Origin of the sequence: Streptomyces sp. NPDC002838 (assembly GCF_040295365.1) — a bacterium.
In the GTDB taxonomy this organism is placed as follows: domain Bacteria; phylum Actinomycetota; class Actinomycetes; order Streptomycetales; family Streptomycetaceae; genus Streptomyces.
Map to the genome: position 1 here is coordinate 56,717 of NZ_JBEOVF010000012.1, position 114,001 is coordinate 170,717.

The following is a 114,001-nucleotide window of genomic DNA, read 5'->3' on the forward strand; positions in this document are numbered from 1 at the left end:
GCCCGGGAGATCGCCGTCCTGCTCTCCTTGAGCGTGGGTACCGTACGCAACCGTCTGTCGGACGTGATGGGCAAGCTGAGGGCCCGGACGATGGTGGACGCCGTACGGATCGCCGAGCGGAGCGGCTGGATCTGACGGACGCGACTCAGGAGACCGCCGGGAACACCGTGGATGTGGGAGGGACACCCGGAGCCGGAGCCGGAGCCGGAGCCGGAGCCGGAGCCACGACCGGCCGTACGGACGGTTTGGGCTGTGCGGATCGTACGGGCAGTACGGCGAGCAGCCGGAAGCTGTCGGAGCCCTGGCCCGAGGCACGCAGCGACCCGCCCATCGCCGCGACGCGGATGGTCAGGTTGGCCAGGCCACCACCGCCGCACAGCACGTCATGGGGGCCCGCGCCGTCGTTCTCGACGGAGAGCTCGGCCGTGCCGTCCGCGCACCGGACCGCGATGGAGCACGTGCGCGCCTGGCTGTGCCGCAACACGTTGGCCACGCCTTCGCGCAGGACGGCGCCCAGGCAGTTCTCCACGTCGGGCGGCAGGTTCGGCCCCTCCCGGCTGATCAGTATCCGGACCGTGGCCGCGTCCAGGGCCGTGCGGGCGGCTTCGAGTTCGTGGGACAGGGTGAGAGAGACCTCGTCCCGCACCATGCCGCGCACCTCGTCCAGGGTGCGCCGGGCCAGCTCGGCGATCTGGAGGAACTCGCCGCGGCTCGCGACCGGGTCGCTCGTGCCGCGGGCCGCCGCCTCGCTCCTGACGGTGATGGCCGACAGCGCGGATCCGAGCAGGTCGTGCAGGTCACGGGCGATCCGCGTCCGCTCCCGGTGCACGGCGAGCCGGGCCGACTGCCCCCGCAGGGCGTGCGCCTGCGCGGCGACCGAGGACAGCCGCACGATCCCGTAGACCACCAGACCGACCACGACGGTCCGGGCGCCGACTTCGAGCGCCGTATGGTTGTCCGCCGGTAGCGCGAAGACGACCAGGGGTCCGGTCGCGGTGACGAGGGCCGCGCCCACCAGGCCGTTCGGCCGCGGCAGCGCCACGAGCACGACACCGGCGAGCAGCCCGAGCATGCTGAGCCAGATCTCGTCGAAGACCAGCAGGGGTGCGTAGGTCAGCAGGATCTGGCCGCCCAGCAGGGTCGAGCGACGGGCGAAGGAGCGGCGTTTCGCGTGCTGGCCGAGCAGGGTGACCAGCAGCAGCCCGGCCAGCAGCCAGCTCGCGGCCAGCATCCCGAACTCCGCCTGCCTGCCGTGCAGTTCGCGCGCCACGCGGATGAACACGACACCGACGGCGGCGGTGAGGGCCACCAGGCACAGCTGCCGCGCCAGCCGTTCCCGATCCACTTCTGGGGCCACGGCTGCCCGGCCCTCCGTGCGTGAGCGGCTGAGGCCACCTCGAAAAGTCCTCTGGACCATGACGCTTCCCCCCGCCGCACTCTTTGCGCAAGAGGCTGATATTGCCACGGCACCGCTCCGTGGTCAGTGGCGGACGGGGAAGCTGACGAGCGCGGACATGCCACGAAGGGAGTGTGGGGGACCGGGAGGGGATGGTTACAGAAGCCCCACAGCAGACTCGTGAAAATCTCACTTCCCCGGTCCCTGGAGGCCCGCGAGTCTATCGGCGTAGTTTTCTGCCCCTTGCCTGTGAGGAGCCGCTCCCTTGCGCTGGAGACCCAACCCCGCTCGCAGACCCCGGATAGCCCTCGCCCTGGCCGCCGCGCTCATCGCCGAAACGGCCCTCGTGGCCGCCGGTACGGGCCACGCCATCGCGCTCGGCCTGGGAGAACGGACCACCGAGGCCGCGACGGCCAAGGAAACGAAGGGAACCAAGGGAACCAAGGGACCGAAGCAGGCGGCCGACGTCCCCTCGGCCCGGGTCGCTGCCCGCCTGTACGGCCATCGGGTCGAAGCGCTCAGTGAGCGCACCGAGACGTCGACGACGTGGGTCAACAAGGACGGCTCGCTGACGACGGAGCTCGCGGCGGGACCCATACGCTTCCAGCGCGACGGCGATTGGACCGACGTCGACGTGGCACTGGTCGAGCGCTCGGACGGCTCGGTCGCCGCGAAGGCGCACCCCAGCGGGCTCGAACTCGCCGGCAAGGGCGGCACGGTCGCGAAGTCCCTGGCGGCGGCGGAGGACGCCAAGGCCCGCGACCTGGTCACCCTCGGCTCGGGCGACCAGCAGATCACCCTCCAGTGGAAGGGCGGCCTGCCGAAGCCGGCGATCGACGGCACCACCGCCCGCTACGAGAACGCGATCCCCGACGCCGACGTCGTCGTCGAGTCGACCCGTACCGGCTTCGAGCAGTACGTGGAGATCGGCGAGCGGCCGGCCGGCGGGGCCTACTCGTACACCCTGCCCCTGGACGTCAAGGGCCTCAGGGTCAAGCAGCTCAAGGACGGCAGTCTGCTCTTCACCGACAAGAAGTCGGGCAAGAAGAAGCGCGCCGTGATGCCCGCCCCGGTGATGTGGGACGCGACCGTCGACAAGGTGTCCGGTGAGCACACCCGCAAGGCCCCCGTCGATCTGAAGGTCGTCAAGAACGGTGACGGCGTCGACCTCGTCGTCACCCCGGACCCCGGCTTCCTGGCCGACGAGGACACCAAGTACCCGGTGACCGTCGACCCGTCGACCTCGTCCCTGGGCAACGTCTTCGACACCTACGTCCAGCAGGGCGAGACCGTCGACTGGTCGGCCGACACCGAGCTGGACTTCGGCAACCCGGGAACGACCAACTCCGACGGCACGCCGCGCACGGCCCGGTCGTTCATCACCTGGAACACCAAGCCGATCGCCGACGCCCTGGTCTCCAGCGCGCAGCTGAGCCTGTACAACTTCCACTCGGGCAACACCGACTGCGCCGCCTACGCCTGGCAGGTCTGGTCGACGTCCGCACCATCGACGTCGTCCCGCTGGGCGGGCAGCGCGCAGCCCACCTGGAACACGCAGTACGCGACCTCGACCCAGACCAAGGGCAACTCGGCCTGTACGGCGGACGGCTGGATCAACGCCGATGTCACCGACCTGGCGCAGGTCTGGGCCTCGGCGAAGAACGCCAGCTCCCACATGGGCATCAGGGCCGCCGAGGAGAGCACCTTCCGCTCCTGGAAGCGGGTCAACTCGGCGAACGCCGCCGCCAATCCGCCGAAGCTGACAGTGACGTACAACTACCGCCCGAGGACCGGCACTTCGCAGCAGGCGGGCCCGCCGTACTTCGTGGAGGACGGCGTCTGGACGGTCGACAGCACCACCCCGACCCTCCAGGACACCTTCACCGACACCGACGGCGACAAGGTCAACGGCACCTTCGAGATCCGCGACGCGGCCACCGACGTCCAGGTCGGGAACTACCTGGTCTCCGCATATGTGCCGTCCGGGCAGCCCGCCTCGGTGACCGTGCCCGCGGGCGTGCTGACCGACGGCAAGACGTACAAGTTCCGCACCTCGCCCTACGACGGCACGCACTTCAACACCGGCTGGTCGGCGTGGGCCACCTTCACCGTGGACGCCACCGCACCCTCCGCGCCCGCTCAGGTCACCTCCACCGACTACCCGAACGGAGAGTGGGTCAAGGGCGCGGGGCAGGCGGGCACGTTCACCGTCACGCCGCCGTCCGGCTCCGACCACCGCTGGTTCGAGTGGTCGCTGGACGGCGTCGAGTGGACGAAGCGGAATGCCGACGGCGCCAACCCGGTCGGCATCGGCGTCACTCCGCCGGAGGACGGCACCCAGACGCTCCAGGTCCGCACCGTGGACGCGGCCGACCACCGTTCCGAGGCCGTGGAGTACACCTTCCACGTGGGACCCGGCGGCTTCTCCTCCCCGGATGACGGCACCCGCACGGCCCGCCGGCTCTCCCTGGTCGCCGAGGCCGACGCGGCGACGTACGACTCGGTGACGTTCCTGTGGCGCCGCTCGGAGGAGGACACCTGGGCCGAGGTCCCCGCCTCCGCCGTGACGGTGGGCGGCCAGACGCTGTCCGCCTGGCCGCTGCCGCTGACCGACGGCACGAACGAGGCCGCCGTCTGGGCTGCCACGGACACCGTCGACCCGGACGGCTCCATCCAGCTCAAGGCCGACTTCACCGGACCGTCGAACGCCGCCGCGAGCACCCAGCCGATCGGCGCCGTGGTGGACCGCGACGCCGACACCGCCGCGAGCACCCAGATCGGGCCCGGCCATCTCAACCTGCTCACCGGCGACTTCACACTCGCCGGCACCGAGGAGAGCCACTTCGGGCTGACCGTCTCCCGTACCGCGAAGTCCCGGAAGCCCACGGCCGGCGCCCAGGAGGGGCAGGTCGCGATCTTCGGTGAGGAGTGGACGTCCGGTGTGGTCGCCGAGGTCGCGGCGGCCGGGTACACCCACATCCGCAAGACCTCCGACACCTCCCTCGACGTCGTCCTCGACGACGGCACCAGCATCTACTTCACCGCCAAGGCGGGCGACGCCGACGGCTGGATACCCGAACCGGGGGCCGAGTCCACCACGCTGACCGGCACGTTCGCCGGCGGGTTCACGCTCACCGACAGCGACGGCGGTGTGTCGACGTTCGCCAAGGTCGCGGCCGCCGCCGAGACCTGGCAGATCACCTCCTCGGCGCTCAGCGGGGTGCAGAACTCCACCACCGGCATCGTCTCCGAGGCGGTCACCGCCGGCGGAACGACGCTCGCCCGGCCGAAGCTGCTGGTCGCCTCCGGCGGTGCCGTGGACAACGGCACCTGCGCCACGACGCCGTCCACACGCGGCTGCCGGGTCCTGGAGTTCACATACGCGGACACCACGACCGCCACGGGCAGTGCCTTCGGCGACTACGCGGGCCAGGTCAAGGGCCTGACCCTGTGGTCCACCGAGACCGGCGGCACCGCGGCCACCGCCCGCACGGTCCAGTCGTACGCGTACGACGCCTCGGGCCGGCTGCGCGAGGCGTGGAACCCGCTGATCACCCCCGCCCTGAAGACGTCGTACGCCTACGACTCCGCGGGCCGGGTCAGCGAAATCACCCCGCCCGGCCAGCTCCCCTGGACCTTCGGCTACGGCAACGCCGGGGGAACCGCGGGCGGCGCCGGCATGCTCCTCACAGCCGGCCGGGCCACGCTGGCGCAGGGCAGCGCGACGGAGACGAACGGCACGGCGGTCACCTCGATCGTGTACGACGTGCCGCTGTCCGGGGCCACCGCGCCCTACGCGATGAACGCCGCGGCCGTGAAGCAATGGGGCCAGCTCGACCACCCGACCGACGCGACCGCCGTCTTCCCGGCCGACTCGACTCCCGCGTCCCACCAGGGCGGCGCACTGACGGCTGGCGGCTACGACCGTGCCCAGCTCCACTATCTCGACGCCTCCGGGGACGAGGTCAACACCATCGACGAGGCGGGCGGGATCTCCACCACCGAGTCGGACAAGTACGGCAACACCGTGCGGGAACTCTCGGCGGGCAACCACGCCCTCGCCCTCGGCACCACCGCCGAGGACAAAGCGCGCCTGGACGACCTGGGCATCGGCGCGCTGAGCGTCGCCGAGCGCGCCCGGCTGCTCTCGATCACCTCGCACTACAACGGTGACGGCACCCGGCTCCTCGAGCAGTTCGAGCCGCTGCGCCGGATCGACCTCACCGAGGACTTCAAGGACGGCGCCACCGTCCTGATCCCGGCGGGAACCTCCGTCGCCGCCCAGCCGTGGACCGTCAACGAGTACGACGAGGGCCGTCCCACCGACGGCACCGCCTCGGTCCGCAACCAGCCCACCCTGGCCATCTCCGGGGCCCGCGTCCGCGGCTACTACTCGATCATGAGCGAGAAGCGGCTCACCGAGACGCAGTACGACTGGGTCAAGGGCCTGCCCACACTCGTCATCGAGGACCCGGGCGGCCTGAACCTGACCACCACCACGGAGTACGACGCCCAGGGCCGGGTCACGGCCGTCGTCCCGCCGGGCGGCACCGGCAACGACGCCACCTCCCGTATCACCGTGTACTGGTCCGCCGCCGGCGACGGCTGGTGCGAGGGACGCCCCGAATGGGCCGGCCTGGAGTGCTGGACCGGTCCGGCCGGTGACATCACCGGCGGCGGCACCAACCCCGCCCAACTCGTCGACACCTCCACGGAGTACGGCTTCTACGGGCAGATCACGGAGAAGGCCGAGACGTCGGGCGCCGAGGCTCGTATCACCACCGTGACCTACGACGACGCGGGCCGGGTGAAGAGCACCGAGGCCACCGGCGGCCAGGGCACGGCGGTGTCGGGCACGTCGCTGGCGTACGACGAGGCCACCGGCAAGCCGTCGGTCACGATGTCCGCGGACGGCGGCGCCATCCACACCGAGTACGACCGTCTCGGCCGCCTCATCTCCTACACGGACGCGGACGACGGCGTCACGACCACCACGTACGACGCCTTCGACCGCCCGGTGAAAGTCACCGACTCGGTGCCGTCGACGACGACGTACGCCTACGACCACACGGCGGAGCCCCGCGGGCTGCCCACCTCGCTGACCGACTCCGTCGCGGGGACCTTCACCGCCAAGTACGACGTGGAGGGCACGGTCGTCAAGGAGACCCTGCCCGGCGGCTACACCATGACCCAGACCGGAGGAAAGGCCGGCCTGCCCTACCAGCGGGTCTACACCCGGGACTCCGACGGCGAGATCCTGCTGACCGACGCCGTCACCGAGTCCGTCCACGACGAGTGGGCCACCCACTCCGGCGGGGCGGGCGCGGGCGAGTCGCAGACGTACGCGTTCGACGCGGTCGGCCGGCTCACCACGGTCGAGGACACCTACGACAACGTCTGCACCACCCGTACGTACAGCTTCGACAAGCGCACCAACCGCACCGGTCTGAGCACCGCGGCGGCGGAGAACGGCGCCGACTGCACCACCTCGGGTGCCACGTCGGTCACGCACACGTACGACAGTGCGGACCGCATCGTGGACTCCGGCTACGTGTACGACGCGTTCGGCCGGACCACAAGGATGCCCGACGGGACGTCGATCGCGTACCACGCCAACGACCTCGTCCGCCAGCAGACCACGGGTGACACCCGCCAGACCTGGACGCTGGACGCGGCGGGTCGCTTCCGCGGCTGGACGACGGAGTCCAACGCGTCGGGGGCGTGGACCCAGACCGGCTCGAAGACCAACCACTACAGCGGTGCGTCGGACAGCCCGCGCTGGATCACCGACAACACCGCGGGCACCGTCTCCCGCATGGTCGCGGGCCTGTCCGGCAGCATGTCGGCGACCACCGCGGCGACGGGCACGGTCGTCCTCCAACTGGCCAATCTGCACGGCGACATCAGCCTGGTCCTTCCGCTGGACAGCACGGTCGCGCCGAGGGCGCTGAGCGCCGACGAGTACGGCCGTCAGCGGGCGAGCGGCGCGGTGTCGGGCTACGGCTGGCTGGGCGGGATGCAGCGGTCCGCCGCCACGCCCACGGGCCAGATCCTCATGGGTGTGCGCCTGTACAACCCCGCCACCGGACGCTTCCTCCAGGTCGATCCCGTGGTCGGCGGCAGCAGGAACGCCTACGAGTACGCGGCCGCCAACCCGGTGAGCAACTACGACCTGGACGGTCGCAGGGTCTATCGCTACCAGGAGCGGACGCTGTACCGGTCGTGGGGCAAGGTGATCCTCAAGCGGTGGAGCAACAAGAGCAACTTGAAACGCTCCTACAGCACGAGGTGGACCTTCAACCGGCGCTGGACCAGCCGGATCGCCTACTACGGGCCGTACGCGTCGGGATTCCTCGCCCTTGCGGCCGGGGCCGTCGCGTTCATTCCGGGTGCTCAGCCAGTCGCCCTGATTCTGTTGGCATTGTCGGCGATCGCGCTCACCATCGCGATGGTCGCGGGGTCCGCCGAGCGCTCCGGTAAATGCCTCAGCATCTACAGTCGCACGACTGTGGTCTACCGGAAGACGTTCGGCTGGACCCACTTCTACTACTACACCGGGTATGCGTATCCCTGGAAGGCGAGATGTTGAGCAACAAAGGCGTAGTCGCGCTGTCGTACGGCATCGCGGCGGTGGTGACCGTGGCAGTGGTCGTCGCGTCGGTCGCGTGGGGGGTCGGGGATTCGGCCCGGTTTTACGCCCCGGCCGTTCTGATCGTCCTTTCCGCCGGTGCCATTCACTACAACTCGCGGAATCGGAACAGGTAAGGAAGTCTCCGCTTCCGGCCGGAGTTGACCGGGGTCACCGGTCAACTCCGGCCGTCTGTTTCGTGGGTCAGAACAGAAAGTGCGGGGACCCGAAGCTCTGCTCCAGCTCCTGGTCCCCGGCGTCGGCTCGGTCGTGGCGGCCGGGCTGGTCAGTTACGGCTTCCGGAAGTGACGTTCTGAGAAGCCTTGATTACGCGCACGCTCGGCAGCAGCGGACCGGAGGTGTCCGCGATCGGACTGGGCTGCATGCGGCTCAGCGACGGCTACGGCCCGGCAGTCGACCAACAGGACGGTGCCGCCCTCGTCCGGGCCGCCGTCGATCGTGGCGTCACCTGCCCCCTGACGACCTGGCGGACATCCTCCGCTTCTACCGGCGCGTGCACGGCCTGAACCAGACCGCGCTCGGTGAACTCCTCGGCTACGACAAGACCTACATCTCCGCCCTGGAGCTGGGTAAGCGCGTCCTCGACGACGTCGGCTCCCGCCGCCGGGTCTGCGAGGCCCTGCGACTGCCGCCACACGTCCTCGGCATCACCGATCCCACCGATACCGACCACCGGGCCATGCTGCAATTCGGCGAGTCCACCGTTCGCCTTGCCGAAATCGCCCGCCAGTCCGGGCACGCCTCCGAAGCCGTCTCCGAGCTGTGGCCGCTCGTCGCCCGCCTCGAAGCCCGTGTCGAGCACGGTCACACTGAGTGAGACGTCCTGCACCTGCTCGCCCGGGCGCGCGTCGGCCTCGGCGTCGCCCTGGGCAACGTGCTGCCAGAAGAACGCCTGGCCACCGCAGCGCACTGGACGGCCAAGAGCCTCGAGGTCGCCGAATACTTCGACGACCCACGCATGACCTCCTACGTGCTGCGGATGCACGGCAACGAGCTGCGCAAGGCCAACCTCCGGGGCGCGGCCGTCCAGCGGCTGTGCCACGCTGTGGCCACCGCACCGGACGACACCGCCCGCGCCGCCGCCCTGCCGCTCCTCGCCCGCGCTGCCGGCACGCTGGGCAACGGCGAGCTGTTCGACCGGGTGATGCGTGAGACCGACGTCCTCCTCGACCGCGTCGACCACACCAGCCTGTTCAACCCCTTCTCGCTGCACGAGATCCGTCTGCGCGGCCTCGTTTCCACGGGGCGTACCGAGATGGCCATGCGGCTGGTGGAGCAGAGCCCTGCGCCTACAACCGTCGTGGCACCGCAATGGCGTGTAATTGAGCTGATCACCGTGGCTCACGTCCAGCTGCTGGCCGACGACCGCTCCGGCGCCGCCCAGTCGCTGGACACCGCGACCCGGGAAGCGGTCACGCAGCGCCTGCCCCACCAGCTCCAGCGCATCGTCCGCGCGGCAGGGAAACGGCTGCCTGCGCAGCACGCCACGGCGGTCCAGCTCCTCGATCGGATACGCAGTGAGATGGCCGCCTGACCAGCCGTTATTTACGGGCACGGGCGATGAGCCGGTCTGTGGCGTCCTGGACGCGCTGGACCGCCCGTCGGGTGGCGGAGATGACGATGCCGAGTTTCGGGCGGCTGCCCACCGGAATTGAGGACACGGGCGACCTGGTTGAGGTTGCTCCCGACGTGGCCGAGGTGCCTTCGGGCGGCGAAGAGTTCCGTGATCAGGTCACGATCGTCGGCGATCGCGCATCCTCGGCATGGCCGTGGAGGACGGGCTGCTGCCGAAGAACCCCTGCAAGGCGAAGTCGGTCAAGCTGCCGACCGCGACCAAGAAGAAGATCATCCCTTGGTCGTTGGAGCGCGCGCGTGCGGTCATCGCCGGTCTTCCGAAGCGCTTCCAGGCCGGCGGCAAGCTCCCCTTCGGCTGTGGCCTGCGTCAGGGCGAGGTGTTCGGCTTCGCTGTCGAGGACATCGACTTCAAGGGCGGCTGGATCCACGTCAATCGCCAGGTGCGGCTGGTCGGTACGAAGCCGGTGTTCGCCCTGCCCAAGGGCAACAAGGTCCGATCGGTGTCCTCCCGGCCCAACCCGCCGCTGCCCTCAAGGCCCACATGAAGGAGTTCCCGCCGGTCGCCGTCACTCTGTCCTGGGCCAAGCCCGACGGCGAGCCGAAGACCGTACGACTTCTCTTCGTCGACGAGAAGAACCGGGCGTACAACCGCAGCGTCTTCAACATGGGCGTCTGGAAGCTCGCCCTGGCCGCCGCCGGCGTGATCCCTCCCAGCGAGCGCGGTGCACGCTACCTCCAAGCGGCTCCCGAAGACGGCATGCACGCCCTCCGGCACGCCTACGCCTCCGTCCTCCCGGACGCGGGAGAGAGCATCAAGGCGCTCTCCGAGTACCTCGGCCACTCGGACCCCGGCTTCACGCTGCGGATGTACACGCACCTGCTGCCGTCCAGCGAGACCCGCACCCGTAAGGCGATCGACGACGCCTTCACGGAAGCGGAGCCCCAAGGCCCCTCCGGGGACATGAAAAAGGCGGGGTCCGAAAACCCCGCCCACACACCACGAATCCCCAGCTCAGGGCCACACCAGGCAATACGGCTGATGCCCCGCCTCATGCAACCGATGCGAGAAGTCCTGCCACTCATGCAGCGAATGGGAGGGGCGGGGCGCGGACCTGGGGTGTCTCGGCGAAGTGTGCGTTGACCTGCAGAAACTCCTCTCGGTAGTTCTCACGGGTCAACGCCGTTTCCCAGGCTCATGTGCCCCGGATGTGCCCTCACGAGGCGTAACTACTGCGGCGACTAGACCGGGAGCGTGACCCGGGGATTCACGGCAGAGGCACACGCGCGCATCGGGGTTCGTGATCAGACAGGTTGCCGAGGCCAGCGACCGCTCGACCCGGGTCACGTATGGCTTGGACCGAGTGATCCTTGGCGACGTAGGTGTAGATCAGGTCCACGCGACGAACGCCAGGAGTGATCACTTCGTCCGATGTGTAGAAAGTGTGACTCGGCATGCTTTGCTCGGTCTAAGCTGACCGCCATCTGAGTACGGCGTACCGGACCCGACTGCGGGAGTGCCTATGAGGCTGCTGTCCCACGTTGAAGCGAGCCCGGAGCAGATGCGCATCCTGGCTGACACGCGACCCGGATTTCACTTGGTCCGTGGGGCTGCTGGCAGCGGAAAGACGACGACTGCGCTGCTACGTCTGCGTCAGTTATGCGCCACTCGCCTGAGCCGCCGTGAGCGCCTCCAGCAGGAAGAACCGGTAAGAGTCCTGGTATTGACCTACAACAAGACGCTTCAAGGGTATGTCGCGGAGCTAGCGCGTCAGCAGGTATCTGGTTCTGCTGGTCTCGTCCTGCGTGTTGCAACGTTCGGCAAGTGGGCCGTCGACATGGTAGGCAACGAAGGGCTTGTGGACCGCGAACAAACGCGACCCGTCATCCGCAGCTTGGCTGCCTCAATTACCCTGCCTTCCGATTTCATCGTCGATGAAGTCGAATATCTCCTGGGCCGGTTTGGCTCCGAGGAACTCGACGCATACCTGACCGCCCGTCGAGAGGGTAGGGGGCAGGCACCGCGCGTCGAGCGCTCTTTGAGGAAGCGTCTTCTGGAAGAGGTCGTCACCCCCTATATCGCCCATAAGGAGAAGCGCGGCTGGAGGGATTGGAACGATATCGCTGTTGAGGCGCGACAGGTGGAGTCCCAGCCGGCATGGGATGTAGTGATCGTCGATGAGGCTCAGGACTTCAGCGCTAATCAAGTGAGAGCGATAAGTTCCCATGTGAGTGGCGACCACACCACTACCTTTGTCATGGATGCCACGCAGCGCATCTACCCGCGATTCTTCACCTGGTCCGAGGCCGGTATCCAGCTTACGAACGCATATGTCCTCCGAAGTAACCACCGCAACACCCGACAGGTGGCTGCCTTTGCCCGCGGTATCGTTGAAGGTTTGCCGTACGAGGACGACGGGACACTTCCCGATTTTCTAGCCTGCGATCGGGAGGGCCCACTTCCTGTCGTGGTGGACGGGCGTTTCAATAAACAAGTAGAATATGCCATTCAATACCTTCGCACTGAAATTGATCTGACCAGCCAGTCGGTCGCGTTTCTTCACCCCAAGGGTGGCGCATGGTTCGACTACTTGAGGCGAGCCTTGGCGACAGAAGGAATCGCATGGTGTGAATTGACCCGAGCGTCTGGGTGGCCCTCAGGCCCAGAGTCTGTGGCGCTGTGTACTGTTCACTCGGCCAAAGGGTTGGAGTTCGACCATGTATTCATGCTCGGATTGAATCAGCAAGTTACTCCTCACGGCGACGAGGAGGGTGACGCAACGCTGGACATGTTGCGCAGGCTGCTGGCGATGGGAATTGGCCGATCCCGCCAGACCGTGACTTTGGGATACAAGGCGGATGATCCGTCGACTCTAATCGGACTCCTGGTTGAAGGCACGTACAAGGAAGTGCGATTGTGACTATGACAAGCCATGCCGCCGAAGCGAAGGACTCGATCGAATCGATTGTCGCCAATCGAAGAATATCTGAAGTCCTACACTTCACTACTAACCTTGGGCTCTTGGGCATACTCGGAACGTCGGCGATTCTGAGTCGGAAGCGCCTTCCCGAAGAAAAATATGTGGAGCATATTTACACGCCAAATTGCAGCACAAGAAAGGATCGCGCCTGGTTGGACTATGTGAATCTCAGCATTTCGCGAATTAACGATTCGATGTTTGATGCCAGTGAGAGGTGGCATGAGGTAGACAATGTCTGGTGGGCGGCCCTGAGCTTCGAGGCTGGCATCCTCAGCGATCCGGGTGTTTACTTCACCACTACGAACAACATCTACCCGTCCGTGTGCCGCGCCACCGGAGCGGACGGACTAAACGCGATGTTCGCTGACGTCGTCAGTGGTCGCTACTCCCAACCGATGGCACGATTCGCTGGTCAGTCTGCCTCTTGGGCTACGGATCGTCAGGCGGAGGTGCTGTACCCGGGGCGCTTGTCCTTGGCTAAGTTGCAGCGCGTGTACGTGCGGGAGGAGCATCATGCGGATGACATCAGCGGGTGGTTCGCCAGTTTCCCGTCCACTCCTGCTGTACCGGTCGTCTGCGCACCCGAGGTTTTCACATGAGCCCCACTGACGTTACAGAGGTTCTTCAGCGACGCACAAATTCAGCACTATGGGCAGCTTGGGCTGATTCGCTGGGATTTGTCACCGAGCTAACGGATGAAGCGGGTATGCGCCGGCGTCTTGCCGGGCGTGCTTTGCTGGAGCCCTTGGAGTGGAAGCGTCGCGTTGGGGGTAAGTTTGGAGCCGCCGTAAATCTTCCTGCAGGAACCTACAGCGATGACACGCAGCTTCGCCTCGCTGTGGGGCGAGCGATTCGACCCAGTGGGTTCGATGCCGAGGCGTTCGCGAAGGTTGAGCTTCCTATCTGGACTAGCTATGCGCTGGGTGGAGGCAGGGCGTCCAAGGCCGCCGCATCGCACATTACGGGGCCGAGCATTCCCTGGTTTGGGAATTGCTTTAAAGGGTGGACGGATGCCGGAGGTAATGGCGCTGCTATGCGTGTGCAGCCGCATGTCTGGGCTGCGCAGGACCCTGGTAGGGTCGGGCCCCACCTCTTGGATGTGATTAGCGACTCTGTAATTACTCACGGGCATCCCCGAGCGCTAATTGGTGCGCTATTTCATGCGATTGCAGTTGGGTATGCGCTGGATCGAGGAAACGTCCCTAGCGTTGATGAGTGGATCAATCTAGTGGACGAGTTGCATCAATTTCCAGAAGTCATGCGCGGCCACATGGAACTGTCCATGTGGCGTGCGGCCTGGGAGCGGGACTCTCAGGCATCTCTAGATGAAGCCTGGAAATCCACAGTTATCGAGCTAGCGGAAATGATTCCCGCAGCAGATGAATTTGTTGCTGCTGCGGGTCCCGCTGTCCAGTGCGAGGACCATGTGAGGCTCGGCCAGTCATACGAGGTTCTGATTGAGAATCTCGGCTTGCGTGCGCCGGCTACGAGGGGAAGCGGTACGGCTACGGTGATTGCGGCCCACGCTATTGCTGCGGCTGGAGTGAGTGATCCCCTCCTAATCCTTCGGATGGTCATTGCCTCGCTCGGAACAGACACAGATACGATTGCTACTATGGCAGCCGCTCTTCTCGGCTGCGTGACGGTCAGCGGGCCACCCGGTGCTATTGCGGACAGAGACTATATTGTTGCGGAGTCACATCGGCTCGCCCGAATTTCGGCGGGGGAGTATGGTGAGACTGACCACTTCACTTATCCAGACTTGCTGCACTGGGAGGCGCCTAAGACTCAAGCGGGTGCCGTAGGTTTGGTGGGTGGAAAGCCTGCTGTAGCAGGACTTGGGGTATGTGAAGACTTCTCACCGGCTGGCTCAGCTCGTTCCTTCTCATGGTCGTGGGCGAAACTGGAATTTGGCCAGACGATACTGGTCAAACACCGCTCGGAGCTTGAGGAACTTCCGCAGGTGCAGTACCCGGTAGCCCAACCGGAACTCCGCGAGCAGGTGCATGATCGTCTAGAGAAGTCGGCTCAAGAACCTAGCAGCGTCCAGCAAGAAATTGATTTTCCCATGACCTCCAGTGCACTTCGAGAGAATTATTCACAACGTTCTGATCGTCGTCGGCCGGTCGGAAATCAGAGCCTCAATGTTGACGCAATGCTGGACTGGATTCGCTCCCAAGGTCATACCGATCAGGCTATTGGGTATGCTGTTCGGAGGATTGCCGAAATCGGCACTACTGAGCAGATGATTGCCTTCACTGCGACTCTTCAAGCCGAAATTAGGAACAAGAAAATCTCAGCTCCGCGCTAAGTCTGTCCGCCAGCTCCTGGTCGGCCTGCGTGTCCGTTCTGCCTGACACTTTCGGGCGTCGAATGCGATTCCTATTGAAATGCCAGCTTGGATGAGCCAAGGAGCTTCATTGCCGCAGCACCAGCAGGGCCAGATCGGCGACGAACAGTTTTGCGACGCGACGCTGATCTGGAACTACCACCAGATGGGGCACGAGCAGCGGCCGTGCTCGGCGGCGATCGGCCTGGGCAGCCACGACCTCGGTGTGGCCACCGCGGCCGCTGATTTGTATGGCGTCGGCCTCTTCCCGGTCGTGGTGTTCAGCGGAGGCAACAGTCCCACCACCCGGGCACGCTTCCCGCGCGGCGAGGCTGTCCATTACCGCGAGCACGCGCTGAGCCTGGGCGTGCCGGACGAGGCGGTCCTGGTTGAGCCGAAGGCGGCCAACACCGGCCAGAACATCACCTTCTCCCGCGAGTTGTTGGCCGAGGCTGGCGTCGAGGTCGAGTCTCTGCTGCTGATCTCCAAGCCGTACATGGAGCGCCGTTCGTACGCGACCTGCCGCAAGTTGTGGCCCGACGTGGACGTCGTGTGTGCCTCCGAGTCGCTGGAGTTGGACGACTACATCAAGTCCATCGGCGACGAGAAGCTCGTCGTGGACATGCTGGTGGGCGATCTGCAACGGGTGATCGAGTATCCGAAGCTAGGCTTCGCCGTCGAGCAGGAAGTGCCAGCGGATGTGTATGACGCTTACGAGCGACTTGTGCGGGCCGGGTTCGACAGCCGTCTCGTCACTGGCTGACGGCGACTCAGTCCCGAAGGTCTTTGACCATGACCGCGTACACCGGTGAGTCGGCGAACGGTTGCTGCTCGCCGACTCTGGTGTATCCCCATGTCTCGTAGAGCGCTTGGACCTTGGGGTGTGTGATGTCGACCAGTAGCACGGCGAGGTCTTCCGTACGTTCCTTGAGTAGCGCCTCGTGCAGGCGGTCGGCAATTCCCTGCTTACGCCAGCTTGGGCGCACCATCACCTCGGAGACCGCGTAGGTGGAGGAATAGCCGTTGTTCGGCTCGTACGCGGTGGAGCGCCACCATTCGCGGCCGGGGGCGAGCGGGGCGCCGTAGGCGAAGCCGACCGGTTCGTCTTCGTCGTACGCCACCACGCAGGAGAAGCCGTCCATGCCGGTCCAGTGATCGACGAACCAGGGGAAGCGCTGGTGGAAGGGGTCATCCATCTGGTCGGCGTAGGCGTCGGCGTGGACGTCGATGAGCATCTGCCGGAAGCCTTCGGGAAAGTTTCCCTGCTGGAAGTGACGCAGGTCGGTCACGCTCGGCTCCATTCGGTTCGCATGCGGTCTGCCCAGTCTCGTGCGTAGGAGGCGGAGGGGGCCATGACGAACAGGCCCCGGTGGAAGTCGCCCATGAGGGTGCGCATACGGCCGGGCAGTGGGTCGCCATCCATGATCGTGAAGACGTCGGTGGCTGAGGCCGTGGCCTGTTCGGCTTCTCCCTGGTGGAGCTGCGCGAGGGCGAGCTGGGCGGTCGCGAGGGCTCTGTTGCGCCGGAAGGTGGTCGGGACCCTGGCCAGAGCGCGGTGTGCCATGGCTTCGGCGTGAGCGTGGCGTCCGCTGTTGAACTGGACGATTGCGGCGAGGTGGTCGAGTTCGGCCTGCCCGTAGAAGGCGGTCCAGCGCGGACGCTCTCGGTCGGCCACCCTGTTGAAGGTGTCCTGGGCTGATCCCAGTGAACGCAGGCCCGCACGGCCGTCACCGAGAGCCGCGTATGCGAGGGCGACGCGGACTCGGCCCAGCGAGTCGAAGAACGGGTCTCGGCGACCCGCTGAGGAGGCTTGCGCGGCCTGAGCTGCCGCGAGCGCTTCGGGCCAGTTCTGTCGCTGGTAGGCGAGCATCGAGAGGTTGACCCAGACCCGCATTTCGGTGGGGCCGTCCTGGGAGAGGCCGGCGTACGTCGCTGATTCGTTCAGGTAGCTCTGGGCCTGGTCGAGGTTGCGGGCGTCGATGCAGGACCAGGCGGCGATGGTGGTGTACTCGGCGGCCAGTGCGTACAGGGCTCGGCGGACGCGTTCGCCGGCGTTGCGCTGCTGTAGCTCCAGCACCCTGTTGCGGCCCTGGGAGGCGGCCTTCTCCAGTTCCGTGTGTCCGCCCTGGCGGTCGTCGGCTTCGACAAGGGCGTTCATCCCGGCAGCGACCCGGGCCACGTCCGACATGCCGACGGTCCGGCGTTGGGCCACCAAGGGAACGGCGGCGGCTGCGCTTCCGGTCGCTGAGGTGAGGAAAGTGCGACGCCGCACGGGGTCCTCCTGCGGGTGTTGCATGGTGCGTGGTGCGCTGAACCCTAAGTCCTCGACGGGACAACCGAACACCCGCTCCAGGGCTGCACACGTGCGTCCGATGGGGCGGCGGGAGGTCCCGTTGAGGAGGTTGCGGATTGTGCGGTCGGAGACGTCACCCGGCCTGCCGGTGATATCTGCCAGCGCAGCGTTCATCCGACCAGCCAATTCTTCCTGGGTGAGCCCGAGTTCCTCCATCCGGCTCTTGAGGATGGCGTTCGCTCCCATGGACCGACCGTAGCCCTGTGGTCACTGGCCGAACCAGACCCGAGGTCACCGGAGCGTAAAGTCTTCCGGTTCGCGGAGGTACGGCGGGGCACGACATTTCCTGTTCGCCGTCGGCCAAGGGCCGTTGACTCGGTACAAGCCGTTGAGCGGGCGAGATTCCCCTTCCTGCCTCTCGATGGCGTGGAGGAAAGCCCGCCCCTGCGCACCCGTCGGGAGCGGGCGTCCCAGCCTCGGAGGGATGACCCCTTGACCATGACCGCCGCCAAACCAACAGCGACCGGTGTTCCGGGCTACACCGAGACGGTGCCGTGCGAGCCGGAGTCCGCAAGCCGCGCACGTCTGCTTGTCTCCGCGGCTCTGGACATCTGGGGCATAGGTGAGTTGGCCGAGGTGGGCACTCTGATCGTTTCGGAGCTGATCAGCAATGCCGTCAGCCACACGCCCTGTCGCGTGGTCCGTGTGGTGATTCGGCGCGAGACGGCCGAAGTGATTCGGATCGGCGTTGCCGACAAGTGCCGAGACACCCCGGAACCGGGCTGTCCTGACGGTGACTCCGAGGGCGGCCGTGGTCTGCTCCTGGTGGAGTCGCTGAGCTGGCGGTGGGGCTACGACCTGCATCGTTGGGGCAAGCTCGTCTGGGCAGAGCTGCGGGTGCCGGCCGCATGCTGATCTCGCGTATCTCGTTACGACTCCTGACCTCGGAGGAGCTTGTCGGCGACCCGTTCCCGGACGCGTGCGTGGAGTTGGCCTTCGGCCCGGTGCGTCCGTCTGACGAGGCCGGCGCGGTGGTTGTTCCAGAGCCGGTCCGGATAACTCCCCCCCGACCTTGTGCGGCTTCGCGTCGAGTCGGGACTGGCTCTCGGCGAGATGCGCGCCGAGGTGCAGCGTGCCGAGATCGCGTGGCGGCAGCAGCTCAGCCGCTGGTACGGCGACGGCCGATTGGCAGTCGAGGCCCGCGCACCGGACATCAGCCTCCTTCAACGGGTCCTGGACGGACTCCGGAATCCCGGTCCGGTTTCGACGTAGGCCCCGGCGCCTCTTCTTCCCGGCGCCCTTGAGACTCCCGCACAAGCAGGACCGCGTTCCTCGATGCCGTGCGGGTGAGCAAGTCACACGAAGGACAAGAACATCCGACAGGAAGGAAGACCGTGTTCAACCACATGGACCGCTTTCCCACGGGCAGCCCGCTGCCGCAGGGGCGTCTGACCGCTGCCCCGTGGGGTCTGCGTCGCATCGCCCCGTATCCGCCCGCCGAGGGCCCCGCCTACGCGACGGTGACGCTGGACCCGGAGACGCAAACCGCCCGGTACTTCGACACTTCCGGGGCGCCCACCATGTCCCCGGGCCACGGCACGTCCTCCGGCACGAATCCCGCGACCGGCACCACGGGCCAGGGAGACCGCAACAGCGACTCCCCGGACAGCGATACGGGGAACGACACCGACCAGTGACTCTGGTGACGAACGACGATCGTCCGGTCCTGGTCGTCACCAACCTCGACGACCCGACCGCGGACTTCGTGATCACCGAGCTGCACGACCGGGGTGTCCCGGTCGTGCGGTTCGACTCCGGTGACTTCCCCGCCACTCTGTCGTGTTCGGCCACCATCGGTGGCACCGACCGGTGGCGGGGAAGCGTGCAGACCTCGAGCCGATGTGCCGACCTGGGCGCGGTGCGTTCCGTGTACTACCGGCGCCCCTCCGGGTTTGCCTTCCCCCACCTCGACAAGCAGGACGAGCGATTCGCCGTGGCCCAGGCGCGCTACGGGCTGGGCGGCATCCTGACCTCTCTGCCCGGCTGCCTTTACGTCAACCACCCCCATCGCATCGGCGACGCCGAGTACAAGCCAGCCGGGCTTGCGGCAGCAGCGGCGGCCGGCTTCACGCTTCCGCCGACGTTGATCACCAACGTTCCCGACGACGCACGGGCCTTCATCAGGGCGCACGGCCCGGTCATCTTCAAGCCGATCTCGGTTCCGCTCTACCTGGTCGACGGCAAGGCCCAGACCGTCCCCGTGACTGAGGTGACCGCCGACGAGATCGACGACTCCGTATCCGGCACCGTGCACCTCTTCCAGAAGCGGGTGGACAAGGTTGCCGATATCCGGGTGACTGTGATCGGCGAGCAGATCTTCGCCGTGCGGATCGACTCCGGTCTCCTCGACTGGCGCACGGACTACGGCACTCACACATACACGTCGGTCGCCGCTCCGCCTGCAGTGGATTGGTCTATGCGTGCCTATCTGAAGCACTTCGGGCTCGTCTTCGGTGCGTTTGACTTCGCTCTGACCGACTGCGGCGAGTGGATCTTCATCGAGTGCAATCCTTCCGGGCAGTGGGCATGGATGGAGCCGCCGACCGGTCTGCCGATGACTGCCGCACTCGCCGATCTCCTGGAAGGAGGACTCCGTGGCTAGTGAAACCGACATCGAGACAGCCGCAGCCGATCTCCGGCGCCGGCTCGCCCGACAACTGGAGAAGGACGGCTGGCTGCGCTCGCGGCCGTGGCGGGTCGCCGTGGAGGCCGTGCCCCGCCACAGATTCATCCCGCGCTTCTACCGGGAGAGCCATGCCCCGGGCGTTACCACCTGGGAGCCGGTCACACAGGAGACGGTCGGCAAGGAGGAGTGGCTCCGGCTCGTCTACACCGACGAGACATGGATGACTCAGTTCGACGGCCGGGACATCGACTGGGCCGACCCGAAGCCGATCAGCAACGCGGCCCCGACCTCGTCGTCGACGTTGCCGAGCCTCGTGGTCCGGATGCTCGAGGACCTGGATGTGCAGGACGGCATGAATGTGCTGGAGATCGGCACCGGAACCGGTTACTCGACAGCGCTGATGTGCCACCGGCTCGGTAGCGAGGGCGTGACCTCGATCGAGACGGACGAGGGCGTGGCCCGACGAGCCGGCCACGCCCTCACCGGATCTGGTCATACTCCCCACCTGCTGGTGGGGGACGGTCGCGCCGGCCACCCCGACGGAGCCCCGTACGACCGGCTGATCGCCACGTGCGGCTTCCGCAGCATCCCGCCCGCCTGGCTGGAACAGGTCCGGCCAGGCGGGGTCATCCTCACCACCCTTCGCGGCTGGATGCGCTCCCTCGGCCTGGCCAAACTCATCGTCACGGGTGACAGCGCGAGCGGCTGGTTCAGCGAGGACGACCCGAGCTTCATGATCGCCCGCCAGCAGGACGCACCGGAGAGCCTCGGCATGGTGCCGGGCCCCGACGACGGGACGGTACGGAAAGCCGTACGCGGGCCAGAGCTTCTCACCAGCTCCGGGTCGGCGTTCATGGCGCAGCTCGCGGCGCCGGACGCCCGTTTCTTCTCGATGGCGGTCGACGGCGGCCCGGTCAGCACGTTTCTACTGGACAGCGTTACCGATTCCTTCGCCGTCCTCGCTCCCACGGACGGCGGCTGGCAGGTCAGGCAGGGCGGCCCCCGCCGCCTGTGGGACGCGATCGAGTCGGCAGTGGCCACCTGGGAGGAGTACGGCTCACCGAACACCGCGGCGTTCGGCGTGACCGTCTCCCGCGACCAGCAGGCCGTCTGGCTTGGGAACCCGAACGGCCCACAGTGGGCGCTACCCTCCTGAGACAGCCGCCACCGACGCGAGGAACGCCAGGATGGACGACGAACCGCTGAAGGATTGGGCGGAACGCCGTGACGCGAGGATCGGCCGACTTCGCGCCGTGCCTGTCGTGCCCGGCCACGGGCCCAGGGCATCGCATCTGAATCCGGATGCGCCCCGCGCCATCGAGCGCTGGAACGGGCACGCATGGGAGCTGTACGGGTTCGCCGCCAGCCTGGCCGACGCCAAAGCCATCCTGTACCCGGAGGCCAACGAGCCTTCACCCCCAGGGCCGGTGCCGAAGCCGCTCGGCTCCGGCACCGGCAAGCACCGCAAACCCCAGGTGCCCAGGCCGGACGGTGGCGGCCGGGCACAGAGGTGATCAACGTCGCCGCGCCTGAGGCTGCTGCGTGCGCGGAGCGGCGGGGTGCCCCTCGACGTAGTGCGCGTTGGCTGCCTGGGCTCGTGGGCCGGGTGCGTGTCTTTCGCCGAGGCGGCGGATGCGCCAGGTCAGTGCTCGTGCGGGGCTGTGGGCGTCGTCGAGCGTGCGCTGGTCGAGGGCCTGGTCGAGGATCGCGGTCGGGTTGTGTCCGGCTGCTTCCGCCTCGGCGAGCACGGTGGCCAAGGCGTCCCAGGCGGTGTCGGTCAGGATGCGTTCGGTGTGTTCGGGGGCTGTCTGTTGGAGGTGGTGGGCGTAGCGGCGTTTGGTCTGCGGGCTGGGTGTCCGGCTGGCGAGGCCGGCCAGGACTGGTCCGGTGATCTGCGCGTACGCGGCCTGCAGGTGGATGAGGGTCTGTTCGGCTGCCGCCTGCTGTTGGGCGTTCTGGCGGGTGCGGTGCCAGTGCATCGCGTAGGCGACCGTGGTGAGGGCGACGTCCAGCAGCATCGCCAGCCCGGCATCGTCTCCATGTCGTGCGGGGTCCTTCCAGATCGCCTGGACACTGCGGCGCAGGACGCGGGCACTGGTGTGGTCGGCAGCGATGCGGGAGCGGGTGGCGCGCTCGAAGGCGACGGCGGCTCGTTCGAGTTCGGCCCGCACCACGGGCGGAGCGGTGAGCGGGAGCAGGTCGAGTGCTCCGCCGAGCGCGGCCAACTGGCCCTGGGCCGTCGGGGCGTCGCCGTGGGTGAGGTGATGGGGGATGCGTTCGGTGGTGGCGGTGGCCTGGTGCCAGGGGTTGCCCGGCCGGACGGTCGCGGGCTCGGGACTGGTGGTGGTGAGGCGTTCGCGGATCTTGGGCAGGGAGAGATCGCCGGCGAGGGTGGAGCCCGCGTAGAACACGGGCTCGCCTTTGTCGTTGGTGTCGCCGGGCAAGGCGAAGTTGCAGCCGAGTGCATCGCCGGAAGGGCCGAGCTTCAGGCGCACAGCCACACCCGTTGTCTCCAGCAGGGCGAGAACTCGGCCTTGGTGGAGGCGGCTGCCATGGCGCGGCGGACGCGCAGGCGCAGGATCTCGCGGGAGGTGGCGTCCTGGCCCAGGCGCTTGGCTTTGAAGTGTTCCTTGCTGGTGGGGCGCTTGGCGGCGGTGCCGTCGCCCGGCTTCAACCGCCTGAGCCCGTAGTCGGCTTCGATCTGGCGGGCTTCGCGCTGGTCGTAATCGCGCTGGGGACGGCGGCCGTCCTGACGTACGAGGGTGGCGGCGATGTGGATGTGGTCGTCTGCGTGGCGGACGGCCACCCAGCGGCAGGCTTCCTCGTCGCCCTCGGGGGCGATGCCGGCTGCGGCCCACGATCCGGCGGGCGATGTCCGCCCACTGGGCGTCGGTGAGGATCGGGTCCTCGGGTGCGGCACACGGGGCAGTGCCACACGGTGTGTCTTCGACATGGGCGACTGGAAGCGGGTGCTGGCCGCTGCCGGCGTCATCCCTCCCCGAGAGCACGGCGCCCGCTACCTCCAAGCGGCTCCCGAAGACGGCATGCACGCCCTCCGGCACGCCTACGCCTCCGTCCTCCCGGACGCGGGAGAGAGCATCAAGGCGCTCTCCGAGTACCTCGGCCACTCGGACCCCGGCTTTACGCTCCGGACGTACACGCACCTGCTGCCGTCCAGCGAGACCCGCACCCGTAAGGCGATCGACGACGCCTTCACGGAAGCGGAGCCCCAAGGCCCCTCCGGGGACATGAAAAAGGCGGGGTCCGAAAACCCCGCCCACACACCACGAATCCCCAGCTCAGGGCCACACCAGGCAATACGGCTGATGCCCCGCCTCATGCAACCGATGGCTGAAGTCCTGCCACTCATGCAGCAGTTGGTACACATTGAACGCATCCCGAGGCCCACCCCGGTCCGGCACCGTCGACCAGATGAACGCCGCCGCGCCCACCGCCTCCTCGCCGATGCCGCGCAGAGGGTCGACGACCGTCATGGGGAGCTTGACCACGGCGTAGTCGGGGTGCAGGACGACCAGTTCGAGCGGCGGGACCTTGTGCAGCGGGACGCCCTCTATGCCGGTGAGGACCATCGCCGCCATCGTCTCCGGCTTGATCTTCGTGAACATGCCGTTCATGCCGAGCTCGTCGCCGCCGAGTTCCTCGGGGCGCATCGAGATCGGGACGCGGGCCGCGGTCGCGCCGTCCGGCGCGCCGAAGTACTTGTACGTCACCCCCACCCGACCACCATTCCTGCTCCCCGCCCGCAACCGGTCGACCCGTCGGTCGAGCCGGTCGGACTCACCGGTTCCACCGGGTTCTCCCTGGCCTCCCTGGCCACCCTGGCCGCCCTGGCCACCCGGTCCACCCGGTATTACGTGTCCCTGACGTGCTTCGTTCGATTCCTCCGCGTCGCGCCGGTGCCTTCCCCGCCGGGCACGTCGAGGACCCAGGTCGTCAGTCCCCTCGCCCAGTCCGCCACCGCGATGCATATCTCCACCCGACTGCTTTTCTAGGACGCGTGGCCCCCGCCGCGCAACCCGATCATCGTGTCAGTGACCTCCCCCACGGCCGCCCGCCGAAACGTGCGTTGAAACACCTGTCCGCAGGATCTTCGCAGCCCCTGAACGAGCCGCACTACAGATTTGCCCCCGTGAGCTGTGTGTATCAGGTCTCAGTCTCGCAGATGTCTCAGAGGTTGCAGGCGGGGAGACTGGCTGCCGGGTCAGTAGCGGCCGACCCGTGCGCCACTCGGCCCCGCCCCCGTACCTCGCTGCCGTACCTGCCCCCTGGCCTACCCTGAGGAGGTCACTGGCAAGCGGAGTCCGAGAACGTCGGAGAAGGTCGGAGAAGTCGCAGGTCATGAGCGAAACGCCCTATTCATACGATGCGCCTGTCTCACAGGCTCTTTTCGACCGTGCGGCCGCCGTCACACCCGGCGGCGTGAACTCCCCGGTGCGTGCCTTCCGCGCCGTGGGCGGAACGCCCCGGTTCATGGTGTCCGGCAGTGGTCCGTATCTGACCGATGCGGATGGGCGCGAATACGTCGATCTCGTCTGTTCCTGGGGGCCCATGATCCTCGGGCACTCCCACCCCGAGGTCATCGCCGCCGTGCAGGACGCCGTCTCCCGCGGGACCTCCTTCGGTACGCCCGGTGAGGGCGAGGTCGCGCTCGCCGAGGAGATCGTGGCCAGGGTCGAGCCCGTCGATCAGGTGCGGCTCGTGTCCAGTGGGACCGAGGCCACCATGTCGGCCATCCGGCTCGCCCGCGGGTTCACCCGGCGCACCAAGGTGATCAAGTTCGCCGGGTGTTATCACGGGCACGTCGACTCGCTGCTCGCCGCGGCGGGGAGCGGCGTCGCGACCTTCGCTCTGCCCGACACCCCGGGCGTCACCGGTGCCCAGGCCGGCGACACCATCGTGCTGCCGTACAACGACCTCGAAGCCGTGCACGAGGCCTTCCACCGGCATCCCGGCGAGATCGCCTGCGTGATCACCGAGGCCTCGCCGGGCAACATGGGCGTCGTACCGCCGTTGCCCGGCTTCAACCAGGGGCTGAAGGACGCCTGCGCGAACAACGGGGCGCTCTACATCTCCGACGAGGTCATGACAGGCTTCCGGACCAGCCGCGCCGGATGGTACGGCGTCGACGGCGTCCGGCCCGACCTGATGACCTTCGGGAAGGTGATGGGGGGCGGCTTCCCCGCCGCCGCCTTCGGCGGTCGCGCCGATGTGATGGAGCACCTCGCGCCCGCCGGCCCGGTCTACCAGGCCGGCACCCTCTCCGGGAACCCCGTCGCCACCGCCGCCGGGCTCGCCCAGCTGCGGCTCCTCGACGACGCGGCCTACGCCAAGGTCAATGCCGTGTCCGCGCAGATCCAGGCGCTGGTCTCCGAGGCGCTCACCAAGGAAGGCGTCGCGCACACCCTGCAGAACGCCGCCAACATGTTCTCCGTCTTCTTCACGGACCGTCCGGTCCGTGACTACGAGGACGCCAAGGCGCAGGAGTCGTACCGCTTCACCGCCTTCTTCCAGTCTCTGCTGGCGAACGGCGTCTACCTGCCGCCGTCGTCCTTCGAGTCCTGGTTCGTGTCCACGGCCCACGACGAACGGGCCGTCCAGCGGATCGCCGACGCCCTTCCGGCGGCGGCCCGAGCGGCTGCGGAGGCGACGCAGGCATGAGTGACAAGAACGCAGCCACCAGCGCGGCCGAAGGTGACATCACCGTCGTTCACCTCATGCGCCACGGCGAGGTCGCCAACCCGGACGGCGTCCTCTACGGCCGTCTCGCCGGCTATCACCTCTCCGAGCTCGGCCGGCAGATGGCCGACCGGGTCGCGGAGCACCTCGCCTCCCGCGACATCACCTACGTCTGCTCCTCCCCGCTGGAGCGGGCCCAGGAGACGGCGACCCCGATCGCCAAGGCGCACGGCCTGGACATCGCCACCGACGAGCGGCTCATCGAGGCCGAGAACGTCTTCCAGGGCAAGACCTTCGGGGTCGGGGACGGGGCGCTGCGGCGGCCCGAGAACTGGAAGCACCTCTTCAATCCCTTCAAGCCATCCTGGGGCGAGCCGTACGTCGACCAGGTCATCCGCATGAGGGGTGCGCTCGACGCGGCCAAGGACCGGGCGCGGGGGCACGAGGCCGTGCTCGTCTCCCATCAGCTGCCGATCTGGATCGTGCGGTCGTATGTCGAGAAGCGGCGGCTGTGGCACGACCCGCGCAAGCGGCAGTGCACGCTCGCGTCCCTGACGACCTTCACGTACCAGGGCGACAAGATCGTCTCCGTCGGCTACACCGAGCCGGCCCGTGACCTCGTCCCCGCCCACCTCCTCGCCGGTGCCAAGCCGGTGAAGGGGAAGGACAAGGCCTTCGGCGCCTGAGACTTCTTCGGTGCCTGAGCATCGTGGGAGCGGTATCTGCGGTTCCTGTGGCGTGTTTGTGACGTTTGTTGCGGAATGCGCGTGATCAACAGGAACCTCCTCGTCCGTCACGTCCTCTGACTGGGTGACCACCACAGGACGTGACGAACGGGGATGCAATGCGCACTCTCACCCGAAGGGGAGCAATCGGACTCGGCGCGGGGGCCGCGGCCGCCGTAGGACTCGCGGGGTGTGGCACCCTCACGTCGTCAGACGACCCGACCCCTGCCGGAGGTTCCGGGACGGACGGGAACAAGCCCTCGGGCAGCCCGAAGCCCACCGCGCGCCCCCTCGGCGACGGCTCCACCTCCTTCACCGGCAAGCAGCCCCACCAGCCCGCGAAGCCCGAGCCGTTGGAACCGGGGCAGACCCCGCCGCAGTTCGTCGTCTTCTCCTGGGACGGGGCGGGGGAGGTCGGAAATGGCCTGTTTCCGCGGTTCCTGGACCTCGCCAAGGAACACGGCGCGTCCATGACCTTCTTCCTCTCCGGGCTGTATCTGCTGCCCGAGTCGAAGAAGCGGCTCTACCACCCGCCGAACAACCCGCGCGGCGCCTCCGACATCGGCTACCTCACCGACGCGCACATCAAGGACACGCTCAACAGCGTCCGCCGGGCCTGGCTGGAGGGCCACGAGATCGGCACCCACTTCAACGGGCACTTCTGCGGGGAGGCGCACGGCTCGGTCGCGCACTGGACGCCGCGGCAGTGGCGCAGCGAGATCGACCAGGCCAAGTCCTTCGTCAAGCAGTGGCGGACCAACACCGGGTGGACCGATCTGCCCGCCCTGCCCTTCGACTACGACAAGGAACTCGTCGGCGGCCGCACGCCCTGCCTCCTCGGCCAGGGCAACCTGCTGCCCACCGCCCGCGAACTCGGCTGGCGTTACGACGCCTCCTCGCCCGGCGGGCGTCAGGTGTGGCCTCAGAAGCAGCAGGGGATATGGGACCTGCCGTTGCAGCAGATACCTTTCCCCGGACGCTCGTTCGAAGTCCTGTCCATGGACTACAACATGCTGGCCAACCAGTCGATCAACTCCACCAACGCCCCCGCCCACAACCACCCGCGCTGGCGGCAGCAGTCCGCCCAGGCGTACATACAGGGATTCAAGCGGGCATACGAGACAAACCGCGCCCCTCTCTTCATCGGCAACCACTTCGAGCAGTGGAACGGCGGCATCTACATGGACGCCGTGGAAGAGGCGTTCAAGCACATCGCGCGGGAGAAGGAGAAGGGCGAGGACGTACGGCTGGTCTCCTTCCGGCAGTTCGTGGACTGGCTGGACGTGCAGAAGCCCGAGGTGCTGGCCAAGCTCCGTACGCTGGAGGTCGGGCAGCAGCCCGTCGGTGGCTGGAAGGAGTTCCTCGAGGACACCGGCGCCACGGCCTCGCGGGACCCCGGGCAGGCCGCCTGAAATGCGGATTTCCCCCCGCAAGGGGGGTGCGCAAGATCCCCGGAATGGGCATGCGAAACTTTTCACATGAGTGCCGCCAGCCGCGCCCCCCTGCGCTCGACCAACCCGATCCACTCGCGCAACCGGATCCCTTCGCGCCGTGCCGCCCTGATGACCGCCGGCGCCGCCGTCGCGGCGCTGCTCGTGTCCGCGTGCTCCTCCGGGGGCACCTCCGGCGGGGGTGGCGACACCAACTTCGTGATGGGCGAGGACGGCATCGCGACCGTCAAGCAGGGCGAGCGGGCCGCGGCCCCCGACCTGTCCGGCAAGACCATCGACGGCAAGCAGCTCGACGTCTCCTCCTACAAGGGCAAGATCGTCGTCCTGAACGTGTGGGGCTCCTGGTGTGCCCCCTGCCGCGCCGAGGCGCCGGGCTTCCAGAAGGTCTACCAGGACGTCAAGGCCAAGGGCGTGCAGTTCGTCGGCATCAACACCCGTGACACCAGCACGGCCAACGCCCTCGCCTTCGACAAGGAGTACGGCGTCACCTACCCCAGCCTGTACGACCCGACCGGCAAGCTGATGCTCCGCTTCAAGAAGGGCACGCTCAACCCGCAGGCGATCCCCTCCACGCTCGTCATCGACCGGGACGGGAAGATCGCGGCCCGCTCGCTGGCCGCGCTCAGCGAGGAGAAGCTGCGCGGCATGCTCGACCCGGTCCTCGCGGAGAAGTGACGTGAGCGCAGCGTTCACGCTCGCCGCGACGGGCTACAACGGCACGGTGCTCAACGGCGCCCTGCTCGTCGCGCTGCCCATCGCGCTGCTCGGCGGCCTCGTCTCCTTCTTCTCCCCGTGCGTCCTGCCGCTGGTCCCCGGCTACCTGTCGTATGTGACCGGCGTCACCGGCACCGATCTGGCCGAGGCCAGGCGTGGCCGGATGGTCGCGGGCGCCTCCCTGTTCGTGCTCGGATTCACCGCCGTGTTCGTCTCCAGCGGAGCCCTGTTCGGCTACTTCGGCGACACGCTCCAGGAGCAGAAGGGCATCCTGTCCAAGGTGCTCGGCGTGCTCATGATCTTCATGGGCCTCTTCTTCATGGGCCTCATCCCCGGGATGACCCAGCGGGAGTTCCGCTTCCACAAGAAGCCGGTGGCCGGACTGGTCGGCGCCCCCTTCCTCGGCGCGCTGTTCGGCATCGGCTGGGCGCCCTGCATCGGCCCGACCCTCGCCTCCGTACTGGCCCTGTCCTCCCAGCAGTCGAGCGCGGGCCGCGGGGCCCTGCTGACCGTCGCCTACTGCCTCGGCCTCGGCCTGCCCTTCGTGCTCGCCGCGGTCGCCTTCCGCAAGGCGCTCGGTGCCTTCGGCTGGGTCAAGCGCCACTATGTCTGGGTGATGCGGATCGGCGGCACCATGATGATCGTGACCGGTCTGCTGCTGCTGACCGGCGCGTGGGACCGCATCGTGTCGGAGATGCAGGTCTGGTCCAACGGCTTCACTGTGGGGATCTGATCGATGAGCAAGACCACCACCGACACCACCCCTGACCGGGCGGCCGAGGACCGGGACCTGAGCGCCGCCGGCTCCCAGCTGTCCACCGCGCCCGTGGAGGGCCCGCCCAACCTGCCCTCCCTCGGCGTGATCGGCTGGCTGCGCTGGTTCTGGCGGCAGTTGACCTCCATGCGGGTCGCCCTGCTGCTGCTCCTGCTGCTGGCGCTCGGCGCGATCCCCGGCTCGCTCATCCCGCAGTCCGGCGTCGACGCGACGAAGGTCGCCGACTTCCGCGAGAAGAACCCCGCCCTCGGGGACATCTACGACAAGCTCGGCCTCTTCCACGTCTACAGCTCGGTGTGGTTCTCCGCGATCTACATCCTGCTGTTCGTCTCCCTCATCGGCTGCATCGTGCCCCGCACCTGGCAGTTCGTGGGCCAGCTGCGCAGCCGCCCGCCGGGCGCGCCCAAGCGACTGACCCGGCTGCCCGCCTACACGACCTGGCGCACCGAGGCCGAGCCGGAGCAGGTGCGCGAGGCCGCGCTCGCCCTGCTGAAGAAGCGCCGCTTCCGCGCCCACCTCACCGGTGACGCCGTCGCCGCCGAGAAGGGCTACCTGCGCGAGATCGGCAACCTCGCCTTCCACATCGCCCTCATCGTGATGCTGGTCGCCTTCGCCTGGGGCCAGCTGTTCAAGTCCGAGGGCAACAAACTGGTCGTCGAGGGCGACGGCTTCTCCAACACCCTCATCTCCTACGACGACTTCAAGTCGGGCAACCTCTTCAGCAACGACGACCTGACGCCGTTCAGCTTCACCCTGGACAACTTCACCGGCACCTACGAGACCAGCGGCCCCAACAAGGGCACTCCGCGCACCTACCAGGCCACCCTCAACTACAGCGAGGGCGCCTACGGCAAGGAGAAGAAGACCCTTGTCAAGGTCAACCACCCGCTGGAGATCGGCGACTCGAAGGTCTACCTCACCGCCCACGGCTACGCCCCCGTCATGACCGTCCGCGACGGCAAGGGCAAGGTCGTCTACAGCGACGCCGTCCCGCTGCTGCCGCTCGACTCCAACGTCACCTCCTCCGGCGTGGTCAAGGTCCTCGACGGCTACAAGAACGCCAAGGGCGTCAGCGAACAGCTCGGCTTCCAGGCCTTCCTCCTGCCGACGTACACAAAGGGCAACGAGGTGGCCTCCACCTTCCCCGCGCTGCTCAACCCGGTGCTGAACCTGCAGGCCTACCACGGCGACCTCGGCGTCAACTCGGGCATCCCGCAGAGCGTGTACCAGCTCGACAAGTCGCACATGAAGCAGTTCAAGAACTCCACGGGCGGGGTGCTGAGGGAGAACCTGAGGCCCGGCGAGACCATGAAGCTCCCGAACGGCGCGGGCTCGATCACCTACGAGAGCACCAAGGAGTGGGCCAACTTCCAGGTCACCCAGCAGCCCGGCAGCGGCTGGGCGCTGGGCGGCTCGCTCGCCGCGATCTTCGGTCTGGCCGCCTCCCTGTTCATCCAGCGCCGACGCGTGTGGGTGCGGGCGGCGAAGGGCGCCGACGGTGTGACGGTCGTCGAGATGGCAGGCCTCGGCCGCAGCGAGTCCGCCAAGGTGCCCGAGGAACTCGGCGATCTCGCCGGGATCCTGTACGACCGGGCCCCGGGCGCGCCGGATCCCGACGACGACCCCGCAGAACCCGCAGAACCTTCAGTTTCCCCCGACCCCGTTGCCACCGCCGAAGGGGCTGAGAATCAGTGACTCTCGCCGCCGCAACCGATCTGGCCGCCGCCGCCAACGAGAACCTGGCCAACATCAGCAACACGCTGATCTACTCCTCGATGGCCGTCTACACCCTGGCCTTCTTCGCGTACATCGCCGAATGGCTCCTCGGCAGCCGCAGCAAGGTCGGCCGCACCGCCGCCGCGCTCACCTCCAAGTCGCAGGCCAAGGCTCCGGCCGTCACCGTGAAGCAGGCCGGCGGCACCGCCGTACTGGAGCGGCCGCAGGTCGTCGTCCGGGCCGCGGCCGGCGCACGCGACGTGCCCGACGGGCCGGGGGCGCACGGCGGGGACGAGCAGGGCGACCTCTACGGGCGTATCGCCATCTCTCTCACCGTGCTCGCCTTCCTGATCGAGCTGGGTGGTGTGGTCGCCCGGGCCCTGTCGGTGGAGCGGGCGCCGTGGGGCAACATGTACGAGTTCAACATCACCTTCTCCACGGTGGCCGTCGGCGTGTACCTCTCGCTGCTGGCGCTGAAGAAGAACGTGCGCTGGCTCGGGCTGTTCCTGATCACCACGGTCCTCCTCGACCTCGGTCTCGCCGTCACTGTCTTGTACACCGCCAGCGACCAGTTGGTTCCCGCCCTCCACTCGTACTGGCTGTATATCCACGTCTCCACCGCGATCTTCTGCGGCGCGGTGTTCTACGTCGGCGCGGTCTCCACGATCCTGTACCTGTTCAAGGACTCCTACGAGAACAAGCTGGCGACCGGCGGCACGCCCGGGAAGTTCGCCAACTCGGTCCTGGACCGGCTGCCCGCCGCGGCCTCCCTCGACAAGTTCTCCTACCGCGTCAACGCGGCCGTCTTCCCGCTGTGGACGTTCACGATCATCGCGGGCGCGATCTGGGCGGGCGACGCCTGGGGCCGCTACTGGGGCTGGGACCCCAAGGAGACCTGGTCCTTCATCACCTGGGTCGCCTACGCCTGCTACCTGCACGCCCGCGCCACGGCCGGCTGGAAGGGCCGCAAGGCCGCCTACCTGGCGTTGATCGCGTTCGGTTGCTGGCTGTTCAACTACTACGGCGTCAACATCTTTGTTTCGGGCAAGCACTCCTACGCGGGTGTGTAGTTCTTCGCGGCTTTCAACCACTACGGCGTCACCTCGTGCGGATGCCCGCGCCCGGGGCCACGCTGGTGTCATGACCGGTTCCATCGGACCCATCGAACAGGGCACCAGCCAGACCCGCGGAAACACGCACATCCTCCACTTCCTGGTACGGCTCCCGAGGCCCATGGAGACGGTCTGGCCGGCGTTCTCCACCCCTGAGGGGCTCGCGTCCTGGTTCACCACCGCCGACGTCCTGGAACCCCGCCTCGGCGGCGCGGTCACCCTGCGTGACCTGGGGTCCGGACATGTGACCGCGTGGGACGTGGACCGGGTCGCCGAGTACACGGTGGAGGGCGGCGGCCGGATCCGCTTCCATCTGGAGCGGGACGGGGAGGAGGGGTCCGCCCTCCGCTTCACGCACGAGTTCCGGGGGGACGGGGAGTCGGAGTCCCGCTGGCGGGGACGGTTCGAACGACTGATCGATCAACTGGAGCATCACGTCTAAGACGGCGGCAGGCACTCCTTCGACGGCGGCTTCCCCTCCGGCCAGGCGATCTTCACGAAGCGGGCCGTGCCCTCGGAGGTCAGTTCCACGATCGGTACGGCCTTGTTGTGCGGGTTGCCGTGGTTGTCCAGGCAGATCCAGCCGCTCGCGCCGTTCACCCGCTGCTGCGTGCCCTTCATCAGGCGCCACTCGTTGCCGACGTCCTCCAGCGCCGGGAGGGTCTTCCCGGCCGGCTTGGCTTCGCGGATGCCCTGGAAGGTGAGCCGCATGGCGTCGTACGCGATGATCAGCTGGCCGTCCTCCAGGTCGACCTCTCCGATGGGCCCCACCTTGTCGCCCTGGGCCTCGGCCACCAGATCCAGGAGGGCCTTCGCGTCCTGGGCGGAGCCGCCGGTCGCGGCCGGGCCCTTCACCCAGGCGTCCGGGTGGGCGAGGGCCGTGTAGCGGACGGAGAGGTTGCGCTTGAGGGCGTCCCGGTCGAGCTTCCGGTCACCGGTGAGGTAGGAGGCCTCGTCCCCGGTCAGCAGGGTGAACTTGCGGTCCTGGCAGCCTCGTTGGCCCAACGCGTTGATGAACTGCCGCAGCTGGGTGTGCCGCCCGGCGAAGAGGATGGTGTCCGTGCTGTCGCCGGTGTCGCAGACCAGGTGGGTGATCTGCCGGAAGTCGTTGGCGGTGTTGCCCTCCTGACTGCGGTCGTCGGGCGGGTTGAACGACCAGGGCGCGTACGGGGACCCCTTCAGCAGCCTCTCGAACGAGCTCTGCAGCGTCCGCGCGTACGGGTCGTCGCCCCTCTGGTCGTGCACCAGCACCGCCTTTTCGGCCGAGACCTTGGCGAAGGACGTGAGCGCGCGGGCCTCGTCGGAGTTGGTGGGGGAGACCCGGGCGAGCCCCGGGAAGGGATCCTTGCCGTTCTGCCCGTTGGCGAGGTCGTCGGCGGTGATGGAGGTGCCGACCACCGGGATACCGCGGCTCGTGAGCTCCGCGACGGCCTTCTTGTTGTTCGCGGTACTCAGCCCGACCCCGGTGACCGCCCGCAGCTGGTCCTCGCCCTCCGTCATCCGCTCCAGCTGGTCGACCGTGTGCTGCCAGTGCGCCCCGGTCGCCCCCGGGTTGGCGAGCACGAGCCGGATCGCGGGCAGGGCGCCGTTGGAGGAGTGGTTGGCCCGGTACTGCGCCAGATACGCGCCCTGCAACTCGTGCAGCACGTCACCCAGGTTGTCGGGGTCGGTCGCGGTGAAGGGCTCCAGCAGGGCGACGGTGACGTAACTGCCGTCCCTGAGGGACCGGTTCTCGCGGTCGATCGCCCGTATGGCGTCCCGGAGCTGGGGCCGGCCGAAGTAGTAGTCCGTCGTCGACACGCCCACGCACTCGTCGCTGCCCTCGGGCATGACGACACCGGGGGCGCAGGACCGGTCGTCGCGGAGCAGCGCCCGGCCGCCGATGACCAGACCGGTCACCACCGCGGCGGCGACCAGCAGGGCGAGGTAGCGGCGCAGGGGGATCTCCCAGACGCCCTCGCGCAACCACACTCCGAAACCGCGTGCCATCACGCCTCCCCGTCCCCGTTGTCGCCGTCCCCGTCGTCCGGAACCCGAAGCGACCTGCCCGCGAGCGCGTCCTCCGGCCAGTCCCGCGAGGCCCGCCACAGCAGCGCGTTGCCCGCCGGCCGCAGATTGGACAGCTGCTCCAGCTCGAACCGCAGCCGGTCGCACACCTTCGCATCGGGCAGCGCGAGCGGGTCGGTCAGCTGCCACACGGCGTGCAGCAGCCGTCGTATCCGCAAGTGCAGTACGGCGTCCACACCCTCCGGCACGACCTGTCCGGCGTCCGTACGGCCCAGTGCGATCGCCGCCCGCCGGTCCTCGCTCCCGGCGAAGTCGCGGCCCTCGGCGTCGTGCGCGTGGAAGTAGGGCGCCGAGGCGATGAAGCGCAGGGACCGCAGCCAGGTGCGGATGTCCAGGGTGGGGAAGGCGTCGCGCAGATACGCCACCGCCGACTCGGCCGCACCCAGGGCGAGTTCGTGATGCAGCCGGTATCGGGCGCGGGCGGGATCGTCGTCGTCACCCGAGGGCTCGTAGTGCCGGATCAGCGTCTCGTGCGCCTCCCGCCACTGCCTGTGGTCGGCATCCCGGTGATGGAGCCGCAGCAACAGCAGGGTCCGTATGAAGGAATCCCCGACGAACCGGCCCGGCACCTCGGGCAGCCCCTCCCGCACGAGCCGGGTCTGAAGGGCTCGTACGTCCGCCGGTCCGAAGTCGTCCGGGAGGAGCGCGTCGGCGAGCGCGCACGCCGAGTCGTGGTCGTGGGCGGCGGCCAGCACGGTCAGCTCGGCCAGGCGGTCGGCGGGCACCAGCCGGTCGAGGAGTTCGAGGTAGGTGGGCCGCCCGTCGCGGTCCTCGTGCTGCCGTACGTCGGCGGTGAGCAGTTCCCCGAGCGAGGCGGCGCCCGGCAGGTTCTGCGCGGCGGAGTCGGCGAGCAGGACGATGCCGAGCGGATTGCCGCCGGTCAACCGGTGAGTGGCGTACGGGAGTTGGGACGGAACCGGGGCATCGGTACAGACCGCGCCCACGAGGTGCAGGGTGTCGTCGGGGCCGAGCGGAGGCAGCGCTACCAGCAGCGCCCGGGAGGACGGGGCCGCAGGGTCCGGCGTCCAGTCGCTGCGCCGCACGACTTCGACCAGGGACCGCCGTACGGCGTTGCGCAGGGCGGGCTGGTCGTGGCCGCGCAGCCCGCCGATGAACACGACCTGGTCGGCGATCCCGTCGGCGCGGTCGCGCAGTACGGCGTCGGTGAGCCCCGGGCCGGGCGCGGACTGCGCGTTGTCGACGAGCACGACGGCTCGCCCCAGTCGCCGCATGCGCGGCAGCACGCCCGCGTAGGCGTCGGTCAGGTCGGCGAGCAGCGCCCGCACCAGATACCGCTCGGCGTGTTCACGGGAGGTGCCGCCGGCCCGGAAGTGGCCGGAGAGCAGGATGAGGCCGCGCCGGGCGTTGCCGCTCGCGTTCGGGTAGTCGCGCCACCAGGTGGCGGCCCGCTGGTGGCGCCGGCTGACGAAACTGTCGGAGAAGGACTCCAGGGTCGCCTCGATCGCCGACGCCACGAGGGGCCCGGTGCCGCTCACCGCCGCGACGACGTTGGCGGTGACCCGGCCGACCATCCGCCCCGCGAACCCGCCGATCCACGACCCGCCCTCGTTCAGCAGCAGGATCCGCTCCACCTCGCGCCGGATCCGCTCGGAGTCGGCGTCGCCCCAGCCGCCCGCCGCCACCGCGACCAGCCCCGACATCAGCCGCGGGAACGTGATCCGCCCGGCGCCGGTCACCGGCTCGGCGAGCTGCTCGGCGACCACCAGCAGCGCCTGCGACACCGGCGACCAGGCCTCGGCGGGCCGCCCGCCGGACGGCGCCGCGAACTGGGCCTCCTCGCAGTCGATCAACGCGACCGGGGTGTGCCCCTTGTAGGCGTCCCGCAACTCGTCGAGCACCGCGCTCTTGCCCAGCCCGCGCCCGCCGGTGAGCAGGACGAACGGCAGCTCCTTGGCATGCTCGACGGCGATGGCCCGGTGCTGATGGGGGCGCAGGCCCACGAGTCGCGGGGCCAGACCGGCCGGATCCGTGTCGAACAGTGCGCCGCGCCCGTGCAGCCGTCTGCCCACCAGCATCTCTCCCCCCAGAGCTCCAATACCAGGGTAAGTAGGGGGAGTTGGTACGGGCCAGACCGCGTGATGTCCGTTGCGTTACGAAATTCTCGGCCTGTTGCCCGGCCTGTCAGTCGACTGTGATCGAGTTCAGCTTCTCCCGCAGATACGCATGGGAGTCCACGGGTTCGTACGCCACCCGCCCCACCGGCGCCGGAACCGACTCCACGCGCGTGCCCGGAGTGCACTCGCCGAAGTAGACGAGCGACATCAGCTCCTCGGCGGGCGCGTCGGCCGGCGGGGGCAGGACACGGTGCCGCCCCGACCGCCACCGGTCACCCGTCCAACGGGCCATCAGATCCCCGATGTTGATGGTGAACGCGTCCGGGTCGTACGGCGCGTCCTCCCAGCCGCCGTCGTCCGTGTAGACCTGCAAGCCGCCCTTCCCGGCCTGCCGGTCGAGGATCGTCACCGTCCCGAAGTCGGTGTGCGGGCCGATCCGGAACTGCCCCGGCTGCGGTTCCCCGACGACGTCGGTCCCCGGATACCAGTTGATGTTGAAGCCGTAGGTCGGGTGGTCCATGTGCCGGGAGAAGAAGTCGGCTTCGAGGCCGAGGGCGTCACCGAGCAGGGAGAGGAGCCGCTTCTCCAGCGCGGCCATCCGGGCCAGGTACTCCTCGCACAGCGTCTGCAGTTCCGGCACCTCCGCGGGCCAGACGTTGGGCGCGTACCACTCCGCGTTGACGACCGGGTCCTCGAAGGGCTCGTGCGTCGCGAAGGTCAGCGACTCCTTCAGATCCGGCGGGGTCTCGGTCCCCTCCGAGTACCCGTTGGCCTCGGCTCCCGGCCCGAGCCAGCCGCGCCCGCCGACCTTCGCGGCGTACGGCTGCTTGACCTCGGCGGGGAGCGTGAAGAACCTACGCGCGGCCTCCCGGATGCGGGCGCGCAGGGACGGGTCCACGCCGTGCCCGGTGACCAGGAGGAAACCGGCGGCCTGGAGGGCGTCGTCGACGGTGCGGGCGATGTCCTCGCGCGTCTCGGCGTCACCCGGCAGCCACGGCTGAAGGTCGATGGTCGGGATGCGCGGGGTACCGGGGGCAGGGGGGCCAGGGGGCTTACTCACCGATGTCCTCATTCCACAGTGCGGGATGATCCTTGATGAACTCGCGCATCATCTCGACGCACTCGGGATCGTCCAGGAGCACGATCTCCACGCCGTGCTCCGCCAGCCAGTCGTGCCCGCCGTGGAAGGTGGCCGCCTCGCCGATCACGACCCGAGAGATGCCGAACTGGCGCACCAGACCGGAGCAGTACCAGCACGGCGAGAGGGTGGTCACCATCGTCGTACCGCGATACGACCGCTGCCGTCCCGCCGCCCGGAAGGCGGCCGTCTCCGCGTGCGTGGAGGGGGCGTCGTCCTGGACGCGCCGGTTGTGGCCGCGGCCGAGGAGGGTGCCGTCGGGGCCGTAGAGCGCGGCGCCGATCGGGATGCCGCCCTCGGCGAGGCCGGCGCGGGCCTCCGCCACGGCGGTGGCGAGCCAGGCCGTCGCCTGTTCCTTGGGGTCCATACCTTCACTCTCCTGTGCGCGAAACACGAGGGCAACGTGCGGAAAGTACTCTCCCGGCATCCCGCAGCCGGACGAACTGTCAGCGCCCTGGAGGCTCCCGTGAACGGCGACGGGGGCGGCGGGTTCCGGCCGGGCACGCTGTGGATGGCATGGCTCTACAGCGAGGACGACACGTCATGGGTCACCGCCCGGCGGCTGACGGGCGACGAGGCATGGCGGACCGGAGCCGTACGGGCGGCCGACTCCCTGATCCAGCGGTGCAACCCGCGCGGGCGCTCGGTCAGAGCCTGGGGCGCACTGACCGATCAGAAGAACGTGCCTCGGCGAGTTCGAGGGCCGCGTTCCAGGTGGCGCGCTGCGATATCAGCCGCCGGTACTTCATCACCTCGGCACGCATGTCCACGGCGAGGGCGCCGATGACCCGGTCGTTCGCACGATAGAGCGCGGTGAACGGACCTCCGTCCGTGTTGTCGCCCGCGACCACCTCGACGCCGACGTCGTGCCCGTCGGCGGCGGAGATTCCGGCGAACTGGATCCGACTCGCGTACCAGTCCGACCAGAAGTACGGGACCGTCTCGTAGGGCCGCGTCTGCGAAGGGGCGACGGCGTTACGCGCGGCCCGGGCACCCTGCTCGGCCGCGGTCGTCCAGTGCTGCAGGCGCATCGGGCCGTCGAGGACATCGTCGAACAGCGGGTTGGGCCAGCGGGCTATGTCACCCGCGACATGGACGCGGGGCGCCGCGGCGAGCGTGGCATCGGCGACCACGCCGTCATCGACCGTGAGCCCCGATCCCTCGAGCCACCCGGTGGCCGGCGCCGCGCCGACTCCGGCGATCAGGATGTCGGTCTCGATCTCCCTCCCGTCCGAGAGCCGCACCGCCCGCACGCGATGATCGCCGAGCACCTCGTCGACCTGTACTCCGGTGAGAACGCGGGTGCCGTAGCGCTCGTGCAGCCGGGTGAGCGCCTGCCCCATGCTCGTGCCGATCGCGGGCGCCAGCAGCGTCGGACCTCGCTCGATCACCGTGACATCGAGGTCCAGCGCCCGCCCGACCGAGGCGAGTTCGGAGCCTATGAACCCCCCACCCACGACCGTCAGCTTCGGAGTGCCCTCGCGCAGGGCGCCCCGAAGTGCCCGGGCGTCGTCCAGCGTACGGACGGTGAAGACGCCGGCGAGGCCATCGGTTCCGGGCAACGACCGGGCGTACGAGCCGGTCGCGAGGACGAGTGCGTCGTAGTCCACGGTGCGCTCGCCGACGGTCACCGTTCGCGCGTCGAGGTCGAGCGCGGACGCCGCAGTGCCGAGGACCAGGTCGACGCCGAGCTCACGAGTGATTCTGTCCTCGTCACGGTAGGTCGGATCGGGGCACTCCTCGGCCGACAGATAGCCCTTGGACAGGGGCGGGCGGTCGTACGGCAGGTGCTCTTCCGCACCGACCAGCACGACCGCGCCCTCCCACCCGTCGCCGCGCACGGCTTCGACCGCGCGCAGCCCGGCCAGAGAACCGCCGACCACCACCAATGTCTCCGTCATGGCCGCCTCAGTCCTCCAGTGAGAGTGCCTCGCTCGGGCAGGAGGAGACGGCGTCGCGCGCTTGTGCTTCCTGCCCGTGGGGGATGGTTTCGGTCCGCAGATGCATCTGACCGTCCTCATCCACTTCGAACACGTCGGGAACGACCGACTCGCACATCCCGATACCTACGCAACGGTTCCAGTCCACGACGATCCGCATGGAGCCTCCTGGCTCACATCGAGTCGGTCCTGCCGCAGGTCCCGTCGAAGGGAGGCGCGCAGGACAGACGAGTTCTTCCGACAGGTGCCCATCGCCACATCCGCTGGTGAGGGGCCAGGTCAGGTGATCAGTAGCCCATCAGGGGCCGACGGCCGGGCCGGGCCGCGACCGGTCTGCTCCGGTCCGGCCCGGCCGTACGGGTCAGATCCGGTCGCGGCGGGCGTCGGGGGACGACAGGGCCACCTCGCCGCGCGCCGCGGCGTTGAGCGTCTGCACCACCCAGGTGTTGAGGTCGGTGGCCCTCTGTTCCGCGGCCGAGTGCCACCGGGCGAGTTCCTCCTCGGTGACCGGCAAACGCGGCAGATAGCCGGACTGGGCGGCAGAGTCTGTGGTCGGCTTCTCAGCTGTGGCGTTTCTGCTCGCGGCGCGGACCCGGCGGCGGAGCTCGTTGCGCGACCAGGAGCCCTCTTCGGCGAGGCGCAACCATCGGTCCTGTTCGGGTACGGGAAGGGGGGCCACCTCGGCGTGGTGCTGGAGGCTCAGCGCCGGACGGCGGCGCTCATGGCTGAACTTGCGAGCGAGCCACGCGTAGTTGCGCAGCGTCTGCGTGTTGAGGCCCACTTCTTCTGCGGCGCGTTGATACCGCCCCCTGAAGCGTGTCTGTCCATGAGCGAGCCAATCGCCCAGGCACCATGACGTCGCGTCAGCGATCCGGGCGAGTTTGCGGCCCGCCGACGCCCAGTCGGCAAAGCTCAGATCGCTGGGCATCAATAATCCGGCGCGCGTGGTGATGATCCGGTCATCCCCGCTCGCCTGCGTCTTGCTGCGCCGCGGACGCCCTTTCGGCGGTAACGGGAGAACTGCGTCAGTCGTCCGAGCACCTTGCATGGATACTCCTCCAACCGGTCTCGACCCGGCCTGTGACAGACGTACCGCTTGCCCAGCCACCCCCATGCCAAACAGGTGGAGCCATGGGGAACAGGTGATGGGGCGCTCCCGCGGGCGGCCGGAGTGTCTCGCCGGCGGGATGCGCCGGCGGGATGCGCCGGCGACGCGCCCTCCGTCCGGACCTATGAAATGTGCGCCCGCCAATGGAAGTCATTGACGACCCATTCGACCGTGCCACACGGTGGGATACGGATCCCCTGCAGCGACGGTCGCCGGACGAGTACCGGCGGAGTCCGCTTTCACGTTTCCAGGTTTTCGAGATTTCCAGACTGGAGGTACCTGTGTCTGGCGTGTTTGAATCCTCGCCGCACGGAAAAGGGATATCCGCCGAGGCCGACGACGTCGCACGGTCCGTAGTCACCGCCGAAGCGGACCCGAGCGAGATGACCGAGTTCGCGGTCCTGCCCAAGGCGGCCTATACGAGCGAGGAGTATCTGGTCGCCGAGAACAGGCGTCTGTTCAGTGTCTCCTGGATGTTCGCCGCATTCGCCCGCCATCTCGCCGAGCCTGGTGACGCCGTGCCCGCGACGGTGCAGGGGGTCCCGATACTTCTGGTGCGCGACCACGACGGAACCCTCAGGGCGTTCCACAATGTCTGCAGCCACCGCGGCAGCCAGTTGGTCTGTGAGGCCCAGAAGGAACGGAAGACGCTCGTCTGCCCCTATCACGCCTGGACCTACAACCTTAAGGGTGAGCTGGTCTGGACCAAGCACTTCGCGGGCGTCAACGCCACTGACCTGCCGGATCGGCAACAGAACAAACTCGGCCTCAAAGAGGTGGCAGTCGCCGAGTGGCTCGACTTCGTGTTCGTGAACTTCTCCGCCCTGCCCGAGCCGTTCTCCGCACAGATCGCCGAACTCGAAGATCGGTGGTCCGAATACGACCTCAGCTCGATGACATACAGCACGTACCTGCGCTACGACTTCGAAGCGAACTGGAAGCTGATCGTCGAGAATTTCCTCGAGAGCTACCACGTTCCCTTCATCCACCAGACGCTCAACACCTATTCGCCGTTCTCGGAGCGGTACCAGATCAAGCTGAGTGACCGTCTGATGGGAATCGGCACGGGGCGCTACGAACCCGATCCCATCAATGGGAAGCGCCTCCCGAGCTGGCCCATGCGCCACGGCAAGGGTTCGGTGAAGGCGGAGTACTTCAGCGTGTACCCCACCTTCCTGATCGGTGTCATGCCCGATCATCTCTTCGCCTGGGCGTTGGAGCCCATCGGTGCCGGCAAGACCATCGAGCACCTGCACTTCTACTTCGTGGGCGAAGAAGGTGCGCACGCGGAGAAATTCGCTCCGCACCGGGAACAGACGCTGGAGAACTGGAAGCAGGTCAACGACGAGGACTGGGACATCATCCAGCGAATGCAGGCAGGAATGCGGTCTCCCGCTTACCCGGATCCCCTGCTCTCCCGGCACATGGAGCGCAACATCAACGCGTTCCAGACATTGATCAGGACGCATGTGGGTCTTCCCGGCCCTGCCCGTACCACGCTCGTCTCCTGATCTCCCTCGTCAGACCTGCCACCTCACAGTGCAAGCCCCCGTCGAAAGGGCATTCCCATGGCCATTCACGTCGACAGTCCACTCCTGACCCAGACCGATCAAGCCACCAGTTTCGATGCCATCAAGCGCTCCCATGCCCTGTCGGGCGATGTCGGCCAACTCGACGACTACTACCGCGAGTGGGCCGACTCCTACGACGCGGATGTCTCCGATCAGGGCTATGAGGGCCCGAGGTTCGTCGCGGGACTCGCCGCCGACGCCACGACCACCATGGAAGCGGCACGTTCGAAGCTCACGGTGCTCGACGCGGGCTGCGGCACCGGGCTCGTCGGCATCGAACTCGCCAAGGCGGGCTTCACCAAGGTCGACGGAATCGACCTCAGCCATCCCATGGTGGCCAAGGCCCGTGACACCGGAAGCTACCGTCACCTGGCCGGGGGCGTGGACCTGAACCAGCCCGTCGAGCGCCTGGACTCCGACGCCTACGACGTGCTGACCTGCTGCGGGGTATTCACCGTCGGACACGTCCGCGCCCATGCGCTCGACCACCTCGTCGCCACCGTCCGCCGCGGCGGCATACTCGCCCTCAGCACCCGGCTCAGCTATTTACGCGATTCGGGTTTTGCCCACCATCTTGAGGAACTCGTCACCAGGGGACAGCTCAGCCTGCTGAAGACCTACGACAACGGACCGTACATTGACGAGGAGGGCGCCAAGTACTGGGTTCTTCGCAAGGATCGTTAGGGCCCTGTCTCCAGGTCTTCTTTCCTGTCTCCTCACAGACGGAAAACACAGACGGAATGGGGCAATGAGTATGCCCACCTCGGGTCGGGCGGACATCGGCACGCGCTGGGGTCTGGTGTGCGCGGGAACCGCACTCATCGGCACCTGCTACGGGTTCGCCCGGTTCGCCTACGGTCTGTTCGCTCCCGAGTTCCAGGACTCCTTCACGATTTCCTCCACGGTGTCGGGGGTCATCGGCTCAGGCAGCTACATCGGGTACTGCATCGCCATCGTGGCCAGCCTGATTTTCACCGAACGGGTCGGTGCCCGCCGGATGGCAGTGGCAGCCGGCGTCGTGGCGACCGTGGGCACCGCGATGGTCGCGCTGGCGCCGTCCACGCCGGTTCTCGCGGCCGGTGTGCTCATCGCCGGTTCCAGCACCGGCCTGGCCTCTCCACCGATGGCAGCGGCCGTGAGCCGCTGGGTGCTGTCCGGGATCCAGGATCGCGCGCAGAGTGTGGTCAACGCCGGCACCGGCATCGGTGTCATGGTCTCCGGGCCGATCGCCCTGCTGCTCATCGACCAATGGCGCTGGGCCTGGGGGGTGTTCGCCGTACTCGCCGCCGCGGTCACCCTCTGGGTGCACCTGGTCATTCCGTTCACTTCCTCCGAGCACAGCACTGATTCCGGGAAACCCGGCCATGCCCGCGGCACCGCGGTCATGGTTCTCGCCGCGTTCCTCATGGGGCTGGGCAGTGTCGCCGTATGGACCTTCGGCCGCGATCTCATCACCACCGTCGGTGATGCCGGCAGTCTGGTCTCGACCTCCATGTGGACCGTGCTCGGTGCCGCCGGTTTCATCGGAGCGCTCAGCGGCGATCTTGTGGCGCGCGCCGGGCTCGCCCGGTCCTGGACCATGGTCATGATCACCATGGCTGCCGCCACGCTCCTTCTCGCGCTCGCTCCAGGATCGACCGTCGCCGCCTTCGCCGCCGCCGCGGTCTTCGGGGCCTCGTACGTCTGCCTGTGCGGTCTGCTACTGCTGTGGAGCACCCGGATCCACCCCGACCGCGCCTCCTTCGGCGTCGGGGTGTCCTTCCTGATGATCGCCGTCGGTCAGTCCGTCGGATCGCCGCTGGCCGGTGCTCTGACCGATGCCGCCGGGGGCACCAGTGCGTTCTTCACCTGTGCCGGGATCGCGCTTCTCGGCGCCTTTGTACGCCCCGGGCGTGCCATCGGCGCCTCGCACGGCGATGCCGCGCCGCACACCGTCGGAATTCCACGTGACCGGGACGACACCGGTCCCGTCGGCCGGGGCGACCCGGACGGCGACATCAGGGAGGGACAGGACCATGCGAGGCGTCATCCTGACCGGGTTCGGCGGCCTTGACGCATTGGAGTACCGCGAGGACCTCGCGGCTCCCCGCCCCGACGCCGGTGAAGTCGTCGTGCGTGTGGCGGCCGCAGGACTCAACAACACCGACGTCTGGACACGTGAGGGGGCTTACGGCACCGACGACGACCCCACCGCGTTGGCGGGATGGCGGGGAGAGGCCATCGGATTCCCCCGGATCCAGGGCGCCGACGTCGTCGGCCATATCGCGGAGGTCGGCTCCAGGACGCCGAGGTCACGCGTGGGTGAGCGGGTCCTGGTCGATCCCATGCTCTACACGGGCGGCGAGCGCGAACTGGTGCAGACGCGCTACCTCGGCAGCGAACAGGACGGCGGATACGCCGAGTTCGTCGCCGTGCCGGCCGCCAACGCCCATCGGATCGACAGTGCCTACAGCGATGCCGAGCTAGCCACGTTTCCCACCGCGTACCTCACCGCGATGAGAATGCTCAACCGCGCACGCGTCACCGACGGTGAGACGGTGCTCGTGACCGGCGCCTCCGGCGGTGTGGGTTCTGCCCTGGTCCAGTTGTGTGCCATTCGCGGTGCACGTGTCATCGCCCTCACCTCGTCGGAGAGAGCCGCCGACGTCGCGGGCCTCGGTGCCCACACCGTCCTCCACCGCGAGAGCTTCGCCCCGACCACCATCACGGACGAGGTGGACGTCGTCGCCGATGTTGTCGGTGGGCCCTTTTTCCACGACCTGCTCAGCGAGGTCGTTCGGCCGCTCGGGCGCTATGTCACCGCAGGTGCCATAGCGGGTCCGGTCGTCGAGACCGACCTGCGCAGGCTCTACCTGAAACAGGTCGAACTCATCGGCTCGTCCTTCGGCTCCCACGACGACTTCGCCGCGTTGGTCGCGCTCATCCAGAACGGCTCCCTCAAACCACTCCTCGCGCGGACGTACCCCCTCGCGGACTTCGTGTCGGCCCAGGAGGACTTCATGGGAAAGAACTTCCTGGGCAACATCGTCGTCATGCCCTGAGCGCAGCCTGACGGAGTGTCACGCGGCTCGGGCCGTTGAACGGGGCCAGGCACAGCACCGTCTCCGGCGTCCGCAGGCGGTCGTTCTCCGCGAACAGCCGCCGTACCGCCGCGAAGGAGACGTCGCCGCGGGTCTCCCGTGCGGCCCGGTCGTACAGCTCGAGGGTCGAGTCGGACATGGCAGGCCTGACGTCGCCCGTCTCCGTCCCCCACACGTCGTTGTCCGCCTCATCCCCCCACAGGTCCCACAACAGCGTCTCCACCTTGTTCAGGTCAGCCAGGTCCAGCCGGATGTTGCCCGCCACGAACCACTCCCCGAACAGCGGCCCCTCCTCCGGCGGATGCAGCCCGAAGGTCTCCGGGTCCGCGCCCCGTTCCCGGATCGCCCGCCACGCCTCGCCCGCGACCAGGAAGCGGTCGCGGGGCACGTCCATCGGGTCGAAGTCCACCTTCCAGTGGTCGGTGACGAGGGGGTCGGCCAGCTGGGCGTCGGCGAGCAGCCAGGTGCCCCGTTCGGCGTTCCAGTACTCGGTGACCACGTGGTCGCAGTGGAAGCCGTTGTTGCCGAAGTAGTCGGCGAAACCGGACCGTATGCGGGCGGGGATGCCGGCATGGCGCAGGAACGAGCAGTGCAGCAGCGAGAAGTCGCGGCACACCCCGACGAACCGGTCGGCGACCGCGCGCCGCCGGGCCAGCGGGGCGTCGTCGCGCCCGACGATGATCCGCAGGATGTCGTCGATGTAGCGGGCCTCGGCGTCGTTGTGGAGGCGGTCCTGCGGGTGGTTGTGGTGGAACTGCTCTCCTTCTCCGCGATGGATCAGCAAGTCGCGGACGACAACGGCCAGTTGAGCCGGATCGTCCGGCAGATCGGCGTAGCGGGGCGCGAGTTCGCCGGGATCGGAGAACGCGCTCTGCGTGGCGTAGAAGGCGGCGGTGTCCGGGGCGAGTTGTGCGACTGGGGTGATGGTCATGGTTGGACACCGTGGCAAAATTCCCCGCAAATTGTCCAGCGGTTCGGGCAAGTGAACCGGTCACGTATCCGGCCAAGTAACCTGTGCCGATCACGCCGCGCGCAGCGGCAGTTGGGCCCCGGCGGGAGGAAGAACGGTCATGGTTGCTGCTCCGGTTCTGGAGGAGCTGCGGGAGGTCTGCCAGCCGCAGGCCAAGCTCGCGAGCCGTAACGGCGAGCACTGGGCGGGCCGGCTGTACATGCGACGCGTCTCGCTGCGGTTCACCCGGCAGTTGGTGCGCACGCCGGTCACCCCCGACCAGCTGACCTGGGCCATGGTGGTGTGCGGGGTCGCCTCCGGCGCCGCACTGATGATCCCGGGCCTGACCGGTGCCGTACTCGCCGTCGTCCTGATGCAGCTGTTCCTCCTCTTCGACTGCGTGGACGGCGAGGTCGCCCGCTGGAAGGGGCAGAACAGCGCGGCCGGCATCTACGTCGACCGGCTCGGCGCCTATCTCGCCGACGCGGCGCTGATGGCGGGCGCCGGTTACCGGGCCGCCGAGTCCGGCTTCGGCGGCTGGCTGTCGGTCGGCATCGCCACCGCCCTGGGTGTCGTCCTGCTGAAGGCCTCGACCGACCTCGTCGACGTGGCGCGGGCCCGGCGGGGGCTGGGCGTCGTCGACGACGAGTCGACCCGGCCGCGCTCGCAGGGCGTGGCCACCGTGCGGCGGCTGGCGGCCGCCTTCAAGATCCACCGCGTGACAAACGGCATCGAGGCGTCGCTGGTCCTGCTGGTCGCGGCCGTGGCCGACCAGGTGACCGGCGGCATCGAACCGACCCGCTGGGCGCTGGGCGCGCTGGCGGTCATCACGTGGGTGATGGTTCCGGCCCACCTGTTGTCGATTCTGTCGTCGTCGCGGTTGCGGTGACGTAGCTGAGGTAGTCGTACAGGGCGCCCGCCCCTTCGAGCATGGCCCGGGTACGGGCGGTCAGCGCCTCTCCGCGCGCGCCGACCGCCGCCCGCAACGCCTCGGTGCTGCCCTCCCGTCGCAGCCCCTCCAGCACCGGCCGGATCTGGTCGAGGAAGTAGTGGCTGCGCCGCAGAGTGTGAATGAGCCGGGCGTCGCGCACATCGGCCGGGCTGTAGACGCGGTACTTGGTCCCTCGCTCCCGCTCCGGCGCGAGCAGCCCGGCCGCCTCCCACACCCGCAGCGCGGACGTCCGTACGCCGAGCAGCGCGGCGGCCTCCCCGATCCGCAGGCCGGAGTCGGGCAGGGCAGCGGGTTTCTCCCGGGCCAGCGCCTCCAGGGCCTCGCTCGCGGCCCGCAGCCGGGTCCGCTCGTCGTGCAGTGCGGCATGCGCGGCGTCCACGAGGGCGAGGGCGGCGGGAGTGTCCCCGTCGTGCACGGTCCGCATGATCCGTGTCGCCGCCACCGGCCCGTACCCCTTGGCGAGGGTCCGATACGCCAGCAGCGCACGGCGGTGCACCTCCGTGAAGGCGCGGTATCCGGAGTCGGTGCGCGCGGCCGGGGGCAGTACGCCCGCCTCCTCGTAGTTGCGGATCTGCTGTGTCGAGACACCGGCGAGGCGAGCCAGGTCGACGGGCCGGAAACGCTGGGCATTCTTCATCGGTTTGAAGGTTACGGCCCTGTGTCCATGGCCCGTACGGCAAAAGCCTCAACAGGAACTTCAATGGAAAACTTGAAGGCATGGACGACTGCATCCGAGTCACTGGCGCCCGTCTGCACAACCTCAAGAACGTCACCCTTTCCATTCCCAAGAACAAGCTGGTGGTCCTGACCGGCCTCTCCGGCTCCGGCAAGTCCACCCTCGCCTTCGACACCTTCCACCGGGAGGGCCAGCGGCAGTACCTGGAGTCGCTGGGCATGGTCACCGGCTTCGTCAGCCGCCCCGCGATGGACTCCGTCACCGGCCTGTCCCCCTCCATCAGCGTCGATCAGCACCACACCAACCGCAGCCCGCGCTCCACGGTCGGCACGGTCACCGAGGTCTTCACCTACCTGCGGCTGCTGTGGTCGAGGATCGGGATACAGCCGTGTCCGGGGTGCGGGAAGGAGGTCCCGCCGTCGCACGCGTACGAGTACGACGACGAGGGCGACGAACCCGGCGAGTCCACCCCCTGTCAGCACTGCGGCACCCTCGTGCCCGACCTGGTGATGGGCTCCTTCTCCTTCAACAAGCCCGCCGGCGCCTGCCCGGCCTGCACCGGCCTCGGCGAGGTGTTCCGGGCCGACGTACGGAGGCTGGTCGACGGCGCCCGCTCGGTCGCCGAGGGCGCGGTGCTCGGCTGGCCCTCGAAACTCACCGAGCGGAACGTGCCGATCCTGCGGGCGGCGGCGCGGCACTACGGGTTCACCTTCGACGCGGAGACGCCGGTGGATGAACTCGATTCCGTCCAGCGGGACTTGCTCTTCCACGGCGTCGAAAGCCCGGAGTTCCGAAGGAGATTCCCCGGGGTGGAGCCGCCCGGGACCGTCACCGGGGGACGTTTCGAGGGCGTGGTGCCGGCCTTGATGCGGCGGTACGCCGAGCGCATCGAGGACACCGAGTACCGGGAGCGCACCGAGAAGCAGGCCCTGGTGAAGGAGGCCTGCGGGGACTGCGAGGGCACGCGGCTGCGGCCGGAGAGCAGGGCGGTCACCGTGCACGGCCTGACGATCGTCGAGGCGGCCCGCCTCCCGCTCGACGAACTGGCGCACTGGCTGGGCGGATTGCGGGACAAGGTCACACCTGAGGAGTGGCCGCTCGTGGAGCCCGTCGTCGCCGACCTGGACGAGCGGGTACGGCGACTGGTCGACGTCGGCGTCGGATACCTGACCCTGGACCAGTCGACGCCGAGCCTGTCGGCGGGCGAGACGCAGCGGCTGCGCCTGGCGGCCCTGCTCGGCTCGGGCCTCACGGGTGTCCTCTACGTCCTCGACGAACCGACCATCGGACTGCACCCGGCGGACACCGCCCGCCTGATCGACGTCCTGCGCAGACTGCGCGACCTGGGCAACACGGTGCTGGTCATCGAACACGACCTGGATGTGCTGCGGGCGGCCGACCATGTAGTGGACGTCGGCCCGGGGGCGGGCCGGGACGGCGGCCGGATCGTGGCGGAGGGCACGCCGGGGGAGGTGGCCGGGGTGGAAGGCTCGGTGACGGGCGCGTATCTCTCGGGCAGGCTGCCGGCGCCGGTGTCGAAGGGACGGGGGAACGGCGACCGGGCACTGGTGATCCGCGGAGCCCGCGCCCACAACCTCAAGGACATCACCGTACGGATTCCGCTCGGCCGCCTGGTCACGGTCACCGGCCCGTCGGGATCGGGCAAGTCGACGCTGATGCTGGATGTATTGGACCGGGCCGCGCGGAGGCGCTTCTACGGTGCGGGGGAGCCGCCGGCGGAGCACGACGGCATCGACGGCTGGGAGCACCTGGGCAAGATCGTCACGATCGACCAGGAGCCGATCAGCCGACTGCCCCGTTCGAACGCGGCGACGTATTCGGACGTGTTCACGCCGATCAGGGAGGCCTTCGCGGCCCGGTCGGGCGGAAAGCTCACCCCCGGCCACTTCTCCTTCAACGTTCCGGGCGGCGGCCGGTGCGAACGCTGCGAGGGCGCTGGGGTGTTGACGGTCCACATGCACTTCCTGCCGGCGGTGGAGGTGCGATGCCCCGCGTGCCGGGGACGCCGCTTCAGGGGCGAGGTGCTGTCGGTGCGGTACGAGGGTCACGACATCGCCGAGGTGTTGGAGGCGACGGTGGACGAGGCCCTGACGGTGTTCGCGGACGCCCCGCCGGTCGCGTCCCGGCTGCGCCGCATGGCGGACGTGGGCCTCGGTTACCTCCCGCTGGGCCAGCCGGCCACGACGTTGTCCGGAGGGGAGGCCCAACGCCTCAAGCTGGCGAAGGAGTTGGGGCGGAGGGCGGCCGGGCGCACGCTGTACCTGCTGGACGAGCCGACAACGGGCCTGCACGCCGCCGACACCGCCCGCCTCCTCGCCGTACTCCAACGCCTGGTCGACGCGGGCCACTCCGTCGTCACCATCGAGCACAACCTGGACGTGATGCGTGCCTCCGACTGGCTGATCGACCTGGGGCCGGAGGGCGGGGCGGCCGGGGGGACGGTGATGGCGGAGGGGACGCCGGAGAAGGTGGCGGGGTTGGGGGCGGAGGCTTCGCGGACGGGGAGGTTTCTGCGGCCTGCGGCGGTGAGCGGCGTGCAGGCCAACCCGCCAGGGGCCACGACCAGTCAGCCCTGCCTCTCCAGCACCGCGTAGTCCGCGAAGCTTCTGCGGTAACGGGTGTGGCGGGTCTCCTGGGTGTGCTTGCGCTGCCACTCCTCGACCTCCGCCGGGTCGCCGCACGGCCCGGACGCGGCACCGCACTCGGCCTCGTCCCCCGACACGCAGTGCGCCTCGTACTCCGGCTGGGCCGAGGCGTCCTGCACGATCGAGTACGGCACGTAGCGGAAGATCCTGCGGCGGGCGGCCGGTGCCTCACCGTGGTCCCGGCGCTGGTGCTGGCGGAGCAGTACGTTCGCGTCGGTCACCGCGCTGCCGTCGAAGGCGGCCCGCGCATCCTCCCGCCGAGCCGCCAGCTCGTCGCACGTCGCGCAGGCGGGCACCGGTACGGGCGGTCGGGACACGTCATCCAGCTGACGTGACGTCGTCAGGCCTTCCCGGAAGCGGTCATTGAGCGCCTTCACCCCCGCGCTCAGCCGTTCCTCCTGTGTTGCCGCACGGACCAGGGCCGGGTCCGCCTGCCACTCCCGTCCGCCGCCGATCGGGCGCAGCATCGCGTACGGGCCCGCCTTGTCCCGGTACTCGCCGACCTTGCGCGTCTGTGGGTCGAAGACGATCGTTCCCGGTTCCAGCCGCTCAACCATGTCCAACTCCCGGCACCTTTCGTAACTCTGGGTGTATCGAGAGTCGCCCACGGGAATCGTCCGCATCAATGCCTCAGGCGTGCCACTGATCGACTGTCACAAGGGGGAAGCGGTGAGCCGACGCAATGCCGAGGGGGGATCGGGGGTCACTACGGCCGCCGTGTTCGGCGAGGTGCTCAAGCACTTCCGCGAGGCTGCGATGCTCACGCAGGGGGCGCTGGCCAAGGAGATTCCGTGCGACCGGTCGCATGTGGCGCGGGTGGAGGCGGGTACGCGGGTCCCGCAGGACACCTTCGCCAAAAAGTGCGACGAGATTCTGGGTACGGGTGGGGTGTTGATGCGGTTGTGGGGACGCATCGACTGGTACCCGGAGGTGGAGCATCCGGACTGGTTCCGGCGGAGGGCCGAGATGGATGAGAAGGCCGTCGCCCTGCGGGAGTATCAAGAGCGCGTCATCCCTGGTCTGTTGCAGACGCCGGACTACGCGCGGGCGCTGTTCAGTCGCCGTGGTGCGAAGGCCGACGAGGTCGATTCGCGTGTCCGGGCGCGTCTGAGCCGACAGCAGCGCTTCCTGGCCGACGGCGGCCCGTTGTACGTCGTCATCCTGGATGAGAGCTGCCTGCGCAACGCGGTGGGGAGCCCGGCGGTCATGCGCGACCAGTGCGCGCACCTGCTGTCCGTCGGACAGCACCCCAGCATCCGTATCCAGTTGGCTCCATCAGATCTTTTCGGGCTCATTCGCCCACGAGGATCCATGTCGCTGATCGAACTGGCTGACGAGCGCTGGGTGTACTCGGAGTCCCTGGACCGTGGCCACTTCAACAACGATCCTGCCCTCTACCAGCGCCATTTCCAGACTTATGATGTGCTCAGGGCGGACATCCCGTCAGCCCGCGAATCCGCCGCTCTGATCAGCGACGCGATGGAGGGGTACGAGCATCATGGACAGGCACGAGCTCGACGCGGCGACCTGGATCAAGAGCAGCTACAGCGACGACAACGGCGGCAACTGCATCGAAATCGCCCCCGGTTTCCCCACCGTCGTCCCCGTCCGCGACAGCAAAACCCCTGACGGCCCAGTCCTGTTCATCACCCGCTCCGCCTGGTCGGCGTTCACCTCCACTCTCCGCTGACCCGGAGCGGCTGCCCCCTATGCTGGGCGTGCCCGTAACAGGCAACCCACGCACGCCAGGAGGCACTTGTGTCAGCGCTGGAGCCGGACGACCCGCGCTCCATCGGGGACTACCGGTTACTGAGCCGACTCGGTGCGGGCGGCATGGGCCGGGTCTTCCTCGGCCGTTCCCCGGGCGGGCGGCTCGTCGCGGTCAAGGTGGTGCATGCCGAGCTGGTGCGCAAGCCGGAGTTCCGCTCCCGGTTCCGGCGTGAGGTGCAGGCCGCCCGGCTGGTGAGCGGGGCGTTCACCGCGCCCGTCATCGACGCCGACCCGGACGCGCCCCTGCCGTGGCTCGTCACCAGCTACATCGCCGGGCCGTCGCTGGAGCAGGCGGTCGCCGAACAGGGGCCGTTGGGGACAGGCAGGGTGCTGGCGCTGGCGGCCGGGCTGGCCGAGGCGCTGATGTCGATCCACGCGGTGAACCTCGTGCACCGCGACCTCAAGCCCTCCAACGTGCTGCTCGCCGAGGACGGACCGAGAGTCATCGACTTCGGCATCGTCCGCAGCGTGGAGGGCGACTCGATCACCAGGACCGGGCACGTGGCCGGCTCGCCGGGGTTCATGTCCCCCGAGCAGGTCAGCGGCGACGAGATCACCCCGGCCAGTGACGTCTTCTGCCTCGGCGCGGTCCTGGCCTTCGCGGCGACCGGCGACAACCCGTTCGGAGGGGGACCGACCCCCGCCCTCCTCTACCGGGTCGTGCACAACGAACCCGAGGTCGACGCCATCGCGGACCCGACCCTGCGCGCCCTGATCACCGCGTGTCTGACCAAGGACCCCGCCCGCCGTCCCACACCGCGCGAGATCCTCACCCAGGTCGGCCCGGCCGGCGGCGAGAGCACGATGGCGCTACGGCCCGTCGCCCCTCTCCCGCACCGGGCAGCCACCCACCGGCAAACGGCCCACCCGGCCACCGCCGTGCCCCCGACGCGCTCTGCCACGCACGTCGACACCACCCAGCCACCACCCCCCGGCATACCGAGCCCCCCGACCGCCCCCGACGAGGGCCGCCGTAGCACCCGTAACCGCCGCGCCTTCCTGCTCTCCGGAGCCGGCGCGGTCGCCGCGATCGGCGCCGGTGCCGGCTTCTGGCTCAACCGGTCCGCAGCCGACGACGAAGGCGGGGCAGGCGACAAGGGCGCCGATACCAGCACCTCCCCCTCCCCCTCCACCCCCCGCCTCCCCCAACCAATAGGCATCTGGCCGCTCGACGAGGCCTCCGGCGCCCTCGCCCGCGACACCGTCCGTGGCAACGACGGCACCGCGACCGATGTCCGTTGGCGGGCCGGCAACGGCGGGGCCGCCGAGTTCGACGGGACCCGCAGCCAGATCGTCACCGCGAGTCCGGTGCTGAGGACCGGCGCCGGCCGCAGCTTCACGGTCGCCGCCTGGGTCTGCCTCTCCACCGAGCCGGGCTTCTTCGCGACCGCCGTCAGCCAGGAAGCCACCGAGGACAGCGGCGCCAGCGGCTTCTACCTCCAGTACTCGAGCGACGAGAAGCGCTGGGCCTTCGCCCGCCCCGGCCTGCGCGCGGTCGGCTACTCCGTTCCCGCCGTGGACACCTGGACGCACCTGGTCGGCGTCTGCGACGGCCCCCGCCGCAAGCTGCGGCTGTACGTCAACGGCGTCCAGGAAGCGGAGACCGACGACACCAAGCCGATCCCCGCCCCCGGCGGCCTCATGATCGGCCGCGCGACCTACAACGGGCAGCCCAGCGACTTCTTCCCCGGCGCCATCAGGGACGTACGCGTCTTCGACCGGGCCCTCACCTCCGCCCGGATCAAGACCCTGAAGTGAGCAGCCCCTTCAGATCCTGGTTGGAGAAGAGGGGACCGACACCGCGATGCCGGTCAACAGGGCAGTCATCCCCGGCCAGTTGGTGAAGGCCCGTTCGCTCAGCCCCCGCCAGTTCCTCGTCAGCCGCCCTTCGGGTCCTCGCCGCCGTCCCGCTTGTCCCGGTCCTTCTTGTCCTTGTCGTCCCCGTCCTCGTCCTCGTCCTCGTTCTTCAGGGACTTGAGGAACTCGGGGTTGTCATCGGGCGCGACCCACTGCCGGCCGCCTCCGCCCCGCTTCCACGGTGAGCCGCCGGAGCCGCCGGAGCCGAGGGCGCCGCCCGCCGTGGCCGGGTGGCGCTTCTTGCCCGCGATGAGCCAGGAGATCGAGCCGACGAGCGGGAACAGCAGCACGAGGAACGCCCACAGCGGCTTGGGGATGTGCTGGATATCCTCGTCCTTCGTGCTGATGCAGTCGATGAACGCGTAGATGCTCAACGCCAGTGGAACGAGGAACATCAGCACCCGGAGCATGGGGCCTCTCCAGCGAAGTGGGCGTCGGGGCCACGGTCAGGGGCCCCAGGTACAGGGTCAGGGTAACGGCTCGGGGATACTTGACCCCATGGCTTACGACGATCTTCGCTCCCTGCTGAGAGCGCTGGAGCGCGAGGGCGACCTCAAGCGCATCAAGGCCGAGGTGGATCCGTACCTGGAGGTCGGAGAGATCGTCGACCGGGTGCAGAAATCCGGCGGACCGGCGCTCCTCTTCGAGAACGTGCGGGGCTCCTCGATGCCCCTCGCGATGAACGTCTTCGGGACCGACCGCCGGCTGCTGAAGGCCCTGGGCCTGAAGTCGTACGCGGAGATCAGCGAGAAGATCGGCGGCCTGCTGCGGCCGGAGCTGCCGCACGGCTTCGTCGGCGTGCGCGAGGCCTTCGGCAAGCTCGGCGCGATGGCGCACGTGCCGCCGAAGAAGGTGAAGGACGCTCCCGTGCAGGAGGTCGTGCTGCGGGGCGACGAGGTGGACCTCGACGCGCTGCCCGCCCTCTTCACCTGGCCCAAGGACGGCGGCTCCTTCTTCAACCTGGGGCTCACGCACACCAAGGACCCGGAGAGCGGGATCCGCAACCTCGGGCTGTACCGCCTCCAGCGCCACGACCGGCGCACGATCGGCATGCACTGGCAGATCCACAAGGACAGCCGGAACCACTACCAGGTGGCGGCCAGGCGCGGGGAGCGGCTGCCGGTCGCCATCGCCTTCGGATGTCCCCCCGCCGTCACGTACGCCTCCACCGCGCCCCTCCCCGGCGACATCGACGAGTACCTCTTCGCCGGGTTCGTCGCGGGCAAGCGGATCGAGATGGTCGACTGCAAGACGGTGCCGCTCCAGGTGCCGGCGCAGGCGGAGGTGGTCCTGGAGGGCTGGCTGGAGCCGGGCGAGATGCTGCCCGAGGGCCCCTTCGGCGACCACACCGGTTTCTACACGCCGCAGGAGCCCTTCCCCGCCCTGACGATCGACTGCGTGACGATGCGGAAGCGGCCGTTGCTCCAGTCGATCGTCGTAGGCCGGCCCCCGACGGAGGACGGACCGCTGGGCCGTGCGACGGAGCGGTTCTTCCTCCCGCTGCTGAAGATCATCGTGCCGGACATCGTGGACTACCACCTGCCGGAGGCAGGCGGCTTCCACAACTGCGCGATCGTCTCGATCGACAAGAAGTACCCGAAGCACGCCCAGAAGGTGATGCACGCGGTCTGGGGCGCCCACATGATGTCCCTGACGAAGCTGATCGTGGTCGTCGACTCCGACTGCGACGTCCACGATCTGCACGAGGTCGCCTGGCGCGCGCTCGGCAACACGGACTACGCGCGCGACCTCAGCGTCGTCGAGGGCCCCGTCGATCACCTCGACCATGCCTCCTACCAGCAGTTCTGGGGCGGCAAGGCGGGCATCGACGCGACGAAGAAGTGGCCCGAGGAGGGCTACACGCGGGACGGGGGGTGGCCGGACATGGTGGAGTCCGACCCGGAGACGGCTGCGAAGGTGGACCGCCGCTGGAAGGAGTACGGGTTGTGAGCAGCGCTTCCGCCGCGATCCCGCAGCCGGGACGCACCAAGGCGTTCCTGCGCCTGGTGATGATCGAGCACTCCGTCTTCGCCCTGCCCTTCGCGTACATCGCCGCCCTGACCGCGATGTTCCAGTGGGACAAGAACATCCACTGGGGCCGGCTGCTGCTGGTCACCGTCGCCATGGTGGGCCTGCGGACGTTCGCGATGGCGGTCAACCGGATCATCGACCGGGAGATCGACGCCCGTAACCCCCGCACGGCGCAGCGGGAGCTGGTGACGGGTGCGATGTCGGTCCGCCACGCCTGGACGGGCGCGCTGATCGCGCTGGTCGTCTTCCTCGGCGCGGCGGCTCTGCTCAACCCCCTCTGCCTGGCCCTGGCCCCCATCGCGGTGATCCCGATGGTGGTCTACCCCTACGGCAAACGCTTCACGAACTTCCCGCAGGCCATCCTGGGCCTGGCCCAGGCGATGGGCCCGATCGGCGGCTGGCTGGCGGTCACCGGCGAGTGGTCCTGGGACGCGGTGATCCTCGGTCTGGCGGTCGGCATCTGGATCGGCGGCTTCGACCTGATCTACGCCTGCCAGGACGTGGAGACGGACCGCGAGATCGGCGTCATGTCGGTCCCGGCCCGCTTCGGCATCCCGGCGGCGATCTGGGGGGCGCGGGCTTGCCACGCGGTGACGACGGGGCTGTTCGTCTGGTACGCCCTGACCACCGGCGCGGGCGCCTTCTTCTGGTTCGGCCTGCTGATCGTCGCGGGCGCGTTCGTCTACGAGCACAACATCGTCCGCCCGCACGACCTGTCCCGCGTGAACCGGGCGTTCTTCAGCGTCAACGGGTTCATTGGAATTGCCCTTTTTGTGTGCGCGCTGCTGGATCTTCTGGTGCGCGGACTGACAGTCTGAAAAGGTCGCGGTCCGAAACATGAGAGCTGACGGATAGGCTCGACACCATGAAGCCAGGACAGACGCAGCGCACGCCTTGGATCGTGGGGGTGTCGGGAGCGTCCGGTACGCCGTACGCGGCCGCTGTGCTGCGTGCGTTGCTGGAGGCGGGGGAGAGCGTCGACCTGGTGGTCAGCCGGGCCTCACGGCTCACGCTGCTCGACGAGACGGGCATCTCCTTCCGGGACGCGCACTGGCAGGACGACCTGCGGGAATGGCTGGCCAGGGGGGCCGACGGGAAGCCGGACGTCTTCCAGGTGGACATCGACCGCGTACGGCACTGGAGTGCCGGCGACCTCGCGGCGGGGCCGTCCTCCGGGTCGTACCCCTCGAAGGGCATGCTGATCGTCCCCGCCTCCACCGCCTGCGTCGCCGGAGTCGCCCTCGGCCTGTCCAAGGACCTGCTGCAACGGGCCGCGAGCGTCACCCTCAAGGAGCGCCGTAAGCTCGTCGTCGCCGTACGGGAGACCCCCCTCAACGGGCAGACACTGCGGCACCTGGTGACCCTGGACGACGCGGGCGCGAGCGTCGTGCCCGCCTCACCCGGCTTCTACGCGGGCGCCACGCACATCCAGGACCTGGTGGACTTCGTCGCCGGACGGGTCCTCGACGCGGCGGGCGTCGAGCACGGGCTGTACCGCCGCTGGAAGGGCGAGCTGGGCGGCTCCCGCTCCGAACGTCCCGAGTGAGCGCCACAGCGACACGCACCACGCACCTCAGGAACACCCCAGACCCTCTCAAGACTCTTCAGCGGAAGGCTTCGATCGCATGGACGCGGTGGACAGGCAGCTCATCCAGGCCCTGAGGGAGAACGGCCGGGCCTCCTACGCCGAGCTGGGGCGCCTCGTCGGACTGTCGGGACCCAGCGTCACCGACCGCATCAACCGGCTGGAGGCGGCCGGCGTCATCACCGGCTACCGCGCCACCGTCGACGCCGCCTCGCTCGGCCTCGGCGTCACCGCCCTGATCGGCATCTCGCTCTCCGACGCAGCCGACCACGAGGACGTGGCGGCCCGGATGAAGGACCTCAGCGAGATCGAGGACTGCTGGTTCATCGCCGGCGACGACTCGTACATGCTCAAGGTGCGGGCGAACGACGTGGACGGGCTGGAGAGGATCATCCGGCGGCTGTCCGGGACGAAGGGTGTGTCCCGGACCCGTACCACCATCGTGCTCTCCACCAAGTGGGAGAACCGGGTGGGTGAACTGCCGGAAGAGGTCTAGGCGTACCGTTGGTCGAGTTGTCGTAGAAAGGTGTGGGTATGGACGTCGGGCTCAAGCGCGATCTGGAGGAGAAGGTCCGCTCCGGTGAGCGGCTGACCCGCGAGGACGGCATCGCGCTGTACGAGTCGGACGACCTGGCCTGGCTCGGCGGCCTCGCGCACGAGGTGCGGACGCGGAAGAACGGCGACGTCGTCCACTTCAACGTCAACCGCCACCTCAACATGACCAACGTGTGCACCGCGTCCTGCGCCTACTGCTCCTTCCAGCGCAAGCCGGGCGAGAAAGACGCGTACACAATGCGCATCGAGGAGGCGGTCAAGCTCGCCAAGTCGATGGAGGGCGAGAACCTCACCGAGCTGCACATCGTGAACGGACTGCATCCCAATCTGCCTTGGCGGTACTACCCGCGGTCGCTGCGCGAGCTCAAGGCCGCTCTCCCCGACGTCTCGCTCAAGGCCTTCACCGCCACCGAGATCCACCACTTCGAGACCATCTCCGGGCTGAGCGCGAGCGAGATCCTGGACGAGCTGATCGACGCGGGCCTGGAGTCCCTCACCGGCGGCGGCGCCGAGATCTTCGACTGGGAGGTCCGGCAGCACATCGTCGACCACCGGACCCACTGGGAGGACTGGTCGCGCATCCACCGGCTGGCGCACGAGAAGGGGCTCAAGACCCCGTGCACCATGCTCTACGGCCACATCGAGGAGCCCCGCCACCGCGTCGACCACGTGCTCAGGCTGCGCGAACTCCAGGACGAGACCGGCGGCTTCCAGGTCTTCATCCCGCTGCGCTACCAGCACGACTTCGTGGACGTGAAGGACGGCAAGGTGCGTAACCGCCTTCAGGCGCGGACGCAGATGGCGACCGGCGCGGAGGCCCTGAAGACCTTCGCCGTCTCCCGCCTGCTCTTCGACAACGTGCCGCACGTCAAGGTCTTCTGGGTCATGCACGGCGTCCAGACCGCCCAGCTCGCCCTCCAGCACGGCGCCGACGACATGGACGGCTCGGTCGTCGAGTACAAGATCACCCACGACGCCGACAACTACGGCACGCCGAATAAATTGACCCGCGAGGACCTGCTGGACCTGATCAGGGACGCGGGCTTCCGCCCGGTGGAGCGGAACACGCGGTACGAGATCATCCGGGAGTACGACGGCCCGGACCCGTTGCGTAGGGAGTCCCCGCAGCCCATGCGCGTGTGAGTGGAGCTGCCTAGGGGCGCGGGGAACTGCGCGATCAACCCCCACGACCCGCAGCCGGGAACGAACCGGTGGTCCCCTCCCGTTGCCCGCCCCGAACAAGGGGTACTCGTTCACCATGGTGAGCACAAAGGCACCAGAGGACGCCTACACCGCCGCCCCCTTCGTCCCCGAAAAGGGCGGCCTCGCCGCCTTGCGCCGCGCCGCCGCCGACTGCCGGGGCTGCCCCCTGCACCGGAACGCCACGCAAACCGTCTTCGGCGCCGGGAACACGGACGCCCGCGTCATGCTCGTCGGCGAGCAGCCCGGCGACCAGGAGGACCGCCAGGGCAAACCGTTCGTCGGCCCGGCAGGGCGCCTGCTGGACCGCGCGCTGGGAGAGGCCGGCATGGACCCGGCGGACGCGTACGTCACCAACGCCGTCAAGCACTTCAAGTTCACGCAGGCCGAGCCCCGCAAGCGCCGGATCCACAAGGCGCCGACCCTGCGGGAGATGACCGCGTGCGGGCCGTGGCTCGCGGCCGAGCTGGCGATCGTGGAGCCCGAGCTGGTCGTGATCCTGGGGGCCACGGCCGGCAAGGCGCTGCTGGGGTCGTCGTTCCGGGTCGGGGAGGCGCGCGGGGCGGTGCTGGAGCGGGAGATCCACGGGCGGCCGGAGAAGCTGGTGGCGACCGTGCACCCGTCCTCCGTACTGCGGGCGCAGGACGACAAGGACAGGGAGGCGGCGTACCGGGGCCTGGTGTCGGACCTGAAGGTGGCGGCCCGGGCGCTGTCCTAGCTGTCGTAATGGCTACGATGGCTCGGTGTCCCTTACCTTCACTCTCGACCCCGCCGTCACTCGCGACCTCCGCGACGGCATCCTCGACCTGTGGGCCGACGTCTCCAACGCCGGAGGCGCCGTCGGCTTCGTACCCCCGGTGGCCCGTGACACCATCCGGCCGGAACTGGTGAAGCACTTCGTCGGGATGGCCGAAGGGCGCATCCGGCTGCTCGTCGCGCACGACGAGGCAGGTCGAGTCGCCGCCACCGCCTTCTTCAGCTTCAACACGCACCGCCTGATGACGCACTGGGTCTGGCTGTACACGGTGATGGTGCACCCGCGCCACCAGGGCAAGGGATACGGCCGGGTCCTGCTCGCCGCCGCCGCGGACGCGGCCCGCACCTTCGACGGCATCGAGGCGATCCGGCTCACCTGCCGCGGCGGCCTCGGCCTGGAGCGCTTCTACGGCTCCTGCGGCTACAAGGAGGTCGGCCGCATACCCGGCGCGATACGGGTCGCGCCCGGCGACGACCGGGACGACGTGATCATGCTGCTGCCGCTGGGCTAGGGACCCACGTCCAGAGCCCTCGCACCCCCGTGCAAGATCAGGTCGCGCCCGTGCTTCACTGGACGGGATTGTTCAAACCGTCCGAAACGGAAGAGTGGATTGAGATGCTCCGCTACACGCTGATGCGCCTCGGGATCTTCGTGGGCTGCCTCGTGGTCGTCTGGGGCCTGGTCTACTCCGGCGTCGTCCCGCGTGGCCTCGGCGACTCCAACGGCATGTGGATCATCCTGCTCTCCCTGGTCATCTCGGCCCCGATCAGCTTCGTGGTGCTGCGCAAGGAGCGGGACCGCGCCTCCGTGCGGATCGTGCAGAAGGTGGACAAGGTCAAGGCCAACCTGGAGGCGAACCGCAACCAGGAGGACGGCGCCGACGACGCCGCCCGGTCGCAGGGACAGGCTCCCCAGGCGTCGTAGGCGACAGGTCGCGGGCCGCGTAGGGGCGTTGCCCGCGCCCGCGTCCAATTACGCTTCCGGTATGGGTGCCGTGAAGAGCAAGCGCATGCCGCGTGCCGTCCGTGAGCAGCAGATGCTGGACGCCGCCGTACGGACCTTCGGACAGCGCGGGTACATGGCCGCGTCGATGGATGAGATCGCCGAACTCGCGGGCGTGTCCAAGCCGTTGGTGTACCTGTACCTGAATTCGAAGGAAGACCTCTTCACCGCCTGCATCCGCCGCGAGGCGCAGGCGCTCACCGAGGCCGTCCGCGCCGGTGTCGACCCTGCTCTGCCCGCCGACCGCCAACTCTGGGACGGGCTACGGGCGTTCTTCACGCACACCGCGCAGAACCCGCACGGCTGGTCCGTGCTGCACCTCCAGGCCCGCACCCACGGCGAGCCGTTCGCCGCCGAGGTCACCGCGATGCGCGAGGAGCTCGTCGCGTTCGTGACCCAGCTGATCGTCGTCGCCGCGCGGGAGGCCCACCGCGATCCCGACCTGCCCGAGCGCGAGGTCGCCGGCCTCGCCGAGGCCCTGGTGGGAGCGGCCGAGTCACTGGCCGCGTGGGCCAACGCCAGCCCGGGCATCACGGCGAGACAGGCGGCGGCGACCCTGATGAACTTCGCGTGGGCGGGGCTGGGCAACCTCATGGCGGGCAGCCCGTGGTCCCCGCCCGACCCTTCTCACGAGACGAGCGGGTAGACGCCTCCGGTCACGTGCACGCGGTCTCCGCCGCGCAGTTCGAAGAGCCCGCCCTCCGCCGCGTACGTCACCGTCCCCGGCAGCGGCACCGGCGCCCGGAAGCCGGCCCGCACCAGGACGGCCGCCGGTGTGCCGTGCGCGGCGACGCAGCGGGCCACGGTCCACATGCCGTGCGCGATGGCCCGGGGGAAGCCGAACAGGCGGGCGGTGAGCGGGTGGAGGTGGATGGGGTTGCGGTCACCGGAGGCGGCGCCGTACCGCCGTCCGACGTCGCCGGCGAGCCGCCACTCGGCGAGGGCGGGCAGCGGCTTGCGTTCCACCGGTTCCTTCCGTTCCGCGGCGTCGGAGGTCGTACGGCTGCCCGTCCGGTGCCGGGCCAGATACGTGCTCCTCGACTCCCACACGACCTCGTCCCCCACCCGCGCCTCGCTGACCACGGCCGCCTCGGTGCCCCGCCGGTGCGGGACCAACTCGTCGACGTACACCGTGAGGTCGTACTCGCCGGTCGCCGCCAGCGCCCGCCGCTGCGTGATCTCGATCGACGTGTGGACGAGCCCGAGCAGCGGCAGCGGGAAGTCCCGTCCGCTCATCAGCCGCATGGCCAGCGGGAAGCCGAGTACGTGCGGATACGTCACCGGCAGCGCGTCGTCCCCGGTCGCGAAGCCGCACACCCGCTCGTAGGCGGCCAGTCGCGCGAGGTCGACGCGCACGCCGGGCAGCACGAGTCGGGTGCGCGGGAACTCCGCGTCCGAGTGGGGGCGTTTGAAGGGTGAGAGCAGGGCGCCGCGGGCGAGGAGGGTCGGGAGGGAGGGGGTCTGGGCCAGGGTGATGATCACTGCGTGTCTCCCACCTCGGGGTCCTCTGCTTACTCCAAAGTAAGGTTACTGGAGGTAATGACACCCGTAACTGACAAAGGCTCATCATGCGGACGAGGTTGCACAGGCCCGACTCCGGACCGCCCCCGAACCCGCACGAACCCCCCACGTGAGCCCCCTAGGATCGCCGTCCTAACCGGCGGTAACTCACCGAGCCGAAACTGCCGGTGAACGCGCCGGTACGCACCGCGCGTACCACATGCAGCAGAGCTGCACCCAGCTGCACGCCCCAGGAGCTGCCCATGTCCCTCTCCTACGCATCCGGCCACGACTACGACGGCGCGCCCGTGCTCGTGGAACCGGAGATCCGGCGGCTGGACGGGGAGGTCCGGGAGGTGTCGGTGCCGCCACTCGTCCCGCCGGCGACGCACGGCTCGCTCGCCGACCTGCCCTTCGACAACGCGAGCGAGGCTCCGGAGGACCGGGTGCTGAGCCGCCGCGCGGAGAACGGCGAGTGGGTTCATGTCACGGCGGCGGAGTTCGCGGCGCAGGTGCTGGCCCTGGCCAAGGGGCTGATCGCGGAAGGGCTGGTGCAGGGGGACCGGATCGCCATCATGGCGCGGACGACGTACGAGTGGACGCTCCTCGACTTCGCCGCGTGGGCCGCCGGCCTGGTCACCGTGCCGATCTACCCCACCTCCTCCGTCTTCCAGACCCGGTGGATCCTCCAGGACTCGGGCGCGGTCGCCCTGGTGACGGAGGAGGCCGGCCAGGCGTCGGCGCTGGGCCCGGAGCTCAACCGCCTGCCCGACCTGCGCCACATGTGGATCGTGGAGAAGGGGCATCTGGACCGCCTGGCGGAGCTCGGCGCCCAGGTACCCGATCAGGAGATCGCCGTACGGCGCGGGGTGCTGGTCCCGGACACGCTCGCCACCGTCGTCTACACCTCCGGCACCACGGGCCGCCCCAAGGGCTGCGTGCTCACGCACGGCAACTTCCTCGCGGAGATCGACAACGCGATCGAACTCCTCTCCCCGGTCTTCAAGAGCAGGAACAAGAACAGGTCGACCGAGGACCTCGCCACCCTTCTCTTCCTCCCCATGTCGCACGTCTTCGGCCGCATGGTGGCGATCGCCTGCGTCCGCGCGCGGGTACGGCTGGGCCACGCGCCGAGCCTGCAGTCGGAGGACCTGGTGGCGGACCTCGGCAGCTTCAAGCCGACCTTCCTGGTGGTCATCCCGTACATGCTGGAGAAGGTCTTCAACAGGGCGCGCGCCAAGGCGGAGAGCGGCGGCCGGGCGACGGTCTTCGACCGAGCGGCGAGCGTGGCCCGCCGCTACGGCGAGGCGGTGGAGGAACGCCAGCACGGCACCGGCTCCGGCCCGAGCGCCGCGCTGAAGGCGGCCCGCTCCTTCTACGACCCCCTCGTCTACCGCCGTATCCGCAAGGCCATGGGCGGCAGGGTCCGCCACATCATCTGCGGCGGCTCCCCGCTCGGCCGCGACCTCGCGGCCTTCTACGCGGGCGCCGGCATGGAGATCTACGAGGGCTACGGCCTGACCGAGTCGACGGGCGCGGCCACGGTCACACCGCCGCTCAAACCCCGCCTCGGCACGGTGGGTTGGCCGATGCCCGGTACCAAGGTCCGGATCGCGGCGGACGGCGAGATCCTGCTGACCGGCGGCCAGGTGTTCCGCGGCTACTGGGACCCCTACGGGGGCGGGGTGATCCCGGCCTCCACCGACGGCTGGTTCCCGACCGGAGACATCGGCCGCCTGGACGACGAGGGCTACCTGACGATCACCGGCCGCAAGAAGGAGATCATCATCACGGCGGGCGGCAAGAACATGGCCCCCGCCCCCCTGGAGAACTGGCTCCGCTCCCACCCTCTGATCTCCCAGTGCCTCGTCCTGGGCGACCGCCGCCCCTACATCTCCGCCCTGATCACCCTGGACATGGACGGCGTCAACCACTGGCGCCAGATGAACGGCAAGCACCCGGTCCCAGCGGAACTCCTCGTCAACGACGAGGAGTTGAGGGCCGTACTGAAAAGGGCCGTGGACGAGGCCAACAAACTCGTCTCCCGCCCGGAGTCCATCCGCCGCTTCACCATCCTCCCCGTGGACTTCACGGAGCAGGCCGGCCACCTCACCCCGTCGATGAAACTGCGGCGCGAGGTGGTCATGCGGGACTTCGCGCAGGAGGTGGAGGGGCTGTACGCGAAGTAGCGGGGGTCAAGCGGCGGACGTCCCAGGCGGCCACGTACTCACACCGAGTCGATCACCTCGGTGTTCTGGCAGGCCGTCAGGCGCCACTCGCCGTCCTCCTTGGACATCACGTACATCGGGCTGCCCGGGTTGCCGAGCGGCTTGCCCTCGGGTGTCCGGTACTGGGCGCGCACCTTCACGGCGGCCACGTCGGGGCGGATGAACAGCACGTGCTCCACCTCGTAGGTGACCGTCGAGTCCCGCATGGCGCCGGGCAGCACCTGATGGGTGAACGCCGAGATCTCGTCGCGCCCGAAGAGCCGTCTGCCGTGCCCCGTCGTCCAGATCGCGTCCGCCCGGAACAACCCGACGAACTCGTCCGGGAGTTCCTGCTGCTGGGAGTGTTCGACCCTGGCCACCACCCGAGTGATGGCTTCGACATCGGCCGCGTGTGTCCGCTGTGTTGTGGTCATGGCGTCGATGCTCGTACCTCAAGTTTGGTTGAGGTCAAGCTCGTGCCGGCCGAGTAGTGGCCCTTGACTTCCCAAGACCCTCGCGCGACATTCCCGTCCCCTCGTTCGTTCCCGTCGTTCGTTCCGAGTGGACTGGAGTGGCCATGACCACGAGCGTGAACTCCGCAGGAATTGCCGGCTCCCCTTCCCGAAGACGCCTGTTGGCCGGTGCCGCCGGCGCCGGGCTCGCTGTTGCCACGGGGGTGCGACAGAGCGCCGGAGCCGCCGACTTACCCCTTCTCGGCACGTACGACGTCGTCGTCATCGGGTCCGGCGCGGCCGGGATGACCGCCGCGCTGACCGCCGCCCGGCAGGGGCTGAGCTGTGTCGTCGTGGAGAAGGCGGCCACCTTCGGCGGCTCGGCCGCGCGGTCCGGTGCCGGGATCTGGGTGCCGAACAACCCGGTGATCCTGGCGGCCGGCGTTCCCGACACCCCCGCCAAGGCCGCCGCCTACCTCGCCGCCGTCGTCGGCCCGGACGTGCCCGTCGACCGGCAGCGCGCCTTTCTCGCCCACGGCCCCGCCATGATCTCCTTCGTCATGGCCCACAGTCCCCTCCGTTTCCGCTGGATGGAGGGGTACAGCGACTACTATCCCGAGCTCCCCGGCGGCCTCCCGAACGGCCGCTCCATCGAACCCGACCAGCTCGACGGCAACCTCCTCGGCGCCGAACTCGCCCGCCTCAACCCGCCGTACCTGGACGTCCCCGCCGGCCTGGTCGTCTTCAGCGCCGACTACAAGTGGCTCGCCCTGACCGCCGTCAGCGCCAAGGGCGTCGCCGTCGCCGCCGAGTGCCTGGCCCGCGGCACGAAGGCCGCCGCGCTGGGGCAGAAGCCGCTCACCATGGGCCAGTCGCTGGCCGCGGGCCTGCGCCTCGGGCTCCGGGCCGCCCGGGTGCCGGTGTGGCTCGCCACCCCGCTCACCGAGCTGCACGTCGAGGGCGGGGCCGTGTCCGGTGCCGTCGTCACGCGTGACGGCACGCCGGGCCTCGTCCGCGCCCGCCGAGGCGTGATCGTCGGCTCCGGCGGCTTCGAGCACAACGCCGCCATGCGCGAGCGGTACCAGCGACAGCCCATCGGCACCGACTGGACCGTCGGCGCCAAGGAGAACACCGGCGACGGCATCCGCGCGGGGGAGCGCCTCGGCGCCGCCCTCGACCTGATGGACGACGCCTGGTGGGGCCCGGCCATCCCGCTCCCCGACCAGCCCTACTTCTGCCTCGCCGAACGCACCCTCCCCGGCGGCCTGCTGGTCAACGCCGCCGGCCGCCGCTTCGTCAACGAGGCCGCCCCCTACGGGGACGTCGTCCACACCATGTACGAGCGCCACCCGACCGACCCCGACATCCCGGCCTGGCTGATCACCGACCAGAACTACCGCAACCGCTACCTCTTCAAGGACGTGGCCCCGACCTTCCCGTTCCCGGACGCCTGGTACACCTCCGGCGCGGCACACAAGGCCTGGACCCTCGACGCCCTGGCCACCGCCATCGGCGTCCCCGCAGCCGCCCTCCGCGCCACCGTCGACCGCTTCAACTCCCTTGCCCTGCAAGGCAAGGACACCGACTTCCAGCGCGGCGACAGCGCCTACGACCACTACTACACGGACCCCGCCATCCTCCCCAACTCCTGCCTCGCCCCGCTGTGGCTGCCCCCGTACCACGCCTTCCGCATCGTCCCCGGCGACCTCGGCACCAAGGGCGGCCTGCGCACCGACGCCCGCGCACGGGTCCTGCGCCCGGACGGCTCGGTGATCCCCGGCCTCTACGCCGCCGGGAACGCCAGCGCCGCCGTGATGGGCCACAGCTACGCGGGCGCGGGCTCGACGATCGGCCCGGCGATGACGTTCGGGTACATCGCGGCGCGGGACATCGCCGGGGCGGCGGTCTAGGTGTGCTGTCCGGCGGATCAGGTCGCAGGAAATCGGCCGCCGGACAGGCCCCAGGACGGCGGCGGTCAGCGCGACCGGGCGATCAGGGACGCCTGCGGGGTCGACTCCCCGAGTGCGTCGTCCGGTTCGCGTACCGTCCGGGAAACGAGCGCGAAGCCGGCCGCCGTCAGCAGCTCGGCGATGGCGGCCGGCTGACGCCGCTCGAAGTCGAGCGCCACCGGGTGGCCGAAGGGCTGGTCGTGGTGCCGGGGCTCGTCGCCGACCTGGAAGGCGACGAGCAGCGGGCCACCCGGTGCCAGGACGCGGCGGAACTCGGCGAAGAGGGAGGGAAGACGGTCCACCGGGGTGTGGATGGACGAGTACCAGGACACGACACCGCCGAGCGAGCCGTCCGGAAGGTCGAGGTCCAGCATCGAGCCCTGTACGAAGCGCAGGCCGGGGTTCTCCCGCCGGGCGATCGTGAGCATCGACTCCGACACATCCAGCCCGAACACGGACAGGCCGAGGGAGGCGAGGTGAGCGGTGACCCGCCCCGGCCCGCACCCCAGATCGGCCACTTCACCGCCCGGACGGACGAGTTCGGCGAATCCGGCCAGCACCGCCCGGTCCAGCGGCGTGGCCGCGAGATAGTCCTGGAAAAGGGTGGCGTAGTCCTCGGCGATGGCGTCGTAGAAAGTGCGGGTGGTCGCTACGAAGGAGTCTGCGTCATTGGCGTAGTCGGCTTCCGTCATGCGCGGGAGCCTATTCCGGCCGCTGTGGAGGGGGGGCCTATTCCGGCCGCTCCTCGCCACCCTCCTGGCGTTCCCGGGCGGCGCCCAGACCGGCGCCGATGGCCGTGCCGAACCCCATGCCCAGGGCGAGTCCCAGCCCGAGATCGTCGAAGACGGTCAGCCCGAGCACGAGGCCGACGCCCGCACCGAGCGAGAGGCCGATCGAGATGCCGAGCGAAACGCCGGTCGCCGGCTGGTAGTTCGCGGGGGACGCCTTGCCCTCTTCGCTCGCTTCATCCCTGTCCACGAGGCCACTTTCTCACGCCACCCCCGCCGCCCGCAGGGCCGCGGTCGCCCCCGCCGCGCCCAGCACGACCACCGTGAACGGCGCCCGCCGCCACGCCAGTACGCCGCCCACCAGCACCCCGGCGGGCCGTGCCCACCCCGCGAAGCCCCCGCCCTCGGTCAACGCCCCCGTGGCCAGCAGCGCGACCAGCAGGACCACCGCACCGGCCGACAGCAACTCCTGCGTCCGCGCCGGGAGCTCGACCCGCCCGTGCAGTACCGGCCCGACCAGCCGGAAGGCGTACGTCCCGACCGCCAGCGCCAGAATCATGGCGACCGTCGCGCTCATGCCGTACCCCCCTTACGGCCGCCGTACAGGGCGAGCCCCGCCAGCGCCGCCAGCACCGGCACCCCCGCCGGAACGGCCGGCGTCACCGCCAGGGCCAGCGCGGCGCCGAGCAGCGCGGACCGTCGTACGGCCGAGTCCGTGCGCAGGGCGGGCAGCACCAGCGCGACGAGTACGGCGGGGAAGGCGGCGTCGAGGCCGTACGTGCCCGTGTCGCCCAGCGCGCTGCCGGCCAGCGCCCCGGCCAGGACGCCCGCGTTCCACACGGTGAACAGTCCCAGCCCGGAGATCCAGAAGGCCGCCCGCCGTCGTGCCGGATCCGGCTGGGCGAGGGCGAAGGCGACCGTCTCGTCGGTCACGAGGTGCGCGCCGAGGAGGCGGGCGAGCCGGCCGCGGCCGATCGTGTCCGCGACGGCCAGGCTGTACGCCGCCGTACGGGTGTTGAGCAGCAGCCCGGTGGCCGCCGCGGCGACCGGGCCGCCCCCGGCGAGCAGCACCCCGACCGCGCTGAACTGGGCCGCGCCCGCGTACACGACGAGCGACATCACCACCGGCACCCACGCCGGCAGGCCGCCGGTGACGGAGATCGCACCGAAGGAGACGCCGACGACGCCACTGGCGAGCCAGACGAGGGACGCGTCCCGGATCAGCTCCGGGTACCGCGCGGCAGGGGGTGTTCGCTCTGTCGTACGCATGTTCTCTACAATGGACAGGAGAGCTCATGTTCGTCAAGGCGAACGATCGTACTGATGGAGCGAACACCATGTCCGACAGCACGCCCCCGTCCCGGCTTCCCCTCGACTGGATCGCCGCCTCCCTGCGCCGCGAGCGCACGCGTGCGGGGCTGTCCCTGTCCGAACTGGCCAAGCGGGCCGGCATCGCGAAGTCGACGTTGTCGCAGCTGGAGGCGGGGAGCGGGAACCCGGGCGTGGAGACGCTCTGGGCGCTGGCGGTGGCGCTCGGGGTGCCGTTCAGCGCGCTGGTGGAGCCGCCGGCTCCGTCGGTGCACGTGATCCGTGCTGGGCAGGGGCCGACGGTCGGGTCCGAGCGGGCCGACTACGTGGCCACGCTGCTGTCCGCCAGTCCGCCCGGCGCACGGCGGGACATCTATCACCTGCGGGCCGAGCCGGGCGCGGCGCGTGAGTCGGAGCCGCACATTCCGGGCACGGTGGAGCATCTGATCGTGAGCACGGGGAAGGTGAAGGCGGGGCCGCGGGGGGAGGAGGCGGAGCTGGAGCCCGGGGACTACATGACGTACCGCGGGGACGTACCGCACTCGTACGCGGCGCTGGCGCCCGGGACGACGTTCGTGCTGGTCATGCAGCACGTGTGAGGGGTCGGCCGGGGGGCGGGAAAGGCAGGAGCCCCACTGCCTTGCGGCACGGGGCTCCTTGGGTACTGCTATTCGTTCCGGATCAGAGCTTTGGGCTCATGAACTCAGACAGGGGTGACGTTCTCCGCCTGCGGGCCCTTCGGGCCCTGGGTGACGTCGAAGGAAACCTGCTGGTTCTCCTCCAGCGAGCGGAAGCCGCTCGCGTTGATCGCGGAGTAGTGGACGAAGACGTCGGGGCCGCCGCCTTCTTGGGCGATGAAGCCAAAGCCCTTTTCGGCGTTGAACCACTTCACGGTTCCGGTAGCCATAAGCCCTCCTTGGGCCCAAAGGGTTGCCCTGCTCCAGAACCCTGCAAGTGTGAAAACAAGATGCCGCACAACTCTGCATACGTCTGAAAACGACTAGAGCCCGCGGTTACATGCTCCGCAGGCTCTGTACTGCAAGGGAAACCAAACTGCAACTTGCGGCGAGCCTAGCACGCAGGCAGCCGAATGCAATAGAGGTCAAGATCACGTCACCCGGATGTTTGAATGTCCGGTGAAGGGGTTGACAGTGGGGCCGAAGTCCGGAGCGTACCCCACGGGGTCTAGTCTCGCGATGTGGACAATTCACGCACCCGGCCGCGCGTCGGGCACATCCAGTTCCTGAACTGTCTGCCCCTGTACTGGGGGCTCGCGAGGACGGGCACGCTCCTCGACTTCGAGCTGACGAAGGACACCCCGGAGAAGCTCAGCGAGCAGCTGGTGCGGGGAGACCTCGACATCGGGCCCGTCACCCTCGTCGAGTTCCTCAAGAACGCCGACGACCTGGTCGCCTTCCCGGACATCGCGGTCGGCTGCGACGGCCCGGTGATGTCCTGCGTGATCGTCTCCCAGCTCCCGCTGGAGCGACTGGACGGCGCCCGGGTCGCCCTGGGCTCGACCTCGCGCACTTCCGTACGCCTGGCCCAGCTGCTGCTGTCCGACCGCTACGGCGTACGGCCCGACTACTACACCTGCCCGCCCGACCTCAGCCTGATGATGCAGGAGGCCGAGGCGGCGGTCCTGATCGGCGACGCGGCGCTGCGGGCCAACCTGCTCGACGGGCCGAGGTACGGGCTTCAGGTGCACGACCTCGGCTCGCTGTGGAAGGAGTGGACCGGGCTGCCGTTCGTCTTCGCGGTCTGGGCGGCCCGGCGGGACTATGCGGAGCGCGAGCCCGTCATCACCCGCAAGGTGCACGAGGCCTTCCTCGCCTCCCGCAACCTCTCCCTGGAGGAGGTCGGCAAGGTCGCCGAGCAGGCGGCCCGCTGGGAAGCCTTCGACGAGCAGGTCCTGGAGCGCTACTTCACCACCCTCGACTTCCGCCTCGGCGGCCCGCAGCTGGCGGCGGTCGCCGAGTTCGCCCGCCGGGTGGGGCCGACGACCGGCTTCCCGGCGGATGTGAAGGTGGATCTGCTCGAGCCGTGAGCCGGCGGGGCACGGCGCACTACCCTGCTGGGGACTTGAGGCGTACGGGGGAGGGGTGACGCCATGCAGCCGCTCGGTGTCGACGAGCCGACCGTCGTGGGGCCCTACCGGCTGCTCGGCCGGCTCGGTTCCGGCGGCATGGGCCGGGTCTACCTCGGCCGCAGCGCCGGCGGCCGTACGGTCGCGGTCAAGATCGTGCACCCGCACTTCGCGCTGGACGAGGAGTTCCGCGCCCGCTTCCGCCGCGAGGTCGAAGCCGCCCGGCGGGTCGGCGGCGCCTGGACGGCACCCGTCCTGGACGCCGACCCGGAGGCAGCCGTGCCGTGGGTGGCCACGGCCTACGCGGCGGGCCCGTCGCTGTCGGCCGCGATCGCGGAGGGCGGCCCGCTGCCGGCCCATACGGTACGGGTGCTGGGGGCGGGGCTGGCCGAGGCGCTGGCCGCGGTGCACGAACTGGGGCTGGTGCACCGGGATGTGAAGCCGTCGAACGTACTGCTCACGCTGGACGGGCCGCTGCTGATCGACTTCGGCATCGCCCGGGCCATGGACGGTACGGCGTCCCTGACGTCCACCGGTGTGTCCATCGGCTCGCCCGGCTACATGTCGCCCGAGCAGATACTCGGCAAGGGGGCGACGGGCGCGGCGGACGTCTTCTCGCTGGGCGCGGTGCTGGCGTACGCGGCGACCGGCGAGCCGCCCTTCCGGGGGGACTCCTCGGCCGCGCTGCTCTACAAGGTCGTCCACGAGGAGCCCGAGCTGGGCTCGCTGGACGGGGAGCCGCGCTCGCTGGTGGAGGTGTGTCTGGCGAAGGAGCCGGGTGCGCGGCCGGCGCCCGCCGAGGTGGCCCGGCGGCTGGCTCCCGAGGGCACGGCCCGGCTGGTCGCGGGCGGGTGGCTGCCGGGGGTACTGGTGGAGCAGGTCAGCCGTAGCGCCGTACGGCTGCTGAATCTGGAGACGGTGCGGGAGACTCCGTCGGGGCCTGTGGGGTTCAGCAGGGCTTCGCAGAGTGCTGAGGGCCTGACCGTGGGCGGGGCGAAGGGTGCGGAGCCCCTGGCCGGGCAGCCTGTTGCCGGGGAATTCGGGCCGCCGCCGGTCATGGGGGCGGCGGGCGTGTCAGATGTGCGGGACCCGCACGCGCAGGACACGGCCCCCTCCTCCGGACCCTCCGACCGTCGCCCAGGCGGGCTCTCCGTCTCCGTGTCGGCGACCTCGGAGCCCAAGGGCGGTGGGCGAGGGCGGCGGTTGAGCTGCACGGTGGCCCTTGCCGTCGCGGGGGCGCTGGCCGCGGTGATGATCGGATCGGCGTTCGTGTTCGACCTGCTGCCGGGTAACGGCGGTGACGACGCGGACGATTCCGGCGCCGGCGCCTACTCCCCGGCGCCGAGCGCCAGTGTCAGCGCGAGCGAGGGCGGCCGGGCCGCGGTGCCCGCCGCCTACCTGGGGACCTGGGAGGGCCAGGCCTCCGCGCTCGACGGCACCCTGCCCATGGGCACCTTCCGGCTGACCGTGCAACGGGCCGACGCGGGCGAGAAGTTGGGCACGCTCCGGCACACGGACGTGCTCGGCGGTGTCTGCGACGACGTCCTGACCCTGAAGCGGGTGACGAAGAAGCAGATCGTGGCCACCGCCGTGGGTGCCAAGGGGAATCGGGGCGTGTGTTCCCAGGCCGCGCACACCGTGCGCCTCACGCCGGTCGGTGACGATCTGAACTACGAGTCGGACAGCGCGGACTCGGGGCGGCCCCGGGCGCGCCTGTCGAAGGTCGGGTAGGCCGCAGCGGATACCAGCGGTGAGGAGGGCTGCTGACGCCGGGCGTCGCGATGGGATGATCGGTCGATGACCGGCTTGTTGATCGCCGTCGCCGCGCTGTGGGGGGCGGCCGCGGGCGTGCTGGTGCCCCGGGCCGCCTATCGGTTCTCCGTCCCCTCGGAGGAGCCCTGGCGGGAGCGGTGCCCCGGGGGGCATCCGATTCGGGGGCCGATCCGTGGGTGGATCGGGTGGACGCGGTGCGGTGAGTGCGCGGGCGGCGTCGTTGTGGAGGGGGACGCCGAGGCCGCCGTAGCGCACGAGGCCGAGACCGCCGTATCCCAGAAGACGTATGGCAAGACGTACGGCCCCAGCACCCCCCTCGTCGCCCTCACCACCGCCCTCCTCTGCGCCGCCCTCGCCGCCGCCACCGGCACCCGGCCCGAAATCGCCGTCTGGCTGCTGCTCGCGCCCGTCGGTGTGCTGCTGGCCGTCGTCGACTTCCGGGTGCAGCGGCTGCCCGACGTGCTGACCCTGCCGCTCGCCGCCGCCGCGCTCGCGCTGCTCGGCCTGCTCACGCTGGTGCCCGAGCACACCGGGCACTGGCCCTCCGCCGCGCTGGGCGCCCTCGCCCTCGGCGGCGGCTACTTCGTACTGTTCCTCATCAACCCCGGCGGCATGGGCTTCGGGGACGTCAAGCTCGCGCTCGGGATGGGTGCCGTACTGGGCTGGTACGGGTGGTCGACGGTCATGCTGGGCACGCTCGCCGGGTTCCTGCTCGGGGCGCTGTACGGCGGTGCCCTCGTCGTCGCGCGGCGCGCCGGGCGCAAGACGGCCATCCCGTTCGGCCCGTTCCTGATCGCGGGCGCGTTCGTCGGTGTGCTCATCGGCGCCTACGCGGCCTGACGTCGGTTGGGGCAAACGCCTGGCGTACGCTGGTTCGGTCCGTCCTCACCCTTGACGAACTCGACGAAAGGGACGCCCCGGTGACCGAGAAGGCCGACCTCCAGTCCGTCCTCGACCGTGCCGCCGGGGGTGGGCGGATCACCCCGGAGGAGGCGCTCGACCTCTACCGCGACGCCCCGCTGCACGCGCTGGGCGCCGCCGCCGACGCCGTACGCCGCCGCAGGTACGCGGGTACCGAGCACATCGCGACGTACATCATCGAGCGCAACATCAACTACACGAACGTGTGCGTCACGGCGTGCAAGTTCTGCGCCTTCTACGCGGCCCCCAAGGACACCGCCAAGGGCTGGACCCGCGACCTGGACGACATCCTGCGGCGGTGCGCCGAGACCGTCGAGCTCGGCGGCACGCAGATCATGTTCCAGGGCGGCCACCACCCGGACTACGGCGTCGAGTACTACGAGAAGCACTTCTCCGCCATCAAGCAGGCCTTCCCGCAGCTGGTGATTCACTCGCTGGGCGCGTCCGAGGTCGAGCACATGGCCCGGATCTCGGGCGTCTCGGTCGAGGAGGCCATCACCCGGATCCACGAGGCGGGCCTCGACTCCTTCGCCGGCGCCGGCGCGGAGCTGCTGCCCGCCCGGCCCCGCAAGGCCATCGCCCCGCTGAAGGAGTCCGGCGAGCGCTGGCTGGAGATCATGGAGACCGCGCACCGGCTGGGCGTGGAGTCGACGTCCACCATGCTCATGGGCACCGGCGAGACCAACGCCGAGCGCATCGAGCACCTGCGGATGATCCGTGACGTGCAGGACCGGACCGGCGGCTTCCGCGCCTTCATCCCGTACACCTACCAGCCCGAGAACAACCACCTGAAGGGCCGCACGCAGGCCACGATCTTCGAGTACCTGCGGATGATCGCCATCGCGCGGCTGTTCATGGACAACATCGCCCACATCCAGGGCTCGTGGCTGACCACCGGCAAGGAGATCGGCCAACTCTCCCTGCACTACGGCGCGGACGACCTCGGCTCGATCATGCTGGAGGAGAACGTCGTGTCGTCGGCCGGTGCCAAGCACCGCTCCAACCGGCTGGAGATCATCGACCTGATCCGCAAGGCGGGGCGGGTCCCGGCGCAGCGCTCGACGACGTACGAGCACCTCGTCGTCCACGACGATCCGGCGAACGACCCCGTCGACGAGCGGGTCGCCTCCCACATCTCCTCGACGGCGATCGCGGGTGGCACCGCGCACCCCGAGCTGAAGCTCCTCGCCTCCAACTAGGTCTGTCTTGCTGACGATTCACGCGGCGGACGAGGTCCGGTACACCTGGGACTCCGACCCGATCAAGGATGGTGCCGTCGCCGTCCAGGGGATCCGGGTCGCCGCGGTGGGTTCGCTCGCCGAGGTGCGGGCGCGGTTCCCAGGGGCGCGGGTTCGGCGGTGGCCCGGTGTGCTGGGGCCCGCGCGCATCCACGACGGGCCGCTCCCGGACGCCCCGACCCCGCGCGAACGCGTCCACGCCGTGCTGAAGTCGGGTGCGGTGGCGGTCCTGGAGGAGTACGTCGACTCGCCCGAACTGCGGGCGGCGGCCGAGCGGAACGACGTGGTGGTGCTCCCGCGTACGCGGCCCACGGCCATCGTGGACGTGGGCCGTGCCGACCTCGCCGTCTTCGACGAGTCCGGCGCGTGTCTGGCGACCGTGTGCGCGGGGCGCCTGGTGCACCGCAGGCGCTGATCAGCCGGCGAACGCCTTCGCGAACGCTCCCGAACTCTGCTCCACTCCGCTGCAGTCGGTCTGCGCCTTTTCCGCCGTGCCCTTCTCACACTGCTGGTCGCGGACGGCCGACCACATCGACACCCACGCGATTTCCTGCTTTTCGGCGAAAGCCCGCACCTGCGCCGCGTCGGAGAGCGTGAACGTCTCGCCGTCCACGTCGTTCACGCCGATCATCGAGGTGAGCGCCATGCCCCGCCAGGCGTTCGCGTCGGACAGGCCGAACACCTTCTTCAGCTGGGCGTGCGCGGCTTTCGCGGCGGTGACCGCGTATCCGCCCATGTCCCCGTCGTACGACGCGCCGTAATTCATCGTCATGAGGTTGACGGTGGAGACCCGCACGTCGTACTCGTTGGCGGACTCCAGCAGGGCCAGGCTGTCTTCGCCGAGCCCGGACGGCATGACCGGCAGCGTGAAGGACACCTCGAGGTCGGGCCGCTCCTGCCGCAACGCCGCGATCGCCTCGGAGCGTACGGCGACGGAGTCGGCGTCGGTGAGTTCGTCGCCCTCGATGTCGAAGTCGGCCTGCGTGGAGCCGGCCGCGTCCAGGGCCCTGCCGTACGCCTCGGCCAGCTCGGACGCGCTGTCGCAGGTCGCCGCCAGCTCCTTGCCCAAGGCGCCGCCGAAGGAGACGCGGACCGTGCCGCCGTCCTGCTTGAGCTGCGCGATCCGGGACTTCACCGCGGAGTCGTCGATGGCGTGGGTGCCGTCCCACCGCGGGGCGCAGTCACTGCCGTCGGCGATCACGAAGGCCAGGTTGTACGTCGCCGGGGAACCCGTGGAGTCGTTGCCGGACGCGTCCGTGGCGCTGACGTACGGGGCGTAGGCGGTGACGGGCTCGGCGGCCTCGGCCGGGGACTCGGTGGCCTCGTTGGGGGGCGCGCTCGATCGGTCCGGGGCCGCCGGTGCCGCGTCCGAGGTGCCCTCGGACTCCGCGGAACACCCCGCGGTGGCCAGGGCGAACAGGCAGGTGAGCCCGGCCGCCGGCTTCAGAAAACGCCGCATTGCGTATGCACCCGCTCTCGTGGTTTCTGTCTCGGGACAGAAACTAAGTACGTTTCCGGAGAGGAAATCTCTCACGCGCGGCCGAACTTCGTCCGTTCTCTGAGGAGATGGACAGGTCAAGATGTTTATCACGGGTCTCTCACATGAAAACCCGAGTTCAGGTCACATAAAGGTTCCCTGATCTCCGGGGAATGCATTCCGAGCCTGCCATCGAAAATCCGCGCCGCCGGGTCGGCCTCTCGCTTCCCTCTCCCGTGCCGGCGCTGTCCCTCCTGCCGATCCTCGCCCTGAACTTCGCGCGGGCGGGCCCGGACAGCCGCCTCGGCGCCGCCCTGTGGACCATGCCGCTGATCGACCAGTTCTGGAAGGCGCCCGCGTTCGAAACTGGGGGCCGTACTGCAACAATGGCCTCGTGACCCGCGCTTCCCTGAACAAGCAGCCGCACGAAGTCGCCTCGATGTTCGACGACGTGGCGGAACGGTACGACCTGACCAACGACGTGCTGTCGCTCGGCCAGGACCGGGTGTGGCGCAAGGCGGTCGCCAAGGCCGTCGACGCCCGCCCCGCGCAGAAGGTCCTGGACCTGGCCGCCGGTACGGCCACGTCCTCGCTGCCCTTCGCCCGCACCGGCGCCTACGTCGTCCCCTGTGACTTCTCCCTCGGCATGCTCCAGGTCGGCAAGGCACGGCACTCCTGGCTGCCGTTCACGGCGGGCGACGCCACCAGGCTGCCGTTCAAGGACGACGTCTTCGACGCCGTGACCATCTCCTTCGGGCTGCGCAACGTGCAGGACACGGACGCGGCCCTGCGCGAGATGTACCGGGTGACCAAGCCCGGCGGCCGGGTCGTGATCTGCGAGTTCTCCCATCCGACCTGGGCGCCCTTCAGGACCGTCTACACCGAGTACCTGATGCGCGCCCTGCCGCCGGTCGCCCGCGCCGTCTCCTCGAACCCCGACGCGTACGTCTACCTCGCCGAGTCCATCCGCGCCTGGCCCGACCAGCCCGCGCTCGCCGAGCGGCTCGGGAAGGCCGGCTGGTCGAAGGTGGCCTGGCGCAACCTCACCGGCGGCGTGGTGGCCCTGCACCGGGGCTTCAAGGAGAGCTGAACCCAGAGCTGAACCCGATGTGCTTCAAGCTCACCTGAGGACCGCGTACGGGTCTCCCGGCTCGTCGAGTTCGCGCTGCAGCCCGCCCCTGGGGGGTTTCGGCACGCGAGGCTCGCGCATACCTCCGCCGCCCTCGCCCTCACCGAAGTCGAACCACACGTAGATCACGGAGTCCTGCGGCACCTCGGCACCGGGCTGCGGGTACTGGCGCACGACGTAGTCGACCACGGTGCGGTGGAAGTCCGGCCGGTCCGGCGCGTTGAGGAAAAGGCCCTGTGCCTGTGCTGTCTCGCGCGCGTCCACGGCCATCAGGCCGACCAGACGCGGTACGCGCACTTCGGGCGTCTTGCGTGTTATGCGCACAGATGTCACCCCCAGCGGTACTGGCAGGGTAACCCCGCCCCGTACCGGCCGGAAGCGTCAAGTGTCTTTCTGTAGCAGTCGATTACTCTGTGTGATCAGCGGGACCGTTTCGTAGGTCCAGCCGGTAGCAGTGCCCTTTCTGCCGCGTCGTCGGCGTCATGAACACCTCGGCGAGGCGCATGCCCAGCCGTCGTGTCACCGCGATCGAGCGCGCGTTGTCGGCCGCGACCATGGCCACCACGCTCGGCACACCCGCCGCCCGCACCCGCTCCAGCGTCATCTGCGCGGCCGCGGTGGCATACCCCTTGCCCCAGTACTCCCGCCCCAGCCGCCAGCCGATCTCGATCTCGCCCTTGGGGCCCCAGTCCTGCAGCCACGGCTGGGCGCCGGTGAAGCCGATGACCTGGCCGGACTCGTCGAGCATGGTCCACAGACAGAAGCCGTGCTCGGCGTCGTGCCGGCGCTGGCGGGCGGTGAGCTCCTCGTAGACGGACAGCTCCGCGGCCCTGCCGCCGTGGAACTCCATGACGTCCGGGTCGTCGAAGACCCGGTGCCAGGCGACGGCGTCCTCGTCGGTGGGGACACGCAGCCGTACAACGGGGAGAGCACGGTTCACGGGGCAGCCCTTCAGCCGGGTGATCAATTCTGCTGAATAGACTGCCCATGTCCAGTGCCGGTCGGCACGCAGATTTCGAACTTGGGGAGATCCCGCCGTGACCGAGCCCCTCTCCGAAAACACCGCCGATGTGATCGTCGTCGGCGCGGGGCCAGCCGGCTCCACCACCGCGTACCATCTCGCCAAGGCCGGACTCGACGTACTCCTGCTGGAGAAGACCGAGTTCCCGCGCGAGAAGGTCTGCGGCGACGGACTCACCCCGCGCGCCGTCAAGCAACTCGTCGCGATGGGCATCGACATCTCGGAGGAGGCCGGCTGGCTGCGCAACAAGGGCCTGCGCATCATCGGCGGCGGCGTCCGGCTCCAGCTCGACTGGCCGGATCTCGCCTCCTTCCCCGACTACGGCCTCGTCCGCAAACGCGACGACTTCGACGAGCAGCTCGCCCGCCAGGCCCAGAAGGCGGGCGCGCGGCTGTACGAGCGCTGCAACGTCGGCGCCCCGATCGTCGACGACCGCACCGGCCGCATCACCGGCGTGCACGCCAAGCTCGGCGACGTCGGGGAGAAGCGCGAGGTGACCTTCCACGCGCCGCTGGTGGTCGCCGCCGACGGCAACTCCACCCGCCTGTCCCTCGCGATGGGTCTGCACCGCCGCGAGGACCGCCCGATGGGCGTCGCGGTCCGTACGTACTTCACCTCTCCGCGCCACGAGGACGACTACCTGGAGTCCTGGCTGGAGCTGTGGGACCGCCGGGGACCGGGCGAGGACCGTCTCCTGCCCGGCTACGGCTGGATCTTCGGCATGGGCGACGGCACCTCCAACGTCGGCCTGGGCGTGCTGAACACGTCCGACTCCTTCAAGGAGCTGGACTGGCGCGAGGTCCTGAAGGCCTGGTGCGCCTCGATGCCGGAGGACTGGGGCTACACGCCGGACAACATGACGGGACCCATCCGTGGGGCGGCTCTCCCGATGGCGTTCAACCGCCAGCCCCACTACACCAAGGGCCTGCTGCTGGTCGGCGACGCCGGCGGCCTGGTGAACCCCTTCAACGGCGAGGGCATCGCTTACGCCATGGAGTCCGGCCAGATCGCCGCCGACGTCATCGTCCAGGCCCACGCGCGCTCCACGCCCGCGGGGCGCGAACTGGCCCTCCAGCGCTACCCGCGCGTCCTCAAGGACACCTACGGCGGCTACTACACGCTGGGCCGCGCCTTCGTGAAGCTCATCGGCAACCCGAAGGTCATGAAGATCGCGGCCCAGCGCGGCCTGACGCACCCCCTGCTGATGAAGTTCACGCTGAAGATGCTCGCGAACCTGACCGACCCGACGGGCGGCGACGCGATGGACCGCATCATCAACGGGCTGAGCAAGGTGGCGCCGAAGGCGTGATCAGGCGCTGATCGCTTCGATGTTGGCGGCCCGGCGCGCGAAGACCTCGTCCCGCCGGTCCGCCACCCGCCGCAGCGCGTCCTTCCGCTCCCGCTTGGAGAGCCGGTCCAGATACACGTGCCCGTTCACATGGTCGGTCTCGTGGGCGAGGCAGCGGGCGAAGTACCCCGTGCCCTCGACGACGAGCGGACGGCCCTCCTTGTCGAGCCCGCGCACGACGGCCGGTCCGGACGCGGTACGTCCATCACGGCCCCCGGGACGGACGGGCACCCCTCGCTGTCGTCGAGCAGCCTGCGCCCGGCCGGATCGAGCGCCTCCAGCACCGGGTTGACAATGTGTCCGACATGTCGGACACCTTCGTTGTCGGGGCAGTCGTAGACGAACAGCCGAAGGTCCACGCCGACATCCTCACCCACCTCGGTGATCCGCCGCACCTTTCCGCGCCGGGCCTCGGGCGCGAGCGGGGGGTACGAGTCGACGGGCCGTCCCTGTAGGAAGACGCTGGGCATCACTGTTTCTCCTGCCGGCCCCGACCCGCAGAACCGCGAACAGCTCCTCGTCCGCGCGCCAGGCCCTCAACGCTCTGCTGGACGCGGACAATTCGGACGCCGAGCGGTGTGAGATCCGGGAGTTGTACCGGCCCCGGAGATGGAGCCCCTCAAACGCGTCGACGAGGTGCGCTACCGACGGGGCCTGCCCAACACCGTCGACCTGGGACGAGCCGGAAGCGAGCCGGAAGCGAGCAGGAACTGAGCCGGAAGGGGCCGCAGCCCCCGAGCGGCTGCGGCCCCTTCCGTGCGGCTCGGCGTCAGAGCACCCGCACCGCGCCGGTCGGCGGGTCGTACGAGAGCGGCTTCTCGGCCACGCCCGTGGACGAGTTCTGCGCGCCGACGAACATGCCGTCGCCGACATACACCGCCACGTGGTACGCGCTGCCCGCGCCGCCCCAGTACAGGATGTCGCCCGGCAGGAGGTTGTCCAGCGACACCTGGCTGCCGGCGGTCGACTGGGACTGCGAGACGCGCGGCAGGTCGATGCCGACCTGCTTGAAGGCGGCCTGGACCAGGCCGGAGCAGTCCCAGGAGCTCGGGCCGCTGGAGCCGAGGACGTAGGCGTCGCCGACCTGCGCCCGCACGAAGTTGACGATGTCGGCGGCCGAACCGGTGGCCGTGGACGTGCTCGTGGACGTGCTGGTGCTCGTCGAGGCGGACAGCGTGGCCCGCTCGGCGTTGCGGGAGGCACGCTCGGCGGCCTCCTGGCGCGCGGCCTCCTGGGCGGCCTTCTTGGCCGCGGCCTTCTTCTTTGCCTCGGCGAGGTCCGCCTTGGCCTGCTTCGCGGCCTTCGCGGCGGCCGCGTCACGCTCGGCCTGCAGCTGGTAGTTCGCCGCGGCCTGCTGTGTGGCGGCGGCGGACTCGGCGACCTGGGCGGCCATGTCGGCCGTCAGGGTCGGCAGTTCAAGGGTCTGCGTCACCGGCTCGGCCGCGTTCGCCGAACCGGACGCCCCGGCCACTGCCAGGGTGCTGAGGACGCCACCGGCAACTCCGGCCCGCATCGCGATGGTCGACGCGCTGCGGCGGGGTTTCCGGTGGCTGCGTATGTGAGCGGTGTGGGACATGAGAACAACCGGTATCAGGGGCTCCTCCATACCTTCAAGAAACGTGTGCTGCGCCACAGTTGTTCAACGGGCGCCCCGAACCCCGGGCGTGTCGTTCTTTATTGACGCCGTAACGGACATTGCGGACGCAGGTGATCAAGCCTGTGATCATGGTCTTTCGTTGTTACGCCCGAATTGCCCCGCGCCTACCACTGGATGAGTCAGGTGGCCAAGCCCTCTTCTCGGGCGCCCCTTGTGAATGTGGCGGAGGTCACGCAACGGTCACGGGGGTGGCCGCGTCACGCGCGTAGATCACGGCGGGATTGCGGGCGGGTCACGACGAGGGTCCGCTCGTGAACGCGTGCACACGTCCACACCTGCCCGGCCGCTTCCCTCTGATGTGTGAACGCACCCACTACCAGGGCGCCACACCCAACTCCAATTTGCATGCAAGGGAAGTCTCTTGATATGGAGACGCCTCACTCGACCTGCGCCGACGAGCGAAAATGTCACCTCTGGTGATCACTCGGACGCTTCTCGTACGAAGATCGACACTCATCTGACTTCATGATCCTTCATCAGGTGGTGGAGATCACAAAGCTTGTGCAATACCCCGTGTCGCAGATCACAGACCGGCGGGCATAGGATGCGCAGCAGTTGGGCTTGTGACCTGCTTCACATGTTCTCGATCTTCGCCGGGACAAGCGGGGTTCGAGGGACAGGTGAGACGGATGTGAGCCCGATGCAAACCGCCAGCAGTCAGTGCCGACTGAGAGGAGCGAGGAGCGGTGAACGCGTATGCGCCCATCCTCGTACTGGGAGCCCTCGGGGCAGGCTTTGCGATCTTCTCCGTGGTCATGGCCACGCTGATCGGTCCGAAGCGGTACAACCGGGCCAAGCTCGAGGCCTACGAGTGCGGTATCGAGCCGACCCCCACGCCGGCCGGCGGTGGGCGTTTCCCCATCAAGTACTACCTGACGGCGATGCTCTTCATCATCTTCGATATCGAGATCGTCTTCCTCTACCCCTGGGCCGTCACCTTCGACGCCCTGGGTGTTTTCGGGCTCGTGGAGATGCTGCTCTTCGTGCTCACCGTCTTCGTCGCGTACGCGTACGTATGGCGGCGCGGCGGCCTGGAATGGGACTGAGGGGCCTTTAGTCATGGGACTCGAAGAAAAGCTGCCGAGCGGCTTTCTGCTGACCACCGTCGAGCAGGCCGCGGGCTGGGTGCGCAAGTCGTCCGTCTTCCCCGCCACCTTCGGCCTCGCCTGCTGCGCCATCGAGATGATGACCACAGGCGCCGGCCGCTACGACCTGGCGCGCTTCGGCATGGAGGTCTTCCGCGGATCACCCCGCCAGGCGGACCTGATGATCGTCGCGGGCCGGGTCAGCCAGAAGATGGCGCCGGTGCTCCGGCAGGTCTACGACCAGATGCCGAACCCCAAGTGGGTGATCTCCATGGGGGTCTGCGCCTCCTCGGGCGGCATGTTCAACAACTACGCGATCGTCCAGGGCGTCGACCACATCGTGCCGGTCGACATCTACCTTCCCGGCTGCCCGCCACGGCCGGAGATGCTGCTGGACGCGATCCTCAAGCTCCATCAGAAGATCCAGAGCTCCAAGCTCGGCGTGAACGCCGAGGAAGCGGCCCGTGAGGCGGAGGAGGCGGCGCTCAAGGCCCTGCCGACCATCGAGATGAAGGGGCTGCTGCGGTGAGTGACGCGAACGACGCCAACGGCGTGAACCCCGAGAAGGACCTCTCGGCCTCCAACCTCCCCGGCCAGCGCGGCCAGGGCGGCGAGGAGATCCGCGTCCAGCGCGGCATGTTCGGCGCCAACAACGGCGGCGACACCTCCGGCTACGGCGGCCTCGTCCGCTCGGTCCGGCTCCCGGGACCGGCGAGCCGTCCCTACGGGGGCTGGTTCGACGAGGTCGCCGACGAACTCGAGGGCGCGCTGGAGGAACAGGGCCTGCTCCCCGAGAACGCGATCGAGAGGACGGTCGTCGACCGCGACGAGCTCACCTTCCACATCGAACGCGAGCACCTGCTGCGTGTCGCCCGCACCCTGCGGGACGACCCCGCCCTGCGCTTCGAACTCTGCACGGGCGTGAGCGGAGTCCATTACCCGAACGACAAGGGCCGCGAGCTGCACGCCGTCTACCACCTGCGCTCGATCACCCACAACCGGCTGATCCGCCTCGAGGTCAGCGCTCCCGACACCGACCGGCACATCCCGTCGCTGGTCTCCGTCTATCCCACGAACGACTGGCACGAGCGCGAGACCTACGACTTCTTCGGCATCGTCTTCGACGGTCACCCCGCCCTGACGCGGATCATGATGCCGGACGACTGGCAGGGCCACCCGCAGCGCAAGGACTACCCCCTCGGCGGCATCCCCGTCGAGTACAAGGGCGCCCAGATCCCGGCTCCGGACCAGCGGAGGTCGTACTCGTGAGCACACAGTCAGCATCCGCCCGTGAGACCACGGAAGGCACCGTCTACACGGTCACCGGTGGCGACTGGGACGAGGTCGTCCAGTCCGCGGCCCGCGCCGACGACGAGCGCATCGTCGTCAACATGGGACCGCAGCACCCCTCCACCCACGGTGTCCTCCGTCTGATCCTGGAGATCGAGGGCGAGACGGTCACCGAGGCCCGCTGCGGCATCGGCTATCTGCACACCGGCATCGAGAAGAACCTCGAGTTCCGCACGTGGACGCAGGGCACCACCTTCGTCACGCGCATGGATTACCTGACGTCCTTCTTCAACGAGACCGCCTACTGTCTCGCCGTCGAGAAACTCCTCGGCATCGAGGACCAGATCCCCGACCGCGCCACGCTGATCCGGGTGCTCCTGATGGAGCTGAACCGGTTGTCCTCCCACCTGGTGTGCATCGCCACCGGCGGCATGGAACTCGGCGCCACCACGATCATGATCTACGGATTCCGTGATCGTGAAATGATTCTCGACATCTACGAGCTCATCACGGGCCTGAGGATGAACCACGCGTACATCCGCCCCGGCGGACTCGCGCAGGACCTGCCGCCCGGCGCGGTGGACCACATCCGTGAGTTCGTGAAGAAGATGAAGAAGAACCTCCCGGAGTACGACAAGCTCGCCACCGGGAACCCCATCTTCAAGGCCCGCATGCAGGACATCGGCTACCTCGACCTGGCCGGCTGCATGGCCCTCGGCGCCACCGGCCCGATCCTGCGCTCCACCGGCCTGCCGCACGACCTGCGCAAGACGCAGCCCTACTGCGGCTACGAGACGTACGACTTCGACGTCCCCACCACCGACACCTGCGACTCCTACGGCCGCTTCCTGATCCGCCTGGAAGAGATGCGCCAGTCCCTGCGGATCGTCGAGCAGTGCCTGGACCGGCTGCAGCCCGGCCCGGTCATGGTCGCCGACAAGAAGATCGCCTGGCCCGCCCAGCTCGCCCTGGGACCGGACGGACTGGGCAACTCCCTCGACCACATCAAGAAGATCATGGGCACCTCCATGGAGGCCCTGATCCACCACTTCAAGCTGGTCACCGAGGGCTTCCGCGTCCCGCCGGGACAGGCGTACGCGGCCGTCGAGTCGCCCAAGGGCGAGCTCGGGGTGCACGCCGTGTCCGACGGCGGCACCCGCCCCTACCGGGTCCACTTCCGCGACCCGTCCTTCACCAACCTGCAGGCCATGGCGGCGATGTGCGAGGGCGGCCAGGTCGCCGACGTCATCGTCGCTGTCGCGTCCATCGACCCCGTGATGGGAGGCGTCGACCGGTGACCACCTCTTCTTCGGAGCGGGGCGTCAGCCTGGGCATGCCCGAACTGCCCGCACCCGCATACCCGGACGACGTTCGAGCAAGGCTCGAGAGGGACGCGCGGGAGATCATCGCCCGCTACCCGGACTCCCGGTCCGCCCTCCTGCCGTTGCTGCACCTCGTGCAGTCGGAGGAGGGCCATGTCACGCGCACCGGGATGCGGTTCTGCGCGGACATGCTGGACCTGACCACGGCCGAGGTCACCGCCGTCGCCACCTTCTACACCATGTACCGGCGCCGGCCGAGCGGTGACTACCAGGTCGGCGTCTGCACCAACACGCTGTGCGCGGTGATGGGCGGTGACGCGATCTTCGAGACCCTCCAGGAACACCTGGGCGTCGGCAACGGCGAGACCACCGACGACGGCAAGGTCACCCTGGAGCACATCGAGTGCAACGCGGCCTGCGACTTCGCGCCGGTCGTGATGGTCAACTGGGAGTTCTTCGACAACCAGACCCCGGGCAGTGCCAAGCGTCTCGTCGACGACCTGCGCGCGGGCAGGCCGGTCGAGCCCACGCGCGGGGCGCGCCTGTGCACCTTCAAGGAGACCGCGCGGATCCTGGCCGGCTTCCCCGACGAGCGGCCCGGGGCCGTCGAGGCAAGCGGCAGTGCGGGACCCGCGTCGCTGGTGGGCCTCCGCCTGGCCAAGGGAGAGGCCGCACCCGCGCGCGTGGTCCATCCGCGGGGCGAGGCGCCCCAGGAAGAGCCGCCGCACGAACCGTCACCGACCGAGCACCTGAGCTCACACGATGCGCCACAGGACACGTCGGCCTCCGACTCTGCCCACCCGGCAGGGCCTATCGCCGAGGAGGGGGAGTGATGACCTTGGCACCCGAGCTGAAAGACACCGGCCCCGAGAAGCTGCTCGCACCCGTGCTGTCGGCCTTCTGGGACGCGGACAGGTCCTGGAGTCTGGACGTCTACCGAAGGCACGAAGGATACGAGGGGCTCCGCAAGGCGCTCGCCATGTCGCCGGACGACCTGATCGCGTACGTCAAGGACTCCGGTCTGCGCGGTCGTGGTGGTGCGGGATTCCCCACGGGAATGAAATGGCAGTTCATTCCCCAGGGGGATGGAAAGCCACACTATCTAGTTGTCAACGCCGACGAGTCGGAGCCCGGAACCTGCAAGGACATCCCGCTCCTCTTCGCGAACCCGCACAGCCTCATCGAGGGCATTGTCATCGCGTGTTATGCCATCAGGTCGTCGCATGCCTTCATCTATCTGCGTGGTGAAGTCGTCCCCGTCCTGCGGCGGTTGCACGAGGCCGTGCGTGAGGCCTACGCGGCCGGCTACCTCGGCGAGAACATCCTGGGCAGCGGGCTCGATCTCCAACTCACCGTGCACGCCGGCGCCGGCGCGTACATCTGTGGTGAGGAGACGGCACTGCTCGACTCGCTCGAAGGACGCCGGGGTCAACCGCGGCTTCGTCCCCCCTTTCCCGCTGTCGCAGGCCTCTACGCCTGCCCGACTGTTGTGAATAACGTCGAGTCGATCGCGTCGGTTCCCGCGATTCTGAACAAGGGCAAAGACTGGTTCAGGTCGATGGGCAGCGAGAAGTCCCCGGGCTTCACGCTCTACTCGCTCAGCGGCCACGTCGCGAGCCCCGGCCAGTACGAGGCCCCGCTCGGCATCACGCTCCGCCAGCTCCTCGACATGAGCGGCGGCATGCGGCCGGGCCACCGCCTCAAGTTCTGGACGCCGGGCGGCTCCTCGACGCCGATGTTCACCGACGAGCACCTCGACGTCCCTCTTGATTACGAAGGAGTGGGCGCCGCGGGTTCCATGCTCGGCACCAAAGCGCTCCAGTGCTTCGACGAGACGACCTGCGTCGTGCGGGCCGTCACCCGCTGGACCGAGTTCTACGCCCACGAGTCCTGCGGCAAGTGCACGCCGTGCCGCGAAGGGACGTACTGGCTCGTGCAGTTGCTGCGTGACATCGAGGCCGGCAAGGGCGTGATGTCCGACCTCGACAAGCTCAACGACATCGCCGACAACATCAACGGCAAGTCCTTCTGCGCCCTCGGCGACGGTGCCGCCTCGCCGATCTTCTCCTCGCTCAAGTACTTCCGCGAGGAGTACGAGCAGCACATCACGGGCCGCGGCTGCCCCTTCGACCCGGCCAAGTCGACGGCCTGGGCCGACCGCACGGAGGTGAACGCATGACTGTGACCACCAGCGCTCCCTCGGGTGGGGGAGAAGCGGCGGTCCCGCCGGAAGATCTCGTGACGCTGACGATCGACGGCATCGAGATCAGCGTGCCCAAGGGCACCCTGGTCATCCGGGCCGCCGAGCAGCTCGGCATCGAGATCCCCCGCTTCTGCGACCACCCGTCCCTCGACCCGGCCGGCGCCTGCCGGCAGTGCATCGTCGAGGTCGAGGGCCAGCGCAAGCCCATGGCGTCCTGCACCATCACCTGCACGGACGGGATGGTGGTGAAGACCCACCTCACCTCGCCGGTCGCCGAGAAGGCCCAGAAGGGTGTGATGGAGCTGCTGCTCATCAACCACCCGCTGGACTGCCCGGTCTGCGACAAGGGCGGCGAGTGCCCGCTGCAGAACCAGGCGATGTCGCACGGCAACGCCGAGTCCCGCTTCGAGGGAAAGAAGCGGACGTTCGAGAAGCCCGTGCCGATCTCCACGCAGGTGCTGCTCGACCGTGAGCGGTGCGTGCTGTGCGCGCGCTGCACCCGGTTCTCCAACCAGATCGCGGGCGACCCGATGATCGAGCTGCTCGAGCGGGGCGCGCTCCAGCAGGTCGGCACCGGTGAGGGCGACCCCTTCGAGTCGTACTTCTCCGGCAACACCATCCAGATCTGCCCGGTCGGCGCGCTCACCTCGGCGGCGTACCGATTCCGCTCCCGCCCCTTCGACCTCATCTCCTCACCGTCGGTCTGCGAGCACTGCTCCGGCGGCTGCGCCACGCGCACGGACCACCGGCGCGGCAAGGTCATGCGGCGGCTCGCGGCCGACGACCCCGAGGTCAACGAGGAGTGGATCTGCGACAAGGGGCGGTTCGCGTTCCGGTACGCGCAGCAGCGGGACCGGCTCCAGACGCCGCTGGTGCGCAACGCCGAGGGTGAACTCGTGCCGGCCTCCTGGCCGGAGGCGCTGCAGATCGCGGCCCAGGGGCTGCTCGCCTCGCGCGGCCGGACCGGTGTGCTGACCGGCGGGCGCCTCACCATCGAGGACGCCTACGCCTACAGCAAGTTCGCACGCGTGGCGCTCGACACCAACGACATCGACTTCCGCGCGCGCGTGCACAGCGGCGAGGAGGCCGACTTCCTGGCGGCCCAGGTCGCCGGACGGGGCCGCGACCTCGACGGTACGGGCGTCACGTACACCGCTCTGGAGAAGGCACCCACCGTCCTGCTGGCCGGGTTCGAGGCCGAGGAGGAGGCGCCCGGCGTCTTCCTGCGGCTGCGCAAGGCCTGGCGCAAGCACGGCCAGAAGGTCTTCTCGCTCGCCACGCACGCCACCCGCGGACTCGAGAAGGCGGGCGGCACGCTTCTGCCGGCCGCTCCCGGCACCGAGACCGAGTGGCTGGACGCGCTCGCGAGCGGGGTCGGCCTGGAGGACGACGGGGCGAAGGCCGCCGAGGCGCTGCGCGCCGAGGGCGCGGTGATCATCGTCGGTGAGCGGCTGGCCGCTGTGGAGGGCGGGCTGACGGCCGCCGCACGGGCCGCGTCCGCGACCGGCGCCCGGTTGGTGTGGATCCCGCGCCGGGCGGGGGAGCGCGGTGCCGTCGAGGCGGGTGCGCTGCCGACGCTGCTGCCGGGCGGACGTCCGGCCACCGACCCGCGCGCACGGGAGGAGGTCGCCGCCCTCTGGGGCATGGCCGAACTCCCGCACCGCTACGGGCGCGACACCGGCCAGATCATCGAGGCCGCCGCGGGCGGCGAGCTCCAGGCACTGGTGGTCGCGGCCGTCGAGGTCGCCGACCTGCCGGACCCGGCACGCGCGCGTGAAGCGCTGCAAGAGGTCGGCTTCCTGGTGTCGCTGGAACTGCGACCGGGCGAGGTCACCGAGCTCGCGGACGTCGTCCTGCCCGTCGCCGCGGTCGCCGAGAAGGCCGGCACGTTCCTCAACTGGGAGGGCCGGGTGCGCTTCTTCGAGGCCGCGCTCAAGCCCGACCACATGACCCGGCGCCTGGCGCCCACCGACGCGCGTGTGCTGCAGATGCTGGCCGACGCCATGGACGTACACCTGGGTCTGCCGGATCTGCGCACCACGCGCGCGGAGCTGGACCGGCTCGGCGCCTGGGACGGGCCGAGGGCCACCGAGCCGTTGGAGATCGCGGCCACGCTGCCGCGACCGGCGGCCGGAGAGGCCGTACTGGCCGGGCACCGGCTGCTGCTCGACCAGGGTGTCCTCCAGCAGGGCGACGAGGCGCTCGCCGGGACGCGGCATGCCGCCCACGCGCGCCTGTCGCCCGCCACGGCCGCGGAGGCGGGCGTCAAGGACGGCGACCTGCTCGCCGTGACCGGGCCCGCCGGAGCCGTCGAGTTCCCGCTGCGGATCACCGAGATGCCCGACCGGGTGGTCTGGCTCCCGTTGAACTCCGTCGGCGGGGGCGTCGCCTCCGACACCGGGGCGCTGCCCGGCTCCCTCGTCCGCATCGGCCCGGCGACGCTCGCCGAAGCCCCCAAGGAGGTGGAGGCATGAGCCCGTTCCTCGCCGCTGAAGACCTCTCGATGTTCGGCCGCGACCCCTGGTGGCTGGTCGTCGTCAAGGCGGTGTTCTGCTTCGCCTTCCTGATGGTGACCGTGCTGTTCTCCATCGTCTGGGAGCGCAAGGTCGTCGCCTGGATGCAGCTGCGCATCGGCCCCAACCGGCACGGCCCCTGGGGCATGCTCCAGTCGCTCGCCGACGGCATGAAGCTGATGCTCAAGGAAGACGTCATCGTCAAACGCGCGGACAAGGTGGTCTACGTCCTCGCGCCGATCGTCGCGGCCATCCCGGCCTTCATGGCGGTCGCGGTGATCCCCTTCGGCCCGGCCGGCAACGAGATCTCGATCTTCGGCCACCGCACCACGATGCAGCTCACCGACCTGCCGATCGCGTTGCTGTACATCCTCGCGGTCGCCTCGGTCGGTATCTACGGCATGGTGCTCGCGGGCTGGAGTTCCGGATCCACCTATCCGCTGCTGGGCGGCCTGCGCTCCTGCGCGCAGATGATCTCGTACGAGATCGCCATGGGCGCCGCCTTCGCCTCGGTGTTCCTCTACTCCGGGTCGATGTCGACCTCGACGATCGTCGAGGCGCAGCAGGACCGCTGGTACGTCATCCTGCTGCCGGTCTCCTTCGTGATCTACATCGTGACGATGGTGGGCGAGACCAACCGCGCCCCCTTCGACATGCCGGAGTCCGAGGGCGACCTGGTCGGCGGCTTCAACACCGAGTACTCGTCGATCAAGTTCGCGATGTTCATGCTCGCCGAGTACGTGAACATGGTGACGGTCTCGGCCGTGTCGGTGACGCTCTTCCTGGGCGGCTGGCGGGCTCCATGGCCGGTCAGCACCTTCTGGGAGGGCGCGAACCACGGCTGGTGGCCGATGCTCTGGTTCGTCGTCAAGGTCCAGCTGCTGCTGTTCTTCTTCATCTGGCTGCGCGGCACGCTCCCACGCGTCCGCTACGACCAGCTGATGAAGCTCGGCTGGAAGGTCCTCATCCCGGTCTCCCTGGTCTGGCTGATGCTCGTCGCCACCGTGCGGACCCTGCGGAACGAGAACTACGAATTCGCCGACATCGCCCTCTACATCGGCGGCGGTGTCCTTGCCCTGCTGCTGCTCTCCTTCGTCGTCGACATGTTCCGCGAGAAGGCGAGGGCGGCCGAGCGGCCCGTCGAGGAACCAGCCGCGTTCGACCCGATGGCGGGCGGATTCCCCGTGCCGCCGATGCCGGGACAGGAGGTTCCGCCGGTGCCGCGGCGCCGTTCGCGCCGCGAGCGGGAGCTGATTGTCAGTGGTGGGCCCGATACTCAGAGTGACGGATCTCTGGATGGAAAGGAGGCGTCCGATGGCTGAGGAGCCCAAGGAGACCAAACCCGGTTTCCAGAACCCCGTGGCCGGCTTCGGCGTGACGTTCAAGGCCATGTTCAAGAAGCGGCTGACCGAGCAGTACCCGGAGCAGCAGAAGACCACCGCCCCCCGGTTCCACGGACGGCACCAGCTCAACCGCCATCCGGACGGCCTGGAGAAGTGCATCGGCTGCGAGCTGTGCGCCTGGGCCTGCCCCGCCGACGCCATCTATGTGGAGGGCGCGGACAACACGGACGAGGAGCGCTACTCGCCCGGCGAGCGGTACGGCCGCGTCTACCAGATCAACTACGCCCGCTGCATCCTGTGCGGCCTGTGCATCGAGGCGTGCCCCACGCGCGCGTTGACGATGACGAACGAGTTCGAGCTGGCCGACAGCAGTCGCGCCAACCTCATCTACACCAAGGAGCAGTTGCTCGCCGGTCTCGAAGAGGGCATGGTCGACACGCCGCACGCCATCTACCCGGGGACGGACGAGCAGGACTACTACCGGGGCCTGGTGACGGAGGCCGCGCCCGGTACCGAACGCCAAGTGGCCCTTTCCAAGGGCGAGGTGGTGCAGGAGGCCGCCTCGACCTTCGGCGAGGACGAGCCGGCGTCGAAGAAGGTGATCGGCCGATGACCGCGCAGCTCGCCGCCTACTCCACCTCCACCGGAGAGGCCTTCCAGTTCTGGATCCTCGGCACCGTCGCCGTGGTCGGCGCCCTGGGCACCGTCTTCCTGAAGAGGGCCGTGCACAGCGCGCTCTGCCTCGCCGGAACCATGATCGTCCTGGCGGTGTTCTACCTCGCCAACGGCGCCTACTTCCTGGGCGTCGTACAGATCATCGTCTACACCGGCGCGATCATGATGCTGTTCCTGTTCGTGGTGATGCTCGTCGGTGTCACCGCGGCGGACTCCCTGAAGGAGACCATCAAGGGCCAGCGCTGGCTGGCCCTGCTGTGCGGGCTCGGCTTCGGCATCCTGCTGGTCGCGGGCATCGGCAATGCCTCCCTGACGGAGTTCAACGGCCTCGCGCAGGCGAACGCGAACGGCAACGTGGAGGGCATCGCGACCCTCCTGTTCACCAGGTACGTCTTCGCCTTCGAGATCACCGGTGCCCTGCTGATCACGGCCGCGGTCGGCGCCATGGTGCTCACTCACCGCGAGCGCACGGAGCGTGCCAAGACCCAGCGTGAGCTGGCCGAGGAGCGCGTCCGCGAGGGCAAGCACCTGCCGCCGCTGCCGGCGCCCGGCGTGTACGCCCGGCACAACGCCGTGGACATCGCGGGCCTGCTGCCAGACGGCACCCCGTCCGACCTCACCGTCAGCAAGACGCTGCGGGAGCGCGGCCAGATCCGTGACGTGTCGGCGGAGGCGCTCAACGACCTCAAGGCGCTGGAACAGCGCGCCGAGGAGCGCCTGGAGCGGACCGCGATCGACCCGACGAACCTCAAGCGGGCCGAGGAGGCGTCGAAGTGAACCCCGTCAACTACCTCTATCTCGCCGCCCTGTTGTTCACGATCGGCGCCACCGGCGTGCTGATCAGGCGCAATGCGATCGTCGTGTTCATGTGCGTCGAGCTCATGCTCAACGCCTGCAACCTCGCGTTCGTCGCCTTCTCCCGGATGCACGGCAATCTCGACGGCCAGATCATCGCCTTCTTCACGATGGTCGTCGCCGCCGCGGAGGTCGTGGTCGGGCTCGCGATCATCGTGTCGCTGTTCCGTTCCCGCCACTCGGCCTCGGTCGACGACGCCAGCCTGATGAAGCTGTAAGGGGTCGCTGAATCGTGGAGAACCTGATTGCGCTGCTGGTGGCGGCGCCTCTGCTCGGAGCGGCCGTACTGCTGTGCGGCGGCCGGAGACTGGACGCCGTCGGTCACTGGATCGGCACGCTCCTGTCCGCCGTGTCCTTCGTGATCGGCCTCGTCCTCTTCGCCGATCTGCTCGGCAAGGACGCCGAACATCGCACCCTGACGCAGCACCTGTTCAGCTGGGTCCCGGTCGAGGGCTTCCAGGCGGACGTCGCCTTCCGCGTCGACCAGCTGTCGATGACTTTCGTCCTGCTGATCACGGGCGTCGGCTCGCTGATCCACCTGTACTCGGTCGGGTACATGGAGCACGACGAGCGGCGCCGCCGCTTCTTCGGCTATCTGAACCTGTTCCTCGCGGCGATGCTGCTGCTCGTCCTCGCCGACAACTACCTCCTGTTGTACGTCGGCTGGGAGGGCGTCGGCCTCGCCTCCTATCTGCTGATCGGCTTCTGGCAGCACAAGCCCAGCGCTGCCACAGCCGCGAAGAAGGCCTTCCTGGTCAACCGCGTCGGCGACATGGGCCTGGCGATCGCGATCATGCTGATGTTCACGACGTTCGGGACCTTCGCCTTCGGCCCGGTGCTCGGCACCCACGAGGAGGCGGGGCTCGCCGGTGACGCGACCGAGGGTCAGCTCACCGCCATCGCCCTGATGCTGCTGCTCGCCGCGTGCGGCAAGTCCGCCCAGGTGCCGCTGCAGTCCTGGCTCGGGGACGCGATGGAGGGCCCGACCCCGGTCTCGGCCCTCATCCACGCCGCGACGATGGTGACCGCGGGCGTCTACCTGATCGTCCGCTCCGGCGCCATCTTCAACGCCGCACCCGACGCGCAACTGGTCGTCACCATCGTCGGTGCCGTCACGCTCCTGTTCGGTGCGATCGTCGGTTGCGCGAAGGACGACATCAAGAAGGCGCTGGCCGGCTCGACCATGTCGCAGATCGGCTACATGGTCCTCGCCGCGGGCCTCGGCCCCATCGGCTACGTCTTCGCGATCATGCACCTGGTGACGCACGGCTTCTTCAAGGCCGGGCTGTTCCTCGGCGCCGGTTCGGTCATGCACGGCATGAACGACGAGGTCGACATGAGGAAGTACGGCGGCCTCAGGAAGTACATGCCGATCACCTTCATCACCTTCGGCCTCGGCTACCTCGCCATCATCGGCTTCCCGGGCCTGTCCGGCTTCTTCTCCAAGGACAAGATCATCGAGGCCGCCTTCGCCAAGGGCGGCACCGAGGGCTGGATCCTCGGCGGTTGCGCCCTGCTGGGCGCGGCCATCACGGCGTACTACATGACGCGTGTGATGCTGATGACGTTCTTCGGAGAAGAACGCTGGCGCCACGCTCCGACGCCGTCCCCGGCCGAGCCGAGCGTGGAGCCGGCGGCCGAGCACCGCGGCGAGCACGCCGAGCCGCACCCGCACGAGTCGCCCAAGGTCATGACCATTCCCATGATCGTGCTGGCGGTCGGGTCGGTCTTCGGCGGCGCGTTCTTCAGCATCGGTGACCGCTTCCTGCACTGGCTGGAGCCCGTCACCGGGCACGACCACGGCCACGCCCCGATCAGCGCCCTGACGGTCACCCTCTCCACCATGGTCGTGCTCGCCATCGGCGTCGCCGCCGCGTACGCCCAGTACGGGCGCCGCCCGGTCCCGGTCGTCGCCCCGCGCGGGTCGCTGCTCACCCGGGCCGCCCGGCGCGATCTGCTCCAGGACGACTTCAACCACGTCGTCCTGGTCCGCGGCGGCGAGCACCTCACACGCTCCCTGGTGTACGTCGACCACACCCTGGTCGACGGCGTCGTCAACGGCACGGCGGCCTCGGTCGGCGGCCTCTCCGGACGGATGCGCAAGCTCCAGAACGGCTTCGCGCGGTCGTACGCGGTCTCGATGTTCGGCGGTGCGGCGATCCTCGTCGCCGCGACCCTGCTGATGAGGGCGGTCTGATACCGATGTCCTTTCCCCTGCTGACAGTGACGGCGGCGCTCCCGGCCCTCGGGGCGGTCGCCACGGCCGCCGTACCGGCCGCGCGGCGGACCGCCGCCAAATGGCTGGCGCTGCTCGTCTCGCTCGCCACGCTCGCGCTCGCCGTCACGGTCCTGGTCCGCTTCGACCCGGACGGCGACCGCTACCAGCTCACCGAATCCCACGCCTGGATCGCCGACTTCGGGGTGAGGTACGAGCTGGGCGTGGACGGCATCGCGGTGGCACTCATCGCGCTGACCGCCCTGCTGATCCCGTTCATCATCCTCGCGGGATGGCACGACGCCGACCCGCTGGAGACCGGCAGCACGCGCTGGCGGCCGACGCAGGGCTTCTTCGCCCTGATCCTGGCCGTCGAGGCGATGGTGATTCTCTCCTTCGAGGCCACCGACGTCTTCCTCTTCTACATCTTCTTCGAAGCCATGCTGATCCCGATGTACTTCCTCATCGGCGGCTTCGGGGACCGTGCCCACGAGCACGGCGAAAAGGCGGCGTCGACGCAACGGTCGTACGCGGCCGTGAAGTTCCTGCTCTACAACCTGGTCGGCGGACTGATCATGCTGGCCGCGGTGATCGGCCTCTACGTGGTCGCCGGGAACTTCTCGCTGACGGAGATCGCCGAGGCACGGGCCAACGGCTCGCTGGACATGGCGACCAACACCGAACGCTGGCTGTTCCTGGGCTTCTTCTTCGCCTTCGCGGTGAAGGCCCCGCTGTGGCCGCTGCACACCTGGCTGCCCAACGCCATGGGGGAGGCCACCGCCCCGGTCGCCGTCCTGATCACGGCGGTCGTCGACAAGGTGGGCACCTTCGCGATGCTCCGCTTCTGCCTCCAACTGTTCCCGGAGGCGAGCAAGTGGGCGACGCCCGCCATCCTCGTCCTCGCCCTGATCAGCATCATCTACGGGGCGCTGCTCGCCGTCGGCCAGCGGGACATCAAGCGGCTGGTGGCGTACGCGTCGATCTCGCACTTCGGCTTCATCATCATGGGCATCTTCGCGATGACCAGCCAGGGCCAGTCCGGCGCGACGCTCTACATGGTCAACCACGGGATCTCGACCGCCGCCCTGATGCTGGTGGCCGGCTTCCTGATCTCGCGGCGCGGCTCGCGGCTCATCGCCGACTACGGCGGAGTGCAGAAGGTCGCTCCGGTGCTCGCCGGCACCTTCCTGATCGGCGGTCTGGCCACCCTGTCGCTGCCGGGGCTCGCGCCCTTCGTGAGTGAGTTCCTGGTCCTGGTCGGCACGTTCGCGCGCTACCCGGTGATCGGCATCATCGCCACGTTCGGCATCGTGCTGGCCGCGCTCTACACCCTCGTCCTCTACCAGAGGACGATGACGGGCCCGGTGAAACCCGAGGTCGCCGCGATGCCGGACCTCAGGGTGCGGGAACTCGTGGTCGTCACCCCGCTGGTCGTGCTGTTGATCTTCCTGGGCGTCTACCCGAAACCCGTCACGGACATCATCGACCCCGCGGTCAAGCAGACCATGTCCGACGTACAGAAGAAGGACCCCCAGCCCGAGGTGGAGGCGGCCAAGTGAGCGCATCAGCCGTCCACAGCCTGTGGACAACCGCGGCCGATCCGATCTCGAAGATCGACGCGCCGAAGTTCGAGTACGGACAATTGTCGCCCATCTTGATCGTCGTCGGCGCGGCGATCATCGGGGTGCTGGTCGAGGCGATCGTCCCGCGCAAGTCCCGTTACTACGTCCAGATGTTCGTGTCCGTCGTCGCGCTCACCGCCGCCTTCGCAGCGGTCATCGCGCTGGCGACCGACGGGTACGCCACGACCAAGGCGGGCATCGCGGCGATGGGCGCGCTCGCCGTCGACGGCCCGGCCCTCTTCCTGCAGGGCACGATCCTGCTGACGGGGCTGGTCGGCCTGTTCACCTTCGCCGAACGGCGGCTGGACCCGGAGGCGCACGGCAACCGCGTCGACTCCTTCGCCGCGCAGGCCGCGTCGGTGCCGGGAAGCGACAGCGAAAAGGCCGCGGTGAAGGCCGGATTCACCACCACCGAGGTCTTCCCGCTGCTGCTCTTCGCCGTCGCGGGCATGCTGATCTTCCCGTCGGCCAACGATCTGCTGACGCTCTTCGTGGCCCTGGAAGTCTTCTCGCTGCCGCTGTACCTGCTGTGCGCGCTGGCCCGCCGCAAGCGGCTGTTGTCGCAGGAGGCCGCGGTCAAGTACTTCCTGCTAGGCGCGTTCGCCTCCGCGTTCACACTGTTCGGCATCGCGCTGCTGTACGGATACGCGGGCTCGATGTCGTACGCGACGATCGCGCAGGTCGTCGACGGCACGGTCACGACCGTCAACCCGGCGCTCGCGGACACCATGGGCAACGACGCGCTGCTGCTCGTCGGCGCCGCGATGATCATCATGGGCCTGCTGTTCAAGGTCGGCGCGGTGCCGTTCCACATGTGGACGCCCGATGTCTACCAGGGCGCTCCGACCCCGGTGACCGGGTTCATGGCGGCGGCGACGAAGGTGGCCGCGTTCGGCGCACTGCTCAGGATCCTGTACGTCGTGCTGCCCGGCCTGCGCTGGGACTGGCGGCCGGTCATGTGGGGCGTCGCGATCGTCACCATGCTCGGCGGTGCGATCGTGGCGATCACACAGACCGACATCAAGCGGCTGCTGGCGTACTCGTCGATCGCGCACGCGGGCTTCATCCTCGCGGGCGTCATCGCGACCACGCCGGATGGTGTGTCGTCCGTCCTCTTCTACCTGGGTGCCTACTCGTTCGTGACGATCGGCGCGTTCGCGGTCGTCACGCTCGTACGGGATGCCGGTGGCGAGGCGACCCACCTGTCCAAGTGGGCCGGACTGGGCCGGCGTTCGCCGCTGGTGGCCGCCGTGTTCGCGGTCTTCCTGCTGGCCTTCGCGGGCATCCCGCTGACCTCCGGTTTCGCCGGAAAGTTCGCCGTGTTCAAGGCGGCGGCGGAGGGCGGCGCGGCCCCGCTGGTCGTGGTCGGTGTGATCTCGTCCGCGATCGCCGCGTTCTTCTACATCCGCGTCATCGTGCTGATGTTCTTCAGCGAGCCGCGGCCCGAGGGACCGACCGTCGCGGTGCCGTCGGCGCTGACGACGACGGCGATCGGGGTCGGCGTGGCGGTCACGCTGGTGCTCGGTGTGGCGCCGCAGTACTTCCTGGATCTGGCCAACCAGGCGGGAGTGTTCGTGCGCTGACCTGCGGTGCTTGTGCGGTGGGCCCCGGTTCCTCGGTGGGAGCCGGGGCCCTGCGCAGGTGGACCCCGCCCCGAGCCGGCATGTTATGTGACGTCGGCAGTTCGAATGACCACCGAACGTCATCGACCAGCCTGTGGATAACTCCGGGGCTGTCGGTCCGGGCCCCTATCGTGGAGGCAGTGGTCGAGGGACGACGTACGGGGGACACGACGATGGGCGGGACGGGCGGTATCAGGGAGATGCCAGGGACGATCGACAGCGAGGCGCTGGCCACACTGCAACGCGTCTTCGGGTACGAGACCTTCCGCGGTGCGCAGGAAGAGGTCATCGAGCATGTGGTGGCCGGCGGGGACGCCCTCGTCCTCATGCCGACCGGCGGCGGCAAGTCGCTGTGCTACCAGATCCCCTCCCTGGTCAGACCTGGTACGGGGATCGTGGTCTCGCCGCTGATCGCCCTGATGCAGGACCAGGTGGACGCCCTGCGTGCGCTCGGCGTGCGCGCCGGGTTCATGAACTCCACGCAGGACTTCGACGAACGTCGGACGGTGGAGGCCGAGTACCTGGCCGGCGAGCTGGACCTGCTCTATCTGGCGCCGGAGCGGCTGCGGCTCGACTCGACGCTGGATCTCCTCTCGCGCGGCAAGATCGCGGTCTTCGCCATCGACGAGGCGCACTGCGTGTCCCAGTGGGGCCACGACTTCCGCCCCGACTATCTGGCGCTGTCGCTGCTCGGCGAGCGCTGGCCGGACGTGCCCCGGATCGCGCTGACGGCGACGGCCACGCGGGCGACGCACCAGGAGATCACCCAGCGGCTGCACATGCCTCAGGCCCGCCATTTCGTGGCGAGCTTCGACCGGCCCAACATCCAGTACCGGATCGTGCCGAAGGCCGACCCCAAGAAGCAGCTGCTCAGCTTCCTGCGCGAGGAGCACGCGGGTGACGCGGGCATCGTGTACTGCCTCTCGCGCAAGTCGGTGGACTCGACGGCGGAGTTCCTCTCCCGCAACGGCATCGAGGCGGTGCCGTACCACGCCGGTCTGGACGCGGGCACCCGCGCGGCCCACCAGTCCCGGTTCCTGCGGGAGGACGGTCTGGTGGTGGTCGCGACCATCGCCTTCGGCATGGGCATCGACAAGCCGGACGTCCGCTTCGTCGCCCACCTCGACCTGCCCAAGTCGGTCGAGGGCTACTACCAGGAGACGGGCCGCGCCGGCCGGGACGGACTGCCGTCGACGGCATGGATGGCATACGGACTGAACGACGTCATACAGCAGCGCAAACTGATCCAGTTGGGCGAGGGCGACGAGGCCTTCCGGCGGCGGGCCGCGGCCCACCTGGATTCGATGCTGGCGCTGTGCGAGACGGCCCAGTGCCGGCGTGGGCAGCTTCTCGCCTACTTCGGCCAGGACCCCGACCCGGCGGGCTGCGGCAACTGCGACACCTGTCTCACCCCGCCGGAGACCTGGGACGGCACGATCGCGGCGCAGAAGGTGCTCTCGACGGTGGTGCGATTGCAGCGGGAGCGGGGGCAGAAGTTCGGAGCGGTGCAGATCGTCGACATCCTGCTGGGGAAGCGGACGGGCAAGGTGATCCAGTTCGATCACGACCAGCTGTCCGTGTTCGGCATCGGCGAGGACCTGACCGAGGGTGAGTGGCGTGGTGTCGTACGGCAGTTGCTGGCGCAGGGGCTGCTCGCGGTCGAGGGGGAGTACGGCACGTTGGTGCTGACCGAGGCGAGTGGGTCGGTGCTGCGGCGGGAGCGGGAGGTGCCGCTGCGGAAGGAGCCGAAGAAGGCGGTGACCTCGCGGTCGGCCTCTGGGTCCTCCGGCAAGGGTGAGCGCAAGGCCAAGGCGGCCGCGGCCGAGCTGCCCGAGGCATTGCTCCCCGCCTTCGAGGCGCTGCGCGCCTGGCGGGCCGAGCAGGCGCGGGAGCAGGGGGTTCCGGCGTATGTCATCTTCCATGACGCGACGCTGCGGGAGATCGTGACGGTTTGGCCGACGTCCGTTTCCCAGCTGGGCGGTATCAGCGGCGTGGGGGAGAAGAAGCTGGCGACTTATGGGGAAGGCGTGATCGGGGTGCTGGCCGGGCTGGACGGCGCTCCCGGAGCGGCGGTCCCGGTGCGTGAGGAGGATCCGGGGGCGGAGGCGTGGCCCGAGATGGATGCGGAGCCGGAGCCGGACGACGGCTGGATATAGCTGCTGTTGGCTGATGCGGCGCCCGGTGCTGGTGCTGGTGCTGGGCGGGGGCGGGTCGCGCCCCGGCTCTGGCGGCGTGCCGCCTCTCTTTGGGTCGGGAGCCGCCCCAGGGGCACGACTGCCCGCAGCTGGGGCGGGTACCGGCTGCCTGCTGCTGACGGCTGGGCGGGTGTGGCTGTCCGTTGCCTGGCGGCTGGGCGGGGCAGCGGCCAGTCTGCCGTTTGACGGCCGGGTGGCGACGACTCGCGCCTCTTGACGGCTGGGCGGGTGCGGTTGTCCGCAGCTTGGTGGCCGGGCGGTGGCTCGCTCCGTCTGACGGCGTCGATTGCGCGCGGCTGGTCGCAGTGGTCGTGGTTACGACAGTGCCGTAAGGCCCGGTGCGAACGTGATCAGTAGGGGCAGGAGGGGGATCAGCGCTGCCACCGTCGTTGTCAGGGCTCGGTGTCGGGGGCCCAGGCGGGGGCGGGGTTCCAGGAGGCGGTCGACGCGTTCGCCCAGGAGGCGGTGGGTGGAGGCGCAGGAGAGGACGCCTCGGTGTTGGTTCAGTTCGATCAGGGCCAACGCCGTGGTCAGGTGGCCGCAGCGGCGGGAGGCGGTGTCGTCGGCGGCGAGTTCGACCAGGCGGTGGGTCTGGTCGCAGAAGTGGGCGAAGAGCGGGATACGGGGGAAGCCGGTGGCCAGGGCGGTGGAGAGGTGGAGCAGCCAGTCGTGGCGGGCGCGGGCGTGGCCGCGTTCGTGGGTGAGGACCGCGTCGAGCTGGTGGTCGGTGAGGCGGTGCAGGGCGCCGGTGGTGACGATCAGCTGGGGCGGGTTGCCGGGCATCCACCAGGCGTCGGGATACTCGTCCTCCAGCACCAGCAGGGGCCCGCGCGCGGCGGGCAGACCGGCCGGCAGGTCGGGGGCGCGTTCGCGCAGGTGGGCGCGGGCCTGGCCACGGCGTCGGCGCGCCTCGACGAGCTCACGGGCGAGCATCGCGGTCGTCCAGGCGGCCCCGCAGGCCAGCAGCAGGGTGAGGCCGGCGGCCCAGATCGGCGCGGCGGAGAGGTCGTACGCGGCGGTCACGGCCGAAGGGGCGGGGGCGAAGACGTGGTCGCGGACGGTGTGGAAGACGGCCGCGGTGCCCAGCACGAGGGCCGTCAGACAGCACAGCAGGACGGTGGCGACCAGGCACTGCCACACCCACAGCGCGACCACGGGATCCCGTTCGGGCCACGCGGCCCGGGTCAGCGCGCGCGGGACCGGCACGGCGGCCGTCAGGGCGACGGCACTCAGCAGGAGCAGGCAGACAGTCATGCCACGGGCTCCGGATCCTGGTCGGAAGAAGGGCGGCTACGGGTGCAAGGGGTGCACAGGTGGGGTGGTGCGGGGCGGCGGGTCCGTCGTCGTACGGTGCGGTGCCGCCTGCCCCCAGTATGACGGGGGCAGGCGGCACGCGGCAGGTGTCGGAAGTCGTCCAGTGTGGTGCGTGGTGAGTACCGGACAGAGTTCGGGGCTTCAACCAGGGCCGGGCGAAAGGCTGTTCGGCCCGGCGGCCCCCGACCTCATCCCGCCACCACCCGCCCCCTGACCTCGCCCAACCCCACTCGGGCCCCGTCCGGCCCCGGTGCCCACGCCGACAGCGTCACCTCGTCGCCGTCCTCCAGGAACGTCCGCTTGCCGTCGGGGAGTTCGAGTGGGTCGCGGCCGTTCCAGGTCAGTTCGAGGAGCGAACCGCGTTCCCGTTCCGTCGGGCCGCTCACCGTCCCGGAACCGTACAGGTCGCCGGTGCGCAGGGAGGCGCCGTTGACGGTCATGTGGGCGAGTTGCTGGGCGGCGGTCCAGTACATGGTGGAGAAGGGGGGATCGGACACGACGTGGCCATTGATGGCGACCGAGATGCGCAGGTCGTAGCCGCCGGGTTCCTCCTCGGCGTCGTCCAGGTACGGCAGCAGCTCGTGCGTCCGCGACGGCGGAGTCACCCGCGCCTCCTCCAGGGCGTCCAGCGGGGTGATCCACGCCGAGACGGACGTGGCGAAGGACTTGCCGAGGAACGGGCCGAGGGGGACGTACTCCCAGACCTGGATGTCGCGGGCGGACCAGTCGTTGAGGAGGCAGAGGCCGAAGACGTGGTCGCGGAAGTCGGTGAGTGCCACCGGCTTCCCCATCGCCGAGGGGACCCCGACCACGAAGCCGACCTCGGCCTCGATGTCCAGGCGGACGGAAGGCCCGAAGACGGGCGCCGGGTCGGAAGCGGCCTTCCGCTGCCCCGACGGCCGTACGACGTCCGTGCCCGAGACCACCACGGTGCCGGAGCGGCCGTGATAACCGATCGGGAGGTGCTTCCAGTTGGGGGTCAGGGAGTCGGCCGCGTCCGGGCGGAAGATCTGGCCGACGTTCCGGGCGTGGTTCTCGGAGGCGTAGAAGTCGACGTAGTCCGCGACATCGAAGGGGAGGTGCAGAGTGACGGCGGAGAGCGGGTGGAACAGGGGCTCGATGGTCTGCCGGTGGGACGGGACCGTCACCCATGCGGTCAGTGCGCGCCGTACGTCGGACCAGGCGGTGCGGCCCGCGGCGAGGAGCGGGGTCAGGGAGGGCCGCGCGAGCAGGGAGACGTACGGGGAGCCGAGGGCGGCCGCCGCCGCGCCCGCGTCGAGGACGTGGTCGCCGAGCCGGACGCCGACCCGCCGCTCGACGGGACCGCCGGATCCGGGGAGGGAGAAGACCCCGTACGGGAGGTTGTGCGGGCCGAAGGGGTCGCCCTCGGGGACATCGAAGGGGGGCATGGGTGCTGCCTCACTCTCGCGCATACCGTGCGTTCCATATGGTCGGGCCACACGTTACGGCTGAGTTGCCTGTCTTGGTGGTGAGCTGGCGCGACCACATGCCCGCGGGCATGCTCCTCAAGTCGACCCCGGCGGCCTCGGACATCGACGCCAGCGCGGCCACACCCTCGCCGACCACGGCGACGCGGCCGGGATACCGCGGCTGGTGACCGACGAGGACATCATCCCGGTGGAGACCTTCATCGGGTACGGCGAGTGGTTCCAGCAGAGCCTGGTGCCCGAGCTGGAGCGGGTGCGGGTGGTCTCCGTCGACCGGCGCGAGCACGGGCGGCTTGGAACTGAAGCTGGAATCGGGCGAGTTGTTCACCGCCCGGGCGGTCGTTGTGGCGTCCGGCCTGTCCGGCCTCGCCCACCTGCCCCGCGAGCCGGCCACGGCCGCGGCGGACGGACCCACCCCCACGGGCCCGGTCTCCACAGCTCCCAGCACCACGACCTCACCCGCCACTCGGGCAGGACCTGATCGTCGTCGGCGCGGGCCGGTCCGCGCTGGAGACGGCCGTGCCGGCGGCGGAGGCGGGCGCGCGGGCGCGGCAGTGTCAGGTTCGGGGCGCCACCGTGGCGGCAGCCGAAGCTGCGCCCGGAGTCGCCGTTCGGCCGCGCCTGGTCCCCTCTGGGCGCCCAGCCGCTACCCGCGCCCCTACCGTCACCTGCCGGCCCAGGTCCGCCACTACCTGGTCCGTGCCGGGCCTGTACTTCACGGGGCTGCCGGTGGCGTCGTACGGGCCGGTGACGCGGTTCGTGTGCGGGAGGGAGTTCGCGTCACCGAGGCCGGCGAGGCATCTGGCGGCGGCGCACGACCGAGTGTGGCCCCCGAACGTCAGCTCACGCCTCCTCGGCCGCCCGCTGCCAGGTCAAGAAGTCCTCGATCAGTTCGGGTGGGTTGGCCGCCTCGGTGGCCTCGATCTCCCATCCGGGGCAGTCCATGTCGAAGACCACGACCGGCAGGGGGCGGCCGAAGAGCTTCTCGATACGTCCGCTGTCGTGCAGGTGACGCGCCAGATCGACGCAGGCGTCGGCGAAGTGGAGGCTGAGGAGGTCGCGCTGGGCGTCGAGCACGTCGTCCGCGCCCACCTCCACGTCCTCGCCGTCGTACCAGAGGCCGAGCCGCTTGATCTCCTCGATGTACAGCGGGCCGCCGGACGGGTCCTCGGGGACGTTGCCGAGGGTCTCGAAACCGTCGAGGAGCCAGCAGGCGTAGTTCCAGCGGGCCTCGCCGGGGTCCTCCGGGCGCCTCTCCCGCTCGTACTGGGTCTCGGTGTTGTAGCCGATGGCGACGTACGGGCGGCGGTCGTCGTAGTCGATGCGCCAGATGTTGAAGGAGAGGGCGTAGATCTCGGGTCTCGACGCCTCGGGGAAGCGTTCCAGGATGCCGACGGCGGCCTCCCGCAGATGCGCCTGAAAAGCTCCCGGAGATTCTTCCGGCCGGTCTGTCACAACAGCTGCCCCCGCTCCGTCAGTGCAGTGAAAGCGAAAACGAAGCGCCAGCTTCTCACTCACCTGCTCGGCACTGACACAGGAGGCATCACCATGCAGGCTCGGATGAAGAACCCGGCGTACGTCCTTCCCGGCGCCATGAAGGGCATCGGCACCCTCTTCCAGGGGATCGGCGAGGGCGGCCTGTCGCAGGAGATGGCGGAGATCGTCGGGCTGCGTGCCAGCCAGATCAACGGGTGCAGCGCCTGCGTGCACGGCCACGTCGTGAACATGCGCAAGGCCGGCGCGAGCGAGGAACGCATCGCGGCCGTCGCCGCCTGGCGGGAGGCCCCCTACTTCTCCGACGCCGAGCGGGCCGCGCTGCAGCTGACCGAGTCGGTCACCCGCCTCGCGGACCGTTCGCACGAGTCCGTACCGGACGCGTTGTGGGACGAGGTCGCCGACCACTTCGACGAGAGGGAACTGTCGGCGCTCATCCTCACCATCGCCCTCACCAACATGTTCAACCGCATCAACACCACCGTCAGGGAGCCGGCGGGGACGACCTGGGGGTGACCGCCGGGCGCGCCGCGTGCACCGGCCATGAGGCCGGGTGGCGCGTCACGACGTACAGAGGTCCGTCAACGCGTCGGCCGCCGCGTCGATCCCGCCGGAGTCCGGGTTGGTGTCGCCGTTCAGGATGGACTTGTTGTAGTCCTTGATCGCCTTGTTGAGATCGTCGACGGCCCTGTCGACCTTGGAGTCGTTCGACGTGTCGTCCGTCTCGGCATTGATCTTGTCGAGGTTCTTCTCGATCGTGTTGATCGAGTCGTCGGTCCGGTCCGGATCCTCGACCGCGTCCAGGCCGGCCTCGGGGATCGCCTTGAGGCTGTCGGCGATCGTGTCGGCGTTGGAGACGCAGTCCAGTGAGTTGTCGATGTCGTCGGGGTCGCAGGCGGTGGCGAGGCCTGCGGTCAGGGTGACGGTGGCCACGGCGATGGCGATCGTGGTGATACGGCGTCGGCGGTTCCTGGGCACGGGGGTGGTCCCTTCGGAGGGTCGGTAGCTCTGTGACCTCCACGATCCCGTCGCCCGCCCGACGCCACGAGGGAGCCGACTGCCGTATCCCTGGTGCAGCCCGCTCCACCAGGAGGCGTCGGCTCCCAGCCGCGCCACCAGGTACTACGACCGATAACGGCCCAGCGTCCTCAACCCAGGCAGCGCCTTGTCCTCGAAGTCGAACAGCGCCAGGTTCTCCCAGGCGTTGCCCGACGTCGGGTCCGCCGGGTCCCAGCCGCTGCCGGTGCGGTGGGTCCACACGCCTTCCCAGTAGCAGTGGCCCAGGCCCTGGCCGTTCGGCACGGCCGCGGCGAGGTCGGCCACCGCGCGCAGCCACGCGGCCTGGCCCTCGGGGGTGGCGGGGTAGCCGGGGGTGAGCTGCGAGGGGCTGTTCATGATGTCGTTGACGTCGTCCTCGCTCTCCAGCGTGAACGGGTACGCGGTCTCGGCGATCACGCACGGCTTGCCGTAACGGGCCGTGATGTCGGCCATGTTGGCGGCGGCCTGCTCCACCGCGCCGTGCCAGAAGGGGTAGTAGGAGAGGCCGATGATGTCGAAGTCGACGCCGAGCGCGACCGCGTTGTCGAACCACCACCGGTACAGACCGTTGTCGCCGCCGTTGGCCAGGTGGAGGATCGTGCGGATGCGCGGGGTGGTGTCGCGGGCCGCGCGCAGGCCGGCCTTGAGGAAGGCGGCGAGGTTGTCCCAGTGCTCCCAGTTGCCCTCGGGCCAGATCATGCCCCCGTTGAGCTCGTTGCCGATCTGCACGAGGTCGGCCGGGGTGCCCTGACGCCGGAGCGCGCCGAGGACGTCGGCGGTGTGGTCGTAGACGGCCCGGGTCAGGCCCGCCACGTCCAGGCCGGCCCAGGCGGCCGGCTTGGTCTGGTGCGCCGGGTCCGCCCACCTGTCGGAGTAGTGGAAGTCGATCCAGATGCCGATGCCGGCCCGCTTAAGGCGCCGGGCCAGCGGGAGTACGCGCTTCTTATTGTTGTAGCCGTCGACCGGGTCGACCCAGACCTTCAGGCGGGCGTGGGTGATGCCCGCGTGCGCGAGGATGCGGATCGGGTCGTCACGGCGGCCGTCCGCCCGTCGGTACACGGCACCGTTGTCCTCGTTCTTCGGCAGCGAGGAGATGTCCATGCCACGGATCTCCAGGCGACCGCGGTGCTTGGAGGTGCTCGCGACGGCAGGTGCCGCGCCCAGCACGGGAACCGCCAGTGCGGCGGCTCCGGCAGCGGTGAGAACACTACGTCTGCGCATTTCGGGGTCCCTTCACAGTGAAAGCCACAGAGGAAGAACAAAACGCGGAACAAGGGCAAGAAGCTCAGCGCGGCTCGCGGAACACCTCGACCGCCCCCGCCGGCACCGCCGCCCGACTCCCGTCCGGCAGCACCACCTTCACCTCGGCGTCGGTGTGGTTGACGGCGAACCGGAACACCCCCGACTCGCCCTCCCGTACGACGAGTTCGACATCGCGCGGAAGATCGGCAGGCGTGACCCCCGCATCCGCGAGCGCGAGATCCACCACCGCCGCCAGATCGGCGCCGGTCAGCCGGGTCGCCAGGTACCAGGCCGCTCCGTCGCCCAGTGCGCGCCGGGTCAGCGCGGGCCGTCCCGCCGTACGGCCGTCGGCGAACACGGCCACCGTCTCGCAGCCGTCGCCGGGGACGACGTACTCGGACCACACATCGGCCCGAAGCTCCCGGCCGTCTGACGTGCGTACGGTGACGGCCTCGCCCGGCAGCAGCGGGTCGAACTCCTCGACGGTCAGTGCGAGCACGTCCCGCAGCGCCCCCGGATACGCCCCGGGATGCACCGCGTCGTGCTCGTCGACGATGCCGGAGAAGAAGGAGACCAGCAGGGTGCCGCCGCGCGAGACGTACCGCTCCAGGTCGGCGGCGACGGAGGCGGGCGCCGAGTACAGCTGGGGGACGACGAGCAGCGGGTAACGCGCGGGATCCACCTCCGACAGCCCGGCCGGCGGCACGAAGTCCACCGTCAGGTGCCGGTCGTACAGCGCCTCGTAGAACGCGTCGAGCCGCTCCCGCGCGTCCAGGTCCTCGCTCGGCCGCCACTCCAGGCCCTGCGCCCACCAGGAGTCCCACGACCAGACCATGGCCACGTCGGCGCGTGTGCGCGTCCCGCGCAGGTCCGCCAGGCCGGCGACCCGGCGGCCCAGATCGGTGACCTCCCGCCAGACCCGCGTCCCGGTCCCCGCGTGCGGCAGCATCGACGAGTGGAACTTCTCCGCACCCCGCCGCGACTGCCGCCACTGGAAGAACATCGCGCCCTCGGAGCCGCGGGCGACATGGCCGAGGGAGTTGCGGGCCATCTGACCCGGCGCCTTGGCCGGGTTGCGCGGCTGCCAGTTGATGCCGGACGTGGAGTGTTCGAGCAGCAGCCAGGGGGCGCCGCCCGCGACCGAGCGGGTGAGGTCGGCGGCGAGGGCGAGGTTGACGTGGGTGCGGCGGCCGTCGGTGATCAGGTAGTGGTCGTTGGTGACGAGGTCGACCTCGCGGCCCCAGGCCCAGTAGTCGATGCTCTGGCACTGGCTGGGCGCGACCATGAAGTTGGTGGTCACGGGCACGCCGGGGGAGAGGCGGTGCAGGATGTCCCGCTCGGCGACGAAGTTGGCGCGGGCCTGGGAGTCCGCGAACCGCTGGAAGTCCAGTTGCTGCGCCGGGTTGCCCACCGTCGGCGTGGCCCGGGGCACCCCGATCTCCTCCCAGTCGCCGTAGAGCTGGCCCCAGAAGGCGGTGCCCCACGCCTGGTTGAGGGCGCCGAGAGTGCCGTAACGGTCCTGCAGCCAGACCCGGAAGGCGGCGGCGCAGATGTCGCAGTAACAACCGAGGACCGGAGCGCCGTACTCGTTGTGGACGTGCCACAGCACCACGGCCGGATGGCCCCCGTAACGCGAGGCGATCCGCGAAGTGATCTCCGCCGCGGCCGCCCGGTAGTCCGGATTGGAGTGGCAGATCGCCCCGCGTGAGCCGAACGCCAGCCGCACGCCCTCCCGGGTCACCGGCAGCGCTTCGGGATGCGCCCGGTAGAACCAGGCGGGCGGTACGACCGTCGGCGTCGCCAGATCCACATTGATGCCGGCCTCGTACAGCATCCCGAGGATCCGGTCGAGCCACTCGAAGTCGTACTCGCCGGGCCGCGGTTCGATCCGGGACCAGGCGAAGATGCCGAGCGAGACCAGCGTCACACCGGCCTCGCGCATCAGCCGTACGTCCTCCTCCCACACCTCCTGCGGCCACTGCTCGGGGTTGTAGTCGCCCCCGAAGGCGAGTGGCAGGCGGTCGTGCGGGGCGGCGGAGGGCATGCGGTGGCTCCCGGGAATGGCAACGGTGACGGCGCAGAAGACGCCGGCTTTCTGTGATCGTGCACAGTATGGGATGCCGCCGACATCCATGAGCAACAAGTAGGTAACCCCAGCCTCCCTCCATTGACAAGGGGCCGAAACAATTCTCTACTGTGCACGATCACAGAGCCGCGCGGCCCTCGCGCACAGCCCCTCGGTCACGTCCGCAGAACCTCCCCCCACGGCGGTTGCCGCGTACGCGGGACGTTGACGAGGTCGGCTCGTCCAAGTCAGGGGAGATGAAGATGTCGATCCACCGCCGCCAGATCAGCAGGCGCAGCATTCTCGCCGGGGCCGCCGCCCTCGGCCTCACCAGCACCCTCGCCGCCTGCGGCGGTTCCGACGACGACTCCGGCGAGAGCAGCGGCCCGGTCAAGCTGACCTACTGGTCGTGGGCGCCGAACATGGAGAAGGTCGCCGCGATCTGGAACAAGAAGAACCCGGACATCACGGTCACCGTCTCGAAGCAGGCCAGCGGCGCCGAGATCGTCTCCAAGCTGATCACCGCGAAGAAGGCCGGCAACGCCCCCGACCTCGTCCAGGCCGAGTACCAGTCCCTGCCGACTCTGGTCTCCAACGACGTGCTCGCCGACATCTCGAAGCACGTGGGTGACGCCAAGTCCGAGTTCGCCGAGGGACTGTGGGGCATGGTCACGCTCGGCACCGACGCGGTCTACGGCGTGCCGCAGGACTCCGGGCCGCTGATGTTCTACTACCGCGAGGACCTGTTCAAGGAGCACGGACTCAGCGTCCCCAAGACGTGGACGGAGTTCGCCGAGGTCGCCCGCGCCGCCAAGAAGGCCGTCCCGGACGCCTACCTGACCACCTTCTCCTCCAACGACCCGGGCCTGTTCGCGGGCCTCGCCCAGCAGGCCGGCGGCAAGTGGTGGAGCGTCGACGGCAGCGGCAAGTGGACCGTCGCCATCGACGACGCCGCGACGAAGAAGGTCGCCGAGTTCTGGGGCGGCCTGGTGCAGGAGGGGGTCATCGACAACCAGCCGATGTACACCCCGGCCTGGAACAACGCCCTGAACAAGGGCACCCACCTCGCCTGGGTCTCCGCCGTGTGGGCGCCCGGCGTGCTGGTCTCCTCCGCCCCCGACACCCAGGGCAAGTGGCGCATGGCCCCGCTGCCGCAGTGGAAGGCGGGCGACAACATCACCGGCAGCTGGGGCGGCTCCTCCACCGGCGTCTCCACGGACTCCGAGCACGCCGAGGCCGCCGCCAAGTTCGCCCGCTGGATCAACACCGACCCGGAGGCGCTGGCCGCCCTGGTCAAGGAGGTCGCCGTCTACCCGGCCGCCACCAAGGGCCAGACCGGCGACGTGCTCACCACGCCCGCGTTCTTCCCGAACCAGAAGGACTTCTACACCACGGCCGCCGAGATCGCCGCCACCACGGCCGCCTCCGCCTGGGGACCGAACGTCCAGACCGCCTACGGCGCCTTCACCGACGGCTTCGGCAAGGCCACCAAGGCGAAGAAGGAGGCCCAGTTCGCCTCCGCCCTCAGCACCATGCAGTCGAAGACCCTCGACGACATGGACAAGCAGGGCTTCGAGGTGACCGAGGCATGACCAGCACTCCGCTCAAGGGCGCCGACCGTACCGCGGTCGGGCCCTTGGCGGACGGCACCGGCACCGCCAAGTCCGTCCGCCCCAGCCGCGCCCGCCGCCGAAGCCGCAGCGCACCGTACTGGTTCCTGGTGCCCACCCTGGTCCTGTTCGCCGCCTTCACCCTGGTTCCCATCGGGTACGCGATCTGGCTCAGCCTGCACAAGGTCAAGGTCAAGGGCATCGGACTCGGCAAGGGCGCCCGCGAAGAGGTCTGGAACGGCTTCGGCAACTACACGGCCGTACTCCAGGACTCCGAGTTCGGCCACAGCGTGCTGCGCGCCTTCGGCTACGGACTCATCGTCATCCCGACCATGCTGGGCCTGGCGCTGATCTTCGCGCTCATGCTGGACACCCCCAAGGCGCGCAGCGCCCCCTTCGCACGGCTGGCGATCTTCCTGCCGTATGCCGTGCCGGGCATCATCGCCGCCCTGATGTGGGGCTTCCTCTACCTGCCGACCGTCAGCCCCTTCTACTACCTGCTGGACAAGTTCGGCCTCCCGCAGCCGGACCTCTTCAACGGCGGCAACCTCTACCTCTCCTTCGCGAACATCGCGGTCTGGGGCGGCACCGGCTTCAACATGATCGTCATCTACACCGCGCTGCGGGCGATCCCGCAGGAGATCTACGAGGCGGCCCGGATCGACGGGGCGTCCAACCTCAAGATCGCCCTGAGGATCAAGATCCCGATCGTCATGCCCTCGCTGGTGCTCACCTTCTTCTTCTCGGTGATCGCCACCCTGCAGGTCTTCACCGAGCCCATGGCCCTGAAGCCGCTCACGAACAACCTGCAGAGCACGTGGAGCCCGCTGATGGCCATCTACGACAGCGCCTTCCTGAAGTCCGACATCTACGGCGCCTCCGCCACCGCGGTCGTCCTGGCCCTGGCCACGTTCGTCCTCTCCTTCACCCTGCTGCGCATCTCCGACCGATACACCCGGGAGGACCGGGCATGACCCCCCTCACCCTCACCGCCGACGCCACCGGCAAGGCCCGTGCGCGGCGCGTCGCCTGGGTCCCCACCCTCGTGCTGATCCTCGGCGCGCTGTACTGCGTGGTCCCCATCGCCTGGGTGGTCATCGCGGCGACCAAGGACCGGTCGGAGCTGTTCTCCACCTTCAGCTTCGCCCCCGGCACCGGCTTCTTCGGCAACCTGAGCGACCTGACCTCCTACCGGGACGGCATCTACTGGCAGTGGATGGCCAACTCCGCCTTCTACGCGGGCCTCGGCGCCATCCTGTCCGCCGCGGTCTCGGCCGCCGGCGGCTACGCGCTCGGCCGGTTCGCCTTCCGCGGGCGGGAGTTCATCTTCAAGATGATCCTGGCCGGCGTCCTGGTGCCGAGCATCGTGCTGGCCGTCCCGCAGTACCTGCTGCTGTCGAAGATGGGCATGGCCGACTCGTACTGGTCGATGCTGCTGCCGTCCATCCTCTCCCCGTACGGCGTCTACCTGGTCCGCATCTACGCGGCCGCCTCGGTGCCCGCCGAGCTCATGGAGGCCGCCCGCATGGACGGCGCGAGCGAGTGGCGGATCTTCTCCCGGATCGCGGTGCCGATGATGATGCCGGGCCTGATCACGGTGTTCCTGTTCCAGTTCGTCGCCATCTGGAACAACTTCCTGCTGCCGTACGTGATGCTGGCCGACGACACCAAGTTCCCGCTCACCCTCGGGCTCTACACGCTGCTCGCGCAGGGCGCCTCGCAGCCCGCCCTCTACACCCTGGTCATCACCGGATGTCTGCTGGCGATCGTCCCGCTGATCGCGCTCTTCCTGGTGATCCAGCGGTTCTGGTCCCTGGATCTGCTGAGCGGCTCGATCAAGTCCTGAGCGCCCAGCCTCATGTGAAAAGCACCTGCCCCGAACGAGGAACATGACCACCAGCGCGAACGGACGCCGCAAGCCGCCCACCATCCACGACGTGGCGCGGGAGGCGGGCGTGTCGCGGGGCACCGTCTCCCGCTTCCTGAACGGCGGCCACTACGTCTCGCCGGCCGCCCGCCGGGCCGTGGAGGCCGCCATCAGGAAGACCGGGTACGTGGTCAACCGGCACGCCCGCAGCCTGAGTACGGGCCGCTCGGACTCGGTGGCCTTCTTGTTGACGGAGCCACAGGAGAAGTTCTTCGAGGACCCCAACTTCAACGTCCTGCTGCGCGGCTGCACCGAGCGCCTCGCGCAGCACGACGTCCCGCTGCTGCTGATGCTGGCGGCCAGCGACGACGACCGGCGCCGGCTGACCCGGTACATCACTTCGGGTCATGTCGACGGCGTGCTGCTGGTCTCCAGCCACAGCGGCGACCCGGTGGCCGCCGAACTGCGGGACGCCGGCATCCCGTTGGTGGCCTGCGGCAAACCGCTCGGGCTCGGCTCCAAGGTGAGCTACGTGGCGGCCGCCGACCGCGACGGTGCCCAGGAGATGGTCCGCCATCTGATCGCCGGCGGCCGCCGCCGCATCGGCATGGTCACCGGTCCGCTGGACATGCCGGGCGGCACCGACCGCCTGGCGGGCTACCGCGATGTGCTCATCGAGGCGGGGATGCCCTACGACCCGGCGCTGGTGGTGGAGGGTGACTACCGCCGCGCCGGCGGCGAGCGGGCCGCCCGCCGACTGCTGGAGCAGGCTCCCGACATGGACGCCGTGTTCGTCGCCTCCGACCTGATGGCACTGGGCGTCGTCAACACCCTTCAGCAGGCCGGACGTTCGGTCCCCGATGACATCGCCGTCGGCGGATTCGACGACTCACCCGCGGCCACCGCCATCACCCCGGCCCTCACCACCATGCGCCAGCCCTTCGACCGCATCAGCGCCGAGATGGTCCGCATGCTGCTCACCCAGATCGCAGGCGAGGACACGGCCGGGGTGATACTGCCCACGGAACTGGTGGTACGGGACTCCGCATGAGCGGGTAACCGGAGCAGCCGTCAACGCATGTGAAGGAAACAGCCGTCCGGTTCACGTCGAGTC

The 114,001-nt window shown here is 69.2% G+C and carries 104 protein-coding genes and 5 pseudogenes (1 of these 109 only partly in view); 75 read left to right on the forward strand and 34 right to left on the reverse strand.

Annotation, left to right across the window (positions count from 1 at the left end):
- Positions 1-135: the 3' end of a response regulator transcription factor gene (locus ABT063_RS17825; RefSeq protein ID WP_351058431.1), read on the forward strand. Its footprint begins 471 nt before the window's first position; only the last 135 of its 606 coding nucleotides appear in the window; its start codon lies off the left edge, out of view; it ends in the stop codon at positions 133-135.
- Between the two features lie 10 nt (positions 136-145).
- On the opposite strand, the gene ABT063_RS17830 is transcribed toward ABT063_RS17825, so the two are convergent.
- The gene (locus ABT063_RS17830; protein WP_351058295.1) at positions 146-1,357 is read right to left on the reverse strand and encodes a sensor histidine kinase; all 1,212 of its coding nucleotides are present in this window, start codon (positions 1,355-1,357) and stop codon (positions 146-148) included.
- Between the two features lie 304 nt (positions 1,358-1,661).
- Here ABT063_RS17830 and ABT063_RS17835 point away from each other — a divergent pair, with 304 nt between their 5' ends.
- From ABT063_RS17835 to ABT063_RS17880, 9 genes and pseudogenes are all read left to right on the forward strand, one after another.
- Positions 1,662-7,985 (forward strand): DNRLRE domain-containing protein, encoded by a 6,324-nt coding sequence (locus ABT063_RS17835; protein WP_351058296.1) that lies wholly within the window; start codon positions 1,662-1,664, stop codon positions 7,983-7,985.
- A gap of 362 nt (positions 7,986-8,347) precedes the next feature.
- Complete coding sequence (locus ABT063_RS17840) at positions 8,348-8,551, forward strand: hypothetical protein (protein ID WP_351058297.1); 204 nt, start codon at positions 8,348-8,350, stop codon at positions 8,549-8,551.
- Complete coding sequence (locus tag ABT063_RS17845) at positions 8,539-8,862, forward strand: hypothetical protein (RefSeq protein WP_351058298.1); 324 nt, start codon at positions 8,539-8,541, stop codon at positions 8,860-8,862. The genes ABT063_RS17840 and ABT063_RS17845 overlap by 13 nt, the downstream gene beginning before the upstream one ends.
- Before the next feature lie 57 nt (positions 8,863-8,919).
- Positions 8,920-9,579, forward strand: coding sequence for a hypothetical protein (locus tag ABT063_RS17850; RefSeq protein WP_351058299.1), 660 nt, complete (start codon positions 8,920-8,922; stop codon positions 9,577-9,579).
- Between the two features lie 214 nt (positions 9,580-9,793).
- A pseudogene (locus ABT063_RS17860) lies at positions 9,794-10,566 on the forward strand (tyrosine-type recombinase/integrase); the annotation flags it as partial.
- Between the two features lie 574 nt (positions 10,567-11,140).
- Complete coding sequence (locus ABT063_RS17865; RefSeq protein ID WP_351058300.1) at positions 11,141-12,538, forward strand: 3'-5' exonuclease; 1,398 nt, start codon at positions 11,141-11,143, stop codon at positions 12,536-12,538.
- 2 nt (positions 12,539-12,540) lie between these two features.
- Positions 12,541-13,197 (forward strand): DarT ssDNA thymidine ADP-ribosyltransferase family protein, encoded by a 657-nt coding sequence (locus tag ABT063_RS17870; protein WP_351058301.1) that lies wholly within the window; start codon positions 12,541-12,543, stop codon positions 13,195-13,197.
- Positions 13,194-14,909 carry an ADP-ribosylglycohydrolase family protein gene (locus ABT063_RS17875; RefSeq protein WP_351058302.1) on the forward strand — a complete coding sequence of 572 codons (1,716 nt, stop codon included), beginning with the start codon at positions 13,194-13,196 and terminating at the stop codon, positions 14,907-14,909. Before ABT063_RS17870 ends, ABT063_RS17875 begins: the two co-directional genes overlap by 4 nt.
- 91 nt (positions 14,910-15,000) lie before the next feature.
- On the forward strand, positions 15,001-15,690 hold the full coding sequence (locus ABT063_RS17880) for a YdcF family protein (protein WP_351058303.1): 690 nt from the start codon (positions 15,001-15,003) through the stop codon (positions 15,688-15,690).
- A gap of 7 nt (positions 15,691-15,697) precedes the next feature.
- Here ABT063_RS17880 and ABT063_RS17885 read toward each other — a convergent pair whose 3' ends face one another.
- Positions 15,698-16,228: a GNAT family N-acetyltransferase gene (locus ABT063_RS17885; RefSeq protein WP_351058304.1), complete on the reverse strand. Its 531-nt coding sequence runs from the start codon at positions 16,226-16,228 to the stop codon at positions 15,698-15,700.
- Complete coding sequence (locus tag ABT063_RS17890) at positions 16,213-17,466, reverse strand: helix-turn-helix domain-containing protein (protein ID WP_351058305.1); 1,254 nt, start codon at positions 17,464-17,466, stop codon at positions 16,213-16,215. Before ABT063_RS17890 ends, ABT063_RS17885 begins: the two co-directional genes overlap by 16 nt.
- Positions 17,467-17,718: 252 nt before the next feature.
- On the opposite strand from ABT063_RS17890, the gene ABT063_RS17895 reads away from it, so the two are divergent.
- The 5 genes from ABT063_RS17895 to ABT063_RS17915 all read left to right on the forward strand — a co-directional run bounded on the left by ABT063_RS17895 (position 17,719) and on the right by ABT063_RS17915 (position 21,420).
- Complete coding sequence (locus tag ABT063_RS17895; protein ID WP_351058433.1) at positions 17,719-18,135, forward strand: ATP-binding protein; 417 nt, start codon at positions 17,719-17,721, stop codon at positions 18,133-18,135.
- 479 nt (positions 18,136-18,614) lie between these two features.
- The gene (gene tgmA, locus ABT063_RS17900; RefSeq protein WP_351058306.1) at positions 18,615-18,917 is read left to right on the forward strand and encodes a putative ATP-grasp-modified RiPP; all 303 of its coding nucleotides are present in this window, start codon (positions 18,615-18,617) and stop codon (positions 18,915-18,917) included.
- A 5-nt stretch (positions 18,918-18,922) separates the two neighbouring features.
- Positions 18,923-19,882, forward strand: coding sequence for an ATP-grasp ribosomal peptide maturase (gene tgmB, locus ABT063_RS17905; protein ID WP_351058307.1), 960 nt, complete (start codon positions 18,923-18,925; stop codon positions 19,880-19,882).
- The gene (tgmC, locus tag ABT063_RS17910; RefSeq protein ID WP_351058308.1) at positions 19,875-21,062 is read left to right on the forward strand and encodes an ATP-grasp peptide maturase system methyltransferase; all 1,188 of its coding nucleotides are present in this window, start codon (positions 19,875-19,877) and stop codon (positions 21,060-21,062) included. The genes tgmB and tgmC overlap by 8 nt, the downstream gene beginning before the upstream one ends.
- 31 nt (positions 21,063-21,093) lie before the next feature.
- Positions 21,094-21,420, forward strand: coding sequence for a DUF6087 family protein (locus ABT063_RS17915; protein ID WP_351058309.1), 327 nt, complete (start codon positions 21,094-21,096; stop codon positions 21,418-21,420).
- On the opposite strand, the pseudogene ABT063_RS17920 reads toward ABT063_RS17915, so the two are convergent.
- Positions 21,421-22,843, reverse strand: a pseudogene (locus ABT063_RS17920) (relaxase family protein).
- Between ABT063_RS17920 and ABT063_RS17925 the strand changes: the two are divergent.
- Positions 22,837-23,139 (forward strand): annotated as a pseudogene (locus tag ABT063_RS17925) (tyrosine-type recombinase/integrase); the annotation flags it as partial. The pseudogenes ABT063_RS17920 and ABT063_RS17925 overlap by 7 nt on opposite strands.
- A 66-nt stretch (positions 23,140-23,205) precedes the next feature.
- On the opposite strand, the gene ABT063_RS17930 reads toward ABT063_RS17925, so the two are convergent.
- Positions 23,206-23,895, reverse strand: a complete 690-nt coding sequence (locus ABT063_RS17930; protein WP_351058310.1) for a hypothetical protein — start codon at positions 23,893-23,895, stop codon at positions 23,206-23,208.
- Between the two features lie 370 nt (positions 23,896-24,265).
- Here ABT063_RS17930 and hemL point away from each other — a divergent pair, with 370 nt between their 5' ends.
- The 8 genes from hemL to ABT063_RS17970 all read left to right on the forward strand — a co-directional run bounded on the left by hemL (position 24,266) and on the right by ABT063_RS17970 (position 32,538).
- Positions 24,266-25,585 (forward strand): glutamate-1-semialdehyde 2,1-aminomutase, encoded by a 1,320-nt coding sequence (gene hemL / locus ABT063_RS17935; RefSeq protein WP_351058311.1) that lies wholly within the window; start codon positions 24,266-24,268, stop codon positions 25,583-25,585.
- Complete coding sequence (locus tag ABT063_RS17940) at positions 25,582-26,289, forward strand: histidine phosphatase family protein (RefSeq protein WP_351058312.1); 708 nt, start codon at positions 25,582-25,584, stop codon at positions 26,287-26,289. Before hemL ends, ABT063_RS17940 begins: the two co-directional genes overlap by 4 nt.
- A 158-nt stretch (positions 26,290-26,447) precedes the next feature.
- Positions 26,448-27,740, forward strand: coding sequence for a polysaccharide deacetylase family protein (locus tag ABT063_RS17945; RefSeq protein ID WP_351058313.1), 1,293 nt, complete (start codon positions 26,448-26,450; stop codon positions 27,738-27,740).
- A 66-nt stretch (positions 27,741-27,806) separates the two neighbouring features.
- Positions 27,807-28,454 (forward strand): TlpA family protein disulfide reductase, encoded by a 648-nt coding sequence (locus tag ABT063_RS17950; RefSeq protein ID WP_351058314.1) that lies wholly within the window; start codon positions 27,807-27,809, stop codon positions 28,452-28,454.
- Between the two features lies 1 nt (position 28,455).
- The gene (locus ABT063_RS17955; RefSeq protein WP_351058315.1) at positions 28,456-29,226 is read left to right on the forward strand and encodes a cytochrome c biogenesis CcdA family protein; all 771 of its coding nucleotides are present in this window, start codon (positions 28,456-28,458) and stop codon (positions 29,224-29,226) included.
- Between the two features lie 3 nt (positions 29,227-29,229).
- On the forward strand, positions 29,230-30,963 hold the full coding sequence (gene resB / locus ABT063_RS17960; protein WP_351058316.1) for a cytochrome c biogenesis protein ResB: 1,734 nt from the start codon (positions 29,230-29,232) through the stop codon (positions 30,961-30,963).
- Positions 30,960-32,054 (forward strand): c-type cytochrome biogenesis protein CcsB, encoded by a 1,095-nt coding sequence (gene ccsB, locus ABT063_RS17965; RefSeq protein ID WP_351058317.1) that lies wholly within the window; start codon positions 30,960-30,962, stop codon positions 32,052-32,054. Before resB ends, ccsB begins: the two co-directional genes overlap by 4 nt.
- A 70-nt stretch (positions 32,055-32,124) precedes the next feature.
- The gene (locus tag ABT063_RS17970) at positions 32,125-32,538 is read left to right on the forward strand and encodes an SRPBCC domain-containing protein (protein ID WP_351058318.1); all 414 of its coding nucleotides are present in this window, start codon (positions 32,125-32,127) and stop codon (positions 32,536-32,538) included.
- Here the strand turns inward: ABT063_RS17970 and ABT063_RS17975 are convergent.
- The 7 genes from ABT063_RS17975 to ABT063_RS18005 all read right to left on the reverse strand — a co-directional run bounded on the left by ABT063_RS17975 (position 32,535) and on the right by ABT063_RS18005 (position 40,364).
- A complete protein-coding gene (locus tag ABT063_RS17975; protein WP_351058319.1) occupies positions 32,535-34,085 on the reverse strand; it encodes a type 1 periplasmic-binding domain-containing protein in 1,551 nt (516 codons plus the stop codon). The two genes, ABT063_RS17970 and ABT063_RS17975, sit on opposite strands and share 4 nt — an antisense overlap.
- On the reverse strand, positions 34,085-36,199 hold the full coding sequence (locus ABT063_RS17980) for a hypothetical protein (RefSeq protein ID WP_351058320.1): 2,115 nt from the start codon (positions 36,197-36,199) through the stop codon (positions 34,085-34,087). The genes ABT063_RS17975 and ABT063_RS17980 overlap by 1 nt, the downstream gene beginning before the upstream one ends.
- Before the next feature lie 106 nt (positions 36,200-36,305).
- Positions 36,306-37,298, reverse strand: coding sequence for an isopenicillin N synthase family dioxygenase (locus tag ABT063_RS17985; RefSeq protein WP_351058321.1), 993 nt, complete (start codon positions 37,296-37,298; stop codon positions 36,306-36,308).
- Positions 37,291-37,743 (reverse strand): nucleoside deaminase, encoded by a 453-nt coding sequence (locus ABT063_RS17990; protein ID WP_351058322.1) that lies wholly within the window; start codon positions 37,741-37,743, stop codon positions 37,291-37,293. Before ABT063_RS17990 ends, ABT063_RS17985 begins: the two co-directional genes overlap by 8 nt.
- Before the next feature lie 280 nt (positions 37,744-38,023).
- The gene (locus ABT063_RS17995; protein WP_351058323.1) at positions 38,024-39,277 is read right to left on the reverse strand and encodes an NAD(P)/FAD-dependent oxidoreductase; all 1,254 of its coding nucleotides are present in this window, start codon (positions 39,275-39,277) and stop codon (positions 38,024-38,026) included.
- 7 nt (positions 39,278-39,284) lie between these two features.
- Positions 39,285-39,476: a ferredoxin gene (locus tag ABT063_RS18000; protein WP_351058325.1), complete on the reverse strand. Its 192-nt coding sequence runs from the start codon at positions 39,474-39,476 to the stop codon at positions 39,285-39,287.
- A 201-nt stretch (positions 39,477-39,677) separates the two neighbouring features.
- Complete coding sequence (locus tag ABT063_RS18005) at positions 39,678-40,364, reverse strand: LmbU family transcriptional regulator (RefSeq protein ID WP_351058326.1); 687 nt, start codon at positions 40,362-40,364, stop codon at positions 39,678-39,680.
- Between the two features lie 203 nt (positions 40,365-40,567).
- On the opposite strand from ABT063_RS18005, the gene ABT063_RS18010 reads away from it, so the two are divergent.
- The 4 genes from ABT063_RS18010 (at position 40,568) to ABT063_RS18025 (ending at position 45,036) form a co-directional block, all read left to right on the forward strand.
- Complete coding sequence (locus tag ABT063_RS18010; protein ID WP_351058327.1) at positions 40,568-41,935, forward strand: aromatic ring-hydroxylating oxygenase subunit alpha; 1,368 nt, start codon at positions 40,568-40,570, stop codon at positions 41,933-41,935.
- A 57-nt stretch (positions 41,936-41,992) separates the two neighbouring features.
- On the forward strand, positions 41,993-42,679 hold the full coding sequence (locus tag ABT063_RS18015) for a class I SAM-dependent DNA methyltransferase (protein WP_351058328.1): 687 nt from the start codon (positions 41,993-41,995) through the stop codon (positions 42,677-42,679).
- Between the two features lie 64 nt (positions 42,680-42,743).
- The gene (locus tag ABT063_RS18020; RefSeq protein ID WP_351058329.1) at positions 42,744-44,048 is read left to right on the forward strand and encodes an MFS transporter; all 1,305 of its coding nucleotides are present in this window, start codon (positions 42,744-42,746) and stop codon (positions 44,046-44,048) included.
- A complete protein-coding gene (locus ABT063_RS18025; protein ID WP_351058330.1) occupies positions 44,011-45,036 on the forward strand; it encodes an alcohol dehydrogenase catalytic domain-containing protein in 1,026 nt (341 codons plus the stop codon). Before ABT063_RS18020 ends, ABT063_RS18025 begins: the two co-directional genes overlap by 38 nt.
- Here ABT063_RS18025 and ABT063_RS18030 read toward each other — a convergent pair.
- Entirely contained in the window at positions 45,026-46,006 is a 981-nt protein-coding gene (locus ABT063_RS18030; RefSeq protein WP_351058331.1) for a transglutaminase-like domain-containing protein, read from the reverse strand. The genes ABT063_RS18025 and ABT063_RS18030 overlap by 11 nt on opposite strands.
- 139 nt (positions 46,007-46,145) lie before the next feature.
- Here ABT063_RS18030 and ABT063_RS18035 point away from each other — a divergent pair, with 139 nt between their 5' ends.
- Complete coding sequence (locus ABT063_RS18035) at positions 46,146-46,913, forward strand: CDP-alcohol phosphatidyltransferase family protein (protein WP_351058332.1); 768 nt, start codon at positions 46,146-46,148, stop codon at positions 46,911-46,913.
- On the opposite strand, the gene ABT063_RS18040 is transcribed toward ABT063_RS18035, so the two are convergent.
- On the reverse strand, positions 46,852-47,613 hold the full coding sequence (locus ABT063_RS18040; RefSeq protein ID WP_351058333.1) for a MerR family transcriptional regulator: 762 nt from the start codon (positions 47,611-47,613) through the stop codon (positions 46,852-46,854). The two genes, ABT063_RS18035 and ABT063_RS18040, sit on opposite strands and share 62 nt — an antisense overlap.
- Positions 47,614-47,693: 80 nt before the next feature.
- Between ABT063_RS18040 and uvrA the strand changes: the two genes are divergently transcribed.
- Entirely contained in the window at positions 47,694-50,267 is a 2,574-nt protein-coding gene (gene uvrA, locus ABT063_RS18045) for an excinuclease ABC subunit UvrA (protein ID WP_351058334.1), read from the forward strand.
- Here the strand turns inward: uvrA and ABT063_RS18050 are convergent.
- The gene (locus tag ABT063_RS18050) at positions 50,240-50,875 is read right to left on the reverse strand and encodes a DUF7848 domain-containing protein (RefSeq protein ID WP_351058335.1); all 636 of its coding nucleotides are present in this window, start codon (positions 50,873-50,875) and stop codon (positions 50,240-50,242) included. The genes uvrA and ABT063_RS18050 overlap by 28 nt on opposite strands.
- A gap of 112 nt (positions 50,876-50,987) precedes the next feature.
- Between ABT063_RS18050 and ABT063_RS18055 the strand changes: the two genes are divergently transcribed.
- From ABT063_RS18055 to ABT063_RS18065, 3 genes are all read left to right on the forward strand, one after another.
- Positions 50,988-51,947: a helix-turn-helix domain-containing protein gene (locus tag ABT063_RS18055; protein ID WP_351058434.1), complete on the forward strand. Its 960-nt coding sequence runs from the start codon at positions 50,988-50,990 to the stop codon at positions 51,945-51,947.
- Positions 51,895-52,008, forward strand: a complete 114-nt coding sequence (locus ABT063_RS18060; protein WP_351058435.1) for a DUF397 domain-containing protein — start codon at positions 51,895-51,897, stop codon at positions 52,006-52,008. Before ABT063_RS18055 ends, ABT063_RS18060 begins: the two co-directional genes overlap by 53 nt.
- 68 nt (positions 52,009-52,076) lie before the next feature.
- Entirely contained in the window at positions 52,077-53,846 is a 1,770-nt protein-coding gene (locus ABT063_RS18065) for a protein kinase domain-containing protein (protein ID WP_351058336.1), read from the forward strand.
- 119 nt (positions 53,847-53,965) lie between these two features.
- On the opposite strand, the gene ABT063_RS18070 is transcribed toward ABT063_RS18065, so the two are convergent.
- Positions 53,966-54,355, reverse strand: coding sequence for a PLD nuclease N-terminal domain-containing protein (locus ABT063_RS18070; protein ID WP_351058337.1), 390 nt, complete (start codon positions 54,353-54,355; stop codon positions 53,966-53,968).
- A gap of 88 nt (positions 54,356-54,443) precedes the next feature.
- On the opposite strand from ABT063_RS18070, the gene ABT063_RS18075 reads away from it, so the two are divergent.
- From ABT063_RS18075 to ABT063_RS18115, 9 genes are all read left to right on the forward strand, one after another.
- The gene (locus ABT063_RS18075; protein ID WP_351058338.1) at positions 54,444-55,895 is read left to right on the forward strand and encodes a menaquinone biosynthesis decarboxylase; all 1,452 of its coding nucleotides are present in this window, start codon (positions 54,444-54,446) and stop codon (positions 55,893-55,895) included.
- Positions 55,892-56,794, forward strand: coding sequence for a menaquinone biosynthesis prenyltransferase MqnP (gene mqnP, locus ABT063_RS18080; protein WP_351058339.1), 903 nt, complete (start codon positions 55,892-55,894; stop codon positions 56,792-56,794). Before ABT063_RS18075 ends, mqnP begins: the two co-directional genes overlap by 4 nt.
- 47 nt (positions 56,795-56,841) lie before the next feature.
- Positions 56,842-57,522, forward strand: a complete 681-nt coding sequence (locus ABT063_RS18085; protein WP_351058340.1) for a UbiX family flavin prenyltransferase — start codon at positions 56,842-56,844, stop codon at positions 57,520-57,522.
- A 79-nt stretch (positions 57,523-57,601) separates the two neighbouring features.
- A complete protein-coding gene (locus ABT063_RS18090; RefSeq protein ID WP_015658626.1) occupies positions 57,602-58,057 on the forward strand; it encodes an Lrp/AsnC family transcriptional regulator in 456 nt (151 codons plus the stop codon).
- A 38-nt stretch (positions 58,058-58,095) separates the two neighbouring features.
- On the forward strand, positions 58,096-59,259 hold the full coding sequence (mqnE, locus tag ABT063_RS18095; protein ID WP_351058341.1) for an aminofutalosine synthase MqnE: 1,164 nt from the start codon (positions 58,096-58,098) through the stop codon (positions 59,257-59,259).
- 115 nt (positions 59,260-59,374) lie between these two features.
- Positions 59,375-60,034, forward strand: coding sequence for a UdgX family uracil-DNA binding protein (locus ABT063_RS18100; protein ID WP_351058342.1), 660 nt, complete (start codon positions 59,375-59,377; stop codon positions 60,032-60,034).
- Positions 60,035-60,059: 25 nt separating this feature from the next.
- Positions 60,060-60,584, forward strand: coding sequence for a GNAT family N-acetyltransferase (locus tag ABT063_RS18105; RefSeq protein WP_351058343.1), 525 nt, complete (start codon positions 60,060-60,062; stop codon positions 60,582-60,584).
- 104 nt (positions 60,585-60,688) lie between these two features.
- Entirely contained in the window at positions 60,689-60,997 is a 309-nt protein-coding gene (locus ABT063_RS18110) for a DUF4229 domain-containing protein (RefSeq protein ID WP_351058344.1), read from the forward strand.
- 61 nt (positions 60,998-61,058) lie between these two features.
- Complete coding sequence (locus ABT063_RS18115; protein ID WP_351058345.1) at positions 61,059-61,721, forward strand: TetR/AcrR family transcriptional regulator; 663 nt, start codon at positions 61,059-61,061, stop codon at positions 61,719-61,721.
- Here the strand turns inward: ABT063_RS18115 and ABT063_RS18120 are convergent.
- Positions 61,703-62,557 carry a MaoC family dehydratase gene (locus ABT063_RS18120; protein WP_351058346.1) on the reverse strand — a complete coding sequence of 285 codons (855 nt, stop codon included), beginning with the start codon at positions 62,555-62,557 and terminating at the stop codon, positions 61,703-61,705. The genes ABT063_RS18115 and ABT063_RS18120 overlap by 19 nt on opposite strands.
- Positions 62,558-62,838: 281 nt before the next feature.
- Here ABT063_RS18120 and ABT063_RS18125 point away from each other — a divergent pair, with 281 nt between their 5' ends.
- Positions 62,839-64,764 carry an AMP-dependent synthetase/ligase gene (locus ABT063_RS18125; RefSeq protein WP_351058347.1) on the forward strand — a complete coding sequence of 642 codons (1,926 nt, stop codon included), beginning with the start codon at positions 62,839-62,841 and terminating at the stop codon, positions 64,762-64,764.
- Between the two features lie 38 nt (positions 64,765-64,802).
- On the opposite strand, the gene ABT063_RS18130 is transcribed toward ABT063_RS18125, so the two are convergent.
- The gene (locus ABT063_RS18130) at positions 64,803-65,216 is read right to left on the reverse strand and encodes an SgcJ/EcaC family oxidoreductase (RefSeq protein ID WP_351058348.1); all 414 of its coding nucleotides are present in this window, start codon (positions 65,214-65,216) and stop codon (positions 64,803-64,805) included.
- A 143-nt stretch (positions 65,217-65,359) separates the two neighbouring features.
- On the opposite strand from ABT063_RS18130, the gene kstD reads away from it, so the two are divergent.
- A complete protein-coding gene (kstD, locus tag ABT063_RS18135; RefSeq protein ID WP_351058350.1) occupies positions 65,360-67,144 on the forward strand; it encodes a 3-oxosteroid 1-dehydrogenase in 1,785 nt (594 codons plus the stop codon).
- A gap of 65 nt (positions 67,145-67,209) precedes the next feature.
- Here kstD and ABT063_RS18140 read toward each other — a convergent pair whose 3' ends face one another.
- Genes ABT063_RS18140 through ABT063_RS18155 form a run of 4 tightly spaced genes read right to left on the reverse strand, consistent with a single transcriptional unit; the run spans position 67,210 to position 69,180 of the window.
- A complete protein-coding gene (locus ABT063_RS18140; RefSeq protein ID WP_351058351.1) occupies positions 67,210-67,875 on the reverse strand; it encodes a class I SAM-dependent methyltransferase in 666 nt (221 codons plus the stop codon).
- A 37-nt stretch (positions 67,876-67,912) separates the two neighbouring features.
- Complete coding sequence (locus tag ABT063_RS18145) at positions 67,913-68,161, reverse strand: hypothetical protein (protein ID WP_351058352.1); 249 nt, start codon at positions 68,159-68,161, stop codon at positions 67,913-67,915.
- A gap of 12 nt (positions 68,162-68,173) precedes the next feature.
- Positions 68,174-68,488 (reverse strand): AzlD domain-containing protein, encoded by a 315-nt coding sequence (locus ABT063_RS18150; protein ID WP_351058353.1) that lies wholly within the window; start codon positions 68,486-68,488, stop codon positions 68,174-68,176.
- Complete coding sequence (locus ABT063_RS18155; protein ID WP_351058354.1) at positions 68,485-69,180, reverse strand: AzlC family ABC transporter permease; 696 nt, start codon at positions 69,178-69,180, stop codon at positions 68,485-68,487. Before ABT063_RS18155 ends, ABT063_RS18150 begins: the two co-directional genes overlap by 4 nt.
- Positions 69,181-69,248: 68 nt before the next feature.
- Here ABT063_RS18155 and ABT063_RS18160 point away from each other — a divergent pair, with 68 nt between their 5' ends.
- Positions 69,249-69,818 (forward strand): helix-turn-helix domain-containing protein, encoded by a 570-nt coding sequence (locus ABT063_RS18160; protein WP_351058355.1) that lies wholly within the window; start codon positions 69,249-69,251, stop codon positions 69,816-69,818.
- 104 nt (positions 69,819-69,922) lie between these two features.
- Here the strand turns inward: ABT063_RS18160 and ABT063_RS18165 are convergent, their stop codons facing one another.
- Positions 69,923-70,126, reverse strand: coding sequence for a cold-shock protein (locus ABT063_RS18165; RefSeq protein ID WP_003992177.1), 204 nt, complete (start codon positions 70,124-70,126; stop codon positions 69,923-69,925).
- 291 nt (positions 70,127-70,417) lie between these two features.
- Here ABT063_RS18165 and ABT063_RS18170 point away from each other — a divergent pair, with 291 nt between their 5' ends.
- From ABT063_RS18170 to ABT063_RS18190, 5 genes are all read left to right on the forward strand, one after another.
- Positions 70,418-71,266 carry a menaquinone biosynthetic enzyme MqnA/MqnD family protein gene (locus tag ABT063_RS18170; RefSeq protein ID WP_351058356.1) on the forward strand — a complete coding sequence of 283 codons (849 nt, stop codon included), beginning with the start codon at positions 70,418-70,420 and terminating at the stop codon, positions 71,264-71,266.
- A gap of 63 nt (positions 71,267-71,329) precedes the next feature.
- Positions 71,330-73,036, forward strand: coding sequence for a serine/threonine-protein kinase (locus ABT063_RS18175; RefSeq protein ID WP_351058357.1), 1,707 nt, complete (start codon positions 71,330-71,332; stop codon positions 73,034-73,036).
- A gap of 66 nt (positions 73,037-73,102) precedes the next feature.
- Positions 73,103-73,918, forward strand: a complete 816-nt coding sequence (locus tag ABT063_RS18180) for a prepilin peptidase (protein ID WP_351058358.1) — start codon at positions 73,103-73,105, stop codon at positions 73,916-73,918.
- An 80-nt stretch (positions 73,919-73,998) separates the two neighbouring features.
- Entirely contained in the window at positions 73,999-75,198 is a 1,200-nt protein-coding gene (gene mqnC, locus ABT063_RS18185) for a cyclic dehypoxanthinyl futalosine synthase (protein ID WP_351058359.1), read from the forward strand.
- A gap of 7 nt (positions 75,199-75,205) precedes the next feature.
- Complete coding sequence (locus ABT063_RS18190; protein ID WP_351058360.1) at positions 75,206-75,652, forward strand: imidazolonepropionase-like domain-containing protein; 447 nt, start codon at positions 75,206-75,208, stop codon at positions 75,650-75,652.
- On the opposite strand, the gene ABT063_RS18195 is transcribed toward ABT063_RS18190, so the two are convergent.
- Positions 75,653-76,696, reverse strand: coding sequence for a chitinase (locus ABT063_RS18195; RefSeq protein ID WP_351058361.1), 1,044 nt, complete (start codon positions 76,694-76,696; stop codon positions 75,653-75,655).
- A gap of 191 nt (positions 76,697-76,887) precedes the next feature.
- Between ABT063_RS18195 and ABT063_RS18200 the strand changes: the two genes are divergently transcribed.
- Both ABT063_RS18200 and ABT063_RS18205 read left to right on the forward strand, forming a co-directional pair.
- A complete protein-coding gene (locus tag ABT063_RS18200) occupies positions 76,888-77,112 on the forward strand; it encodes a hypothetical protein (RefSeq protein ID WP_351058362.1) in 225 nt (74 codons plus the stop codon).
- A complete protein-coding gene (locus ABT063_RS18205; protein ID WP_351058363.1) occupies positions 77,109-77,804 on the forward strand; it encodes a demethylmenaquinone methyltransferase in 696 nt (231 codons plus the stop codon). Before ABT063_RS18200 ends, ABT063_RS18205 begins: the two co-directional genes overlap by 4 nt.
- 30 nt (positions 77,805-77,834) lie before the next feature.
- Here ABT063_RS18205 and ABT063_RS18210 read toward each other — a convergent pair whose 3' ends face one another.
- Positions 77,835-78,140: a PASTA domain-containing protein gene (locus ABT063_RS18210; protein WP_351058436.1), complete on the reverse strand. Its 306-nt coding sequence runs from the start codon at positions 78,138-78,140 to the stop codon at positions 77,835-77,837.
- Between the two features lie 109 nt (positions 78,141-78,249).
- A complete protein-coding gene (locus ABT063_RS18215; RefSeq protein ID WP_351058364.1) occupies positions 78,250-78,783 on the reverse strand; it encodes a GNAT family N-acetyltransferase in 534 nt (177 codons plus the stop codon).
- Positions 78,784-78,880: 97 nt separating this feature from the next.
- Between ABT063_RS18215 and ABT063_RS18220 the strand changes: the two genes are divergently transcribed.
- On the forward strand, positions 78,881-80,173 hold the full coding sequence (locus tag ABT063_RS18220) for a geranylgeranyl reductase family protein (RefSeq protein WP_351058365.1): 1,293 nt from the start codon (positions 78,881-78,883) through the stop codon (positions 80,171-80,173).
- On the opposite strand, the pseudogene ABT063_RS18225 reads toward ABT063_RS18220, so the two are convergent.
- Positions 80,174-80,589 (reverse strand): annotated as a pseudogene (locus ABT063_RS18225) (peptide deformylase).
- On the opposite strand from ABT063_RS18225, the gene ABT063_RS18230 reads away from it, so the two are divergent.
- The gene (locus ABT063_RS18230) at positions 80,518-80,667 is read left to right on the forward strand and encodes a hypothetical protein (RefSeq protein WP_351058442.1); all 150 of its coding nucleotides are present in this window, start codon (positions 80,518-80,520) and stop codon (positions 80,665-80,667) included. The pseudogene ABT063_RS18225 and the gene ABT063_RS18230 overlap by 72 nt on opposite strands.
- 314 nt (positions 80,668-80,981) lie before the next feature.
- Here the strand turns inward: ABT063_RS18230 and ABT063_RS18235 are convergent, their stop codons facing one another.
- On the reverse strand, positions 80,982-81,788 hold the full coding sequence (locus ABT063_RS18235) for a C40 family peptidase (RefSeq protein ID WP_351058366.1): 807 nt from the start codon (positions 81,786-81,788) through the stop codon (positions 80,982-80,984).
- Between the two features lie 767 nt (positions 81,789-82,555).
- Between ABT063_RS18235 and ABT063_RS18240 the strand changes: the two genes are divergently transcribed.
- From ABT063_RS18240 to recQ, 15 genes are all read left to right on the forward strand, one after another.
- Complete coding sequence (locus ABT063_RS18240) at positions 82,556-82,915, forward strand: NADH-quinone oxidoreductase subunit A (protein WP_033319564.1); 360 nt, start codon at positions 82,556-82,558, stop codon at positions 82,913-82,915.
- 13 nt (positions 82,916-82,928) lie between these two features.
- The gene (locus tag ABT063_RS18245) at positions 82,929-83,483 is read left to right on the forward strand and encodes a NuoB/complex I 20 kDa subunit family protein (protein WP_031141109.1); all 555 of its coding nucleotides are present in this window, start codon (positions 82,929-82,931) and stop codon (positions 83,481-83,483) included.
- Positions 83,480-84,223 (forward strand): NADH-quinone oxidoreductase subunit C, encoded by a 744-nt coding sequence (locus ABT063_RS18250; RefSeq protein WP_351058367.1) that lies wholly within the window; start codon positions 83,480-83,482, stop codon positions 84,221-84,223. Before ABT063_RS18245 ends, ABT063_RS18250 begins: the two co-directional genes overlap by 4 nt.
- A complete protein-coding gene (locus tag ABT063_RS18255; protein ID WP_351058368.1) occupies positions 84,220-85,542 on the forward strand; it encodes an NADH-quinone oxidoreductase subunit D in 1,323 nt (440 codons plus the stop codon). The genes ABT063_RS18250 and ABT063_RS18255 overlap by 4 nt, the downstream gene beginning before the upstream one ends.
- On the forward strand, positions 85,539-86,399 hold the full coding sequence (gene nuoE, locus ABT063_RS18260) for an NADH-quinone oxidoreductase subunit NuoE (RefSeq protein WP_351058369.1): 861 nt from the start codon (positions 85,539-85,541) through the stop codon (positions 86,397-86,399). Before ABT063_RS18255 ends, nuoE begins: the two co-directional genes overlap by 4 nt.
- Entirely contained in the window at positions 86,399-87,745 is a 1,347-nt protein-coding gene (gene nuoF / locus ABT063_RS18265) for an NADH-quinone oxidoreductase subunit NuoF (RefSeq protein WP_502990839.1), read from the forward strand. Before nuoE ends, nuoF begins: the two co-directional genes overlap by 1 nt.
- The gene (locus ABT063_RS18270; protein ID WP_351058371.1) at positions 87,742-90,243 is read left to right on the forward strand and encodes an NADH-quinone oxidoreductase subunit G; all 2,502 of its coding nucleotides are present in this window, start codon (positions 87,742-87,744) and stop codon (positions 90,241-90,243) included. The genes nuoF and ABT063_RS18270 overlap by 4 nt, the downstream gene beginning before the upstream one ends.
- The gene (gene nuoH / locus ABT063_RS18275) at positions 90,240-91,604 is read left to right on the forward strand and encodes an NADH-quinone oxidoreductase subunit NuoH (protein WP_351058372.1); all 1,365 of its coding nucleotides are present in this window, start codon (positions 90,240-90,242) and stop codon (positions 91,602-91,604) included. The genes ABT063_RS18270 and nuoH overlap by 4 nt, the downstream gene beginning before the upstream one ends.
- A complete protein-coding gene (gene nuoI / locus ABT063_RS18280; protein WP_351058373.1) occupies positions 91,597-92,238 on the forward strand; it encodes an NADH-quinone oxidoreductase subunit NuoI in 642 nt (213 codons plus the stop codon). Before nuoH ends, nuoI begins: the two co-directional genes overlap by 8 nt.
- Positions 92,235-93,077, forward strand: a complete 843-nt coding sequence (locus ABT063_RS18285; RefSeq protein ID WP_351058374.1) for an NADH-quinone oxidoreductase subunit J — start codon at positions 92,235-92,237, stop codon at positions 93,075-93,077. Before nuoI ends, ABT063_RS18285 begins: the two co-directional genes overlap by 4 nt.
- Positions 93,074-93,373 (forward strand): NADH-quinone oxidoreductase subunit NuoK, encoded by a 300-nt coding sequence (gene nuoK / locus ABT063_RS18290; protein ID WP_004927567.1) that lies wholly within the window; start codon positions 93,074-93,076, stop codon positions 93,371-93,373. The genes ABT063_RS18285 and nuoK overlap by 4 nt, the downstream gene beginning before the upstream one ends.
- Positions 93,374-93,387: 14 nt before the next feature.
- Positions 93,388-95,352, forward strand: coding sequence for an NADH-quinone oxidoreductase subunit L (gene nuoL, locus ABT063_RS18295; protein WP_351058375.1), 1,965 nt, complete (start codon positions 93,388-93,390; stop codon positions 95,350-95,352).
- 5 nt (positions 95,353-95,357) lie between these two features.
- Positions 95,358-96,929 carry an NADH-quinone oxidoreductase subunit M gene (locus ABT063_RS18300; protein WP_351058376.1) on the forward strand — a complete coding sequence of 524 codons (1,572 nt, stop codon included), beginning with the start codon at positions 95,358-95,360 and terminating at the stop codon, positions 96,927-96,929.
- On the forward strand, positions 96,926-98,575 hold the full coding sequence (gene nuoN / locus ABT063_RS18305; protein WP_351058377.1) for an NADH-quinone oxidoreductase subunit NuoN: 1,650 nt from the start codon (positions 96,926-96,928) through the stop codon (positions 98,573-98,575). The genes ABT063_RS18300 and nuoN overlap by 4 nt, the downstream gene beginning before the upstream one ends.
- Positions 98,576-98,787: 212 nt before the next feature.
- Positions 98,788-100,770, forward strand: a complete 1,983-nt coding sequence (gene recQ / locus ABT063_RS18310; RefSeq protein WP_351058437.1) for a DNA helicase RecQ — start codon at positions 98,788-98,790, stop codon at positions 100,768-100,770.
- 354 nt (positions 100,771-101,124) lie between these two features.
- Here the strand turns inward: recQ and ABT063_RS18315 are convergent, their stop codons facing one another.
- Together ABT063_RS18315 and fahA are read right to left on the reverse strand one after the other, a co-directional pair.
- The gene (locus tag ABT063_RS18315; protein WP_351058378.1) at positions 101,125-102,063 is read right to left on the reverse strand and encodes a M56 family metallopeptidase; all 939 of its coding nucleotides are present in this window, start codon (positions 102,061-102,063) and stop codon (positions 101,125-101,127) included.
- Between the two features lie 248 nt (positions 102,064-102,311).
- Positions 102,312-103,532: a fumarylacetoacetase gene (fahA, locus tag ABT063_RS18320; RefSeq protein ID WP_351058379.1), complete on the reverse strand. Its 1,221-nt coding sequence runs from the start codon at positions 103,530-103,532 to the stop codon at positions 102,312-102,314.
- A 38-nt stretch (positions 103,533-103,570) separates the two neighbouring features.
- On the opposite strand from fahA, the pseudogene ABT063_RS18325 reads away from it, so the two are divergent.
- Positions 103,571-104,387 (forward strand): annotated as a pseudogene (locus tag ABT063_RS18325) (FAD-dependent oxidoreductase); the annotation flags it as partial.
- Positions 104,388-104,414: 27 nt separating this feature from the next.
- On the opposite strand, the gene ABT063_RS18330 reads toward ABT063_RS18325, so the two are convergent.
- Positions 104,415-105,026: a hypothetical protein gene (locus ABT063_RS18330; protein WP_351058438.1), complete on the reverse strand. Its 612-nt coding sequence runs from the start codon at positions 105,024-105,026 to the stop codon at positions 104,415-104,417.
- A gap of 93 nt (positions 105,027-105,119) precedes the next feature.
- On the opposite strand from ABT063_RS18330, the gene ABT063_RS18335 reads away from it, so the two are divergent.
- Complete coding sequence (locus ABT063_RS18335; protein ID WP_351058439.1) at positions 105,120-105,581, forward strand: carboxymuconolactone decarboxylase family protein; 462 nt, start codon at positions 105,120-105,122, stop codon at positions 105,579-105,581.
- Between the two features lie 45 nt (positions 105,582-105,626).
- On the opposite strand, the gene ABT063_RS18340 is transcribed toward ABT063_RS18335, so the two are convergent.
- The 3 genes from ABT063_RS18340 to ABT063_RS18350 all read right to left on the reverse strand — a co-directional run bounded on the left by ABT063_RS18340 (position 105,627) and on the right by ABT063_RS18350 (position 109,389).
- Positions 105,627-106,043, reverse strand: coding sequence for a hypothetical protein (locus ABT063_RS18340; RefSeq protein WP_351058380.1), 417 nt, complete (start codon positions 106,041-106,043; stop codon positions 105,627-105,629).
- 144 nt (positions 106,044-106,187) lie between these two features.
- The gene (locus ABT063_RS18345) at positions 106,188-107,324 is read right to left on the reverse strand and encodes a glycoside hydrolase family 53 protein (protein WP_351058381.1); all 1,137 of its coding nucleotides are present in this window, start codon (positions 107,322-107,324) and stop codon (positions 106,188-106,190) included.
- A 64-nt stretch (positions 107,325-107,388) separates the two neighbouring features.
- Positions 107,389-109,389: a beta-galactosidase gene (locus tag ABT063_RS18350; RefSeq protein ID WP_351058382.1), complete on the reverse strand. Its 2,001-nt coding sequence runs from the start codon at positions 109,387-109,389 to the stop codon at positions 107,389-107,391.
- A 278-nt stretch (positions 109,390-109,667) separates the two neighbouring features.
- Between ABT063_RS18350 and ABT063_RS18355 the strand changes: the two genes are divergently transcribed.
- Genes ABT063_RS18355 through ABT063_RS18370 form a run of 4 tightly spaced genes read left to right on the forward strand, consistent with a single transcriptional unit; the run spans position 109,668 to position 113,938 of the window.
- Entirely contained in the window at positions 109,668-111,002 is a 1,335-nt protein-coding gene (locus ABT063_RS18355; protein ID WP_351058383.1) for an ABC transporter substrate-binding protein, read from the forward strand.
- The gene (locus ABT063_RS18360; protein WP_351058384.1) at positions 110,999-111,994 is read left to right on the forward strand and encodes a carbohydrate ABC transporter permease; all 996 of its coding nucleotides are present in this window, start codon (positions 110,999-111,001) and stop codon (positions 111,992-111,994) included. Before ABT063_RS18355 ends, ABT063_RS18360 begins: the two co-directional genes overlap by 4 nt.
- Positions 111,991-112,866 carry a carbohydrate ABC transporter permease gene (locus tag ABT063_RS18365; RefSeq protein ID WP_351058385.1) on the forward strand — a complete coding sequence of 292 codons (876 nt, stop codon included), beginning with the start codon at positions 111,991-111,993 and terminating at the stop codon, positions 112,864-112,866. The genes ABT063_RS18360 and ABT063_RS18365 overlap by 4 nt, the downstream gene beginning before the upstream one ends.
- Positions 112,867-112,909: 43 nt before the next feature.
- On the forward strand, positions 112,910-113,938 hold the full coding sequence (locus ABT063_RS18370; protein ID WP_351058386.1) for a LacI family DNA-binding transcriptional regulator: 1,029 nt from the start codon (positions 112,910-112,912) through the stop codon (positions 113,936-113,938).
- The last annotated feature ends 63 nt before the right edge of the window (positions 113,939-114,001 follow it).

Excerpts from the sequence above, each read along its gene's own strand:
- nuoH (WP_351058372.1), top strand. The coding sequence starts at position 90,240 with ATGAGCCCGTTCCTCGCCGCTGAAGACCTCTCGATGTTCGGCCGCGAC.
- ABT063_RS18085 (WP_351058340.1), top strand. The coding sequence starts at position 56,842 with ATGAAGCCAGGACAGACGCAGCGCACGCCTTGGATCGTGGGGGTGTCG.
- ABT063_RS17940 (WP_351058312.1), top strand. The coding sequence starts at position 25,582 with ATGAGTGACAAGAACGCAGCCACCAGCGCGGCCGAAGGTGACATCACC.
- ABT063_RS17970 (WP_351058318.1), top strand. The coding sequence starts at position 32,125 with ATGACCGGTTCCATCGGACCCATCGAACAGGGCACCAGCCAGACCCGC.
- ABT063_RS17865 (WP_351058300.1), top strand. The coding sequence starts at position 11,141 with ATGAGGCTGCTGTCCCACGTTGAAGCGAGCCCGGAGCAGATGCGCATC.
- ABT063_RS18025 (WP_351058330.1), top strand. The coding sequence starts at position 44,011 with ATGCGAGGCGTCATCCTGACCGGGTTCGGCGGCCTTGACGCATTGGAG.
- ABT063_RS17890 (WP_351058305.1), bottom strand. The coding sequence starts at position 17,466 with ATGGGAGCGAACGCCATCCTCAAGAGCCGGATGGAGGAACTCGGGCTC.
- ABT063_RS17980 (WP_351058320.1), bottom strand. The coding sequence starts at position 36,199 with ATGCTGGTGGGCAGACGGCTGCACGGGCGCGGCGCACTGTTCGACACG.
- ABT063_RS18235 (WP_351058366.1), bottom strand. The coding sequence starts at position 81,788 with ATGTCCCACACCGCTCACATACGCAGCCACCGGAAACCCCGCCGCAGC.
- ABT063_RS18165 (WP_003992177.1), bottom strand. The coding sequence starts at position 70,126 with ATGGCTACCGGAACCGTGAAGTGGTTCAACGCCGAAAAGGGCTTTGGC.
- ABT063_RS18175 (WP_351058357.1), top strand. The coding sequence starts at position 71,330 with ATGCAGCCGCTCGGTGTCGACGAGCCGACCGTCGTGGGGCCCTACCGG.
- ABT063_RS18360 (WP_351058384.1), top strand. The coding sequence starts at position 110,999 with ATGACCAGCACTCCGCTCAAGGGCGCCGACCGTACCGCGGTCGGGCCC.
- ABT063_RS18070 (WP_351058337.1), bottom strand. The coding sequence starts at position 54,355 with ATGCTCCGGGTGCTGATGTTCCTCGTTCCACTGGCGTTGAGCATCTAC.
- kstD (WP_351058350.1), top strand. The coding sequence starts at position 65,360 with ATGACCACGAGCGTGAACTCCGCAGGAATTGCCGGCTCCCCTTCCCGA.
- ABT063_RS18155 (WP_351058354.1), bottom strand. The coding sequence starts at position 69,180 with ATGCGTACGACAGAGCGAACACCCCCTGCCGCGCGGTACCCGGAGCTG.
- ABT063_RS18245 (WP_031141109.1), top strand. The coding sequence starts at position 82,929 with ATGGGACTCGAAGAAAAGCTGCCGAGCGGCTTTCTGCTGACCACCGTC.
- ABT063_RS18040 (WP_351058333.1), bottom strand. The coding sequence starts at position 47,613 with ATGAAGAATGCCCAGCGTTTCCGGCCCGTCGACCTGGCTCGCCTCGCC.
- ABT063_RS17870 (WP_351058301.1), top strand. The coding sequence starts at position 12,541 with ATGACAAGCCATGCCGCCGAAGCGAAGGACTCGATCGAATCGATTGTC.
- ABT063_RS18050 (WP_351058335.1), bottom strand. The coding sequence starts at position 50,875 with ATGGTTGAGCGGCTGGAACCGGGAACGATCGTCTTCGACCCACAGACG.
- ABT063_RS18130 (WP_351058348.1), bottom strand. The coding sequence starts at position 65,216 with ATGACCACAACACAGCGGACACACGCGGCCGATGTCGAAGCCATCACT.
- ABT063_RS18140 (WP_351058351.1), bottom strand. The coding sequence starts at position 67,875 with ATGACGGAAGCCGACTACGCCAATGACGCAGACTCCTTCGTAGCGACC.
- ABT063_RS18090 (WP_015658626.1), top strand. The coding sequence starts at position 57,602 with ATGGACGCGGTGGACAGGCAGCTCATCCAGGCCCTGAGGGAGAACGGC.
- resB (WP_351058316.1), top strand. The coding sequence starts at position 29,230 with ATGAGCAAGACCACCACCGACACCACCCCTGACCGGGCGGCCGAGGAC.
- ABT063_RS17990 (WP_351058322.1), bottom strand. The coding sequence starts at position 37,743 with ATGGACCCCAAGGAACAGGCGACGGCCTGGCTCGCCACCGCCGTGGCG.
- ABT063_RS17945 (WP_351058313.1), top strand. The coding sequence starts at position 26,448 with ATGCGCACTCTCACCCGAAGGGGAGCAATCGGACTCGGCGCGGGGGCC.
- ABT063_RS18115 (WP_351058345.1), top strand. The coding sequence starts at position 61,059 with ATGGGTGCCGTGAAGAGCAAGCGCATGCCGCGTGCCGTCCGTGAGCAG.
- ABT063_RS18180 (WP_351058358.1), top strand. The coding sequence starts at position 73,103 with ATGACCGGCTTGTTGATCGCCGTCGCCGCGCTGTGGGGGGCGGCCGCG.
- ABT063_RS18345 (WP_351058381.1), bottom strand. The coding sequence starts at position 107,324 with ATGCGCAGACGTAGTGTTCTCACCGCTGCCGGAGCCGCCGCACTGGCG.
- ABT063_RS18230 (WP_351058442.1), top strand. The coding sequence starts at position 80,518 with ATGTCGGACACCTTCGTTGTCGGGGCAGTCGTAGACGAACAGCCGAAG.
- ABT063_RS18005 (WP_351058326.1), bottom strand. The coding sequence starts at position 40,364 with ATGCAAGGTGCTCGGACGACTGACGCAGTTCTCCCGTTACCGCCGAAA.
- ABT063_RS17915 (WP_351058309.1), top strand. The coding sequence starts at position 21,094 with ATGGACGACGAACCGCTGAAGGATTGGGCGGAACGCCGTGACGCGAGG.
- ABT063_RS18160 (WP_351058355.1), top strand. The coding sequence starts at position 69,249 with ATGTCCGACAGCACGCCCCCGTCCCGGCTTCCCCTCGACTGGATCGCC.
- ABT063_RS18020 (WP_351058329.1), top strand. The coding sequence starts at position 42,744 with ATGAGTATGCCCACCTCGGGTCGGGCGGACATCGGCACGCGCTGGGGT.
- ABT063_RS18195 (WP_351058361.1), bottom strand. The coding sequence starts at position 76,696 with ATGCGGCGTTTTCTGAAGCCGGCGGCCGGGCTCACCTGCCTGTTCGCC.
- ABT063_RS18200 (WP_351058362.1), top strand. The coding sequence starts at position 76,888 with ATGCATTCCGAGCCTGCCATCGAAAATCCGCGCCGCCGGGTCGGCCTC.
- ABT063_RS18075 (WP_351058338.1), top strand. The coding sequence starts at position 54,444 with ATGGCTTACGACGATCTTCGCTCCCTGCTGAGAGCGCTGGAGCGCGAG.
- ABT063_RS17875 (WP_351058302.1), top strand. The coding sequence starts at position 13,194 with ATGAGCCCCACTGACGTTACAGAGGTTCTTCAGCGACGCACAAATTCA.
- ABT063_RS17975 (WP_351058319.1), bottom strand. The coding sequence starts at position 34,085 with ATGGCACGCGGTTTCGGAGTGTGGTTGCGCGAGGGCGTCTGGGAGATC.
- ABT063_RS18315 (WP_351058378.1), bottom strand. The coding sequence starts at position 102,063 with ATGACTGTCTGCCTGCTCCTGCTGAGTGCCGTCGCCCTGACGGCCGCC.
- ABT063_RS18150 (WP_351058353.1), bottom strand. The coding sequence starts at position 68,488 with ATGAGCGCGACGGTCGCCATGATTCTGGCGCTGGCGGTCGGGACGTAC.
- uvrA (WP_351058334.1), top strand. The coding sequence starts at position 47,694 with ATGGACGACTGCATCCGAGTCACTGGCGCCCGTCTGCACAACCTCAAG.
- fahA (WP_351058379.1), bottom strand. The coding sequence starts at position 103,532 with ATGCCCCCCTTCGATGTCCCCGAGGGCGACCCCTTCGGCCCGCACAAC.
- ABT063_RS17885 (WP_351058304.1), bottom strand. The coding sequence starts at position 16,228 with ATGGAGCCGAGCGTGACCGACCTGCGTCACTTCCAGCAGGGAAACTTT.
- ABT063_RS17930 (WP_351058310.1), bottom strand. The coding sequence starts at position 23,895 with ATGCATCGCGGTGGCGGACTGGGCGAGGGGACTGACGACCTGGGTCCT.
- ABT063_RS18285 (WP_351058374.1), top strand. The coding sequence starts at position 92,235 with ATGACCGCGCAGCTCGCCGCCTACTCCACCTCCACCGGAGAGGCCTTC.
- nuoF (WP_502990839.1), top strand. The coding sequence starts at position 86,399 with ATGACCTTGGCACCCGAGCTGAAAGACACCGGCCCCGAGAAGCTGCTC.
- ABT063_RS17950 (WP_351058314.1), top strand. The coding sequence starts at position 27,807 with ATGAGTGCCGCCAGCCGCGCCCCCCTGCGCTCGACCAACCCGATCCAC.
- ABT063_RS18035 (WP_351058332.1), top strand. The coding sequence starts at position 46,146 with ATGGTTGCTGCTCCGGTTCTGGAGGAGCTGCGGGAGGTCTGCCAGCCG.
- ABT063_RS18355 (WP_351058383.1), top strand. The coding sequence starts at position 109,668 with ATGAAGATGTCGATCCACCGCCGCCAGATCAGCAGGCGCAGCATTCTC.
- ABT063_RS18125 (WP_351058347.1), top strand. The coding sequence starts at position 62,839 with ATGTCCCTCTCCTACGCATCCGGCCACGACTACGACGGCGCGCCCGTG.
- ABT063_RS17895 (WP_351058433.1), top strand. The coding sequence starts at position 17,719 with ATGACCGCCGCCAAACCAACAGCGACCGGTGTTCCGGGCTACACCGAG.
- ABT063_RS18365 (WP_351058385.1), top strand. The coding sequence starts at position 111,991 with ATGACCCCCCTCACCCTCACCGCCGACGCCACCGGCAAGGCCCGTGCG.
- ABT063_RS17880 (WP_351058303.1), top strand. The coding sequence starts at position 15,001 with ATGAGCCAAGGAGCTTCATTGCCGCAGCACCAGCAGGGCCAGATCGGC.
- ABT063_RS18100 (WP_351058342.1), top strand. The coding sequence starts at position 59,375 with ATGGTGAGCACAAAGGCACCAGAGGACGCCTACACCGCCGCCCCCTTC.
- ABT063_RS18335 (WP_351058439.1), top strand. The coding sequence starts at position 105,120 with ATGCAGGCTCGGATGAAGAACCCGGCGTACGTCCTTCCCGGCGCCATG.
- nuoI (WP_351058373.1), top strand. The coding sequence starts at position 91,597 with ATGGCTGAGGAGCCCAAGGAGACCAAACCCGGTTTCCAGAACCCCGTG.
- mqnE (WP_351058341.1), top strand. The coding sequence starts at position 58,096 with ATGGACGTCGGGCTCAAGCGCGATCTGGAGGAGAAGGTCCGCTCCGGT.
- ABT063_RS18000 (WP_351058325.1), bottom strand. The coding sequence starts at position 39,476 with ATGCGGATCGTCGTGGACTGGAACCGTTGCGTAGGTATCGGGATGTGC.
- ABT063_RS18015 (WP_351058328.1), top strand. The coding sequence starts at position 41,993 with ATGGCCATTCACGTCGACAGTCCACTCCTGACCCAGACCGATCAAGCC.
- ABT063_RS18030 (WP_351058331.1), bottom strand. The coding sequence starts at position 46,006 with ATGACCATCACCCCAGTCGCACAACTCGCCCCGGACACCGCCGCCTTC.
- hemL (WP_351058311.1), top strand. The coding sequence starts at position 24,266 with ATGAGCGAAACGCCCTATTCATACGATGCGCCTGTCTCACAGGCTCTT.
- ABT063_RS18350 (WP_351058382.1), bottom strand. The coding sequence starts at position 109,389 with ATGCCCTCCGCCGCCCCGCACGACCGCCTGCCACTCGCCTTCGGGGGC.
- ABT063_RS18300 (WP_351058376.1), top strand. The coding sequence starts at position 95,358 with ATGTCCTTTCCCCTGCTGACAGTGACGGCGGCGCTCCCGGCCCTCGGG.
- ABT063_RS18010 (WP_351058327.1), top strand. The coding sequence starts at position 40,568 with ATGGAAGTCATTGACGACCCATTCGACCGTGCCACACGGTGGGATACG.
- ABT063_RS18370 (WP_351058386.1), top strand. The coding sequence starts at position 112,910 with ATGACCACCAGCGCGAACGGACGCCGCAAGCCGCCCACCATCCACGAC.
- recQ (WP_351058437.1), top strand. The coding sequence starts at position 98,788 with ATGGGCGGGACGGGCGGTATCAGGGAGATGCCAGGGACGATCGACAGC.
- ABT063_RS18110 (WP_351058344.1), top strand. The coding sequence starts at position 60,689 with ATGCTCCGCTACACGCTGATGCGCCTCGGGATCTTCGTGGGCTGCCTC.
- ABT063_RS18270 (WP_351058371.1), top strand. The coding sequence starts at position 87,742 with ATGACTGTGACCACCAGCGCTCCCTCGGGTGGGGGAGAAGCGGCGGTC.
- ABT063_RS17995 (WP_351058323.1), bottom strand. The coding sequence starts at position 39,277 with ATGACGGAGACATTGGTGGTGGTCGGCGGTTCTCTGGCCGGGCTGCGC.